We start from the raw sequence: 115,343 nt of genomic DNA, 5'->3' as shown, positions 1-115,343 counted from the left end.
ACTGCTAACTACCACCAAAGCACTTGTTACTTCGCTCAATTGCGTGATTTGTTGTTCAATTTCGCCCAGTTCAACCCTAAAACCTCGAATTTTAATTTGATCATCAACACGACCCATATACTCAATAATTCCGTCGGAATTGTAACGAACCAAATCGCCACTGCGATATAGCTTTTTATAGATATTTGAATCCGTAGCCTGATAAATAGGATTATTGACAAAGCTTTGTTGCGTAAGGTCATCTTTATTGAGATAACCCAATGCTAAACCGGCTCCACTAACACACAACTCACCAATACAACCATAAGGTACCAATGAGTTTTCGTTGAGGATCAAAACCTGATCTCCCCTCAGCGGTAAACCAATAGGTACATTGGTAATAGCATCAAAGTTTGCAGGAATTGAATAACAGCAAGTAAAAGTAGTATTTTCAGTCGGTCCGTAACCGTTAATAAGTTGTGCTTTTGGTAGCATAGCCTGAACACGACTAACAGCTAGTGATTCAAGTACATCTCCACCGGCAAGAATGTATTGCAACGGTAAATCAACTAAACTCTCTTTACTCCATTCGCTAAACAAGCCAGAGGTCAGCCAAAGTGAGTTGACATTATGGTAGGCAATTAATTGATTTAATTGCTTCAGTTCAATGTGGCGTTGAGGATAAATAACACATTTCCCGCCATTTAATAGTGGTCCCCAAATTTCTAAAGTAGCTGCATCAAATGCGACATTAGCTGCTTGTAGAAACACCGTATCTTGGTTTAACGTCATAAAGTTAGGTTCTGTGACTAAACGACTAACTGCCCTATGTGGTACCACGACACCTTTAGGATATCCCGTTGAACCTGAGGTATAGATCACATATGCAGGATCACTTGCTAAAATAGGCTTAGCCGCTAATTTTTCTCGACCATAACGGCTTAAGTCTTCAGCCTCAGGAAGTTTAATAGACATATCATCATTTAATATAACAAGCACAATATCAGTATTTGCTAGAAGAGAACTCAAAAAATCAATAGTAATGACCAAATCCACCTGAGCATCTTCAAGTATATAATCCAACCTCGCTTGTGGATAATCAGGATTTAACGGTACATAAGCACAGCCAACCTTTAACACCGCCAACATAGCAACTATCATTTCAGCCGAACGAGGTAATAACAAACCAATCGTTTTCTGTGTATTCAAATAGCCTTGTTCAGTAAGATAGTGACCAAGACGGTTAGATGCACGATCCAGTTCCCCATAAGTAAACGCTTGCTTGGCACACACAAGTGCAATGCTATCAGGTGCAGCAGTAACACTAGATTCAAATAACTCAGTAATAGTGCGGTACTCCACTAAATCTATTACTTTTGTTTGCAACAAATGTTGCAACTTGTCTTGCTCATCAGGGTGTAACGCCGAAACTTGATTAAGCTCTATTGGTGCCAATTTTGTCGCACTTTGTGCCATCCGTTCTAGCACAATATTTAGCTGGTTATTTAAGCGTGAAATAAACTCACTTTTGAATAACGCTTTATCATAAGTCCAATGTATGTCAATTCCGCCCTCATGAACACTAAGATTAAGCTCAAGATCGAATTTACAAATCGGTGTTTCGCAGGCAACAGGTTCCAGAGTCAACTCTGATAATTCGACTTTTTGAGTTTGTCCTGATCCCACACCAAAATCAGAGTTAGTGGTTAATACAATTTGAAATAGTGGACTATATGCACTATCACGACACACATTTAGCGTTTCAACAATTTGTTCGAATGGCACATCTTGATTAGATTGTGCATCCTTATGCACACTACGAATATGATTCAAATAATCATCAAGGGTCTCATATAGAGTATTTACGCGAAGCACCAATGAATTGACAAAAAAACCGATTAAGGTTTGTAGTTCAGCTTCGCTACGATTTGCGATAGGGGTACCAACTACGATGTCATTGCTTGTAGAAAAACGAGACAGAGCTAAAGCTAAAGCTGCATGCAGTACCATAAAGGAAGTCAATTGATGCTGTTGTGCCAATTGTTGCAATTTATTTGCAACAATACTGGGCAACGAAGTAGATAAGCAGTCGCCGACATATTGTTTTTTATTTGGTCGAATATAACTCAGAGGCAAGCTATGCAGCGCAGGCAAATCAGCCAACTGAATGCGCCAATACTCTAATTGCGATGCCAATATATCACCATGCAGCCATTCCCTTTGCCATTGTGCATAATCTCTGTATTGAATGGGTAGCTCTGGTAACGACTCAGTAAGTTTTTGAGATAGGCTAGCGTACAGAATAAAAAACTCTTTACTCAATACAGCCATCGACCAGCCGTCAGACGCAATATGATGCATATTGAAAAGTAAAAACCCATGTTGCGATGACTCATCTTCAAGTACGCCTAGATTAACATACGCTACACGCAACATAAGATCAGTACTTAGATCAAACGGAGTTTGTGCATCCTCTGTTATCAACTGTTCTAATTTCTGATGTTTTTCCTCACTATTCAAACCACTTAAATCATGACGACTCAAACAGAAATCAGTCTTTTTTTGCACTTTTTGTATTGCTTCACCATTACGATGTAGATAAACGGTTCTCAATATTTCATGGCGACTAATAATTTTAGTAAATACTTGCTCAACAAGGTCTAAGTCAAGCTCACCATAAGTTTGATAGGCTTGTGGCATATTATATTCAGCAGAAGAACCTTGTAGCTGGTCTATAACCCAAAGTCTTTGTTGAGCAAAAGAAAGCTCAACGTGTTCGCTTTTAGCTTTACATAATTTAGGCTTTTTATTACTACGTCCATACAACTGTTTTAAAAAAGTTTTAAGCGCATCTTTATTACTTGCCAATGACTGCTTTAATTGGTTATCCAATTGCTTGGGCAATTTAAGTGTGATTTTATCATTTTCTGATTTAAAAATTACACCTGCTTGTTGAAGCTGTTGAAAAAGTAACTCAACACTCATAGCTCAAAATCCTCAAATTCAATGTTATCTTCCTCAATTACCGATCCTTGGGTGTGAATTGCCTGAATAGAATTGATAAAGCCTGAGATTTGTTGAATATTCTCACAGCGATAAAGATCTGGTATTTGTAGATCAACACCCAATTCTTCATTAATCCTCTGTAACAACTTCATAATCAACAATGAGTGACCACCCAGCTCAAAGAAATTTGCAGTAGTGCTTATAATCGCTGATTCTATTTTTAACAACTCCCCCCAAATTACCACTAACTGATTTTCTAATATATTCTGTGGCGCTACATAACCAGTTTGCATCAAATTAATATCAGCTTCTGGTAGTGCTTTTTTATCAATTTTACCATTTGTCGTTAGTGGCCATTCATTCATAAACACAAACGCAGCTGGTACCATGTAAACTGGCAGTTCAGTCGATAACGCAGTAGCTAAACTAAGCGCCTGTTCACGCTCATCATTCACACTTTGTTTAAGCTCAATATAAGCGACTAGTTTCTTGTCAATTTTGTCAATTGATTTCACCATAACAAGAGCATTTACGACTTCATCCAGACAGTTTAATCGTCGTTGTATCTCGCCCAATTCAACTCTAAATCCACGGATTTTTATTTGATCGTCAACACGCCCAACATACTCTATTAACCCATCCTTGCCATAACGCACCAAATCGCCTGTCTTATACACCTTTCCTTTGCAACCTAAATCGTCACTATAAGGGTTCCTTATAAAGCGACTATCTGTCATCTCCGGCTGATTCAGATACCCTAATGCTAAGCCATCTCCTCCAACACACAATTCACCAATGCCCCCTGCTGGGATTAAACTACCCTGCGCTGATAAGATTAGTACTGTGTCTCCTTGCACTCCTAATCCTATTGGTACTCCCTTTGATAAGTCCCTACCTCGTGGGATAGGATAACAACAAGTAAATGTGGTGTTTTCTGTCGGCCCATAACCATTAATAATCTGAACCCTTGGTAACGCTTCTTGCACTGTTTGTACCGCTTGAGGATTCAATACGTCACCCCCTGCTAATACATATTTCAATCCTAAACTCGGCTGGCATCCTTTACTCCATTCGGTAAATAACCCCGATGTCAGCCACAATGCGGTGACATTTTGCTCTGTTATCACCGTATTTAATCGCTCAATAGTAATAAAGTCGTCTGGGTACAAGACACAACGTCCGCCATTTAATAACGGTCCCCATATTTCCAATGTCGCTGCATCAAAGGCAATGTTAGCGCATTGTAAAAATACGGTATTACTATCTAACTCCATAAAATTTGGTGTATGAACTAAACGATTTACCGCCCTATGTGGTGTCATCACTCCTTTTGGTTTACCTGTTGAACCTGATGTATAAATCACATAAGCCAGTGACTCTGATGTTTGCCCTATCGCTCTGGGTAGATTTTCACAACTGTGTTCTTTCAATTCCATATCTAGGCTATCAACACACACCAATGGCACTTGACTAAAGGCTAATACTTCCGCTAATCTCTGCTCAGTCAACACCACTGTGACCTCTGTGTCTTCTAACATGTATGCTAAACGTGACTGAGGATAATTTGAGTCCAATGGCACGTAAGCTCCTCCGGCTTTTAAAATCGCTAACGTACCGACCAACATATCTACTGAACGCCCTAGACATAATCCAACTAAGGTATTCGCACCTACTTGATATGCCTCTCTCAGGTAATGTGCTAGTTGATTGGCGCTTGCATTAACTTCGCGATAACTCAATCTCTGCTCTTCGCATACCAACGCAATAGCATCCGGTGTTTCTATCACTCTTTGTTCAAAAACTTCATGTATACAAGCTGCTTTTGGATACGTGGCTTCCACTGCTTGATACTGCTCTAATTGCTGCTCTAATTCCATCTTTGGTAGCACTTGTAAGGTGTTTATTGTATGACTTCCATCATTTAATAGCGCTGATACCACACTCTCCAATGTTGTGTGTACATAAGCGGCTATTTGCTCTGCTGCAACACTGCGGTCAATCTGAAAATCAAGTGTAAAGCTATCTCCCTCCCCCCGATCATTAACCGAAAGTTCAAACGGGTAGTTCGTGCGCTCTCGTGTACTGAGTAAAGTCGCATTTCCTTCTTCTACTTCTGATGTACTGTCTACTTTGTCTTGCGCGGTATGACGGTAATTTAGTATTGCGCTAAACAGCGGCGTATTACCCTCTATCCCACTATGACTTTGTGCTTCAGCCAATGAGACTTGCTCATAAGGCAGCAGTGCCTGAAGCGCATTATTCACCATGTTCATGGCTTCAGACACTTTAATATCATGTAGTTTCAGTCTTAAAGGCAAGGTATTTATTAGCATTCCCATCATACGCTCTATGCCAGGCATACCATTCATACGACCCGACATGACAGTGCCAAATACCACATCATCACGACCACAACAGGTACTCAGAACTTTAGCCCACACTAGATGAAAGAGTACCGCTGGACTGCATTGATGCTGCTTTGATAAGGTACGAATTTGTTGCGATTGTGACTCTGTTAATTCGGTACTGTATTGCGTAATGTCATTCCCATCCCCGAGCACTTTAGCAAGTTCAAAAGGCAAGGTAGGCGTATCAACATCCCCGAGTGTTTCAGTAAAGAATTCTGCCACATTTAAATTCGCGGTCTGATGTATTGAACGTGCAATAAATTCACGATAAGGCAGTGGTTTCGGTAACGACGCAGTATCTGACGCGCTTAATTCTGACATAAGGATATCGAGTGAGACATGATCGGTGATCAAATGATGAAACTTTAGTAATGCAAAGTAATGTCCCTGCTCATCCGCCTCAGTAATGGCGAGTTGGATCAAAGGTGCCGTTTCCAAATCAAATCCATGAGGCCCTTGTGTAACATAATTTTCAAAAGCAGTTTTTAAATCTGGGCCACGCAAATCTAATTTAATTACAGGTAACTGAGCGTGTCGCTGAACTAATTGTAACGCTTGTTGACGACCACGCCATAAGATGGCCGTTCTCAAAACATCGTGTCGATCTATTAACCAGCCAATCTGTGTTTCAAAATGATTTAGGGCTTCGACATCATCAAAAACAAAGCTTGCTGTCGTTACATACGGGTCTTGACTAGGGTTAATTGTATGGACAAACAATACACCTTCTTGCAGTGGTGCTAATGGATAAATGTCTTGGATGTTAGTCATATTACCGTTTACGTTCGCCGCTATTTGCTCAATTTCATTTTGTGACAGCTCAACCAGCGGAAGCATTGCAGGCGTAATATTTTCACAGTTTTCGGGGATCATACTATCCGGTATCTGATATTTATCTTGCGAACAAATTGAAGTTGAGATCTCTTCCGCCATCATTGCTAAACTTTCAGCCTGAAACAAACGCTGAGCTGAACACATCAAGTTATGTTGTTGAAGTTTTGAGATTAATTGCATGATCAATAATGAATGGCCACCCAACTCAAAGAAATTTGCAGTGGTACTTATTTTTTCACTTTTGAGTTCTAATAGCTCAGCCCAAAGTAGAGTTAGAAGAAGTTCAACTTCATTTTCAGGCGCAATATATTCTTGTGTTGAAAGATCGCTATTCGGCGCAGGCAATAATTTTTTATCTATTTTACCATTCGGTGTTAATGGCCATTGAGCCATTAACACAAACTGATTAGGTACCATATGACTCGGTATGTTAGCACTAATAGTTTGTTTAATTTTCACCAGAAAAAGATATTCATTTTCTTCATCTATCGTTGTCTCATACGTGAGACAGGGCTGTATATAAGCGACTAATTGTTGTCCACCACTTAGTAATGTTCGAGTAACAACTAACGACGTTGTTATTTCTGTTAGTTGGTTAAGACGATGTTCAATTTCTCCCAATTCAATTCGAAAACCACGTAGCTTAACCTGATCATCCATACGACCAATAAACTCTAAACAGCCATTGTCGCAATAGCGTACTAGATCTCCTGTGCGGTACAAACGCGGACTATTATTAACACCCTTTTCTTTATAGTAAGGATTATTAATAAAACTATCACTTGTTAGTTCATGACGATTTAAATAACCTCGAGCAACACCTGCACCACCTAAATAGAGTTCACCGATACTGCCAATTGGTAACCTTTCCTGAGTAAAACCAAGAATATATGCCTGACTATTGGTAATCACTTTGCCAATATCTGGCACTCGGTTTAGATGTGAAGTAAATCTAGCATAAGTCGAGTAAGTAGTATCTTCAGAAGGTCCATAAAGGTTACAAACTGCAACACCTGGCAAAATATCGAAAATCAAGTTAACTTGTTGCGCAGTTAACGGTTCACCAGCGAGGTTAACCACTTTTAAGCTGTCGGGTAACGCATTTGCCTCCAGCAGAGCTTTCATCGCTGAAGGAACTGTATTAATCATACTTATATCAAGTTTTTGCTCGGTCAATGCCAAAGCATTTTTCACAATCACACTTTGATAACCAAAACATAACGGCAAGAAAATTTCGAATACTGAAAGGTCAAAATTTAACGATGTTGAGGCAAGTACTTTTTCCAACTCAAAATCATTAAATGCTTGTTTAGCCCAGTGTAACATTGCCACCGTATTACGGTGCTCTATCATTACGCCTTTAGGATTTCCTGTTGAACCGGATGTATAAATAAGGTATGCCAAATTAGTTTCATTTACACCACTTTCATCTCGGCTTAAATTACTCTGTGAATAACACGAATACTTACTATCAGATAATCCTATCAGTCCATCCAGCATGACCATATTCGCTTCTGGTAATGTCACTTTGGCCATTACTTCACGTTGACTCAACACCACGGATAATGATGCATCATCAATCAAATAGGCCAAACGCGCTTCAGGATAATCTGGATCTAACGGTACATATGCTCCGCCTGCTTTAAGGATTGCCATCATGGCAATAACCATTTCTAGCGAACGTTCAACGCACAAACCGACTGCACGTTCAGGGCCAATATTATGTTCAAAACGAAGATAATGGGCAAGTTGATTTGCCTTGATATTTAACGCTTTATAAGTAAGTGACTGTCCAGCAAAGTGTAGTGCGATACGTTCAGGGTTAGCTGCTGCCTGGATCTCAAATAACTCATGAATACATAAGTCATTGGCATAACTCACTTTATTGTCATTAAATTTATTTAGCTGAATCAATTCCCGCTGAGTCAACATTTCGACCGAGGCCGTTGCACAATTTTTACTTTCATCCCAATCAGCTAAAAACTGTAAAGTATTTTGTAAATGATCAGCCAAACTTTCGATGTGACCATGAGAAAATAAAGCCATATCATAAGTCCACTCTATCATCCCTCCTTGCTCACTTAAGGTCGCATTGATATCCAGATCGTATTTAGTAAATATTTCTTCACCATGAAGTGGTGAAATAGTTACTCCAGCTAGATCCGTGTCACCATTATCTTTGTGAGTAACACCATAGTCTGAATTAGTCGTTAACATGATCTGAAATAGTGGGCTATGCGCAGTACTACGAGGTACCTTTAATATTTCAACCAGCTTTTCAAAAGGTAAATCTTGATGCGATTGTGCATCTAGATGCACCTGCCTAAGTTGCTCAAAAAAATCTTGAAGTGATTGGTTGCTAACATTAAGCCTTAGCAATAAAGTATTAACAAAAAACCCAATTAGTGATTCTAGTTCCAATTGTCTGCGATTGGCAACTGGCGTACCAATGACAATATCATGGTTATTGCTATTACGAGAAAGCACTAATGCCAGCGCACCATGCATCAACATAAATGGAGTCAGCGAAAAACGTTTAGCCAGTGTCTGTAATTTTATGCAAAGATCTGCGGGGAATTCTCGAAAAACTAATGCCCCATCATAAGATTTAATCTCAGCTCTCGGAAAATCAAGAGGTAAGCTATGCACTATAGGTAAATCAGCTAATTGCTGTTGCCAATAAGTCTTTTGCGACTCAAGTATTTCACCTTGTAACCAATCCCTTTGCCATTGAGCATAATCACTATATTGAATTTTTAATTTAGTCAGTGGATTGGTTTTACCAGCACTATAAGCTTGGTACAAAGTAAAGAACTCTCTGAGTAGTATCTCCATTGACCACCCATCCGTTGCTATATGATGCATATTAATAAACAAAACACCTTGCTGTATTTTATCATCGGGTAAAGTCAGATAACTGACTCGGATCATAAAATCTTTTTCCAGGTTAAAAGTTTCTTTCGACTCACTGGTAACAAATTCAGCTATACTTTGTTTCTGTAACTGCTCATCATCAATGTTAGACTGTACGTGTTTGATAGCAAAATCTTGGACCTCACGTAAAGTCTGCACTAGTCCTTTTTCATTTTGACAAAATATAGCTCGGAGCACTTGGTGTCGCTCAACAATTTTAGTAAATACACGTTCTAATATGGAAATATCAACATCACCAGATAGTTTAAATGCCATCGGCATATGATATTCAATCGAACCACCTTGGATCTGATCTAAGGTGTATAGACGCTGTTGCGCAAAAGAGATCGGATAGTTTGTCTTATTTTCTCTAACAGTCAGCTGACTAACAGAATGGACTTTACTCAATTTTTCTAAAGTATCAATAATGGCCATTTTATTATTTTTAATTTTTGCTGCAATATCTGCTGTAATGGCACCATTCTTTGCCTTTGATTTTAACTTTTCGTTTTCAAGGTATAGCCTGATCCCAGCTCTTTCAAGCTCAACTAGCAGTTGTTTGATATTTTCCATAATGACTGACTAACTCTAATTTATATTTGTTAAATTCTCTTAATTGCAAAAGCAAAAACCTGTTGAACCACATCCTGCTTTTACCCATAAAAATGTATCGTTATTTGACATTCAATAAAGGTATTCTTGACTGTTATGATAAATAGATGGGTTGACTTACCAATCCGTTTCCTCAAACCCTTCTTCGTTATCTGTTGCTTGATAAGATAAACGACTTAAAAGATAATCAATATGCAATGACTGATCCTTTAATACCGTTATAGCGAATAGCTCTTTTATAGAGAACTCAACCGAAAATTGATTACGGATCAAAGTTTCTAATCTGGTTATCAAAATTGAATTGCCTCCCATTTCAAAGAATTTAGCATTGCACCCTATTTCTTCTGGTGCGATACCCAATAACTCGGACCATAAATCAACCATTGTTTGCTCTGTTACTGTTTCAGGTTTTATGTATACTAATTGCGCTGAATCACCAACTAATTCTGGTAATGCTTTTTTGTCCACTTTACCATTTGCAGTCAATGGCCAGCTGTCTATTTTAATAAAAGATGTGGGCACCATATAATCAGGTAAATTGACTGAAAGCTGCGTCTGCACTGCAAAAGTCAACTCGGCCAATGAAAGTGACTGTGATATATCTTTGGGGTTAATATAAGCAACCAAAAATTTAGTGCCATTTTTGGCCTCTTTTACTACCACTAGTGCCGAATCCAACTCATTACATTGACTAAGTTGCGCTTCAATTTCACTTAATTCAATCCTGAAACCACGTATTTTAACTTGTGCATCAATACGTCCAACAAATTCAATATTACCATCCGGCAGTATTTTTGCCAGATCACCTGTTTTATAAATAAGCTCACTATCGCGATGCCCAGTTAAATTATAATATGGGTTAATGATAAACTTTTCGGCTGTCATTTCAGGACGCTGATGATAACCGCGAGCAAGACCGTCACCGCCAATATGTAGCTCACCAATAACACCAGGCGGTACCAATTCAAGGTATTTATCCAAAACATACAAACTCACATTATGTAACGGTTTACCAATCGTTATTTTCATTCCAGGATAAAGTCTTTGATACGAACAACACACTGATGCTTCTGTTGGTCCATAAGCATTATAAAAGGGGTATTTTTCAGACCAAAGGTCAACTAATTCAGGATCACATGCTTCCCCAGCCACAATAAGCCCTTGTAGTGCCAGATCAGACCTAAAATTCATCATTGCAAGAAAAGCAGGAGGCAAGGTCACATGTGTTATTTTTGCATCATATAGTAAATTACCAATAGCCTCAGGTGATATACGCTGGTCTTTATCAGTAATCACTAAGGTAGCACCATTTAATAACGCCATAGCATATTCCCATGTACCAGCATCAAAGCTCATAGAAGCAAAATGTAATACTTTACAGCTAGGTTCAATGTTAAAAGCAACGCGTTGATTTTTTGCTAAATTCACGATCCCCCGATGCTCAAGTAACACTCCTTTAGGCTTTCCTGTGGACCCTGAAGTATAAATTTCATATGCTAAGTCCGTAGATGACAGCTCCAATTGTGTAACTGCTATATTTTCATCACTATATTGCGTGAATAACACATCTTTTGGCGAAAATAGTTCATCTATATTTATAGCTTGATATCCTACAAGATCGATTTCATTAGTGATCGATATTTTTGTAATAATGGTTGTTATACCAGAATCCTTTAGCATATAGTCTAATCGTGCTTTAGGGTAACTAGGATCTAATGGCACATACGCCCCACCAGCTTTAAGTACTGCTAAAGTAGCAATAATCATTTCGAGTGACCGATCTAAACATATTCCAATTAAAATATCAGACTTAACAGTACTATGATCAAGCAAATAATGGGCAAGTTGATTAGCCTTACAATTGAGTTGCTTATAACTCAATTGTTGCTGCTGATATACCAATGCAATTTGTTCCGGAGCAAGGTGGACTTGCTGCTCAAAAAGTTCATGTATACATAAAGCACGTTCATACTCACAAGCATTATTATTCAAAGCTTTAACCAAATAATCACTTAACTCATTTGGCACTACATTTAGCTCTATCGGTGTCTGCTTATTTATATGTGCTATATCGCCTTGCCCCAGGCGTTCTACTAACAAATTAAGATGCTGACTTAATTCCTCTATATGTGAGTGGGTAAACAATGATTGATCATAAATCCAATTAATTTGTAATCCGCCTTCTAAGAGAGAGAACTCAACTTCGATATCAAATTTTGCTATACAAGCATCAGCCAGTAATGGCGTTAATTGAAGATTAGGTAAAATGGGAATAGTGCAATCTTGCTTATCTAGTTGGCCAGTAAAAGAAGCCATCAATTGACAAAGTGGTGCAAGTGCCTCACTTCTAGGCACTTGTAACGCATCAACTAATTGCTCAAATGGTAAGTCTTGATGGCTTTGAGCGTCTAAATGGGTCTCTCTAACATGCGTTAAATAAGTATCAAACGACGCTTGCTCAGTATCCACCCTAAGTGCCAAGATATTAACAAAAAATCCGATCAAAGGTTCAACTTCAACTTGCATTCTGTTGGCCACAGGCGTACCTATAACAATATCAAATGTATTACTATAACGACTAATGGTCAATGCTAATGCCGCATGCAGTAACATAAACGGAGTCATTTGATAATCTGTAGCCATTTTGCACAGTTGCTGAGCCTCCTGCAAAGGCACACGGCTCATTACCATAGCACCTGAATATTGCTTCTCTGCTGGTCTGGGGAAGTCTAGTGGCACACTGTGAACACTTGGTACACTATTTAATTGAGTTTGCCAGTAATCCAACTGCTGTTGCAACACTGTACCTTGCAACCAATTACGTTGCCACTGAGAAAAATCAGCATACTGGATGGACAATTCGTTAAGAGGACTTGGTTTACCTTCTATGAATGCATGATATAAAATAAAGAACTCACGTTTTAGCTGATTTAACGACCAGCCATCCGATGCAATATGATGCATATTAAGCATTAATACTCCTCGAGTTTCAGATAAAGAGATATAGCTTGCCCTTAGCATTAAGTCGGCCGATAAATCAAAAGGAGTTTGTGCATCCTCTAATAGTTGTTGTTTAACTAGTGACTGAGATTGTTGAGCCAAATGACCAAAATCTAGGCGCTGAATGATAAATGGTTGTGCCGGCAGAATGCATTGTTTTGGCCCACTTTCACTTTCTCGATAAACGGTCCTAAGCACTTCGTGCCGTCTAACTATTGCTGTCAAAACCTGCTCTGCACTAATTAGGTCAAATGAGCCTTCTATCTGAAACGCCATCGGCATATTATATTGTGGAGATCCACCCTGAAACTGATCTATAAACCATAACCTTTGCTGTGCAAAAGACAAATCAAATTCATTCTGTTCACGACTCTGCGATAAAATTTGAGGCTTCACTACTTTACTGCTACAACCAATCAGGTAAGCTAATTGCTTAATTGTACTCGACGAAAAAATTTGCTTTACCGTCACTTCAACACTTAACTGCTCGCGGATTTCTGATACCAATCGCACCGATAACAGTGAATGACCACCCATCTCAAAAAAATCATCTGTTGTAGATAACTGTGGCAACTCAATATTGAGCAGACGAGACCAGATCTTAGCAAGCTGCCATTCTGTATCAGTATCAGGTGCAACTAAATTACGATTTGATTGGATAGAAACGACAGGGGGTAAAGCACTTTTGTCTAATTTACCATTACTAGTCAACGGCCATTCAGCAATTACAGCGAATACGCTCGGAATCATATACCCAGGTAGTGAATCTTTAAGTGTAACCTTTATTGTTTCTATTAGAGCATGCTCTTTTGCCTCTGTCTCACATGTGAGACAAGGACGAACATATGCTACTAGTTGTTTATTTCCAGTTACTTCATTAACCTCTACTATAACAGAATCAACATTTTCCAACGCTTCAATCGCATGAACTACTTCACCCAATTCAATTCTAAATCCGCGAATTTTAACTTGATTATCAACTCGTCCAATAAAATTTAGACGACCATCACTATTATAACGAACTAAGTCACCTGTCTTATATAAAACCTCATCATATAACTCAGAGTAAATAAAGCTCTCATTGGTCAGTTTCTGATTATTTACATAACCAAGAGCAACGCCTTGACCAGCAATATACAACTCTCCGACACATCCTAATGGTACTGGAGTTAATCCTGAACTCAAAACATAACAACAAGTATTAGCAATCGATCTACCAATACTTATATCACCTGAATCTTCAACTAATACTCGATAAGTACTTGCGACATGAGTCTCTGTAGGACCGTAATGATTATACAGTTTGCATTGTTGATGAGTAATCAAAAACTGTTGGATATTTTTGGTCATTTTAAACACATCACCAGCGACAAACACCTCTTTTAAACAAGGTAAACCATTACCTGTCGTATTGACATGCTCAGTAATTAAATCAAGCACAGCTGGAGGCACAAATAAGCGTTCAATATTTTGCTGATATAACAACTCAGCCAAATACTCCAACTGATCTTTTTGCTGTTGAGAAATTAATGTTAAACAACTCCCTGTCAGCCAGCTAGTTGCCAATTCTTGAGCTGATACATCAAACGTTAATGGTGTAAATTGTAATGTATTATACGCTTGAGTGATGCCATCAATCTCAGCTTGATGCCTAGCCAAATTTACCAATGTGCCATGCTTTTGGCACACTCCTTTTGGACGTCCTGTAGAGCCTGACGTATAAAGGATATAAGCAGCATCGGCTATCGTTATTTCGGGCCGCTTAACGTTTATATGGTTAATATTTTCATTCTCGAGGATATCAAGCCCCATGACAGCTAATGAAATCGAATTTCCTGGACAATCCGCACTTGAATTACACAATATTAATGCTAAATTTAGCTCATCAACAATATAACTTAATCTATCAGCCGGAGCAGTGCGATCTAAGGCAACATAAACAGCTCCCGCTTTTAATATTGCTAAAACTGCACAAATTGTAGATTGTGAACGTTCACCATATAAACCTATTGGCTGTCCTTTAGTTACTCCATAATTAGCAATTAAAATATCAGCTATAGTGTCCGCTCGTTCATTAAGAGTCTGAAAAGTGAATTCAATATCATTTTTCTTTAATGCAACTTTCTGAGGATTAATCATTACCTGATGTTCAAACATACCATGCATAGATGTGAAGTTAAGAGGTAGCTGTGGCCCTATCGCTATTTTAGCTGCTAAATTATTCTCCTCCGAGCTAAACATTCTTACAGCTGATATAGGTACTTTTTGTAATTTTTCAGACGCAAAATCAGCCATATCTGCAAACGACACTAACACAGACAATAAATGTTGATTTAGCTGTTCTATATGTGCTTTGTTAAACAAAGATACGTCGTAGGTCCAAGCTGTAGAGGCACCATCACTATTTAATGCCATGTGAATATCAAGATCTAATTTAGTCGTGAGATTTACCTCACTCATTGGCTGCAAATAGGCATTTCCCAGTTTCAATTGTTGCTTTTCATCTTTATGTGCTACAAATTGATTATTGGTTGTGAGTAAAATCTGAAATAATGGGCTATGAGCATTATTTCTTGGTACATTTAGCGCTTCTACTAATTGCTCAAATGGAACATCTTGATTATCTTGTGCCTCCAAATGTACCTGTCTGAGATGCTTAAAGTATGTAAGAAGATGGGTATGCCCAGTATTAACCCTGAACACCAGTGTATTAACAAAAAAGCCAATCAGTGGTTCAAGAGTTGCTTCTCTGCGATTTGCAACTGGACTACCGATAATAATATCATCACTACCACTATGGCGACTAAGTACCAATGTCAGTGCCGCATGAAGTAGCATAAATGGCGTTAGTTGACAAAGCTTTGCGAATTGCAATAGTTTTTCAGCAATATTTTCATCTAGTACGGTAGAAACTAAATCGCCTTTATATTGTTTTTCAGCTGGTCTATCATTGTCTAAAGATAATTGATGTAGCACTGGCGCTTCGTGTAATTGCCGTTGCCAATAATCTAACTGGTACTGCAGTCGATGTTGTTTAAATTCATTTTGTTGCCAATGGGCAAAGTCTAAATATTGTATTGGCAAATCAATAAGCGGTGATGATAAGCCTTGTTCAAAAGCCTGATAAATAACAAAGAACTCTCTAGTTAAAACATCCATAGACCAGCCATCTGCAGCGATATGATGAACATTAAAAGTTAAAATACCATTGCTACTTACTTCTTTATTATCTAAGGCAACATAACTAGCGCGAATCATTAAATCTTGGCTTAAATCAAATGCTCTAATTGCTTCTTCACATAAGTACGCTTGCACGGTTTCGTACTGTGATTCGATATCACAAAAATCTTTATAATCTATAGTTAATTGGATATCTGTGAGAACTTTTTGGAGCGGCTCACCTTGATAGTCCTGATAAATAGTTCTTAATATTTGATGCCGCTTAATTACATCATTTAATGTTTTTTCAACAAGCGTAATATTTAGGTGCCCTTTAACATTAAAGGCAATAGGAATATTATACTCACTAGAGTCTTGTTGTAATTTATCAATAAACCACAAACGGCGCTGAGAAAATGACAGAACACCAGAGTTTAAACCTAAACGCTCCGGAATAACTTGAGATTGTTTGTCTGGTACAACAACAAGATTATTTTTGATAGTACTAATAATTTCCGATTTATTATTCTTTAAAAAATTTTTTTCTTCTTCTGTTAAAAACTTAATTTTACCCCTGACCAATAATTTACCTTGTTCATCAACAGTAAGCTTTATTCCTTTCTCTCCGAGCTCTAAAAAAACCTGTTTCATATTATCGCTTTTGTGCAGTCAAGTTAATGAGGAAACATAGCTGACAAACAGGTCTATGCCTATGAAAAATCGATATTTATTAACAAACATTACATACTACAGATTATAAGGGTCTGCATCTAAAATATATTAGATTTCAATTGGTTCGCTAAATTAAACTAGAAAAAAATACTGCCTTTTAGAACTTGGCTAAACCATATTTATAAATTACGACAAGAATATTTTTACGTGTGAAGTAAATTATTTAGAACTAACTTTAACTTTGTTATATGTCAAGAACATTACATATTCTCTTTATAATAGGCATCTAATAAATATAAATTACAGCTAATGATTAACAAAGAAAAATATAGATATATTAAATTCTACTTACAAACTACTTTGCTCTCATTTAGTAAAGTAAAAGAAGATGAAGGGCAAACATAAATACCATTACAACCATCTTTATTGCCAAAGTCATATGCTATCTTAAAAATATGATGTATCAAATGTACATCAATGTTTTCTGATGTTATCTCTTGCAAATTTAAAAGAGTGCTAAGTTCCGTTAATGCGTCATTACCCATCTTACTAGTCCATGTTATAAGTAGTTTACAGAATGCTTTCTTATTATATATATAATAAGAACCTTTTAGCTACATTTTTTACAAAAAAAATAACTCCATAATTGATAAAGAAAAACAGGTATTTTCATGCATGTTCATAGCTGAAGAGACTATTCCATTATGCGCTTTATTTTTCAACTAAAATAGAATGGATAAAAAAGTAGCCAGGTAAATATAAGCTGATCCACGGTTTGTCGAGAGCTTCATCGCAACACAGGTAAATGTGGTTATCGTTTCAAACACTCACAATACTTATGGTAGTACCACATTTTTAATGAGGGTTAGTAGTAAAATCTCTGTCATGTAATTGCTTCAACTTTTGTATTGGTATAATACCGCCTAACCCGATGTTAGATCTTTCATCATTATAAGGCCATAATCACTCTGTGGCTTTACCTTGTAACTCACTAATATCACTGTAGGTATAGTGACTTAACCAATCATAACGCACTGTCTGATTAAAATGCTCTATATAGGCATTCTGCTGTGAGTTTCTAGGTTGGATAAACTGTAATTTAATATAATTACCTCGTGCCTAGTCAGTTAATTTATGACTAATATATTCAGCCTGATTATCACATCTGATGGCTTTAGGTCTCCCCGCTATTCTATAACTTGATTTAATAAACGAATAACATGCTCGACTGGCAATGATAAATCAACGTCAATCACCAGTCTTTCTCGGTTAAAATTATCAATTACATTAAATAAATGAAACGCTCTGCCATCTGAGAATTGTTCAGCATTCGATAATAAATTTAGGTACTGATAGTGGCTCTGGCTTTTCGCTCTTTAATCGTTTATTTGGTTTTATACTGAGATTTAATTCGAGTTCACAGTAAATACTTTGAACTCACTTATGGTTCAATGTATAGCCTTTACATTGCGTAAATATAAAAAGCATAGGCCACCCCCCCCAATTACGCTGCCATTCGCTGAGGCCTAGGGTGTGTTGACCTTTCGTGATTGATTTTACAGCAGCATGTTTGATATTTAGGCAAGGCAGAGCCTATGTAGTGTGGTTATTCCCCATAAATAGGCGATAACGCAGCATAAATGCCAAACATGCGCTGTCCTTGGGTTCTGCCTAGGGGCGATTAACTCTTTGTTGCTCGGTTTTGATTTAGCCCACTAGGTTACAAACCTCACGCCGCGATTAAATCGCCCCTAGATTGAACACATTTTAATCCTGAAAGGTCAACAGATGTATGGACTCCCACTTCCCTCAGGAGTAACGTAATAAGCGATAAAACTTTTACCAAGGAGCCCATACATGTTTGATTGTAATGTAATCACAATTGATTTAGCAAAAAATTTATTTCAGGTTTGTAAAACAGATAAGAATGGACATGTTATTTATAACAAAGCAATCACGAGAGCTAAACTTAAAGAATTGTTAATTAAAGAGAAGCAATCTTTAGTTGCTATGGGATCGTGTGGCGGAACACATTATTGGGCACGCTTTGCGAAACAGGCTGGTCATCAAGTAAAAGCGATTAATGCACGACAGGTAAAAGCATTCCGTCAAGGGCAAAAGACAGATGCGAATGATGCGCTGGCTATTTCTGTTGCGGCTCGCCTGCCTCATATTAAAGGAAGTCGTTTACTTTCAGCCCATGAGCAATGCCTGCAAGGCATTGAATGTATGCGTGATTTATTGGTCAAACAAAAAGTAAGTTTAAGTAATCAACTCAGAGGCTTACTTTTGGAGTTAGGGTATCCAATAGCTCAAGGCGATACCCCGTTAATTCACGCTATACCTGAGATACTAGAAGAGGCAGAAAATAGTTTAACAGCCTCATTTCGTTTTTCAATTCACCTCCTTTTTAAACGCTTTAAGGAGACAATTGAAGAAGCAAAGCTGATTGAAAAACAATTGCATGAAATAATTAAAGAAGATAAAACATGTAACCGCTTACAAGCCTTAGAGGGAGTCGGTCCAGTCTGTGCAATTTTGATAAAAATAGCGCTAGGTAATGCAACACATTTCAAAAGTGGTCGAGAAGCCGCCGCATGTTTTGGTCTAACACCAGTACAACATAGCAGTGGGGGTAAAGAAAAAATAGGCGCGATATCTAAAGTGATAGGAAATAAGAAGCTGCGAAGTGCTTTGTTTAAAGGTGCATTAGCGGTTGTTTCCCAACTAGAAAAAAGAGAAAGTCGCAGTGAAAAAGATGTATGGTTGAAAGCATTAACCGCGCGTCGAGGAAAGAAAGTAGCAGCCATTGCTTTAGCGAATAAAACGATAAGAACGGCTTTTGCAATGCAAAAGCATGATAAAGAATACCAGCCACAATTACTTGCGGCTTAAAATTTGTCAATAAGAGCGCTTAAAATAGGTAAGACCAACCTTCAATAGACTGTTAGGGCCTGAAGTTTCATAAACTGCTCAACAGAAAAGTCATGAAGGTGCGAATACATAAGAGGCCAGAGGTAGCCCCTCAATTTGAGCCCGTATATAAGCTAGCATCTAAATTTATTTTAACTTTTTCTTTTTGACATTGACGGAGAGTCCATATAAGGCCCTAGTAACAAATCGGCTATCTAAGGTTTTCATTACTCAGCTTTGACGAATATCGACAACACGCTTCACTTAGCATAAACGTACGGCATACTAACGAAATACTCATTTTTTGAGTATTAACGACTTCATGTACAAGTTGCTTTCGCTAAGAAGTCTTTACCACTTTATTGCCATGGCTCCATGAATGACTCCGGCCTTAAGGCGCTCCCAAGCATACATTTTTTTTAGCGCCGGTTTTGATCTGCAAGCTCTTTCATTCTCGTCATTAAAGACACATTTATTATTTTTCGGGAGGATTACGCCACCACACTCAGCATCTCATTTATAAAAGGTTAAGCTACGCATACCATGTTCACAAAATAACTCAGAACGTATAGTGCTTGCTTTAAAATAGCGAAGATGTGGCTGTTAGTAAAATGTGATTTTTTCATAATTTTCTCTATATTTACAATAAGAGAAAATTCTACATTTGACTTCTATTATTTTTCGGGGAATTGATTACCTTATTCTTTTTAAACTTTATTGAGGTAATCCACCAATTTATTTAACGCAGCACTTACTGATTTTTTATCCTTCCAATCCAGTGAATCCCAATCCACATTAATATCCATTTTAGTAACATCCTGAGTTAATAGCTTTTTTAATCCACTCTGGGAGTTTAATGATTGAATAGTAAATGAAGGCAGAACTTTTTCTGATAACTTTCTAATCCCTTGTATCTGTTGTTCAATCAATTTCGAAATTGCTTTTTTATCAAGTACATCAAGGGTTGATTTTACGTGTTGTGTTTTATAATTACTCTCTATCGATAGTATAAGTTTTTTCATTTTTATAAATGAATAACTGCAGCCATTTTCATAGGCTATAGTCACTGATGGATAGCGAACAAGTACATTGTAATTATCATATGCACCCATTGAAATACCAAGGGTTGAGACTATTTCTCTTATAGTTAATCGTGACATACCAGATAATGCCCTAACTTTATTAAGAGTATCAATTTCAATACGGGCATTTAAAAAAGCTTGTAGCTTTCCATATTGAGGTAAGTCTTCTCTACTTGCATTTTCTTGAAACTGCTTTACCTTTGTCAATAGCGGCTTTGTATCATAAACTTTGAACTGAGCTACCGCTCCATAGCCTTTGGCATATACCAATGCAAAAAACCGTCTATGTCCAGTTAAAATTTGATATTTTCCATCTTCAAATGGAAACACTGTTGGAACTTGTATCATTTCAGATACTGAAATGTTGTCTCCTAATTCAATGATTGAATTTATCGTTTGTGAGGCTCGCTTTCTGTCTTCGTTACTTCGCGTAATACAATTTATAATCACTGACTTACCAATCAAAACATGATCTTCAGCGTGATACAACTTGATAAGTTGCCCTTTACTTAATTTACGTGCAACAAATAGCTTAGCGTGCTCATCATCTATAAAAATCGACGGTAAAAACCTTCCATTGGTTGGATCGGGTGCTACAGAACTAAAAAAAATACTTTTATATTCAAATGATTCATCATTTAATTTTTCTTTACTATTTAACTTATTTAATAGCATTTGCTCTAACATAGCTTAACCCTTTAAATGCCCTAGTCTAAAGTTAATTACCATGACACTAAATAATGGCATCACAAAAACTGGTCTACGTCGAAACAACCTAATGAAAGTCTCAGCTTATACCTCTTAAATATAATAGCGAAATAGTGATAACTTTTCTACTCAATTGTTACATAGAAATGACAATTATTAATAATATTACTTTTAAGTTCTTATTGTTTTAGCGTACCGGAAATCTTCCAATTTTAATGGCTGCTTGCAGTAGAATATCAGCTTTGTCATAGCTAAGTTTTTTATCGGTGTTATTGCGCCTAGACCATTGCTAAACCGTTCGTTGTTATATGTCCATAATCAATCTGTGGTTCTATCTTATAAATCACTAATATCATTGTAAATATTAAGATTTACCAAGCTGAGTAAACCGTAATTCAATATTATTATCTAACGCCCAATTTGCTAATTTATCGCTCATATGGAGATTACCATCAGTCTTGAACCAACAGATATTTTCTCAGGACTCCATTTTTATTTTACTATCAATTGATAATAATCGTGTTGGTGGTGTTTACGGGCAGATAAGTATGGCGTGTTTTAAAGGGTAACCACGCCTCCCTATGTTGCGATAAAGCTTTCGACAAACCGTAGATTGATGGATATTTAATTGCTGAGCCATTTTATTTGAACTCAACCCTGTACTCTTTAAGGCATAAATTTGGCGGCGTGGGTCAGTTGTTTATATATTTTCATTGTTATATATCTTGTCGCAGAAAAAGCGAACAGTCTATATTCAACTGACCACTTTTTCTATCCATTCAAGTTATGTACTTACTATTTGAATCCAAGTAAATTTTGATTTGACTGCATAATTTTTTTAATAAAGCTAAATGATTGCCCAGGGTAGAGTATTATATCTTCAACTAAATACTGAGCCTCTTGTTGGGTTATTTCTAGGCGTTTCATTAGATTCACTTTTGCTTGTGGTAAAGTCCAAGCATGATAGTGAACACCAATATCTGATTCCATCATTGCAAGCATAAGCATTTTATCTTTATCAGACATACTCATGTTGCTCGCCATCGTAGGTAAATCTTGATAAGCAGATTGCCAATCAAGCCCCTCAATTGGCTGCTCATCTGACAAATACTGAACTAAAAACGATGTTTGATGAGAAACCGATAATGTGTATTCAAACGCTACAATGCTTAAGTGCTTTATTTGTTCATTAACAAGAGTGACCCATTCGAGCGGTGAATGAACTTCGCCACTAAAATAGTTAAGTTTACTTTGATACCACTCAGTCCCATTAGGTAACCCTCTTAAACCCAGGCTACCGCGAGGCTTGTAATTAGCCAAATAATCGCTAAAAGCTCTTATATGACTTTTAAGAGGTGGTTGAATACCATAACTGTCAATCACACCCAATAGATAGCTTTTCAGCAGCTGTAGTTCTATTTTATTTAACTTTAAATTGCTTTGCCTAGCGTTATCTAATGTGCTTTGATTTAGTTTAAGCCAAGTGACAATGTTACCTACCTCTTTACCTGAACTATTTTGCTTAAGCATATTTGTTAATACATTAACTTGAGCAGGCCAAGGAAAGTAACGCGCAGGAAACCGCTCCGCGATTACAAGGTAATTAACCTGTGCAATTTGGTTCGGCTTGATTTGCATCCCCATCAAATTTTGATAAATAACATGGCGTTTATTAAGGTAAGCATCAGAAAAAACGAATTGCTCATTAGTCATTTTTTCACTACCAACACCATTAGTTTGCATCAGTGAAATATTCAAATCTTTTAAAGCGCTTTGCGCTTCTTCAAATGAATTATAGCCCTGCTCCTGCCTAGAGCATGCAACTAAAAACAAGCATAATAAAAAAGACAAAAAGAATGTTTTATACATAATAATTCCAATAAAAAAAGCCCCAAAGGGGCTTTTTATAGATTACTAAAATAAATTAAAGTTAAATTTTAACACCGTTGCGAGCGGCTTTATCTTTAATATATGTAGCCCAACCTTTCGCAAACTTACGTGTGCGAGGATCGTCCATTGCTTTTGTAATAGCAGCATGAGCTTGCTTATACTTACCTTGATAGTAATACGCTTCAGCTAAATCTGAGTAAATTGTGCCCTTTTTATCAGAGCCCAATTCTAGTGCTTTGTTCAAACGAACAACAGCAGCACTGAACTTCTCAGATTGTAAAAGTAACGAACCTGCTTTGCGGTAAAGCTCAGCATCTTCATCAAATTTAGCAGCCTCTTCGTAATACTTAGCAGCTTTTTCTAAATCTTTAGAGCGATGGTAATTACTAGCAATCGCGCTAACATTTTGCTTAGTACGTTTTACTTTCTCTGTTTTAACGGCCTTTTCAAGTGTTATAGCTGCTTTAAAAGGGATTTCGTTTATAGAGTAAAAGTTAGATAAGACTTTATATTCAACTTCATTTTCAAAGTAACCATTATTGTATGCAACTTCCATAGTTGCTAGGCCTTTTTGATAGTCTTCAGTTTGCAGGTAATATTTACCTAAACTAACCCAAGCTTTTTTATCATCTGGCCATACACGAACAATTTCTTCGCCAATTTTAACCATGTTTGCATAATCTTTAAGTTCAAAATATGCACCTAATTTTAATTGGTAAGGGCCTTTATTTGGCTCTTTTTGAAGTTTTATTGCCTTATCGGCTGGTTCAAAAACATCACGGTATTGTTCTAACTGATAGTTAGCTTGAGCTATACGCGTGTAAACTGTAGGATCTTCTTCACCTGTGAAGTCCATCCAAGCTACATAAGCTTTTTTGGCTTCTTTGTACTTTTCAGTACCAGCAAATAAATCACCTAACAATTTTAATGTTTGTTCCTGATCAGCAAAGTTCAAAACATCAGGGGCAACTGCTTGCTTAGAATATTTAATCGCATCGTCATACTTTTCTTTTTGAGCGTACATGCTACCTAAGTAACGATTTACGGTCGCTTTATCAAAGTCATTCGAAGGTTCGATCTCTCTAAGCAAAACAATTGCTTCGTCAATTTTTTCTTCGTTGTACAAGTCAAACGCTTTAATTACTTTTTTACCAGTACGCTCGCCCATGATTTTAGTTTTTGCTTTTTTACGCTCTTCAATCTTTGCGTAATCTGGCGCTGCTAAAACAGATGCACTTAAAGTAGCACCCGACACAGACATAAGAATTGCAAGCGCAGTTACTTTAGAAAAATTTCTCATTACTCGCCTCCTTAGTTGCCTTGGTTAAGTTTAAAGTCTAATTGAACTTGTAAACCTGGTTGTTTTTGTGGTTTTCCGTCAATGATCTTAGGACGGTACTTCCACTTACGCAGTGCACGTTTAGCTTCACGGTCAAAGATACGTTTTGGATCGGCGTCAATCACTTCAACGTCAGTTACTCCACCTAGCTCATCAATTGTGAATGAAAGTTGAACCCAACCTTCTTTACCATCACGTGCTGCTTGCGTTGGATATTTTGGTTCTATACGAACGATAGGTGTCGCATCACCATCTCGTCCAAATGCACCAGGACCACTTAGTCCACCTGCCGAACTACCAACATCAATGCTTCCCATATTAAATGACATAGCACCAGGATTTGGATTATTATTTTCCGGCTGTGGCGGCTGCGGTTTAGGCGGCTGCTTTGGCGGTGGCGGAGGCGGAGGCGGTACACGCTTCCTCTCCTGCACCTTAGATTCAGGCGGATTCGTCATTATTTCGACTATGATCTGCTCTTTTTGTTCCGTATTACGGTCAGCCCCACCAGAGATGAGGAATGCCATGAAGTAGAACAAGCCGAAAGTAACTGCCCCACCTGCAATCAGTGAAAACAGAAAACGAATCATTACTGATCTCCAGCTATTGAAATTCTCAGGTTGTCGCCCGTCGCTTTAATCTGGTCCATAACTTTAACCACTACACCATGTTTTGCTTCTTTATCAGCCTGCAAAATCACAACTTCAGTAGGTTGTTCTGCTAATAAACTTTCAATCTTTGCTGAAATACGCTCAACATCAACTTGCTGCTTATCTATCCAGATTTCGCCGTTACTACGAATTGCAATAAAAATATTAGCATTTTTTTGCTTAGTAGCCTGGGCTGCTTTTGGTTTATTGACCTCTATACCAGCTTCTTTAACGAACGATGTAGTTACGATAAAGAAAATAAGCATGATAAATACGATGTCAAGCATCGGTGTCATATCTACCGCTGCATCTTCTTCTTCACGAAAACGTTGTTTACGTGCCATATTTAATTCTCTCTCTAGTGATGAGGCATACTATCTATAAGTTTGGCTTTCACCATTTTAGCTTTTGTCTCAAGACGTGAGCTAAAAAACACTCCAGATAATGCCGCAACCATTCCAGCCATTGTCGGTATTGTTGCCATTGAAATACCTGATGCCATTAAACGTGCGTTACCAGTACCTTGACTAGCCATAGTTTCGAAAACCGAAATCATGCCAGTAACAGTACCCAGTAAGCCAATTAAAGGACAAACAGCCACCAATGTTTTAATCAACAACATACGCGCATCTAACTTCTCAGATGCTTCAGAAATCCATGCTTCACGAATTCTATGTGCGTACCAAGACGTAGTGTCTTGGCGGGCATCCCACTTTGCTATAATTTCTTTCGCTGTGCGAGGAAACTCTGCAAGTAAGAACCAATAGCGCTCAATCATTAAAACCCACATAAGAAAGAGTGCCATTGCGACCACGTATAAAACCTGGCCGCCTGTGCCAACAAAATCCCTGATAGATTCCCATATCTCCATCAGGACTAGCATTAGGCTTTCTCCTTCTCCGCGTGAGTAGCAACGATACCCGCGCTTTGCTCATCTAGGATGTGTAATACCGACTTACTACGACCAGCTACTAAAGCGTGAAGTAGAATTAGTGGTAGTGCAGCAATTAGACCCAGCGCTGTTGTAACAAGTGCTAGAGAGATATTACCTGCCATGATCTTCGGATCACCCGTACCGAACAATGTAATCGTTTGGAACGTCAAGATCATACCTATTACTGTACCTAAAAGACCTAGTAAAGGTGCAATTGCAGCAAGAATCTTGATTATATTGATGCCAGCTTCGATGCGTGGCGTTTCACGAAGAATAGCCTCATCAAGTTTAAGCTCAAGGTTTTCAACATCTTGATTTTTGTTATCATGGTACACTTTAATAATACGACCCAGTGGGTTATTAGTATTTGGTGTAGCAACGTTTTTAAGCTGGCTCTTAATCTTACTTGTAGTAAGCGTCAGGTCAACAAAGCGAATAAGAGTAATTAGCATACCTAAGCCTAATAAAGCTGTGATGATATAACCAACTACGCCACCTTGATGGAAGTATTCCATAAGTGTCGCTTTTTGAGTATTGATACGTAAAATCGCACCACGAGTCGGATCGATGTAAACACCAGCGTAGCTATCTGATGATGTATTCTCAAGCGCTGTAATACCGTCTAAAATATAGCTATCAGGCTGTTTACCTAAAGGTTGGATAGACTTTGTCTCTGGTGAATAAATCAAGTAGCCATCATCTGTAACTAAGTTAAAGTTACCGATACGCGTTACTTTTTTCATTGATGGGTTACCATCAAGACCAGCAACCTCTGTTTCAAAAGTTGAAACTTTAGCTGATTCAGTCATCTCAGTTTGAAGTGAAATCCACAGTTCTTCTAATTCGCGAACTGTTGGAAGTTCTTTAGCAGCTGCTAATGAACGTAGTATTTCTGCACGGCCAGGCTTTTCAGCACTAACTAGTGATGCTTCAATTGAACCAATAGCGTCTTGAGCTGCACGACGTACAACACCAAACATTTCACCTAAAGTACCTTGAGCGCTTTGAAGAGCTTGCTCTTTTTCAGCTAAAGTATTTTCGTTTTGTGCATACTGTTTTGCAAGGCTAACACCACGAGCTTTTTCTGAAGCAAGTTGGCTTTTCGCTTTGTTAAGTAATGCTTGCTTGTCAGCACGTTCTGATAAGAACTCTTGCTCACGTTGCTTGTTAATTTTACCTTCAGAGATACGCTCTTGCTTAACTTGCTCAAGAATTTTATCTAGAGCTCCAGTATTTGCATGTGCATTAAGCGCGGTACCTGCAGAAACAGTTAGTACTGCTGCAACAGCAAAACCTTTAAATAGTTTCTTCATTATTGATTACTCCGCGCCAAAAATTGGTAGTTTAACAAGTTCTAATGTCGCTTGCTTACGCGCCATACGAATCACTTCTTTAACAGGTTTTAGGTATTCTTCACCTAATTCTTTCCACTGTTTTGTGTTGTTATCCCACACCCAAGCATGTTTCAAGTCAAAAGACTGAGCAACGTAAGTGATACGGCCTAGTTGACCAATATCAACATTAATGCTTTTACCATCAACTTCTAGTGTACCTTGCGAAGCTGAAACCAATGAGCTATATGCTGTTTCAATTGTGTATGCTTCAAGTACTTGACGGAACTTTTCAGACGTCGTTACAGACGCAGAGACCATTATTTCACGAAGTCTTTCTACACGTGCTAAACGTGTTTCTAGATTAAATGGAACGTCCGCTTTGATGAATTGCTCAAGCGTATCGATCATGCGATACATCAAAGGCACAACGTTTTGTTTAGTGCCGTCAATAGTCGCTATTTGACGATCAAACGATTCAATCGATGCATTTTGGCTATCAACCAAACGTGACACGTGATCGTTATACACTTTCATAAGTTCAGTCTCATCAACAATACCACGGTACTCAGCGATTAGCTCTTGAGTTTGACCGTATACATTGTCAATTTTAGTTTGAGACTTAACAGCAGCCTTTTGAATTTTTTGACCTGCTTTTTGCACGTCATTCAAAGGATCTGCAATCACATTGCTGCTTGCAAATGCAAATGCGCCAACCAACGCAGTTGCTACAAGACTCTTTCTGATTTTAACAGACATAGTTCCCAACCAATTAAGTAATGTTACTTTTATAATTTAATTATCCCCATAGGGAACAACCCTGATATCTTTTAATAGATATCAACCTTCCAATAATGCTAAATGCAATAAGCGCTGTCAACTTGATGTTTACCAATCAACGTAAATAAATATCCCACCTCAAGGCTACATTAAAGTATTAACACTTAAATATTAACATTATTATAACCAACAACTTCACTAACATTGCGACTAAAGCCTTTGAACAGGTATGTTCATATTAATTACCTTCATAAAAAAAAACATAAATGCAACATTTAGATAAAACTGAATTTTAACTAAAAAAAAACAAAAATAAATATACGCATATATTAAAAAAGTTATCTTTCAGACAATATCTTCACTTTTTTACTCATTTAAAACCTTTTATCTTAAAAAATGAACACTCTATCGCACAATAAAACATCTCTCAGATATTTTTTATCCATTCACATACCCACACTCAATATGAAGCCTAGCACTTAGGATTATACAAGGAGTAAATAAACTCAAGCTTGAATAATAAACCTCTCTCAAGTGGCTAACTATTGACACGTGAATTCGCTTTACTATCTCTAAAAATCACCTATTAAAAAGTACCAAGGATATTTTTAATAGGTATGTTAATAAACTTAGTAAGCAGAGTTTAGGCTAAATAATGAATAAAGAACTACCTGATAAAAAAGATATAAAGGAATAGTTAATAACAAGACAAAATTACAATATATAGTTGTTCTATCATGAGCAATTTTCAACCAATCTGCTTATATATGGGGTCTATTTAATGTTAAGAAAATTACGCTAGAACTAGGCAAAAATTTTTATATCTAGTTGTTCTAAATACAAAATTTTTAACGACGTTATAGTGCAATTTAATTCGTTAAATTGATCAAAGATTTATGCAGTTTGGTATTACTTAATTCACTAAAATGATCGTATAAGAATAAAGTTATTATATTTCAAATCTTACTTTGCTTACTCGGATGATTTTGTGAGTAACTTTGTAAATATTGAATTGAGTACAATGCAATGCTGCTAAAAAATGTTAGACGATTTTATAGGCATAAGAGAAGTATATTGAAAAATGTTTAATGGCTTTAAAATAAGATAATAAGGAATATTAAGAAGGGGAATTATGGTGAAACAGATAACTGTTTCACCAAGATGAACGAAGGTTCACATAATAAATTATGCTGCTTCTACGTTCTCAGCTTCAGGGCCTTTTTGACCTTGCTTGATGCTGAATGTCACTGCTTGACCTTCGCTAAGAGTGCGAAAACCAGAACCAGTGATTGCGCTGAAATGTACAAACACGTCAGGGCCATTTTCTTGTTCAATGAAACCAAAGCCTTTAGCTTCGTTGAAAAACTTTACTTTACCAGTAACCGACATACTAAATTTTCCTGTAAGTCAATAATTAAAATTCAGCCATATAATTATGGCAATATCCTCCCTGAGTCATGCTCAAAAATATGGAGGTACAGTACAGGAACAAGTAATAACCTAACCGGTAACCTTAAACGCAGCACAATATCCGTAAATTCAATACATAAAAACTCAAAGCAATATAAGACTAACACATTATTTTTTTTTTCGCTCTATTAATTGAAAAATATTTATTATAAATAGGTTCTTGCTTTGAAACATATTTAAATGGCTATTTTGCAAGCAAAAGTAAGGTGGGTTATAGTTAATTACTATTAAAATATTTAACTATAACGTAAAAAATAGCCTTATTTTATTCTTTTCAAAAACCATTGGCCAAGTGGCCGTTGACCTCGATTAATTATTCAACTGACCAATTAATCGTATCTTCAGCTTTAATAGGTACAACTTCAGCGTCACCTAAAGAGTAGCTCGCGGGTACTTTCCACGGTTTTTTTTCTAATGTAATGGTATCTGTATTTCTTGGTAACTCATAAAAATCAGGGCCAAAGTGACTTGCAAAACCTTCTAGCATATCTAATGCATTTGCGTCTTCAAATGCTTCTGCATAGAGCTCAATTGCCGCATGTGCGGTATATGCGCCAGCACAGCCACAAGCAGCCTCTTTTTTATCTTTATAATGCGGAGCTGAATCTGTTCCTAGAAAAAACTTTTTATTACCACTTATCGCAGCAGCCATCAACGCTTGCTGATGAATATTTCGTTTCAATATCGGTAAACAATAGTAATGAGGACGGATCCCACCCGCTAGCATGTGATTACGGTTATAAAGTAAATGATGCGCTGTGATTGTTGCAGCAACATTAGCTGGTGCATTTATTACAAACTCTACTGCATCTTTGGTTGTAATATGTTCTAGAACAATTTTAAGTTCAGGAAAATCACTTACAACATCTCCAAGAACTGTTTCTAAAAATACTTTTTCACGATCAAAAATATCGATAGAAGAATCGGTTACTTCACCGTGAACTAATAAAAGCATACCCACTTCTTGCATTGCTTTTAGCACTGGGTAAATATTTTTAACTGACGTAACACCCGAATCAGAGTTAGTTGTCGCACCAGCAGGATATAACTTAGCTGCAACTATCTGAGAAGTTGCTTTTGCTTTTTTTATTTCTTCAGGTGTTGTTTTATCAGTGAGGTACAACACCATTAATGGCTCAAAATTACCTTGTGGTTTAACTGCCATAATACGCTTTTTGTATGAAAGTGCAGTATCAGTACACGTAGCCGGTGGAACTAAATTTGGCATAACAATGGCGCGACCCATATAGCGACTAATATCGCGCACGGTATCCTCTAGCTGATCGCCATCACGTAAATGGACATGCCAATCATCAGGGCGAGTGATCGTTAATGTTGTTACTGAACTTGTGTTATTACTTGTCATCATCTTGTTCCACGGCTGAATTTATCCGATCATAGGCATTTGATGTTTTCGAGTAAAGATTTTATTAAAAAATAATCAGTTAAACTGGCCAGCCTCTTTCCCATAATTCAAGATACAGCGAGGAATAATGACTAAGGTTTACAGTCACCAAAAAACATTCAGCGTTATATTTTGTAGAATCGTTAATATTAAGTTAAATTAGTTCCTGAATTAACACATAATAAGAAAAATACTAATTGCCTATGTCGAACAAAATCGATACAAATAAAGCGCTTGAAATTAAAACTGAACAGCTGAGTATAATTAACCAGTTTTCATCAAGCTTGTTGCAGCTTGATACTCTTGAAGAGTTGTTTAAATGCGTCACCACAGAAGTGGTAAATAGACTCGGTTTTGTTGACTGTGTTATTTATCTTGCAGATGAATCAACGCGTACATTAAATCAAGTTGCTTCTATAGGTATCGATGACGAGCGATATAAATACCGAGCTCAAAGAAAAAAAATTAATTTTAACGAAGGGATCACAGGCTTTGTTGCCACAAATGGGGAAGCTATTATACTCGGTGATGTAAGTGCAGATAACCGTTATATCGCAGATGAGCGCCCTGCCCAATCAGAACTATGCGTACCACTTATATACAAAGAGCGTATTTTAGGTGTCATAGACTGTGAACACCCAATAAAAGATTATTTCACAAATGCTCACCTTGAAATATTAACAACTGTTGCGCATCTGCTCAGTGCTAAAATTAATCAAGTCAATACCGTTAGTAGCTTACAAAAAACAGTCGTCCAATTAAATGACGCACAAAAATTAGAAAACAGCCTTTTACAAATTGCTAACTTGACTTACGAAGCCAGTAATTTAGATGTTTTTTTTGAGTCCTTACACAATATTATTAATAGTCTTTTAAGAGCAGATAATTTTTTCATTGGGCTCTATGATAAACAGATCGACATTCTTGATATAGTTTATATTGTTGAAGAAGGTATCCATACCAACACCCACCAAAAAATAGCAAAGAATCAATTAAAAGACACCGCTTCATATTACTTACTACAAAATGAACAGACGCTGCTTCTAGATAAACAACAATATATGCAGCACATTGAGCAAGGCCATTTTAAAATGGTTGGCAGGCAATCTGAATCTTGGCTTGGGGTTCAGTTTAAAACGAACGAGCGGATCAGTGGTGTTATTGTTATTCAAAGCTATGATAGTAACTTACAGTACAATGAACACGACGGTGCGCTGTTAACTTACGTCAGTCGTCAAATCAGTATGGCGCTTGACAGACAATTAACTCGCCAAGAACTTGAACACCGAGCCCTACATGATGAACTTACAGGACTTGCCAACAGATCATTATTAATAGAAAGAATTAAACATGCTACATTGCGCTTAGCAAGGGCAAAAAAAGGAACTTGTCATGCACTTATGTACTTGGATTTTGACCGATTTAAGAGCATTAATGATTCTCTGGGTCATGAAGTCGGTGACCATTTCTTAATTAAAATATGCGAGTTGATCAAAAGTACGGTACGCAGTACTGATACATTTGCACGTTTAGGCGGCGATGAATTTGCCATTTTCATGGAAAATATTACCCATAAAAATCAAGTCAACGAAGCACTAAGGCGCATCCAAACCGTTCTTTCAAAACCACTCAATGTCGATGGGCATTTATTACAAGCATCAACCAGTATCGGTATCGCATATAGTGATAAAGTCGATGATGAAGCCTATGTGCTCTTACAACAATCCGATGCAGCCATGTACGAAGCTAAATCGACTGGCCGTGGGCAAGTTAAGTTTTTTAATAATACCATGCGAAAAAAACTTAAAACGCATGCAGATATAGAAAATGACTTACAGCACGCAATTGAACACAACGAGTTTGAACTTTATTTTCAACCTATCTTCACTATTTCTACTGGCGACATTGTTGGTTTTGAGGCTTTAGTTCGCTGGCATCATCCTAATAAAGGCTTCGTTTCACCTAATGACTTTATTCCGATCGCTGAAACCACTGGCCAAATTATAAATCTTGATTTACACCTACTTGATTTAGCTGCGCAACACATTTCAGATTGGCATCAGCAAGGGTATCGCTTTTTAAAAATTACCGTTAACGTATCATCTCGTCATTTTGCAAGCCTTGATTTCGTCGCGCAAATTCATGCTATATACAATAAATATCAACTTCCTTTAGGCTCTCTGTGCTTAGAAATTACAGAGTCTGGCTTAATCGAAAACTTAGCGCTAGCCACTCAAATTATTGAAGGTTTATCTCCTTTAAAAGTAAGATTATGCTTAGATGATTTTGGGACTGGTTATTCCGCATTAGGTTACCTGCATCAACTGCCTATTCATGTTCTAAAAATAGATAAAAGCTTTATAGATCACCTTCAAGATTCAACCAATCCTTTAGTAGAAGCCATTTTATCGCTGGCACAATCGTTAAAGCTTGCCGTCGTTGCTGAAGGAATTGAGACTGCCGAGCAGTTAGCTATATTGCAAACAACACAATGTGATTTTGGCCAAGGCTTTTTAAAATCTAAACCTGTCACAGCAAAAGAGGCTATAGCACTTATCGATAAGCCGCTATAAAGTGCCAGCTTGTAAATCACTGGCGGTATTACTTAAGCTGAACTCTGGGTAGTAAATATTTTAATCGAAGTGCAGGTTACTTACTATTTTAGTTTTTCACTTGATACATTTTTTACCGACAAGAGAGGTACTAAAATTGTGTAATCGTTGCAATGACAGGTACTCAAATAATTGTTTAGATAGTTAAAAATCAAGTTAAAGCAAGCTATTCCATAACAGATATATTTTCAAATCAAACATGAGGTAAACTCATCTACAACTGTTCAAATCGGTTTTTTAATTACGTAAAAAATTAATTTTTTAAATATTTAATCTATTTATAATAAAAACCCCCTCATTTAGCCATCTAGACGTTGAAACGCATTTTATATAGAGGTAGTATGTAGTTAATCTGAGCTGTATTTACTTTTCCCCATGAGAATTTTTAAAGATGATTGGCATTAAACATTTAAAAACCATTGCAACACTAAAAGAAACCGGTTCCTTGGTTAATACAGCACGAGAGCTATTTTTAACACAGTCCGCTTTATCCCATCAAATCAAGGATTTAGAGAATAAATTAGATTGCCAATTGTTCGAGCGTAAAACTCAGCCAGTGCGATTCACTCCACAAGGCATGCTATTGCTTGAACTTGCACACGAAATACTGCCTAAGGTAGAAGCAACTAAGTGCCGATTAAAAGAAAGTTTAAACCAGCCGATTTCTCAACTTAGCTTGAGCGTAGAATGCCATGCGTGTTTTCATTGGTTACTACCAACAATAAAAGAATTTAATAACTTTTGGCCCGATATAAAAATTGATTACGAACGCGGATTTAGTTATGACGCTATTCCTGACTTATTAAGCGATGAACTCGACTTAGTTTTGACGTCTGATATACGTGAGCCAGATAAACTCGAATATGCCCATTTATTCGACTTTAAACTCAAACTTATTGTCGCTCCAGATCACGATTTAGCAAAAAAGGCCTATGTCACCGCGCTTGACTTAAAAAACGAAACCATTATTTCATACCCTATTCCACGTGAACGCCAAGATATTTTTAAACACTTCATTCAAAATGCACGGTTTGACGGCACGTTAAAAACGGTGGATCAAGGGCTGCTTATTTTTCAATTAGTGAGTGCTGGGATGGGCGTTGCTGCATTACCTGATTGGTTAGTTACCCCTTATGAAAGCCAAGGCTTAATTAAGTCTATTCCGCTAGGAGCACTTGGGCTTACTCGCCCTATGTATTTAGCGATGAAAAAAGACATGAAAGATAACCCTGTTTATCGTCACTTTTTAAATACGTGTAAGCTAAATAACGGTCGATAATCATCAATATAATAAGTAATATCGCTGTAATTAACCCTACAGCGTTTAACTCTTATGTTTGTTATTAAAAAAATGATTGGTGGCTTACTTATGCCACTACCTCTATTTGGTTTATTTGCGTGCCTGATGCTCCTACTCGCATTTAAAGGCCGCAAATCAGCTCTCTTCTTATCTACTTTAAGTTTAATTGTATTACTTGCATTGAGCACACCCTTTATCGCCAATCTAATTATCCAAAATAATGAACCTGCGTCGCTTGCATTTGACACCCTAAAGCATCCAAAAATAGACAAAATAGTGTACTAGGGCGTGTTGACCTTTGTGGATTGAAATTTGTTCAATCTAGGGGTGATTTAATCGCGGCGCGAGGTTGTAACCTAGTGGGCTAAGTAAAAACCGAGCAACAAAGAGTTAATCGTCCCTAGAAAGAACCCAAAGGGCAGCGCATGTTTGGCATTTATGCTGTGTTATCGCCTATTTATGGGGAATAACCACATCACATAGTCGCTGCCTTGCCTAAATGCCAAACATACGGCTGCAAAATTAATCACGAAAGGTCAACACGCCCTAGGTTGCGGCATAAACCCAAACCCAACACTCAGTGCAAATAATCAATTAGGTAATTGTGCGCTAACGCGCTTAGTAGAAGGTGTAAAACTTGCCAAGCACTACCCTAATGCAGAGCTTATAGTTTCAGGCGGGGGTTATCAAAATACTACTAATAGCGGGCTTATGTATCAAACAGCGTTGAGTTTAGGAATTAATAAAAGCCGTATATTCCAAAATCCAAAAGCAATGGATACTGGTGAAGAAGCTAAGTTACTGGCATCAAAATTAGTCGACTTTAAAGTTGCACTAGTAACATCAGTACTGCACATGCCACGTGCAAAAGACTTATTTAATGCCCAAGGTATTGAAGTCATAACCGCAGCCACTGATTATCATAATTTTGCTGCACTGCCGTGGAGCAAACAGTTTATTCCTAATGCCCAAGCTTTACTCGTTGTCACACAATATAGCCACGAAGCAATAGGAAGTATTTGGATAGATATACGCCGCTGGATAAATCCAGAGGCGCTTTAATTCCTACTACAAAGCTGATACTAAACAGGATTATCTATATCTATAAATGTCACATCAAAACCATGCTCTTGCGCTAATAACTCACCCAAAGCTTTTACACCATAGCGCTCTGTTGCATGATGCCCTGCTGCAAAAAAATCAATGTTTTGTTCACGCGAACTGTGTATTGTTTGCTCAGATGCCTCACCCGTTAAATACGCATCAATGCCTTGATCTGCAGCTAAATCAATATACCCTTGTCCACCACCGGTGCACAGCGCTATTGATTCAATCTTAGCAGCGCGTACTAAACTGGTAAGCGGTGTGCGATTCAGTACTTTTGCGATTTTTTTTGCAAATTCTTCACCTGACAGCGGCGTTTTTAAATGCCCTTTCATCGCCACGCTATTTACAATAGGTTCAAGACCAGCTTCTATTTCAATATCGAGTAACTTTGCAAGTTGCGCGTTATTACCTATTTCAGGGTGAACATCAAGTGGCAGATGATAAGCGAATAAATTAATATCGTTTGCTAATAATGCGCCTATACGGCGTTTTTTTATACCCGTAATTGGTTGAGACTCTCCTTTCCAGAAATAACCGTGATGGACCAAAATAGCATCCGCTTTTTGAGCTATTGCTGCATCAATTAATGCTTGGCTTGCCGTTACACCGGTTACAATTTTTTTTATCTCGTTTTTACCCTCAACTTGCAAACCATTTGGGCAAAAATCTTTAATTGTATGAGGTTTCAAAATGTCGTTTAATAGTTGGTTAAATTCTCGACGTTGCATATAACTTACCTTACTAAGCACTGAATTTTGTGCAAATTTTGGCGTTTATGGCGTAAAAATGAAAGGAAAATCGCAAAAAATTGAAAAACTGATTCAAAATAGGTATAAATACGTCTTCTTTATCTGTGTTCACAACGTATAGGGTCTCTGATGAGCAAACTAGACAAAACAGAAGTGTTATCTGCCTTTGAAGCAGCGTACGAAGCTGCCAATGGTAAAAAACCTGAAATCACAACTAAACCTGGCTGGTACAGCATCGATGGCGGTAAAAATTTACGCCTTGCTGATTTAGTAGAGCTGACTGAAGAATTAAGCTCTGGTAAAACAACACCAAAAGCGCCTGCTAAAAAAACTAAAACCAAAGCGGCTGCGCCTGTAAAAGCACAGAAAAAAGCCCCATTCACTGTTGTTACCGAAAATGAAGAAGGTTACACAGCGGAAGAGCTTTGGATTGTGATTTTAGCTCGTAAAGATCATGACTGTCGCTTACCGCGCGGCGTTGTTTAATCAACGTTTATGATTTTTAAAAGAAACCGCGTTAAGCGGTTTTTTTTATGCCTGCTATTTTCAAAGCTAAAAAAAGCGGCTATGTAGCCGCTTTTTAAAAGATTAGAATAAATTATAACTTTTCGAAGTAAAGCGGCTGGCGTTCTTTTTTGCCCACTTCATTCATTGTCTCTGCATTGAATAATCGACCATTGATCATGGTGTAATCCACTTTATCCGAATCTCGAATATTTTTAAGTGGATCGCCATCTATAACCATTAAATCAGCCAGTTTGCCCACTTCAAGCGAGCCTACGTTTTTATCAAGCCCTAAATACTTAGCCGGATCGAGTGTTGATGCGCGTATTGCTTCAAGCGGTGTCATTCCACCTTGTGCAAACATCCACATCTCCCAATGCGCACCTAAGCCTTCACGCTGACCGTGTGCACCTAAGTTAACTAATACACCTAGGTCTTGCAGCTCAGCAGCAACGCGTGCGTTATTAAAGTGATTATAGTGATGATCGGGCGCTTTAATACGGCGCATAGAGCGTGGTAATAATTGATTTTTAGGCACAAATTTACTTAAACGCGGGTGATTCCACACATCAGTTTTATCGTACCAGTAGTTCTCACCCCAAATGCCACCATAAGCGACTACAAGAGTTGGCGTATAACCAACATCACTTTGCGACCATAACTGCTTTATATCGTCGTAGATGTGCTCTACAGGGATTGAGTGCTCAATACCTGTGTGTCCATCTACAATCATACTCAAATTATGTTGTAATAATGAGCCGCCTTCAGGTACGACCATCATTTCAAGCTCTCGGCCTGCCTCAATAACTTGTTGGCGCTGCTCTCGGCGTGGTTGGTTATACGATTTAACACTAAACGCCCCTACTTTTTTAAGGCGCTCTAAATGAAATTTAGCATCATCAAGTGAGTCAATATGCGACGTATAACCTGGCATATTTGCGCCATACAAAATAGTACCGGTTGAGAAAATACGCGGACCGACGATCATGCCTGCTTTTTGCATTTCACTCGCGGTAAATATTTCAGAGGTATCGTTTGATGGATCGTGAATTGTAGTGACACCTAGCGCTAAACCTGCAAAGTTTTTCCAATTTTGCTCCGGTATAATTTCATCGCTTGCTTGCGAGCCATGAGCATGGGCATCAACAATACCAGGCATAATAGTTTTGCCTGTTACATCTATCACTTCAGCACCTTTAGGAATACTTATCTCGCTGGCTGTACCAATTGCTTTGATATGCTTGCCATCGGTGATAATAACACCATTTTCAATAACCTTTTCGCCGTCCATAGTAATAATTTTTGCACCAGTAAGCGCAATCATGCCTTTAGGCTCTGCCATTTTTTTACTGAAACCGATATTATCGCCACTTTTCACTTTAAAGTCGGCATCTTCGGCTTTGTTAATAGCAAACATCCCCTCAAGGCTTGCATGGTAAAGTTCAGGCCCTAATGTCCAGTAAAGTGTGTTGCTTTTAGCGCTCCAACTAATGTTTTCACCCGCACGCACCGATAGCTGCTCTATAGGGAACTGGCTGTCTTTAGGCCCAATGCTAATTGTTTTACCATTTTCGACAAAGGGAGTCACAAATACTTTAAATCGCTCAGCAAACGCTAAATATTTGCCATCTGGCGATACTCTAAACTCAGTGGCATGCTCTGATTCATAAAGCTTACGTACTTTCTTACTTTCAAGCTCAACCATACTCAATGTAGGTTTTGGCCAAGGACTCATAATGTAAACGCGATCGTTTGCTGCACCAAATTGTGGTTGATAACCACTTTTTGAAATAAGTTCACTCTTTCCGCCTTTGGTGCTTACGCTGTAAACACCTGGATTAAGTGACCATTTAGGATTTAAAATACTGCCGCCAGTGGCTTTACGATAAACAACCGTCTTTCCATCTGGGCTAAACGTTGCCTCTACATACTTGCCTGGCTGCGTAGTAATGGTATCGCCACGGCCACTGCGTGCAGACACAACCCTTACAGACCCTTGCTTGTTATCATCCCATGTGGTGTACACTATTTTTTTACCGTCACGAGAGTATTGTGGAAATAATTCGTAATGATCAGTTTGCCTTGTTAAACGCTTAATTTTACCCGACTCTAAATCACGTTTATAAATATGCCCAAGCGCTTCAAAAATGGCCGTTTCGCCATCTGGGCTTACCTGCACATTTCGCAGCATTTTTACATCAAACTCATCAGTATCTAAGTTTTGTGTAAAGCGCACTGCTTTTTGAATTTTTTTAGTCGTTTGCACTTTAAAAGGAATGGTTTTTACAGATTTGTCTGCAACATCTAGCTTGTGAATTGTACCACCAGCCCAAAATACCAGCTCTTTGTTATCGGGTGTCCATGCAATGGTTGGGTATACACCATGAATAGCCCATGTTTCTTGCATATCTCGCTCAAGCTTATCGTAAAGCTTAGTGTGCTCACCGCTGGTTAGATCGTATAAATACAAGCTAGTTTGAAAATCATCGCGTTTTATATAAGCAAGCTTTTTGCCATCAGGTGACGGCGTTGGTCTTATAGCACCACCCATGCCATCAATCACGGTTTCAATTTCGCCCGTTTCGCGGTCGTAGCGTTTAATTTTATAAATGCCTGCTACAGAATCTTTTGAATAATGGAATGTTTTACCGGGTGTTGCATCATGCGAAAAATAGACATATTTGCCATCAGGTGAAAACATTGGCTCACCTAAATCTTTTTGATCGTTCTCGCGTTTTGTAAGCTGTACGCCCTTGCCACCCGCTTTATGATACAACCACACTTCACCTGCACCGAGTGAACGACTCGCTGTAAAGTGTTTACGCGCAACTAAGTAATCACCATCTGGGCTCCACGCAGGACTATTTAGTAATCTAAAGGTTTCGTCAGTAACTGCGTGTTGGTTTTCACCATTTAAGTCCATAATCCAAATATTATCGCCACCCCCTTGATCTGAAGTAAACGCAATGTGTTTTCCATCAGGGCTAAAGCGTGGTTGCATTTGCCATGCAATATCAGAGGTCAGCTTTGTGGCTGCACCACCACTCATTGGCATAGTGTAAATATCGCCAAGTAAGTCAAACACCACTGTTTTACCACCAAGGCTTACATCGATATTCATCCATGTACCTTGCTCAACACTAATTGTAGCGTCAACAAATTGCCCTTTAGGTGAATCTACTTGCCATTTTTGTTCATCTTTTTCAGCGGCATTCACTTGCCCTATCGCTAATGACACTGATAGCGCCAATACTGTATGAAGCATTTTTTTCATGCGTTTCTCGCTTGTTATTGTTGCAGTAAAAACTATTTCATATGATTGCAACAAAAACAGGCGAAACTTACCAGTGTTATATGATAAAGCGCGGTTTATATAAGTTTAATGCCAAACTATAGGGTCAAATTGATAGTAATTAACGAGCATACTATAAATTTCAGGATCGTATCGGCGCAGCTCTGCGGGCTTTTCAAGGAAGGTTTCGGTAATAACAGCAAAAAACTCAGCTTCATTAGTTGCACCATAGCTGTGAATAACGTGTGGCATGCTATAAGCAACATGACTTTTCAACTGCGTAAACGCGCGGCTAAATACGCGACCCCACTCTTTGTAATCTGCTGAGCTTTTTAAAAGTGGCGTGCCTGTTGTTTTTCCTGTTTCTTGATCCAGTTGATGCGCAAATTCATGAAAAACTAAATTATGTCCATCACTTGGCAAGCGGTTACCTTCAAGCACGTCATGCCAACTGAGTACTAGTGTGCCGCCAGGCCAAGACTCACCAAGCCTTACCGCATTATGGTAACTAACAAGCCCTGCACTGTCGCGTGTTGATTGCGGGGCGTAATAAGCACTTGGGTATAATAAAATTTCTTTTACATTTTTATATAACGGCCAAGGTTTATTAAGCACTAATACACACGCATCAGCGGCTACAATTAACTTCATTGCGGGTGTCAATTTTAAACCATCACAACCAACAAAGCGTTTTTCGTTTAAAAACCACGTTATGTGTCGCTCTAATTTTTCTCTGTCGGCATCGGTCATTTTTTTATAGATAGGCATACAACGCAGTAAAATATCTTTTTGCTGTGAATTTAAAGCAAAGTCTTTATATTTACTGCGCCATAATCGGTTTTGAATTGATGGCCAGCGCCAGAAAATCACCACAAAAAGAATTAAAACAACAATTAACAGTCCATTTATCATGGGGATTTCCTGAGCTAAGGTATGCTATATAAATATGTCCAGCGCACGTGCTTTTCAAGCATACAAGGTTATGTATTTGAATATAAAGTAATTCACATCGCATTGCTTATAGATTTATTATCCAGAGTTCAGGTTAATTACTGCTTTGCACTGCAGTTAAATGACGTATTTAAAGTTAACCTTTGCAAAAGGTGTCAAATGTACCCTGCAATGTATTTATAAATTTCGCTACGTGCAAACCATCCATTAATGAATGGTGTACATCGATAGCTAAAGGCATTGTGCCTGTGTGTTTATCAAACTGACCAAATACAAATTTAGGAATGCCTAAACTCTCCCCTTCACTAAATGCATGCGAAAACGCACTAAAATTCAGCCACGGCAAAACAGATATATGAATTAAGTCTGCCTGCCCCTCTGTTTGGGCAAATGCATCAGAAAATAACGGCTGTTGTTTCGCTTTTTTGCTCACGTTGCTTGCATGATTTGCAAACTCTTTAAAATCGTTTGCGCTATTAAAATAACTAAAAACAAACGTATCGTTTTCAGTAAGCTCAACCACACTTGCACGCACACTGTTAAGTAGCCATGGTTGATTATCGATTATGCGTAACATTATTGAATCGTACGACTGACACGCTTTTAAGGTGCAATATACATAAGCTTGAAAAAAAGAATATTGATTGGTTTTACAATAGTCGTACAGTGCTTGAGCATCTAAACGCACACACACGTTAAAATAAGGCTGAGAAAAGTTTTTAAATAATTCAAAGTGTTGCTTTCGAGGCCAATTATCTAAATCGATAGGCTGCATGAGAGAAGTTGAGGGGGTCATAATTTGCCGCACAAAATTAAAAATAAAGTGTACCGCTGTTCAATAATAATTGCATTAGGGTCTGTTGATCTTTCAAGGTTAAATTTGCAGCCGTCTGTTTGGTATTTAGGCAAGGCAGAGCCTATGCAGTGTGGTTATTCCCCATAAGTGGGCGATAACGTAGCATTAATGCCAAACAGGCGCTGCCCAAAGGGTTCTTCCTAGGGGCTATTTACTCTTTGTTGCTCGGTTTTTACTTATTCTTACATGGATGTAAGTCATTAGGGTAACGCAGGAGCAGTTACCGAGCCCACTCGATTACAAATTTCGCGCCGCGATTAAATAGCCCCAAGATTGAACAAATTTTAATCCGCAAAGATCAACAGACCCTAAATTACAGATAAACAAAGGGTGTCCAATTGCACACCCTTATATAAATTCAGACTTAGATCACAGACCGTTTTTGATGATCTCTTGTGCTAATTCGTCAGCAATTAAATGCGTTGATTTTTGCTCTTTTTCGCTACGAGCAAAAATTTCAGTTAACGTATTAAAAATACCTTCTACATGTTTATTGGAAGCATCGCTGCTGTAACCTTCTGGTGCGGTTTCGTAATAAACATTAATAATACCCCCCGCGTTAATGACATAATCTGGCGCATATAAAATGCCTTTTTCACGAATAACTTCACCGTGACGAGACTCTGCCAACTGATTATTAGCACAGCCTGCAATAATAGTCGCTTTTAAACGCGGTATAGTTAAGTCGTTAACCGTTGCGCCTAATGCACACGGTGCATAGACATCAACATCTAAGTCGTAAATGTCGTCAATACCAACCGCCGTCGCGCCAAAATCACTTACTACGCGATCAATTGCAGCTTGGTTAATGTCAGTTACAAACAACTCAGCGCCTGCATCGGCTAAATGCTTACATAAACCATAAGCAACAGCACCTAAGCCTTGAACAGCTACTTTAATGCCTGAAAAATCTTGGTGTCCGCGTTGATGCTGTAACGCTGCTTTAATTCCTAAAAACGTACCGTATGCTGTAAATGGCGATGGGTTACCGCTTTTACCTTCAAGCCCCAGTACGTAATTAGTTTCTTTATTCATAATAGCTACATCAGCACATGTGATGTTTACATCTTCTGCTGAATAATAACTGCCATTTAATCGCTCTAACTGACGACCAAATGCACGAAATAACTGCTCAGATTTAATTTCTTTCGCATTACCTATAATTACAGATTTACCGCCACCAAATGGTAAGCGCGCAACTGCATTTTTATAAGTCATGCCTTTTGATAAACGTAGCACGTCATAAACAGCATCTTCGTCATTCGCATAATCCCACATTCTACATCCGCCAACGGCTGGACCTAGCTTAGTATTATGTACAGCAATAATAGCTTTTAAACCCGACTCTTCATCAGAACAAAAAACCACTTGTTCATGGTTATCAAATTCAACTCGATTAAACACAGCCACTTAAAATACTCCGAAATAGTTAACCCGTGAGAGGGTTTGCGCGCTGGAAATTGACGAGACTTTATCACTTCATATTCGTGTTCGCTACACTGACAGAAGATAAAACCAATGAAAAAACACCATTGAATTAAATAATCAAATTTAAACTTTTAAGTAGATAAAAAATCCATAAAGCGGCGGTTAGTAAGTCTTAAAAACTACAGGTTAAAGCAATTATACAGTTCACGTTTACGTGAACGTAAAATCATCATCGTGTGTAAAGTTTAGTATACAAGTACTACTTACCCGCCACATACTGCTGCCTATAGGTTTTTAGTAAAAAGTGAGCTTTTTCGCAAACTGGTCAGAGCTGTAAGCTTGATAATAACCCTATTTAAAAAACAAAAAAGCGAGCACTCGGCTCGCTTTTCAAATGCATAACTTGCGTTATTTTAACTTGCTATCAAGCTCTTCAATTTTAGCTTTCCAGATTGCAGGGCCTTGCGTATGCGCATTAGCGCCTTCACTGTCTACTGCAACGGTCACTGGCATATCTTCAACTTCAAATTCATAAATAGCTTCCATACCTAAATCTTCAAAAGCAACTACGCGTGCTTTTTTAATCGCTTTAGATACTAAGTAAGCTGCGCCGCCTACAGCCATCAAATAAACAGATTTATGCTCTTTAATAGATTCAACCGTAGCTGGTCCACGTTCAGCTTTACCAATCATGCCTACAATGCCTGTTTTTTCTAGCATCATATCGGTAAATTTATCCATACGAGTTGCTGTTGTAGGGCCTGCAGGGCCTACTGCCTCATCACGTACCGCATCTACAGGACCAACGTAATAAATAAATTTATTATCAAAGTCTACGCCTTTTGGTAAGCCTTCACCTGAATTGATCATATCTTGCAGACGTTTATGCGCTGCATCACGACCTGTTAAAATAGTGCCTGAAAGTAAAACGGTTTCGCCCATTTTCCATTCTTGAACATCTTTTTTAGTCAGTGTATTTAAATCAACACGACGTGTGCCTTCGCCTACTTCAAATGTTACTTGTGGCCAATCTTCCAGCTTAGGTGCTTTTAAATTAGCAGGGCCAGAACCGTCAAGCGTAAAATGTACATGGCGAGTTGCCGCACAATTTGGGATCATTACTACAGGTTTTGAAGCTGCATGCGTTGGTGCGGTTTTAATTTTAACATCAACAACCGTTGTTAAACCGCCTAAGCCTTGTGCGCCAATACCTAATTTATTTGCACGATCAAAAATTTCTAAACGCAATTTTTCTTCAGTTGTTTCTGCGCCGCGCTCTATTAACTCGTGAATATCAACTGGGTCCATTAACGACTCTTTAGCCATTACTGCTGCTTTTTCAGCGGTTCCACCAATACCTATACCTAGCATGCCTGGCGGACACCAACCAGCCCCCATTGTGGGTAGTGTTTTTTCTACCCATTGGGCAACATCATCTGACGGGTTTAGCATAACCATTTTACTTTTATTTTCAGAGCCGCCGCCTTTAGCCGCAACCATGACTTCCACTTTACCACCCGCGACTAAATCAATATGCACAACCGATGGCGTATTATCTTTCGTGTTTTTTCGCGTACCAGCAGGATCTGCAACAATAGATGCACGTAAAGGGTTATCTGGGTTTAAATATGCACGACGAGTACCTTCATCAACCATTTGTTGAACGGTTAAATCTGTTTTATCCCACTTAACATCCATGCCTACTTTAACAAAACAGGTAATAATACCGGTATCTTGGCAAAGTGGACGTTTGCCTTCGGCCGACATACGTGAGTTAATTAAAATTTGTGCAATGGCATCTTTAGCCGCTTTACTTTGTTCTTTGTTATACGCTTTTTCGAGTGCTTGAACAAAATCAAGTGGGTGATAGAACGAAATATATTGTAATGCATCTTCTATGCTATCAATAAAATCTTGCTGACAAATTGTACTCATAGTGGTTCCTTAAGTTACCGTTACGCGTTGTCGCGTAATCTAAATCAAACCGGTGACGGTGGTTTGCACTGTTTTTTGCAGCTTAGTGCTGCCAAAAAATTTGACTTATGATACCCTCCCAGCCCGTTTCGAGCCAGTTCTTAAAGGGGTAGTAAATGCTAAACAATAAAAATAATTGTATTAAATTAGCGATAAAGCAAAGCTGTATTGATGTATTTGCACATTTTGCACATCTTCCTTACGCCATCCTACTAGATTCTGCCAATAGCGAGCATATAAATAGTCGTTTTGATATTATTGCCATCGAGCCGCAAAGTACCCTTGAAGTAAAAAATAATAAAAGCTTTTTAAATAATATAGAGAGTAGTGATAACTGCTTTGAAATTATGAATAATGAGCTTTCGCATCTTGATAAAACAAAAGCCAGTTACGATTTACCCTTTAACGGCGGCTGGCTTGGTTACTTTGGTTACGACCTGGGGCGTACAATTGAAAGCATGCCTACAATTGCTATCGAAGATATTAATCTTCCCCAAATGGCTATTGGTCTTTATTTAGATGCTCTTATTTACGATAAAAAGCAACAAAGCTGGTTTTATGTATCGCAGCCAAACGTTAATCGTATAGCGCTTTATAAACAATATTTAGACACTTCAGTCACTAATTTAAACTTTAAATTAAGCAGTGATTGGCACTCAAATATGAGTAAAAATGAATATGCTGAAAAGTTTGCGATTATTGAAGAGTATTTAAAAAGTGGTGATTGCTATCAAATTAATTTAGCGCAGCGCTTCAACGCTCAGTTTAAAGGCTCCCCTTGGGCAGCTTATGTTAATCTGCGTGAAGCAAATAAAGCGCCGTTCTCAAGCTTTATAAATCATCCACAAGGGGCTATTTTATCAATTTCTCCTGAACGCTTTATATCTGTAAATAATAACGTTGTAGAAACCAAACCTATTAAAGGTACATTGCCGCGAAAAGCGGATGCGTTAGAGGATCAACGCCAAGCGCAAATACTCGCAGCATCAGCTAAAGATCGCGCTGAAAATGTCATGATCGTTGATTTACTGCGTAACGATTTAAGTAAAGTAGCAAAACCAGGCAGCGTTCACGTCCCTTCCCTTTTTGCTATTGAAACCTTTCCGGCAGTGCATCATTTAGTGAGCACGGTAACCTCAGTACTTGACGAGGGTAAAACTGCAGTCGATCAGCTAAAAGCGGCTTTCCCGGGTGGCTCAATCACCGGTGCGCCCAAAATTAGAGCCATGGAAATAATTGAAGAACTAGAGCCACATCGCCGCAGTATTTATTGTGGTTCAATTGGTTATTTAAGTGCGTGTGGAAATATGGACACCAGTATCACTATTCGCACCTTGGTGTGCCACAAAGCGCAAATTTACTGCTGGGCCGGTGGCGGAATAGTCGCTGATTCTAAAGTCGAATTGGAATATCAAGAAACTTACGATAAAGTGAATAAAATTCTTCCCTTATTAAAACAGTAGGTCGCTTTGAATAGTGAACACATTATGGCGCGGTTTCTGTTAAGCCCTACAGCTGCGCCAAATCAGATAAAAGACACGCGTAAAAAACGCGCGAGCGCCGTGATGCTACCAATTATTGATGTAGATAATCATGCACATATTTTATTGTGTAAACGCCCTACTTATTTACACCATCACCCTGGGGAGATTTGTTTGCCCGGCGGCAAGTTTGAAGTAAGCGACATTACTCTTCGCACCACAGCACTGCGCGAACTAAAAGAAGAGCTAAATATTGCCGAAAGTAACGTTAATGTATTAGGCCACTTACCCGAGTATTCAACTTTAACGGGTTTTAGTATTAGCCCCTATGTAGGTTTACTGAATAAAAGTACCACGTGGGAAAATGACTATAACGAAGTACAAGCGAGCTTTTTACTGTCTATTACTGAGTTAAATAACGAAGCTAACTGGCAACCCTTGCCTTTTCAACGATTTGGAAAAACTGTAATATTGCAAGGATTTAAAACACCGCATGGATTACTCTGGGGTGCTACCGCAAGTATTATAAAAAACTTTACAAAACAACTCGCCCTACCAGTTTAAATCTTTGTTATTAGTAGTTACACAGTCACAATTCCACGTTATCATGCTCGACCGTTCAAAGAGCAGCTTAGTGCTGAGAAACAAAGTAGAGACACACATTATGATCAGTGCATTTGATATGTTTAGCATTGGTATTGGCCCTTCGTCGTCGCATACCGTTGGCCCAATGCGCGCATCACGCTTATTTGTTAATGAACTTCAAGAAAAACAATTATTAGCAAATGTTACCGATATTAAAGTAGAGCTTTATGGCTCACTAGGTCAAACAGGCGTAGGCCATGGCTCAGGTAAAGCTGTAATACTTGGCCTGGCTGGTTACGACCCTGAAACAATCGATGCCGATTTAGTCGATAATATTTTAGCAACTATTGAAAAAGATCAGGTTATTTATTTAAACCAAACACACAAAGCAAAGTTTCCAAAACAAGGCGCAATTGTTTTTCATCGTCGCAAAACGCTTCCTAAGCATTCTAATGCAATGGAAATTATCGCCTCAAACAACGGCGAAAAAATTTACAGCAAAGTATATTACTCTATTGGCGGTGGCTTCATTGTTACTGACGAAGAGTTTGAAAACGAAAAACAGGCAGCCCTCGATATTAGAGAAGAAAACCCCGCCCCTTTTCCATTTGGTAGTGCAAAAGAGTTACTAGAAATGTGTAAAGAGTCAGGGTTGAGTGTTTCAAGCTTGATGATGAAAAACGAAAAGACACTGCGCACTGAAGACGAAGTAAAAGACACACTGTTCCATATTTGGCAAGTAATGATGGCCTGTATCGACCGTGGTATGCGTACCGAAGGTATTTTACCCGGTGGCTTAAAAGTAAAGCGTCGTGCGCCAAGCTTATACTTAAAACTAAATATAGAAGTCAGTAACGATCCACTGCGTGCAATGGATTGGGTTGATTTATTTGCTCTTGCAGTTAACGAAGAAAATGCGGCTGGTGGTCGTGTAGTAACCGCCCCAACCAACGGTGCTGCGGGTATTTTACCCGCTGTACTTATGTACTATCACACGTTTGTAAAAGAAGTAGACCGCGATATCGCCACGCGTTATTTGTTAACGGCCGCTGCTATTGGTATTTTATATAAAAAGAATGCCTCTATTTCGGGTGCCGAAGTAGGTTGCCAAGGTGAAGTTGGCGTAGCGTGCTCAATGGCAGCCGGTGCATTAACTGAAATTGTTGGTGGCAATGTAGTGCAAGTAGAAAACGCAGCAGAAATTGGCATGGAGCATAATTTAGGTCTCACCTGCGACCCTGTTGGTGGCTTAGTGCAAGTTCCATGCATTGAGCGTAATGCAATGGGCGCAATTAAAGCAATCAACGCTTCACGTTTAGCTATTCGCGGCAGTGGTGAGCAAAAGGTATCGCTTGATAAAGTGATAAAAACCATGCTTGAAACTGGCAACGATATGAAAACAAAGTACAAAGAAACCGCTCGCGGTGGGTTGGCCGTTAACATTATCGAATGTTGATCTGCTCTCTATAAAAAGAAAAAGCCGCCTATTTTAAAATAGGCGGCTTTTTTCTTATTCGTTCAATGTAATTACCAGAGTTCGGGGCAGTTAAGCTATTTAACGGGTAACTCTATATCTGCAAATAACTTATCTACGTCATCTTGGTTGCGTAATAAACTTGCTCGCTCTACTCGCTCTTTAGTTAAGTGCGGGGCAAAACGTTCTATAAAATCATACATGTAAGTACGCAAAAAACTACCCTTTCTAAAGCCAATTTTGGTTGTACTTGCTTCAAATAAGTGACTCGCATCAATACACACTAAATCGGTATCGCTCACTTGATCTATCGCCATAGAGGCAACAACACCTACGCCTAACCCTAAACGTACATACGTTTTTATAACGTCAGCATCGGTTGCAGTAAATACAATATGTGGTTCGAGCCCGTGTGCACTAAATGCTTTGTCTAGCTCTGAGCGCCCCGTAAAACCAAATACATAGGTTATAAGTGGATATTGAGCAATATCAGCCACAGTTAAACTATTTGCTTTTTTAGCTAATGGATGATCTTTAGCGACAACAATACTGCGGTTCCAGTGGTAGCAAGGCAACATAACTAAATCTGAATACAAATGCAGTGCTTCTGTTGCAATAGCAAAGTCGGCATCACCGCGTGCTGCTGCATCCGATATTTGTTGCGGTGTACCTTGGTGCATATGAAGTGATACTGCAGGGTATTTTTTCATAAACCCTTGAATAACATTCGGAAGCGCATAACGCGCTTGGGTATGAGTCGTAGCAATATTTAACTTACCCTGATCTGGTAGCGTATGTTCATTTGCGACTGCTTTTATACCTTCGACCTTCGATAGGATTTCACGTGATATATGAATAATTTCTTTACCCGCACTCGTTACATGCGTTAAATGTTTACCACTGCGACCAAATATTTGTACTCCCAACTCATCCTCTAGCATTCGTACTTGTTTAGAAATGCCGGGCTGTGAGGTAAATAAGCTCTCAGCAGTGGCTGAAACATTTAGTTTATGATTTTGTACTTCTACTATGTATCTGAGTTGTTGTAATTTCATGGCTGCATATTTTAACGTTGTTATTCATATTATATATAAAGGCAATAGGTGTTATGTCCAAGCGTTATTCTACTTTAATCGTAGTTTTAGGCCAGTGTGTTTGCATTTATACGTCTGGAGCTCAAGGCTAGCACAATAAATATACTTCAGGTAGCAATGATTATTCCGATTTATCTTATAATTGCGTAGACTTTCAATACATTATTAGTCTATTTTTAAGTTAATCATTGTAAAACTACCCCGTTACCATATATTTAATGTAAGATTAATTAATTAGCTTATGAATCCGAGAATTACAACATGATCGTTTCTATTATAATAGTGCTTATAGTCGCACTGATTGTGATTGCGCTTTGGGTTAATGCCGTTCAGCAACACAAAGAAAAGCAAGAAGGCAAACGTCGCAAAGAGCTTACAAAACAAAAAGCGATAATAGAAGAAACCGAAGAAGCATTAATGAATAATGCTAATATTCCATTATCGGAACACATTATAAGAGTATTGCAACGACGTATTTATGAAGCACTTAATACCATGGTTATTAACTCGCCGGGCTCTAAAGCACTAAAAAGCCGTTTAACCGAAGCAAAAGAACACCTAGCAAGCAATATTCAAGGTAATAATAGTGATGCACTATCTATTCCTAGTAACGATAAACAGCTTGTTGGCCTTATTCAAGGTATTAAAAAACTACGTGCAATTTTACGATCAGAGCATGCTAAGGGTAGAGTTGATAGCCAAGTTTTTTCAGGAGAAGACAAACGTCTTGAAAGGCTTCAGCTTAGAATAAACATTGAAAGCCAAATTAAACGCGGCGTATCTGCACAAGCGGCGAGCATGGTTGGCTCTGCAAGACAATATTTTGAAAAAGCCTATGCAACATTAAACTCTGTTTCATTCGCTGATGAGTACGTAACAGCAAAGCTTCAAGAAGTTGAGGGTTATTTAGAGGCGATAAGTGTTGAGCTTAGAGCTTCGAACGCCACAGCACTTAAAAAGAAAAATGAGCAAGAGCAAGACGATTTAGATGTATTATTTGCCCCTAAAAAGAAATGGTAAGCATTTATTTTTCTTCAGTTAAGCCCATATAACTATATGGGCCTTTTTTAGTCAGTTGTTAATACTCATCAGCATCTATCACGACAAAAACGCAAACTTAACAACAAATAACACAGTTAAAATCCAAACACTAATTGATACTTCATCTCGCTTGCCACACAACACTTTAACTGCAGTATACGATATAAAACCCAGTGCAATACCATGCGCAATAGAAAAAGTTAATGGCGTCATTAATAATACAACAGTCACCGGAATAGCATCTGTCATGTCATCCCAATTTACAAATTTCAGATTTTGCAGCATTAATACAGCCACATATAAAATGGCTCCAGCCGTTGCGTAAATAGGCACCATCTGCGCAAGTGGTGCAAAAAACATCATTAGTAAAAAGCAAATACCAACAACAACAGCGGTTAAGCCTGTTCGCCCACCTACAGATACACCTGCAACCGACTCGATATAAGATGTTGTTGTTGAAGTACCCAACATAGCACCTGCAATTGTGGCAGTGCTGTCTGCACTCAATGCTCGTCCTAAGCGAGGCATATTGCCCTTTTCATCAGCCAATCCCGCTTTTTGTGTTACAGCGACTAATGTCCCTGAAGTATCAAATAAATCAACAAACAAAAATGCAAAAATAACACTGAGCATTGAAAGCTCAAGTGCCGCACCAAAATCAAGCTGCATAAAGGTAGGTAAAATAGAAGGCGGCATAGCAACCACACCATGATATTCAACAAGCCCTAAACCTAGTGCTATAACAGTCACCAATAAAATGCTAATTAAAACACCACTTTTAAAATCGCGATATAAAAGTGCTGCAATAATAAAGAAGCTAAAAATAGCTAACAATGGGCCCGCTGATGTTATATCGCCTAGCTGGACTAAAGTAGCTGGACTCGCGATGATAATCCCTGCATTTTTAAGCGCAATTAGCGCTAAGAATGCACCAATACCTGTTGCAATAGCCTGTTTTAAAACTAAGGGAATCGCATTAATGATCCACTCTCGAACTTTAAATAAGCTTAAAAATAGAAATATACAGCCCGACATAAACACAGCACCTAATGCGGCTTGCCACGTGTACCCCATTCCCAGCACAACACCGTAAGTAAAAAAGGCATTCAATCCCATACCAGGCGCAAGTGCTAATGGATAATTAGCCCATAAGCCCATAATAAAACAACCAATAGCAGCAGCAATACATGTAGCGACAAAGGCTGCTCCTTGATCCATTCCTGCTTCAGCTAACATTGCAGGATTCACAAACACGATATAAACCATGGTGATAAATGTAGTTACCCCAGCGATACACTCACGGCGAACCGAGGAACCATTTTCATTAATTTTAAATAAGGCTTCGAGCATAATAAACTTATGATAATAAAAAGTGACGAGATTTTATCATAAAAATAATTTTTTACAGGACATTTTACCTTGCGGTATACTAAACTATTGAAGTAGCTAAAATAACAAAAAGACGAATATGATAAATACAACACCAACAGGCCAGAATTTAGAGCAACAATTAGACAATATATTGTCTTTTGTAACGCAACCTAATGATGCTAATTTAGCACCAAATAATGAGGATCGCCCGCAAAGTTCCCTTAATAAGGCACTTTATTATTTAAAAAATGACCAACATCCACTTGCCGCAAAATGGATGCGTTTGGCTGCTATGTCGGGAGATCACCGAGCACAATTTTATTTGGGACTGTTTTTTGTTAAAGGGCAAGGCGTACCGCAAAGTGTTTTTCATGCTACGGCATGGCTAAGCTTATCAAGTAGTCAAGGTCATGAACCTGCGACGGCAGCTTTGGCCGATCTACGTAAACATATTGAAACCAAACGCTTTAAAGATGCACAATGTTATGCTGCTAGTTTGTATGAGCAAATTCACCAGTTGCAGTTTTCTCATTTGATCTCTCATACTTCCCCTACAGAATAATCATCTACGTATTTTATTCATAAAACACCTGTATAAAGTCACCGTAAAAAACGCTGCAATCACCTGCTAGCTAAGTCATAGTAACAATAGCACTCTATAATTAAAATTTAAGCTAGAAGTGGTATGAAATATAAAAACATTAATTATCAAAGACCTACTTAAAAATTAAATCTAATTGAATATTTAAAAAAGAATAACTGTACAAATAAATAGCAAATAATACTTGCGCAAAAGCACTGTATAAACTACTGTATATAAATACTGTATATAAACCCAGTGAGATAACTAAAATGTTACAGCCTATTACAATTAGAACAGTTAAAAGCTACCAGCAAGACGATAAAAGTGATTGTGTTAATTTAATTCAGATTGAAGATGAGATATCTGCGACATTTGAGTTATTAAAGGTGCTACATCAGTACAATAATCTAAACGCTTGGACATTATTAATCGCACCGGATAACGTACCTAGTAAAGCATTACTTGATTCATGCTCTATTGATACAAGTAAATTACTTGTTATTAGACAAAAGCACCTAGTCAATTTAGAGTATGTATTAAATTCGGCGTTACATAACGGTAATTTTTCAGCAGTAATTACATGGACAGACATAGTAAATAACCAATTACTTAATAGCTTATCTTTAGATTTGAGTAAAACACGAACAAAACTTTACTGTTTTACAAATAATATTCAAATTACAAAGATACCCCATAGCCAACAAGCTTGTTAAACTAACGCTTTTATACTGTGTAGAACAACTATGAACTCACTGAACTCTATAAGCTGTTTATGTGGCAGTCAGCAAGAATATGCAGACTGCTGCGAACCTCTTCATTTAGCAAAACAACAAGCTCAGACTCCTGAACAACTAATGCGTTCGCGTTATACGGCTTATGTACTTAAAAATGCAAAATATGTTTACCAAACCTATGCAAGTAAAAAGCAAGCTGAAAATCCTGTTAAAGAAATAAACGATTTTGCTAACAGCTGTCGATTTATAAATCTTGATGTCATTAGCTCACACCATGATGGAGATAAAGGCGAAGTAGAATTTAAAGCTCAGTACTTTTACCAAAGTCTGTTTTGTGAACTTCACGAAAAATCGCAATTCATTAAAGAAAATGCTCAATGGCGTTATTTAGATGGCACTATATTTCCAGTTACGGATATTAAGGTGGGTAGAAATGATGATTGTCCATGTGGTAGTAATAAGAAATACAAAAAATGCCACAGTGTGTAATATATAATTTTATTTAACCCCTTTACATAAGTAAGGATTGTTGATTATAGGCAGTCCTTTACTGATATAAATACACTTAAGCCCCCCTCTACTCTTGTAGCTACCTTATTCATGTTTATGCCAATTATTACGGTGTGTAGTTAGCGTTTAAACGCTACATTTACCAGTGCACCAAACTTGCTTATACCGATTCGCTTAATTAAGTGATCTATTTTGAGGGAAGGAAATCGTATCGATAACAAGGCAAAAAATTTGTCCTTTAGTTGTTCTATATCAGAAATTTTTAACAAAGTTAGCGTCAGGTTTAATCCCTCAAATTGATTAAGTATTATTGCGGATTGGTATTATTTAAACATGCCTCCTCTGTTTTAGTGAACAACCGATAAACGCTCCACACTTAATATTTATAGCGTAAAACAAAAAATGAGCCACTTGGGCCCATTTTATAATTTCGAATACTGACTAAATATTATTCGTCATCATCTAAGTCTAACTGTTGACGCTGAGCTGGTCGTGCTAAAATCTCTACATAGAAAGAAGTCAGACCTTGCTTTTCAATTTCACCAATTTGGTTACTTAATTCAGCTACGTGCACAACTTGCGCATCTTCAGCTGTGTTACCAAACTTACAGTCAAATGCCCAATAATCTGCATCTTCAGGTAGTGTTTTATTGCGCTCTCGTTTCAAATATTTTTTCACTTCATGCTTTGCAGCATCAACCATACGAGGGTATTTGATTTTCTCGTGATTCAGCGTGAATGTTTTCTTCATTACGTTCCTAATTACCTTGGTTTAATGATAGCGGCATTTCATGTCATACCATTTGCGATCATTATAGCAATTGCAATTAACTTTTGGATGCTTTTTTTGCACTAAATCAATTATTAGCCAATATCATTAAATTAATCAGTAATAGTGATGCGAAAACACAAAAAACAACATATAGGGTTACTCGATATACCTAACTTTTAAAGCTGTAAGAAGGTAAATCAATCGGTAAGCAAGAGTTAATTTTCTAGGTTAAATTACAATATGCATTTGTCCCTGAATCACATAAATAACACGCTTGCTTGCTATTAGATATTTTCTCAAGCAGTAACTAAGTGTAAAGGCTCATGTAAAGCATCGTTATTAAGGAGATCGTAAAAAGCAGCGGCGTCCATCGCTGGATTAGAAAGTTGCGTTTCTGTGTTTTTTATACGTCTACGCACAGCAAGCTCACAATTATCAATGATATTCAACGGAATATGCGTTACATCATCTCTTATAAAGAGGGGCTCTGGATTCAAACAATGATTCAATTTAATATCGTTCATTCCAGAGCGTTCTCCAGCACTGATCAGTAGTGAAGCGTTATGTTGACCAATCAACATATCAAATTTATCTGGCGCTAAAAGTTGCTTAGGACCAACACCCAATTGTTTGCGAAGCGCATCATCAGTAATAATTGCGTCTTCGAGTTCTGTTTTTGGTAAGTGAAATTGGCTAAAATCAAGTGCGTCATGCGATAACATTGCGAGCAAAAGAGAAAACTCTCCTCTTCGCTGTTCGTGCACACTTTTGTTAAGCCGTGTGCTTAATTGGTTCTCAGTGATCAACAAATCATCGATTTGCATAGTCTTTAGCCGATTGTTGTAGGTTATAGATATTTATCGGCTTTTTTTCATTTTTCTTTAGTTTTTTTCTTTACTTAAATACATATTTTGCTATTATCAGCGCCGTTGCATTGGAGGGGTTCCCGAGCGGCCAAAGGGATCAGACTGTAAATCTGACGGCTCAGCCTTCGCTGGTTCGAATCCAGCTCCCTCCACCACTTTTCTTACCGCTAAGTTAAGTGGGGCCAAATGTAACAAAATTAGTGTGGAGGGGTTCCCGAGCGGCCAAAGGGATCAGACTGTAAATCTGACGGCTCAGCCTTCGCTGGTTCGAATCCAGCTCCCTCCACCACTTTTAATCTTCCCTAGTAAGCAATAAAATCTAAAACCCCCACTGTAAGCTCATTCCATTAATTTTTAACCATTGTGATGCTGATTTATGATCAGGGTAAAATATTTCAACTCGCTGCCAAAATGCTTTACTGTGGTTTAAATGACGCAGATGTGCTAACTCATGAACTATTACATAATCAATTATGTGCTGTGGTGCACCAATAAGGTGTAGATTAAAGGTCAAATCACGTTTGCTGTTACAACTCCCCCACTTTCTTTTATAAATCGCAATATTCAAATTGCGTGGTAAAGCCTCGTTCATTTGTGTACAAAAATACGTAAGTCGCATTTCTATATAAGCTGTTAGCTGCTCTTTTAAATACTCTTCTAATAATTTTTGATACTTTAATTGTTGATGTTTAACACGTTTAGATACCGTAATTAACAAGCCAGCTAGTTGTGGTTTTACACCAGAGTAGTGACCTTGCTCAAACTGCACATTTACTTGCTCAGAATAAATACATATTTTTTTAGTTTCAAAGGGGTATTGCTTGCAGTCAACAACAGTGAGTTGCTTAAGCAATTGCGCATCAACCCATGTCTTTTTTTCTAAAAGCCAACTATCAATCTGCTTTTTTGCAATATAGCTAGGTGCGTATACGGTTACCTGCTGGTTATGAACTTTAATCGCAACGGTTTTTCTTCGTGCGCTTTTTTTTAGCTGATATTCAAACACTTCAATTTCTCAAATATAAATATTACTTACCCATCTAGGTAATATATTAGCACTATCTTAATTAAAAAAATTAGCTTTATTAGTTAAAGTACTCTCGTATTCAGTCGTTATGAAATAGTGATTTATTAACTGCAGTAAATTAATTTTTTATTAATTGCTTTATTATATTAGACTAAAATCATAGAGATTATATTGTGAGTTATCATGCTATCAAACTTTTTCATTACAGATCAAGATCCTAGCTTAATTGTGAATGGGGTTTACGATCCTATTTTAGTCTCAATGTCTGTCCTAATCGCTATATTTTCTGCATTTTTTACCACCAAACTCATTGATTTAGCGAAAAAGACTAAATTTCCAAGCTACCAACGTTTAGCCAATATTACCGCAGCCACTGTTTTTTCTGTTGGTATTTGGAGTATGCATTTCATTGGTATGCTCGCTTTTTCACTCTGCACTAATATTCAATATGATCCCATGATTACATTATTGTCATTTATACCCGCATTTTTAGCCTGCCAATGTGCCGTATCTATGCTGGTAAATAGTAATGGGAATTTCAAAATACTGGCTACTTGTTCGATTTTGCTTGGTGCTGGTATTGGCACAATGCACTACAGTGGCATGGCTGCGATGCAACTTGCGCCTTTATTACGTTACGACCCTACTATGTTTGGCCTCTCTATTATTGTTGCTATCGCACTTTCATTTTTCGCCTTGTATAGCCGCTTTAATCTTGAAAAATTATTTCCTAAATTAGCCCCTTTTCAGAGCCGACTTATAAGCGCTATTGCTTTAGGCTTAGCCGTCACCGGTATGCATTATATGGGTATGGCCGCAACCCGATTTGTGACTACATCGCCTGTTTTATATGAAGATACAAATGCTACTGCAGGCTTAACATTTGTCGCCATTGCGGTAGCAACAGCAACAATAGCTATCACGAGTGTTGTTGGAGTACTTAATGGCATGGTGCGCTACAGAATGTTACTAGAAGCTAAATCAGCAGACGAATCGCGCCTAAATGCGATTTTAGGCACTGCTATAGATGGAATTGTAACCATTGATCACAAAGGTATTATTTTAAGTTTTAATAACTCAGCAACAAAAATATTCGGTTGGTGCGAAAGTGAAGTACGAGATCGCAATATTAAAATACTCATGGATGATAGCATCGCGGCCAATCACGATAATTACCTATCAAAAGCTAAAAATGTTGATTTAGGAAAAGTAATCGGTGTCAATCGTGAAATATCCGCTAAACATAAAAACGGATACTTATTTCCGATTCGACTAGGTATTGGTGAAGTTAATCAACCTGGCCAAAACCCTCTATATGTAGGCTTTATTACTGATTTAACCGAGCAACGAGAACTGCAACGAAGCCTAGTAGAAAAAGAGCAACAGTACCGCTCTTTAATGGATAATATGCCGGGCGTTGTGTTTAGGTGTAAATTTGATGAAAATTGGACAATGCTATTTATTAGCCCGAGTGTTCTTGAATTAACGGGATATCAATCAAAAGAATTTATCGAGCATTGTATTGAATTTAATGACCTTGTCTTGAAAACTGATCAGCCAACTATTCTTGTTGCTGTAAATAAAGCGTTCACACAAAAGCGTCAGTATTCTATTGAATATCGGATCCGCCACCGAAACGGAAAAATTCTATGGCTACTTGATAGGGGGACTTTTGATTTTGATGAGCACGGTGAATCCCAATGGATTGACGGTGTGCTAGTCGATATAACAGAGCGAAAAGAATACGAGAAAACGCTTGAAACTGCAAAACTTCAGGCAGAAGAAGCCGCTAACGCTAAACAATCTTTCATGGCAAACATGAGCCATGAAATACGTACTCCTATGAACTCAATTATTGGTTTTAGTGACTTGCTCATGGATACGCCTCTTGATCAACAACAACAAAAACATCTCATTACTGTTAACAATGCCGCTCGTTCATTATTACGCTTACTCAATGAAGTTCTTGATTCAGCAAAGCTAGAACGTGGAAAACTTGCTGTAGAGCCAGCTCATTTTAGTTTGAAGCCAGTCATAGACAGTATTATTTCGACATTTTGGCTAGAAGCTAAAAAGAAAAATCTAAGTCTGACGCTCAATATTGAAGAGTCGGTAAGTAAGACCTATTACGGAGACGCTGATCGACTGAGGCAAATACTTACTAACCTCATTGGTAATGCTATAAAGTTTACACAACGTGGAGCTGTTACTGTCACTGTAAGTACAACGCATAATGAACATCTTTTTTTTGAAGTGCAAGATACCGGTATTGGTATCATAGAAGATCGTATACAAGCCATATTTCAGCCCTTTGAGCAAGCTGATGGGACCACAACTCGACGATTTGGTGGTACTGGGCTTGGGACTACTATTAGTAAACAGCTTGTAGAGCTAATGGGAGGCACTATAGACCTCACTAGTGAAGTGGGTAAAGGTAGTTGCTTCTACTTTTCATTACCGCTTGAAGCCGGGGACGAAGCAAAAATAGATTACTTCGATGGGTTACATACCCAATTACCAGCTCTTAGAATACTTGTTGTTGATGATATTGAACAAAATACGGAGCTGCTTTCGTTACTGCTTTCACGGGATAAACATAACGTAGTAACAGCAAGTAACGGACTTGAAGCTGTGAGTATTTTTAAGGAACAAAACTTTGATGTTATTTTAATGGATATTCACATGCCTGAATGCGATGGTATTGAAGCAACACTCAAAATACGTGAGCTTGAAAAACGAAGACAATTAAAATATACACCTATCATTGCTTTAACAGCCAGTGTATTACAACAAGATAAATTAACAGCCAAAAAGTCTGGGATGAATGGTTTTACTAATAAGCCAATTGATATAAACCAGTTAAATCAAGAAATTGCACAGGTTCTTGGGCTGAGTTTAGTAAAAGAAATCGCCGTAGCACACACTGACCATAATACTAATCACATTGATTTTAAAAAAGGTTTGGCTTTGTGGGGCTCAAAATGTAGACAACTTACAGAAATCACTAAATTTATGAACGACAGTGGCAAAAAATTTAAAGTACTTTTAAACGAGCCCCTATCTGATGTTAGTAACTTCAAAAATTTAGTGCATACGTTAAAAGGGGTGGCAGGAAATCTAGGCCTGATAACGTTAATGGAATTGCTAGATAATTTAGAGTACGCAGAAGATACCAAGGTAAGTAGCACTCTCAGTGCCATAAAAGAAGAGCTCGCTATCATAGTTCAATTGTTGGCAAAAAATGTGTGTAAGCAGCCAAAAAATAGTATAGATGAAAATATTAGTATTTTGTCTGTTTTAGAACTAAAGGCGCTTTGTGAGGTATTGTATCAATATGCTCAAAATGCTGAACTTAACGATGAGCTTATTGCCCAATTACTTCTCAACTCAGATATACAATTTGCAGATGAAGTAAAAAGTATAATCACTGCTTTTGATGAATTTAATTTTAGTACAGCACAAGAACAATTAAAGTCGTTACTAAAAAAACTAGCACTAATGAGTATTAATTGATGGATTTTTCTACCGATAGGCCTCGTATTTTAATCATTGACGACGAACCAGCAAATCTCAAAGTAATGCGAGAAGTGTTAGGTAATCAATATCGCATGTCATTTGCTAAATCAGGTGAAGCCGCACTCGCCTTACTTGAAAAAGATCTACCTCAACTTATTTTACTCGATATTATGATGCCAGATATGAATGGCTTTGACGTTTGCCAGCGAATAAAAAATAATGCTAACACTTCTCATATTCCTATTATTTTTGTCACTGCATTAGAAGATGAAAGTGATGAGTTTAAAGGCTTTGAGCTAGGCGCAGTTGACTATATTACCAAACCAATTAGCCCTGCAATTGTAAGAGCAAGAGTTAAAACACATCTCTCATTAGTTCAAGCGGAGCAATTAAAACAAGCACATGTTGATTTAGTCCAACGCTTGGGACGGGCCGCTGAATATAAGGATACTGATACTGGTGAGCATATTATTCGCATGAGTCAATACAGCAAGGTGCTTGCTTTAGCACTTGGTATGCCGGAACATCTGGCTGAGTTATTACGCCAAGCTGCACCAATGCATGATGTTGGTAAAATAGGCATTCCTGACGCTATTTTATTAAAACCAGGGCGATTAACAGGCGAAGAGTTTGAATATATGAAAAAGCATGCTGCCATAGGGGCGCAAATCTTAGCAAATTCACCCTCCCCGCTATTACAACTAGCTCATAAACTCGCAATTGAACACCATGAAAAATGGGATGGCTCTGGCTACCCCAATGGAATACGTGGTGAAGATATATCAATTGAAGGAAGAATTGTTGCCGTTGCAGATGTTTTTGATGCCCTTACGTCAAAACGCCCTTATAAAGAAGCATGGAGTGTAGAAAAAACTGTTCTACATATGCAAGCGCAATCGGGCTCTCATTTCGATCCGACTCTCATTGAATTATTCATAAGTAAGTTAGACGATATTCTTGTTATTAAACATGCAAATCAAGGACATTAACTCTTCTTAGCACCATGGGATCCTAAATAAATACTCGGATAATAAGACTTAATATGAGCATAGTCTTGAGACGTAATTTCATGACTATTACCACTTTCATCTTTAAAATACATTGAAAACGTCACACCGTGATCCGCAAGAACCGCTTTTATATTTAAGTTTTCAAAATAGCTAAGCCATTCTATAAATTGCTCCCCTGTTGCCAAAAATGCAATTCCTTTACTGCGTCCTTCACCTTCAAAAAGTGCTAAGCGGGTTGTTGAACTTGCATCTTCAAGTGTTAAAGGGCCTCGTCCGTCCTCATCCCAAAAGGCAAGTTCGGGAACTATGCTAAAACCTAAAACGCGCTCATACCATTTAACTGCACTCGACAAGTTATCAACATTCAAATGGCAATGATCAATACCAGATAATTTAGGCATACTTTTATTATTCACATTACTCACCAATTTCTGACTTTAATTGCTCTAAAAACTCATGCATATAAGTTGTACGCCTATTCGCTTCTGCTTTAGCTGATGGGGTATTCATGCTTTCAGCAATATGTAATAATTTTATAAAAAAATGATCGAGTGTGTATTTTTTATCATCGGCTTCACGTTCAATGCAAAAAGGGTCGTCTGGGTTATACAATAACCGAGAAATTGAGCCGCCAACTTTCATACATCGACTCACTCCAATCGCACCTAGTGCATCCATTCTGTCAGCATCTTGTACTATTTGTGCCTCAACTGTTTTAATTTTGATATTTGCGCTAAAACTATGCGCTGCAATAGCATGATGAATATCATCAAAAAGTGACTCGTCATAATTAATCGATTTTAAAAATTCCAATGCCTTATCGGCAGCCATAGTGGATGCGTTTGCGCGATCAGGATGATTTTTAGCCACCGCCACACAATCGTGCATCCACGCTGCAGGGAGTACTACTGACATATTAGCCTGCTCTGCATCACACAGCTGTATTGCAACACGCACCACGCGCTCTATATGCGTAATGTCGTGTGCTACATCAGCGTGCACAAAAGAGGTTATAAACTCTCTACATTGTGAATTAAGTATTTCTAAATCAGGGCTTAAAACGGCGTCAGGCACTTTCAGGTTCCAAAAGATAGTTAATAGGTAAATTATCCGTACTTTACCGTGCTTTATGCCACCCTTGCAAAACATTCATTGTATGTTGCCCAATGCTTGACTAAAATACAGCGCTTATTTATTACTACTGAGAAGCCTTATGTCATCTGCCGTTTACCTACAAGCTGGTCGCGATAAATCATTAAAAAGAAAACACCCTTGGTTATTTTCAAAAGCCATCAAAAAAATTAAAGGTAAACCTGGATTAGGCGACACAGTAACTATTCACGACAGTGAAGGTAAATTTTTAGCCACTGCAGCTTATAGCCCTCATTCGCAAATTCGTGCACGTGTATGGAGCTTTGACGAAAAAGAAATAATCGATCAACACTTTTTTGAGCGACGTTTACGCCGTTCATTAGAAGCACGCAGTCAAGTCATTGAAGAAGGTGGATTAACAGGCTTTAGATTATGTGCAGCTGAGTCTGATTACTTACCAGGTGTCACTATCGATAAGTTTGATAACGTATTGGTGTGTCAGCTATTAAGCGCTGGAGCCGAGCGTCATAAGGGCGAGATTGTAGGCGCGTTAATGGCTATTTTCCCAGGCTCTAGTATCTATGAGCGATCAGATGTAGAAGTACGCACAAAAGAAGGCTTGGAGCCAATTAAAGGTGTTCTTTGGGGTAATGAGCCAACACAACCTGTACTTATTGATGAAAACGGTTTTAAAATTGAAGTCGATATAATTGATGGACATAAAACCGGATTTTACTTAGATCAACGCGATAGCCGTGCTGCACTTGAGCGTTTTTCAAAAGGTAAAACGGTACTTAACTGTTTTAGTTATACAGGGACATTTTCACTATACGCCCTGCGTGGTGGGTGTGAGCATGTTACTAATGTTGATGTATCGCAACCAGCGTTAGATACCGCTAAACGTAATGTTGAGCATAACAACTTAGACTTAAATAAAGTTGATTTTGTTAAGCAAGATGTATTTAAGTTACTGCGTCAATACCGCGATGAAGGCAGACAATTTGATACCATCGTAATGGATCCACCAAAATTTGCTGATAATAAAGCACAACTAACAGGTGCGTGCCGTGGTTATAAAGATATCAACATGATTGCTATGCAAATACTTAAACCCGGTGGCACATTATTAACGTTCTCTTGCTCGGGTTTAATGGAGCAAAATTTATTTCAAAAAGTTGTTGCTGATGCAGCGCTTGATGCAGGTAAAGATCTACTTATAATGGAACGCCTAAATCAAGCAGCCGATCATCCCATTGCTGGCAGCTACCCTGAAGGTTTTTACCTAAAAGGTTTAATCTGTAAGGTCTATTAATAGCTAAGTAGCTAATTAATTAAATTCTATTATTTCAAGCCCTGCTGTTACCGTGCCATCATCTTCTTTGCTGGCACGTATTACTTTTGCCGTTGCTTTTAAAGGGGCAATACTTGGGTGTGTTGATGCGATATCAACCGATAAAATCGTTTCAGGCTCAAGCAAATCATCTAAATGCAGTGATAATCCTGTTGCACTTAAATCAACGCATTCCGCTGTGTAATTCAAACCAGCTACAGGCTCTATCGTGGTTAAATTTGCAGTTGTATTTACCTGCATACGTCTGAAGTTTCGTTTGTCATCTGTAAACATAATTCCCTCTATACAATTGTATTAATTTGCTCGAGCAATACGCTCATCGAAAATGGTTTGACTACATAGGCATCACATCCTGCATCAAACCCTGCCTTTTTTTCCAGCTCAGATTCAAGGCCAGATACCATAACAACCGGAATGTTTTTTGTCTCCGGCGTATGCTTCAACATTCTGCACGTATCGTAGCCATCAAGGCCTGGCATACATACATCAAGTAAAATTATATCTGGAGGATTCGCAATCGCTGACGCTAAACAGCTCTGCCCAGAGTCCGCATAGCTAACATCAAATTTGGACGCGAGTGCAGCTTTGAGTATCTCATAATTAAAATACTCATCGTCAACAACTAATAAATTTCGTGTTTTTGGTTCAATCAATGAGGACATGTTTATGTCGTTTCCTTCTCAAAGCAAAAATAAATCCTTCCATTAAGGTACTAAGCTTAATACGAAATGCAAGCTTTATTCAATTTCTTTTATCGCATTTAAAATTCGCTTCGACGATATTGGATAAGGAGTTCCTAATGTTTGGGCAAATAAAGAAACTCTTAGCTCTTGTTGCATCCAAAAAATTGCCGTTATGTTTTGTGGTATTGGCATGCCTTTGGGCGTTTTATTCACTAATTTTTTGTATTCTTGAGCAACTTTATCCAGTTCCAATACACATAATCTATCTCGATTAGGATCAACAGGTAATTTTTCTAAGCGTTTTTGAATAGCTTTTAAATAACGAATTAAATCTGTTATTTTATCTGCGCCATGCCCACTCACAAAACCTTTAAATATAAGTGACTCAAGTTGTGATTTTATATCGCCGTGCGCGGTTATCATGGTTAAATCAACGCGCCCTTTCATTTTTTTATGCAGCGCGTGAGCAATACTGAGTACTTGCTCAACCTGCGTTGCAATCGATACAACGGCATCGCCTAGGTCACCGCGTATTTGCTCTTTTACTGTTTCAAATGATTTTTCGTCACGTATATCACCGTGTTTTACTAATAAACTATCAACACCAGCGGCAATACAGTCATCAATTAAATCAGCGATTTTACCAAATGGGTTAAAGTACAAACCCAGCTTTGCCTTATTCGGTAAGTTTTGTTGTAAGTACTTAATTGGCGATGGCACATTGAGTAAAACTAAACGGCGCAGACCTTGTTGATGTGCTTGCTGCGCTTTTGCTTCGCTATCAAAAAGTTCCACTGCGGCGGCTGATTTTTTATCCACCAGCGCAGGGTATGCTTTTATCTCATATTGACCTTGCTTTTTAACGTATGACGCTGGCAGCTCACCAAAATCCCATTGTGTTAGGTCTGATTTTTCAATGCCTTTATCGGCTACTTTAGACAGTGTTTCGGTTACTTCACCTTGCAGCTGTGCTTTAAGCTTGTCTAAATCAAGCCCTCGTGCAAGTAACTTGTCGTGCTCATCACGTACTTCAAACTGCAATCGTAAATGCGGTGCAAGCGCGGTTAAATCCCATGCTTCTATATCAACTTTTACACCGGTCATTCTCAATAAACGCGTCGTTAATGCATCAATTAAGCTCCCTTGCATTGGCTCAATGGCTGCAAGTACCGCATCAGCGTAATTCGGCGCGGGTACAAAATTACGACGAAGCGATTTAGGCAATGACTTTATTAGCCCACTTATTAGTTCATGCCTAAAGGCAGGTATATGCCAATCAAAGCCACTTTCTTGTACTTGATTTAGCAGCGCTACCGGTATTTGTACCGCAACACCATCAACGGCTTGGCCTGGATCAAAATGATAAGCAAGCGGTAATATAATATTATCTTGCTGCCATGTGTCAGGGTAGTCAAACTCGGTTATATTACTTGCGCCATGCTGCATTAACTCTTCACGAGTCATATGTAGGTAATGTTTATTTTGTTGCTTTTGCGTTTTATACCATTTTAAAAATGCAGCGCGATTATTAATCTCTTTTGGTATTTTTTTATCGTAAAATTCAAATAATGTTTGCTCATCAACTAAAATATCACGACGACGCGATTTATTTTCCAGTACTTGAATATCTTCAATAAGCTCACGGTTAAACGCTAAAAAGCCCTCGTTTAAGCCCAGCTCTTGCTCAACTAAAGCAGTGCGTACAAAAAGCTCGCGACTCACTTTAGGATCAATATTGCTGTAAACACAGCGGCGTTTATTTACAACGAGCAGGCCGTACAAAGTTTGCTGTTCAAACGCGATTACCGCACCAGGCTTTTTCTCCCAGTGTGGCTCTGTGTAACTGCGTTTTACTAAGTGCTGTGCTAATGGTTCTACCCAGTTAATGTCTATTTTTGCATTGGTGCGAGCATATAATTTACTAGTCTCTACCAGCTCCGCTGACATTATCCATTTAGGACTCTTTTTAAATAAGCCCGAGCCTGGAAAAATATGGAACTGGCTATTGCGTGCGCCTTTGTATATTTGTTTCTCATCTTTAAAACCGATATGGCTTAGCATTCCGCTTAATAACGCTTTATGAACAAGTTCGCCATCAGCCGCTTGGCTGGTTGCTTTCATACCCATTTCGTTACACACAGTACTTATTTGATAAACAATATCTTGCCACTCACGCAGACGCATATAGGCTAGGAAATCTTTTTGACACAGCTTTCTAAACTGGCCGTTAGTCAGCTCGCTTTGCTGCTCTTCTAGGTAATTCCATAAGTTCAAAAAAGCGATAAAGTCTGAATCTGGGTCGTCAAAGCGACCGTGTTTTTCGTTAGCTGCAGCACGTTTTTCTTGCGGGCGTTCGCGTGGATCTTGAATCGACAGCGCCGCCACAATAACAATCACTTCACGCAATGCGCCAAGTTTATGGGCCGTAAGTACCATTTTAGCTAAACGAGGGTCAACCGGTAATCGGCTAAGCTCTCTACCTGAAGCGGTTAAACTCGTTTTGCTATCACGTTTGTCTGGCTTTACTGCTTGTAGCTCTTCTAATAACGATAAACCATCACTTATATTACGACTATCTGGCGCTTGCACAAACGGAAATTGCGCCATGTCGCCAAGGCCAAGTGCCAACATTTGTAAAATAACAGACGCAAGATTAGTACGCAGTATTTCAGGGTCGGTAAACTCTGGGCGCGATAAAAAATCATCCTCAGAGTACAAGCGAATACAAATACCCGCTTCAACACGTCCACAACGACCCATACGCTGATTAGCACTTGCTTGCGATATAGGTTCTATTGGCAGGCGCTGAACTTTTGTACGATAACTGTAGCGGCTTATACGCGCAGTACCTGGATCTATGACATAACGAATACCAGGCACGGTTAGTGACGTTTCGGCTACGTTGGTCGATAAAATAATATGACGACGAGAATGTGGCGCAAATATACGGTTTTGCTCTGCGTTAGATAAGCGCGAGTAAAGCGGCAATACGTCGGTGTGTTTTAAATTACGCTTGCTAAGCGCATCAGCAGTATCGCGTATTTCACGCTCACCATTTAAAAATATCAGTATGTCGCCGGGGCCTTCTGCGCACAGCTCATCAACGGCATCAAAAATACCTTGTAGCTGATCGCCCTCGGCTTCCATATCATCTTTATTAATATCGGCCGTTGGGTTGTAACGTACATCAACAGGGAAAGTTCGACCCGATACTTCTATAATTGGCGCATCATCAAAGTGCTTTGAAAAGCGCTCAGGATCGATGGTTGCAGAGGTAATTATTATTTTTAAATCAGGGCGTTTTGGAAGTAAGTTTTTTAAATAACCTAAAATAAAATCGATGTTTAAACTACGCTCATGCGCTTCATCAATAATGATGGTGTCGTATTGATTTAAAAATCGGTCTTGCTGAATCTCTGCCAGTAAAATACCGTCAGTCATTAGTTTAACGTAGGTATTATTAGAAACCTGATCGCTAAAACGAATTTTAAAACCCACTTGCTGACCAAGTTCACATTTCATTTCTTCAGCAATACGATTAGCCACCGTTCGCGCAGCTAATCGTCGTGGTTGAGTGTGACCTATTAAGCCATCAACACCACGACCAAGTTCTAAACACATTTTAGGTATTTGAGTTGTTTTACCTGAGCCCGTCTCACCTGCAATAATAACCACTTGGTTATTTGCAATGGCGTCTTTAATTAATTCCTTTTTTTGACTTACTGGCAATTGCTCAGGGTAAGTCACTTTAGGAAGGCCCGCTAAGCGTTTATCGCGTAATTCTTGGCTACGGGTTATATCAGCCGCTATTTTTTCAAGCGCGTTGGCATGCTTGTTTTCATCGGTTATTTTTTTTACGCCATGTAAGCGTTTTTTGAAAATGAATTGATCTTTTTTTAAGCACGTTTTTAGCTCGCCAAACAACTGACCTAGGTTTACCACCCGCATACCTTATAAAATTTTAATAATAGAGCGTTAATTGTATCAAACTAAACGCTCTGGGTTAATCCTACAAAGTGCATAACTGCTGATATATATGCTTATTCATCGTTAAAAATACCCACGTAAGTTGCTTGTGTATTTGATTTACTCGCGCGATACATGCCTGAGGTATTAAATGGCAAACTAATATTTCCTTTCGTATCCACAATAATAACGCCTCCAGTGCCGCCAATAGGGGCAAGCACTTTGTTAATGACTTCATCGCCCGCTTGTTCTATGGTTTTATTTTGATATTTAACACGCGCACAAATATCGCTAGCTACGTTATAACGAATAAAATACTCACCATGCCCAGTGGCTGAAACAGCACATGATGCATTTTCAGCAAAAGTGCCGGCACCAATTACGGGGGCATCGCCGATACGGCCATAACGCTTTGCCGTCATGCCTCCTGTTGATGTACCTGCCGCTAAGTTACCGTTTTTATCAAGCGCAACGGCGCCAACCGTACCCATTTTATAAGAGTCAGGTAAAGCTTTGTGCGCAGCTTGGTACTCTTTGCTCGTTGCTTTCGCTTTATCTAATTTTTGTTTTGCTTTTAGAAGTGCCTTGTAACGAAATTCGGTATCAAATAAGTTATTTTCGATAAGCTCAACGCCTTGCTCTTTAGCAAACTCTTCAGCGCCTTGCCCACTGAGCATGACATGTACAGAATTATCCATGACTAAACGCGCTAAACTAATTGGGCTTTCAACATGTTTTACACCCGCAACTGCCCCAGCTTCTCGGTTTCGACCATCCATAATAGAGGCATCAAGTTCATGGCTACCATCGTAAGTGTAAACCGCTCCACGTCCCGCATTAAAATAAGTCGATTGCTCTAATACCGTAATTGCAGCCGTTACCGCATCTAAACTTTCGCCACCTTGATCAAGTACCTTGTAACCCGCCTCAACTGCCTCGGTTAGTTTAGCGCGATACGCTTTTTCTTGCTCGGGCGTAAATTTTGCTTTTTCAATTGTGCCTGCACCACCATGAATCGCGATGGCAAATGGAGTCTCTGCAGCTAATACGCTATGACTTAAAGCAAAAAAGCTGCTCGCAAAAATAGCTAATAACGATGTGTTCATAATAAGTTCTTGTGTGAGTGATTTATAAGCTAATGTGAATGGTTGCGAGCTTAATTTCAACTAAAGTGAGTTTAATGGTACAAAAAAAGCGCCTTTAGGCGCTTTTTAAAATTTAACGTGTTTGTAATTAAGCTTGTTGAGCTTTTAAACGCGCTAAACGTGCAATTTGATGAGTTGACGTTAAGAAAGAATAAATTGGTGCTAAATAACCGCGTTTACGAAGCTCTAGGAAATCAGCATCGCTTAACTCGTTTAACTTTTTCTCATCAATAAGGTAAATACCATTGATATCTTTTTTCTCGCCTTTAATGTCAACAGTCAGTGTTTGCGCAACTAAAAGTTCTTTCTCTGCAAGAAATTTAGTAAATGCATCTGTCACTTGAGAAAATTCAATAAATGATACTAGCGCTTCTTTACGACGTTTTAAGTAATCAGTTTCTTCGCCGTTTTCAAATAACGCATTACCTTCTTCTTCACCAACAAGCGAACTAGCTTCGTCAATTACAATACCGAATTGATCTTGCTCTGGGTGTTTAACAAGGCCTAATGGGTAGCGAGTCGTTGCCATAGGTGCAAATGCTGCGGTCCATTTACCATTTTCAACAAATAAATTTTCGCCTGGCTCAAGACCAAACATAGCAACAGCTTGAAACGTGTCGCTTTCATTGTTTTTAACAAAAGACATAGGAAATTCATTGGCTACACGTGCAAACTCATGTGCAACTACTGGCACTAAATGTTGCGTTTTCATAAATTCTACGTTGATGCCATTTTTAATTTTAGTGTTGGCATGTTTTTCATTGTGTAAAGCCTGTACTTGTTGCTCCGCCATGTTACTGCTCCGTTTATTTTTAATTTATGTGTTTCATTGTTAATACCTTTAGGCTAATGCTTTTGAGCTAAAAAAGGAAGGGAAACTTTTATGACAACCGTCATGAAAAAATAAAATTTAACTAAATCTAAGCGTTGCTAAAAAACATACGACTCAAACTCATAATTTCTGTTCAAAAACAATACATTTCATGGTTGATTTTAATACAAACCACAGAGATTCATTAACATTGGTTAACAGTTCAAGACTATTTTTTTGCAGTGTTTAGGCTTAAATTTAAGCAAATAAAAAGGCAGCCTACGAAAGCTGCCTCATAAAGTTATATTTTTGCCTAGATTAAGGAGCCCAATATACCTCAATATTTATATTTGGGTGGTTAAGCACAGCGCGCAGTGGCATATCATTGACATCACCACCCGCTTTTGCTTGCTTATAAACAGCCAGTTTTTCTTCACCACTAATTAAAAGCTTAACTACTTTAGATTGCGCAATGGCATTTAACGTTAAAGTCATACGCTCAGTGATACTGCCTGTCACATCACTTTGTATCGCATTAATTGCACATACTGTCTGCGAAGTTGTTAAACCGTCTTCTAAACCTTCTGCATTTGGGAATAACGATGCAGTGTGGCCGTCTGGGCCCATGCCTAAAATGGTCACATCATATGGCGTTTTTAACGCACTGTATGCTGCGTCACATACTCGTTGGCCTTGCTGTGCGGTTGCCGCTTCGTTTTTCATGGTAATAAAGTTAGCTGCACTGCCGTAGTTTTGTAATAATGTATTTTTAATAAACACTTCATTACTTTTTTCATGTGTATTGTCTACCCAGCGTTCGTCAACCATAGCAACATCAACGTTTTTCCAATCTAAATCAAGCGTTGATAAGTGTTTATAGGCCGCTGCTGGTGATGAACCGCCTGATACCATGAGTACTGCACGGCCGTCGTTTTCAATGCCGTCACGCAGTGATTGCTCAAGCGTTGCTGAAAGCTCTTTCGTCAACGCATCTTTATTATCAAAAAATTTCTCAACTAATGTTGCCATATTTATGCCTTTTCACCGGTGTTAAACCACACATGATTTTTTTCAGCCAATAATTCATCAGCATCATCTGGACCCCAGCTCCCAGCACGGTAAAGCGCCGGTTTGCCTTTTTCTTGCCAGCGGTCGATGATCGGATCAATCCATTTCCATGCTTGACGAACTTCATCTCGGTGAATAAATAGCGATGGGTTATTCGCAGCCGCATCCAGCATTAAGCGTTTGTATGCATCTGAATGAAAGCCATTGCTGTAAGCCTGCGAAAGCTCAATGTTCATGGTGACAGGCTCAAGCTGCATTTCAAGGTTGTCAAGACGCTTAGACATCAGCGTTAATTGAATTGTTTCCTCCGGCTGCAAACGAATAACAAGGCGGTTTGGTTCAATATTACCTACGTTATCTTCATATATATTGTGAGATACTTTTTTATATTCAACCACAATCTCAGCACAACGTTTCGTCATTCGCTTACCGGTGCGAAGGTAAAATGGCACTCCTGCCCAACGCCAGTTATCGATATGTGCACGGATAGCCACAAAGGTTTCTGTTTTACTTGAGCCTTCATTTAGCTCTTCTAAATAGCCTGGTACAATTTTACCATTTAAGTCGCCTGGTACATATTGCCCACGTACTGTGTGCTCATCAACGTCACCACTAATAAGTGGACGAAGCGCTTCTAATACTTTTAATTTTTCGTTACGAATACTATTTGCATTTAATTTATTAGGCGCTTCCATTGCAACTAAACACAGTAGTTGTAATAAATGATTTTGAACCATGTCACGCAGTGCGCCAGCTTTATCGTAAAAACCAGCACGGCTTTCAAGGCCCACTGTTTCTGATAAGCTAATTTGAATGTTATCTATTGATTTAGCATCCCACATGTTTTCAAACAAAGAGTTTGAAAAGCGCAGTGCCATTAAATTTTGTACTGTTTCTTTACCAAGATAGTGATCAATACGAAAGATTTGCTCTTCTTCAAAAAACTCTGCAATTTTAGAGTTGATTGCTTCTGCAGATTCACCACAATAACCAATTGGCTTTTCGACTACAACGCGTGATGTTGGTGTAATTAAACCTTTGCTAGAGAGTATTTCGCAGCAAGTGCCGTATACCGCTGGCGGAAGAGATAAATAAAACACGCGAGACTTAGTGCTATCGTGCTCATCTAAAATATTTTTGAGCACATCCCAGTTATTATCAGCTTCGGTAACATTACTCACCACAGGCACTAAATAAGTAGAAAATGCCTTCCAATCTTTAGCGTTAAACTCACCTTTGCTTAAAAATTCTTGTAAAGCCTTGTGTGCTGTTTCTATGTACTCGGATTTTTTACTTTCTTCGCGTACCGTTGGCAAAATACGTGAGCCTTCAGGTAAATTACCTTCTTGATATGCTCGATACATTGCAGGTAATAATTTGCGTAACGCAAGGTCACCACCGCCCCCAAAAATTATAATATCAAAAGGATTAAGCATCGTTACTCTCTACGTTTAGGATACCCATCGCTGCCATACGGCACGAAGGTATGCCACTTCTTGGATGATGTTGACTTTATGTTCAAAAAGCCTGCTGAATTGATCTTAGTTAATGATGTTTTATTTTTATTTTATCATCTGCGCTAATTAAATGAGCCTTAGGGGCTCTGTATCTCCTCTCACAAAAATACAGACCCTAAGTACTCCAGCGCTACCCGTTCAAAGGTACTCGGTTTACTTACTTCTCGTAAGCGAATTTTTACTGCGTACGGTTTTGCTTGTAGTACGCCATTAAGCCGTTTGTAGAACTATCGTGCGTGTGTTTAACACTTTCGTCAGTGAGTTCACTTTCAATTTTAGATGCTAGACCTTTACCAAGTTCAACACCCCATTGATCAAACGAACATATTTCTAAAATAATGCCTTGGCAAAAAATCTTGTGTTCATACAGCGCAATTAAACGCCCTACTGCTTTAGCATCAACTGTATCCAATAGCATAGACGTTGTTGGACGATTCCCCTGATGAATTTTATGATTTAACAATTCATCTATTTGCGCTTGCGATTTACCCTTAGCGGTTAAATCAGCAGTAACTTGCGCTGCATCTACACCACTCATCATTGCTTCTGTTTGTGCGAAGAAGTTTGATAATAAAATATCATGATGCTTATCAACATTCACTTGTGGTTTAACTGATGCAATAAAATCGGCAGGTACGACTACATTACCTTGGTGTAAACACTGATAAAACGCGTGCTGACCATTAATACCCGTCATGCCCCAAATAATAGGAACTGTAGTATAAGGCACAGTTTCGCCGGCAAAATTAACATGCTTACCGTTACTTTCCATCTCACCTTGCTGTAAATAAGCTGGCAACATATGAAGCGCTTGATCGTAAGGTAAAATAGCCTGTGCCTTATAACCTAAAAAGCTGGTATTCCAAACGCTAAGCAACGCCATGATTAATGGTATATTTTGCTCAAATTCTGCTGCTTTAAAATGCTCGTCTACTTCAAACGCGCCTTCTAAAATCGCCTCAAAAGCCTCATACCCTAAATACAACGCAATGGGTAAGCCTATCGCACTCCAAAGTGAAAAGCGACCGCCTACCCAATCCCACATAGTGAATACGTTTTCGTCGCTAATCCCAAAGGCTGCCGTTTTTTCTAAGTTTGTACTTACCGCAACAAAATGTTTTGCAATTGCGCTTTCATTTTTCGCAGTTTCTAAAAACCAATCCACGGCTGTTTTTGCATTGGTCATGGTTTCTGATGTCGTAAATGTTTTTGAGGAAATAACGAATAACGTTGTTTCAGGGTCAATTGCTTTTAAAACAGATGCAATTTGAACGCCATCAGCATTAGATACGTAATGCACATTTAGTGTATCGTCAGCTAATGCTTTAAGTGCTTCAGTGGCCATTTGTGGCCCAAGGTTAGAGCCGCCAACACCAATGCTTACAACATCTTTTACAGTTTTACCGGTATAACCTACCCAGTTACCACTTCGTACCTTTTCAACAAATGTTTTAATTTTAGCTAATTCGTTATCTACCGCTTGTGTTACGTCTTCACCATCAACAAAAAGTGGCGTATGAGCACGATTACGCAGCGCCGTATGTAACACTGAACGATTTTCAGTGATGTTAATTTTTTCACCACTGAACATTTTATCGCGCCACGATGCAATATCGCATTCTTTAGCAAGCGACATTAGGTTAGCAAAAACATCGTTATCAATAAGTTGCTTAGAGTAGTCGAATAATACGCTGGGTATTTGAGTCGAAAACTGAGAAAAGCGTGTGTCATCTTGTGCAAATAACGTTTTAAGATGAGTTTGCTTCATCTTAGCTGCACTTTTCTCTAGTGCTTGCCAGCTTGCTAATTGCGTTCGGTTAGACATGGAAACACCCCTTAATTTTTTCAACCAATTGATTTAAATTTACTTTTATAAAAACAAAACTCTAAACACGGATTGTTAACACTAAAAAAATGCCGTTAATAGTTTAGCTAGAAACGCAAAAAAAGTGCTGTTTTTATAATTTTAGATGCAGATGATAACGCAAATTTTAGCTTTTGACACCGGTATCATAAAAAAATTATAAATTAATTGACCTACAATTTTAAAGGCGCAGAAATAGCTTAATTGGTTAAAATGAAATATTAATGAATCTTACTAATTTTTTTGCGCAATATTTTAGCAATTCCCTTTAAATAAAAAATCGGCCATTTAAGCCGATTTAATATGCACCTACGATGTACTTAATGACTCAGCGCTAACCCACCGCTTAAGTTATAAACCTTTTTATAACCCAATTGTATTAAATTAGTGGCCGCTACTTTTGAGCGGTTACCACTGCGACACAATAAAATATAGTGCTTACTTTTACTTAACTGCTCTTCTACGATGGCATTCGCCATACGACTCAACGGTATGTTGAGGGTTTTATCATCATCTGTATTAAATAACTGCGCCACGTTATTAGCATCATGTTCATATGGTTCGCGAGTATCTATTAAATAGGTATTACTTGCTTTTAACATTTTTTTAGCGTCATTAAAACTCAGTTGTTGTGTCTCAATTTCAGGCAGTGCATTTACATAACCACACAATTGTGTACTATTAACTTGTTTAACTGCATCGTAACTTTGCTTTTTAACTGCAAATTCATCAGTATCAATACCACGAGTGATCAATGCATTTAGTAATGGCGTTTGTGCTTGTTGTACAGCCCAGTTCATAGCAAAGCATTGTTGGTAATCATGGCCCGAACAAATGACGCTCGTGTCATTTAATTGTGCGTCTAGCTTTAAAATAGACTCCGCCATTTTTTTAGCATCACCACCGATAAGTGATGTATTACCCAAACCTGCTGGTAGTATCAAATCGCCACAAAAACAGTAACTCATGTTACTTTTAGCGTTTTTAAGAATATAGCTAACACTATCTTGGCTATGCCCTGGCGTGGTTATTTTTTCTAACACATCTTGGCCCAATGCTATGTGTTGCTCATTTATAGGCCAGCCTAGCTCATCAACATCGGCTTTAAGGATACGATCAGCTAGTACACTGCTTAACAAAGTAATTGCTGAACTTCGCTCTTGATGCATATGCGTATTTAATACCCCCTTAATAAAAAGGTTCTGCGTATTAGCTATTTTTTCAAAGCGAGGAATAAGCTCTATTATGGGATCAATAATAACGGCCTGCTTGTTATCGCTCACATAAAGCCAACTACATGCACCTAAGTGCCTAAACTGAGTTAAACCAAGCGCGCACACTTCTTGCTGAGGTGTTGTACTGTCAGATACTATTAAACAATTCGCCTGCAATATCACCTTAAGAGCCCGTATACGCGTACAAGCATGATCAATATCTTCCTTCGTTGCCGCAGGCCCAAACGATAGCCTAATCGCGTTTTCGCTTTGCCACTTGCTTGCACCCATTGCATCTAAAACAAAACTGGTTGATGCACCTGTACTGCAAGCAGAGCCACCACTAACACGAATTCCCGCCGCATCAAATAAGTCTATAACTTCTTTACTGGTTAAATCGTTAACAGCAAAATTCAGTGTCGTTGGCACACTACAAGTAAAATCATGATTAAATGTAATATCACCAAAGGTATCTACAATGGCACTTTGCAGCTGACTACGATAAGCGTTAAGTACATCAGCCGATTTAAATGTGCGCTCAGATTTATCAAGCAACATACTAAATAGTTTATTTAGGCCCGCAATACCCGGTAGGTTTTCGGTTCCCGAACGCATACCACTTTCTTGACCGCCACCGGCAATAAAAGGCGTATATGCACTGCCCTCACGAATGTATAAAAAGCCAATACCTTTAGGCGCATACAGTTTATGCCCAGAAAACGGTGCGTAATCTATGGTTGTGTCACTCAATGTTAACGCTTGCTTACCTAATGCTTGAACGCAATCAACCATCCACGATACATCATTGTTGCGGCTACGAATTGTGCGTTCAATAGCATTTAAGTCTTGATATACGCCCGTTTCGTTATTAACCGCCATGGTGCAGATCATCAACGCGTTGTTAATGTGCTTTGCTATAAAATCTAAGTCTAAAATACCATTACTATCCACAGGAATAGCTAACACTTGTGCATTGATTTCGAGCACACTGTTCCAATGTTTTAACGTGTTTGGGACCGCTTTATGCTCTGTCGCGCCGTATAACAGCACAGGGTTTTTAATCAGATTTTTTTTAGCGTTAATAAGCGTAGAGACCACCGCAGTTTGAATACCTTCAGTCGCACCAGAGGTAAATAAAATATCACCACTGTTTGCACCAATAACCGTGCGTGCTTTTTGGCGTGTTTGTTCTAATAAATGTTTTGCTTGAATACCCGTAATATGAGGGCTGGAAGGATTACCAAAACAAATTTGCATGGTATGAGAAACAACATCAGCAATACAAGGCAATACTGGCGTTGTTGCGTTTGCATCAAGGTAAACTTGTGTTACTGGCTCATCGTGCAATAAAAACTCAGACATTAAAAACGCACCTTATTACTAAAAAATATATCTTATTCCCAATAATACATAAATTTCAGGGGAATGAGTAATAATCAATTAGCACTAGAGGTGCGTTTACTATTCTTTTTTATACTAAAAATCTATTATGCGAGCTCTTTAGTAAGCTCTTCATGGGTTGATGACCAAGCTGTTATTAGCGCTTTTACTAACGAAGCCAGAGGGATTGCAAAGAACACCCCCCAAAAGCCCCATAACCCACCAAAAAATAGCACCGCTACAATTATAAACACGGGGTTTAAATCAACCGCTTCAGAAAAAAGTAATGGGACAAGCACGTTACCGTCTAACGCCTGAATAATTCCGTAAATAATTAAAATAGTCCAAAACTGGGTTTCTAATCCAAATTGAAATAAGGCCACAGCTGCAACAGGAATAGTCACAAGCGCCGCCCCTACAAACGGGATCAACACCGAAAAACCGACAAGTACACCAAGTAGCGCCGCATAACGTAAATCTAAGACCGTAAACGCAATAAATGAAATACCGCCTACAATCAAAATTTCAAACACTTTACCACGAATATAATTCATGATTTGTTGGTTCATTTCATTCCATACTTGTAAAATCAAACGTCGCTGTTGAGGGATCAATTTAGCTACGCTTCCTGTCAGTTCTAATTTATCTTTGAGCATAAAAAACACAAGTAGTGGCACAAGCACTAAATAAATCAGCCAAGCTACGACATCTTTTAAAGACGTTAATGAAAACGACAACAAAACTTGACCAAAATCAATAACTTTAGTCTCAACCGTTGCAACAATTGCTTGTACTTGTTCAAGATTAATTAAACGTGGGTATTGCTCGGGTAAAGCCATTAAATAAGACTTACCTTGCTCAACCATATGAGGCGTTTCTTGCACCAAGTTACTCGTTTGCTTCCAAAGCACAGGGCCAATGACCAAAATAAGCGTGAGCATAATGCCGGTAAATATTAGCATTACAATGACGGTTGCTGTAAATCGTTTTAAACCAAAACGTTCTAGATGTATAACGGGCCAATCAAGTAAATAAGCAATAACCAAAGCTACCAACACTGGAACAATTAACGAGCCAAAAAAGTACAACAAGGCAACAGAGGCCAATAACAAAAATAATAAGGTAACCGAATGAGGATCCGAGAACTTCCTTTCGTACCATGTTTTTACATATTCAAACATGTAATGGCTCCACTAATAACAACCCGTGTTGTTTATTTAAATTATAACGATAAGAATTTTTTTTCAAAAATCGTTCTATATCATTTATGTCTTCATTATTATTTAAACTAAAAATAATACTTTGTTTTAACGATGATGCTTTACGTAACCCTAATTTAAACTGAATAAATTGTTGAGGGCATTTGTAAATGCGTAAATTTTGTTTCAACATACCCACATTTCCAATGTGTTAAATGAATAATAAGCGGTATAACCTCAATCTAATAACGCCTTATACTAATTTGCTTAAATATTGCGTTTATTTAACGATAAAAAATTATATCTATTTGTTCTGAAATAAAAAACTTCAACGACGTGATGGAGTGATTTAATACATTAAATTGTTTAAATACTTGTGCCGAATTGGTATAAGATGCGAACAAATGTAACTTTTTCTTAAAACAACCACCGCAATGGTTTATCCTTATACCATAGTTAGCTGTAAGGACCGATTAATGCCCAGCCCTCATAATAAAGCGCACCTTCCAAGTAATCCAACACTCAAAGACATTAATTTTTTTAAAAAACAAATTAATTGGGGTGATCTCGCACCGTTTTATCATCTCGTTGCGTCATCAATCAGCGAATCCGAGGGTATTTTAGAGCATGGATTTGATAATGCGGTTAAAAGATTACTTGATAAACGTAATTGGAATACAGATTTAGTCGATGGTCAGGAAGTCAACCCAGGTGATATGCATAACCAAAGTAAACCGCGTATAAACCTTCACCGCGTTTTCACTGACAGAGGGTTTGAACTGTTGGCTCAGCCTTACTCCACAGAAGAAATAACGGATCACTATATAAAGGGAAGCAACTTTATAGATTTTAAAGAATGGGACCCGCTTGTCATGAAAAACTTGATCCGCATAAACCAGCTGCATACATTTATTGGCTTTTATTTTAAAACCGGCGATAAAGCTGATAAAGCGCTTATTTTACATGCTCATAAAGTAGTAAATAGAATTATTGCTTTTTTACAACGCGAATTGAACGTTGTAAAGCTCGATGGTGTCACAATAAAAGAACTATACCAATCTTATGAAAAAGACAGTCATGAAAATGACGATAAAATAAGTACAAATGCCCTTAGTAAATCGGTTAATAAGGAATAAAATGCAACTAAAATCAGCCTTTACCGCGCTATGCAGTGCCGTGATCACATTTAGCTTATTAGTCAGTGAGCCTTTAAAAGCACAAACTAATTTCACGCTTCCTGATTTAGGCACATCTGCATTACAAGCTCTTCCGCTCGAAAAAGAGCGTGCTGTTGGCGAAGTGATGATGATGCAAATACGTGGCTCTTCTCCTGTAATTAACGACCCTGTGCTTGATGAATACTTAACAACGATTGGTCGTAAGCTTGTTGCTAACGCGAATGATGTCCGGTTTCCGTTTTCGTTTTTTTGGATAAATAATACTGAAATAAACGCATTTGCATTTTACGGCGGGCACGTCGGCGTTCATACAGGCTTAATTGCGCAAGCTGATAACGAAAGTCAGTTCGCTTCGGTCCTTGGTCACGAAGTTGCCCATGTAACCCAGCGCCACCTAGCCCGTAGAATTCAACAACAACAGGATAATAGCGCATTGACGATTGCGGGTATGATTGCCGGTATATTAGCAACTGTTGTGGCACCCGATGCAGGCATTGCTATTATTTCAGCAAGTCAAACGCAATCTGCTTTTAGCCAATTAACACATAGCCGCTCGGCTGAGCAAGAAGCAGACCGTATCGGTATGCAAACACTTAATAATGCAGGTTTTGATGCGCGTGCATCCAGTGAATTTTTAACCAAACTAGCTGCGCAAATTCGATACAAGTATAAGCCACCAGCTTTTTTGCTAACTCACCCACTACCAGAGAGTCGTGTATCTGATGTACGCTTACGTGCAGAACAATTTCCTATGCGTCGCTTACCTGCCAGCCTCGATTTTGATTTAGCCAAAAGCCGAGTGATTGCCCGTTACGATAACAAACCAGAAGATGCTGAATCCTTATTTAGAAAATTAATGCGTGAAGAGAGTTACCATAGCGTTGCACTAGAATACGGTTTAGCTATTAGCCTACTGGATCAAGATAAATTAGATGAAGCACAGCCTATTTTAGATAAGTTATTAAAAAATGATCCTAAAAACCTTTTTTATATCGATACTAAAACCGATTTATTTATCGCTCAAAAAAATGCGGCTGAAGCGGTTACATTTTTAGCCGAACGCAACAAATATCGCCCTAACAATCAAGTTATTACACTTAACTATGCTAATGCTGCACTTGAGGCAGAACAATATGAGCTGGCAGAAAATATACTTAAAAGTTTTTTACTTGAAAAGCCAGAGCACAGCTTAGGAAAGCAGCTACTTGCCGATGCTTATCAAAAACAAGATAAACTCGCGGCGTATCATGAGGCGAATGCCGATGTTTTATCGCAATATGGAGCATACTTAAAAGCTGCTGATGAAATCCAAAAAGCACTTAACTTCGTAGAGCCTACAGAGCTTATAAAACAGCAACGATTAAAAGCATTACTTACCCAATACCGTCGTTTACAAAAAGAGCTTGCAAGACTTTAAGTCTGCAAGCACTTGCCCTAAAATAGACGCAACTCACACTTTGGATACATTTTATGTCTGTTACCCTTTATCATAATTCGCGTTGCTCTAAATCACGTGAAACGCTTGCTTTATTACAAAATAATTCTATTGAGCCGACAATTGTCGAGTATTTAAAAACACCATTAACTCATCAACAAATAACAACACTTATTAGTCAGCTTGGTTTTTCATCAGCCCGTGATTTAATGCGCACCAAAGAAGATGATTACAAATCACTGAATTTAAAAGATGAAACAAGTGAAAATGCACTAATTAATGCAATAGTTCAAAATCCCAAGCTTATTGAACGCCCTATTGTCGTCAATAATAATAAAGCAGCAATTGGACGCCCACCAGAAAACGTACTAAGCGTTTTATAATGAGTACAACCATAGTGGTACTTTATCACTCAAGCCATGGCTCCGTTGAAGCCATGGCCCATGAAATAGCTGAGTCGATAGAGCAACAAGGCGCTACCGCCTTGCTGCGTACGTTTGTGGCTAAAAACGCGCATGATATAGTGATCTCCAAAGACGACTTGATAAACTGCGATGGGCTTGCCTTTGGTACACCAACACGATTTGGCATGATGGCCTCTCAAGCAAAAGCGTTTTGGGAAACCACCAGTGATCTATGGCTAAAAGGTCAATTAATAGATAAACCCGGCTGTGTATTTTCATCATCGAGCAGTATGCATGGCGGGAATGAAGCCACTTTACTTAATCTATCGCTGCCATTACTGCATCACGGTATGATGTTACTTGGGGTGCCTTACGATGTCCCAGAGCTGCTAGCCACGCAAACAGGCGGTACGCCCTACGGTGCGAGTCATGTTGCTGGAAGCAGTAACAGCGCACAGCTAAGCAAAGACGAAATTAAAATATGCCAAAGCGTAGGTAAGCGCCTCACAAAAATTGCGAGAAAACTTCAATGAATACAGCCCAAAATCCAGCTAAAAAGCCCATTACAATTAAATTTCAACGCACTGCGATAGTTGGCTATATCGGACTGTTTATTTTAATGCCACTGTGGATGTATGTTGTCCCCCCTCAAGAAGGTCCAGTCGACTTAATATCTCTGCTTTTACCTATTATTCCGCTATTGTTGCCTCTTAGAGGAATAATTAAAGACAATACATACACGTATGCTTGGGCAAACTTTATTGTCATGCTGTATTTTATTCATGGACTTACCATGCTGTGGGTTGCTCCTGATGAGCTAATATGGGTTTTATTGGAACTGGTATTTGCATCTGCTATGTTTATTGGCTGTACGTATTACGCCAGACATCGCGGACAAGAGCTAGGTTTGAAAATTCGTAAACTTAAAGAAGAACTTGCTGAAGAAAAAGCGGCAAATGAGCATAATACTCATTAAGTTAGACCGGCTCTTTATACTGAACTAAAAAATAAAAAACACGCTTAAATTAATTTAAGCGTGTTTTTTATTGAACCAATTCACTAAGATTACTCTGTTTTAAAAAGTAATCTAATACCAATCTGCTTATATATGGGGTCTATTTAACGTTAAGAAAATTACGCTAGGGGCTGCTGACCTTTAGCGATTAATTTTGCAGCTGCATGTTTGGTATTTAGGCAAGGCAGAGCCTATGGTGTGTGGTTATTCCCCATAAACAGGCAATAACGCAGTATAAATGCCAAACATGCGCTGCCCTTTGGGTTCTTTCTAGGGACGATTAACTCTTTGTTGCTCGGTTTTGACTTAGCCCGCTAGGTTACAAACCTCGCGCCGCGATTAAACCGCCCCTAGATTGAGCGAATTTCAATCTACAAAGGTCAACACGCCCTAGAACTAGGCAAAAATTTTTGTATCTAGTTGTTCTAAATAAATAATTTTAACGACGGTATAGTGCAATTTAATTCGTTAAATTGATCAAAAATTTATGCAGTTTGGTATAAATTAAACTAAATCACTCAAAGCCGTGAGCATAACAATACCTGCCAAGCCTAACTGAGCTATTAAGCTAACTAACGAGAACCCTCTCAACACAAATAAGCCCCAAGGGTGCTTTATATGTGGATAAAGTGCACAGCGCTTTAGACTCATGGCAAAGAAAAAACACACCACAGTGATCATGGTTAAACCCAGTGTTAATTCACTTTTTACAGTAAGTGTATCGTCAAAAAAGAAAAATAACTGCAATGGAAAAAGTAACGTAACAATGGCATGCAAAGCATGTACTTTTTTAATGCGGTCAAACTGCCCATCAGGTGATAACTCTTTTATTCCAAAATCACGTTCTAAACATTTAACTAAATTTTGTGCTTTAAGACTTACCGCTAATCGATAACAGCTTAAGCCTTCTTTGTTGCGGGCTCTAAAGTCGTAACCTGCTTTAATTAACAGCACCATTAACGATTCATTTTTAGAATGAACAGCGTAATGTAGTCCAGTGTTACTTAAGCTATCCGTGGCTTTCTTGTCTTGTTTTGAAAGCAGTGTTTCAACTACATTCACAAAGCCTCTTTCAGCTGCCCACATAAAAGCGGTTTTATCGTTCTCATCAGCCAAAGTGCCTGTGGCTCCTTGCTCTATAAAGCGCATAGCCATAGTTTGCTTCGCTGTTTTTTTACGTAAATGAGTCAACAACGCTTTTTCAAGTAAGACGACAGAGTCAACGTCTGGAGAAACTTGAGTCAGTAACGTAAAATAATCTTTACCGTTGGCCACTTTGTCACTGGCAAGTTCAGATAACTTATCTAAATCTGCAATGGATGCTGGAATAAATGAACTTAATCGCTCTCTAAAATCTAGTTCTTTCCAAAGTGCTAATGTGTCAACGGCCGACATTTTACTGTCATTAGTTAAAGCATGCTCTATCAGTGTAAAGTAGCGCTTACTAAAAAATAAGCTGAGTAATGAAACAGGTGTGGTTATGGCATTTTGCGCCGCAATGCTTGCATACTTTTCAAGTCGTTGACACAACAAAAGCACAAGACTTTCAGGAGTATATTCATTATCGTAATAATGGTTTTTAACCGCATTGATATATGCTTGTGCATCTTCGTCATATTCAGAAATATGCTGAAAAAAACATTCTTCGAAAGGTTCTAATGGCGTTAACCATGCCAAATAATAAATAGGCGGCAAAACGGTAGTGCACACACCATCGTCTTCATCAGTAGAACGACACGCGGGCCAAGCTTCCAAAGCATCTAAAATAAAGGCACCATTTTGCTCTACAAGCCCTTTAATAAGTAATGGGTATTCCTTTGGCCAAATTAGTACGTTTTCCATTAAAACAACACAACTCCAGTGTACTTGGGTAGACAGTCAGTTATAGCAGCTTTTAGCTGACACCACGCTTAATCAAAGAGGCAATATTCTAGCACACCTTTGTTTAGCTACTAGCGCAAAATTGATGAATAACTACAATCCTTTTGGATTACTTCACTGAAGAATATAAAAACAGCCAAGTCCATAGGAAATTGGCTGTTTTTTTGGTTGGAGTAGGACTTAATCAGAGCCAGACAACTATTTTATTTCTTTTTCAGCTCGCTGGTAACTTGCTCTAAACCTACGTCCGAAATACGCTGAATAATCTCTTTTTGCTTAGCACTGAGTAACGAAATACCCTCAGCAACAATATCGTATACTTTCCACTCATTATTTTTACCTAATCGTAACTTAAAGCTCAAGTCGATTGTTGGTGCATTTGGTTCAATAATTTGTGTATTAACGGTTGCGTACTCAGAATCGCTTTTTGTATTGTTACGTTCAAATACAACTTTTTGACCCGTGTATTTCATTAATGCGCTTGCGTAGGTACCTGTTAAATAATGCTCTACCGCACCAATAAACTGAACAGCTTGCTCGCGCTCAATTCCTTTAATATGTTTACCTAATAATTTAAATGACACAAATTTAACGTCTATATGTGGCATTAAACGTTTCTCGACTATTTCAGACATTGCCTCTTTACTTGCATTCCCATTGCTATTTACTTTAGCAATGTCAGCAAATAATGTATCTGCAACTGATTCCAAAAGTCTGTCAGGAGATTGTTGTGTTTGTGCAAAAAGTGAACTGCTCAAAAATGCAGTTACAACTAATAATAGCTTAATGAATTTCATAATAAATTGTCTGTATGATTAATATTGCTGTAATTTACGCGAAGCATACGCAACAAAAAAGGCATAAATAAGCAACTTATTAATGCTCAATTTGCACCAATAAAATAACTAAATGCAATTCAACTAGTTAACCTTAACTCTGGTTAAGAGATTTACTATCCAGAGTTCAGGTTAGTTATTGATTCCTATTAGCACTCTATAAACAACCGACACTTTTCTCTCATTGCACATATCAGCTTGAGATAAGTTTATTATCCTGAGATGAGGGCGTGTTGATCTTTTATTGATGTTACAAGTCAAAACGGTCACACTTAAAATTGTTGAAAAGTAAGGAAATCATTATGCAAACTTGGCAAATTTTTATAATCGTAGCTGGTGTTTTCGCCGTTGTTATTGGTAATATCGCGCTGGTTAAGTACTCTGCAAAAATGGAGTTCAAAAAACCCGATACCGATATTAAAAATACAACAGACACAAAAAAGCCCTGATCAATCAGGGCTTTTTAATGCGTACTAAATATAAAATTATTTAGCCGACTAACCAATGCGCCATTAGCGCAATAACAGGTAAAGTAATTAGCGTTCGCAAAATAAATATAATAAATAGCTCTAAAATATTTACCGGTATTTTACTGCCAAGTAAAAGTGCGCCTACCTCAGACATATAAATCAGCTGCGTTACACTCATCGCTGCAATTATAAACCGTGTAACATCACTTTCAATAGTACCTGCGGCTAAAATTGATGGAATAAACATATCAGCAAAACCAACCATAATAGTCTGTGCTGCGGCCTCTGCTTCTGGCACTTGCAGTAATTCTAAAAATGGAATGAACGGCATACCTAAATATTGAAAAACAGGCGTGTATTCAGCAATAATTAACGCAAATGTACCTACAGCCATAACCACAGGCAATACCGCAAACACCATATCAAAGGCATTATGTAAACCTTCTTTAACCGTACCTATAAAACCAGGTGCTTTATGCGCTTTAGCCAATGCTACATCTAAAGAGTGCCCTAATAATGTTTTACCTTGCGGCACTAACTCTGCGTTAGCATCAGGTGCACTACCATCAATTAATACATCTTTTTTGAAGCGCAGAGGCGGCAAACGAGGAACAATGATAGCAGCGACTACACCCGCTAAACATACGGTTAAATAAAACGGAGCAAACAAGTATTCAAGCTTAACTTGACCAATAACGACTAAACAAAATGTAATGGATACCGCTGAAAAAGTGGTTCCAATAATAGCTGCTTCACGTTGTGTGTAATGTTTATCTTCATACTGACGAGCAGTCATTAAAATACCAACACTGCCATCCCCTAACCAAGATGCCACGCAATTCACTGCACTTCGTCCAGGTACGCCAAATAAAGGCCGCATTATTTTAGTAAGTAAGGTGCCCATTAATTCTAGTAACCCAAAATTAAGCAGTAGTGGTAACAATAAACCAGCAAGAATAAACACAGAAAATAACACGGGCAACAAGTCGTTTAATACAAGTGCACCTGTATTTTCAGAAATAATAGCATGGGGTCCAATCTGTAAGGTGGTCATTAAAACAAATGCCATACCAAAAAGACGCGTTACCAGCCAAATCCAACTAACATTAAATAAATGATTAATTAAGAATATGTTACACAATACTTTTGGTTTAAACACACTCGTTATAAATGACAGTACGCCCGTTATACAGATAGTTATTGTAATAATAATTTTTGCAGAGTCTGAAAAATAAGACTGTATTGCTTTGGCCATTACCGCGATAGGTATTGTCATTATTTCACCAGTGGGCACTGGCGTCATAAACAAAAAAACGCCAACAAGTGAAGGAACTAAAAAAGTAAACCAAGTACGCCAATCGTACTGCGTTGAGGTAGGTAATTGAGACATATTGTTAACCTATAAAACTACAAAAAGAGCTTAACGCCCTTTTTGTAGTTAAATTTATTATTATTTAAATTTTAATGCCACGCTTAATGAGAGCGGCTTCTAGTGCTTGTTGCAGCCCATTCATCGTGCCTGGCTCAAGCGTTTCACCCTTGTCATCCATCCACGTTAAACTTGTACCGCCTTCTTTAGTTTTACTTACTAAAATTTGATACTGACCTTCATCAATAGGAAGCTGAGCAACTTCATCACCCCAAATTGAATCCCAAACGCTGGTTTCTGGTGCGCTATAATCGGCAGTAATTAAACCTGTCTCTTGGTTAATTTCAACAATCGTGAAAGATAAACGCTCTAAAAAGCCAGAAAAGCGATCGAATACAGCGTCATAAGACTGCTCAGTAACCAATGCTGCATTACCTTTATTATCAAAGCCCATTTCAAGTGAAATAACACCTTGGCGTTTACGCATTTCTACTTCAAGTTGGCGGTAACGATAGTCAAACTCACTCACTACTTGATTGAGCGCACGTACTTCTAATTGCTGTTTTAGCAAATCAGTAAGTGCGTTATCACCTTTAAAATCAATAAGCTCAACACGTAAAGACGCAGTTCGTTGGTGCGACTTTTCTTCAATTGTGAATCTGAATTTTTCTAGGTCTGCATTTTTGTCGCTGCCCCAAAGCCAGCTTTCCTCAGTTTTAATTATTGCGTACCAATCAGTTTCAATAACACCTAATAGTTTATCTTCTTTGGTGGTCGCTGCCTCATTATTGGCTAGCACTGATTTAATCGTGTCCCAAATAAACGTATCTAAATCAGCAATACCATCGCTTTTATCAAAATAAACACGCGCTATTTTATCTGTTTCTTCAACCCAACTGCCCTTCGCTACGGTAAGTACTTGAGCAGGTGGACGATAATTAGTTGCATCGGGATTATTATCGTATTGGCCTACTTCCATTTTATAAACCGGATCTTGGGCTGGTTGAGATAATGACGCGGGTGCTTTCACAGGCTCATGTGTGCGGTAATTACGCTCACTATGTGCACTATTAGTAAATACACTACACCCTGATAAACTTACCAATACACTTACTGCAAGTGCTTTTGGGATCCAATACTGCACAGATAATTCTCCTTAGCGTACCCTTTAATTGTTTTAACAAATATATGAGTGGGTTACGCCGATTTGGTTCAGTGTAAAGTCAATATTAACTCTACATTATTATTTGGCTGTCTAATTGCAATAAAGTTCAGCACTTCAACTTAGAAAAATCTAAGTGCAAATAAACAAATTTTAGCTATGGTACTTTCCTGTGCCAGTAAAAACAAGAAACACCGTACTTTAAAATTGCTTAATTAGCCTGTGTTGTAGTTTAGGTAAGGTTTTGTGTTAAACTTCGCCGCCATGCAACTTATTGTGTGTATTTAATGTTGTTGCCAACCCAGTTGTTATAATCAAAGTAACTTAGGTATTTTTACCCATGACTGCATTTTCAAATCATCAAATTGTTTTAACTGCTATTGGCGAAGATAGGCCGGGTATTGTTAGTGAACTTACACAATTAGTAAGTGATTGCCATTGCAATATAATTGACAGCCGTATTGCTATTTTAGGCTGCGAATTTACCTTTATAATGCTGCTAAGCGGCGATATGTCAGCAATCAGCCGTATTGAACACGTGATCCCCACCAAAGCGATGCAGCTTGGCTTGCTTACCATGATGAAGCGCACATCAAGCCACACACCCAGTGAGTTTTGCGCAGGATACACTTTAGAATACACAGGAATAGATACGCCAGGTACTCTGAGCAAAGTAACACGTTTTTTTGCCGACAACCACATTAGTATTTGCTCTTTAAAGTCAGATACCTATGATGAAAGTACTGATACAAAAATGCGTTGTGAACTTGAGTTTAATATTCCTGTTGACGTAGATATAGATCAATTTAAAGTTAGTTTTGAAAGCCTTTCGCACACATTAAACGTAGATTATATTTTTAAACGAATTCGTTAAGGATACCAACATGAAAAAAATCAGCCCATTACAAGCTGGCGACGCAGCCCCTGCTTTTAGTTTACAAAACCAAAACGACGAATCAATTAGCTTAGCGTCGCTTTTAAAAGAGCAACAAGTTCTCGTTTATTTTTATCCAAAAGCGTCCACACCAGGCTGTACTGTACAAGCCGAGAACTTACGCGATCAACATGCTGAGCTTGCTAAGTTTAACACCCGTGTTGTAGGTATTAGCCCAGATCCAGTTAAACGTCTTAAAAACTTTGAAACAAAAAAAGAACTTAACTTTGACTTACTAGCCGATGAAGATCACGCTATTGCAGAAGCATTTGGGGTATGGGGTTACAAAAAATTTATGGGAAAAGAATACGAAGGTATTCACCGCCTAACCTTTTTAGTCGGCCAAGACGGAAAAATAAAACACTTGTTTGATAAATTTAAGACCAAAGATCATCACCAAGTCGTGCTAGATTATTTAGCTCAAAATTAAAGTAGCCCTCTAAAAACGGCCTCTAAAAATTAAAAAGCGTTGCTTAAGAGCAGCGCTTTTTTTATGTCTATTTGTTATAGCATTCAAGTTAAATATATTACGTTACTATGAGATTTTTAATTATCGCCATTCATATAAAAAGCTATCGCTTTAAGTATTGTATTGCCACACCACTTAAAGCAATTGCGTGTTCTTGATTGAAAGCCTTGTCTGTACTATGTAGATTACTTTTACCATAGCTACATTCGGTTAACTCACACTCAGTATCGCTATTCTTTGCCAGTGATCTGAAAAGCCGTATTAATATGCCTTTCTAGACCCATCAAAGGTCGGAGATAGACGGTATTATATAAGCCGAGACATGCTGGTAAATCACGCCAAGGACAGCCTAAACTTAAACGATATAAAACCTCTTCCATTGTATGCTCTTTCTCTGTGAAAATGGATATCATAAATCTTTAATTTACTGCTGTTTAATACCCAGAAAATGTTTTATATCCCAATCCCGTATGTTTTGTTTTTAATAAAGTAAATTATACGTGACTACCACTAACGTACAAACCTCAAGCAAAAATTAGCAAACAATAGTGAGCCACTATTTTTTAAGGGTATGTATCATCTTTTGTGCATTTGCATTTTGTGGGTTCAATTGCAATGATTGCTCATAGTTTGCTATCGCATTAACAGTATCTCCAAAGAGCATGTACGCTTCTGCTAAACTATCAAATGCATTTGCATCATCAGGATATAGATGGCTATAAACCCTAAAAAGCGTTATAGCTACTTGGTAGTCCTTGTTACCTAACGCATTATATCCGGCATTATTAATTGCATTAGCTGAAAGAAGTTTTGAATCAGGATAGTTTTTTTTCCATGCTTTATATGCCTTTAATGTGCTTATAAAATCAGCGTGTTTTGCTACTTCAAAAGGAAGTTGTTCATCTTTTTCAAGTTTGCGCATCGCGCGCTCAGTTAAACCACTCCCGACATTATTTAGTACTAAAAAATATTTATTAGATAAAGGGTTCATTACAACACTTATCTGATTAGGGTTATTATCTACAGCAAACATCCCACCTCCTTGATAATGCATTTTAACGCCTTTTTTGTTTTGAAGGGGATCTTCATATATCAAGCCGTTACCGGATTTTGATAATGTAATCGTCACTATTTGATCAAACTGAGATAAATACCTGCCGAGCATTTTCTCTATTTGATGCTTGGGGGGTTTTGCTGTTGCTGAAATTACACGTGCCCATTTCATTTTTTTTATCGTACTGTCAATAAACGCATCTATTGCAGGGTTTCTGTGCTCTGTTGTCGCATTCATAAAAACCATAATGCCTTTACCACCTTGCATTGTTGACATAATATGCCCGCCAGTACCAGTGTTTGAGCCTCCATGCGAGAACCACTCTAGATTACCTTTGGCCTCAAATCTCATCCAACCCGGTGACCACCCACCTATTTTTTTAAGCGTGTGAATATCTGTAGTGGTACGTGCTACGAACATTGAAATAACCGACGTTACTTTACCTGCTAACGCCTTTTGATATTCAATTGTGAATTTGGCCATGTCTTGTGGCGTACTCCATAGCCCAGATGGTGCTATTTGCGGACAAATTGGTATGCCATCTCTTATAACCTGCTGCTGACGATCATGAACCTTCGCAACATTAGTTAAAAATTGTTTATCTCCATTTTGATACATCGTTGTATTTTTCATACCTAATGGATCAAATAGCATCTTTTGAGCTAATGCTTGCAATGGTTTACCGGTTATATCTTCAATCGCAACTTGTACTATTACATACCCTCCGCCACTGTATTGCCAATCAGTGTCAGGGGCAAATAGCATCGAAATCGGACGTTTATATCGTGGTAGCTTTTTACCCTCAAGCACATCTATAAGGGTTGGAATATCATCCCCTAAATGAAAGTCAGCATACCCGCCTTGGCTCATCCCTGCGGTATGCGACAACAACTGCCGAATAGAAAGGTTTTTTGATGACTCAAACACTGATGAAGGTAACGCCCAGCGTTTTAAATAGTTACTCACAGGTGTATCTAAATCTAATTTACCTTGCTCTGCGAGCATTGCTGCAATTGTTGCAGTGACAGGTTTTGCAATAGATGCCGTTGAGAAAGCAGTAAATTGATCAATTTTCTGCTTACTTTTAGTATCTTTAACGCCTGCAAAATTAGTATAAATCACTTTATAATCATCAATAACAGCAAAACTTAGCCCAGGTATTTTGTAGTTATCAATAAACTGCTGATAACTATATTCTTCACCTATCGGTGACGTAAAAGTAGTTAATTGATGTGTATTACCAGTTATAGATAGTTGCGTTTTTTGAGTGTTAGCGACACACACACTAGCCACAATTAAACTTAGCGCTGCGCAACATTTACTCAAAGTCATGATAGTTTTTTTAATAGCCATAGGAGCATCTCGTTCTGTAAATTAAACCTCAGTGTGGCGCATTAGCCGCCTTAAATAAGCAACTTATGCATGAACGGCTCGTATAATTCCTCAACACCTCGAATGTTTTCCTTTTTTATTGCTAAGATGGGGAATATAAAAGAGGGAACACAATGCTTAAGTATCAGCTCATATTCATTTTATTTTTTACAAGCTTCGCTACCTATGCGCAAGAGCCTGATGCTATCTTTGCCGAGCACTATTATTTAATTGATGATGACGATATTGCTTATTCATTACCTATCGTAAACCGCTCTGTGTGGCAAAAAAATACATTTCACGGCATTAAAAATTCAAAAAATATTCGATGGGTGCAAATGGACTTTAATTTTGAAAAAAAGCCCTCGTCTTCGCTAGGTTTGTTTATTAGTATTTTGGGATCGTTTGAGGCTTATTGGGATGGTGTTTTAATCGGTAAAAATGGCCTTGTAGGTGATTCTCAACACACTGAAGTTGCGGGCCTGATCGATAAAATAATGCTGTTGCCTAATACTGCAACTGATAAAGGCACACATACTTTAAGTTTACGTATTTCTAATCAGCGCGTTTCTTCTGAGGTAGATTATATCTCGTTTACAAGTGCGATAACAGAATATGACTATTTAATACAGCTGCCTTATAAAAAAGCCAGTTTACCGTTGATAATGACCAGCGCCTTACTCTTAATTGCTTTGTACTCATTGATTGTATTTATTACTAGTTACCGCCAACCCAGCTACTTAATATTTAGCATATTATGCTTAAGTATTTTGGTTCTTATTTTTGTAGAATCATGGCGTGGTCTTATGCCTTACCCTTACGATTGGCAAATCCCTCGCTTACAAATAGTTTTAGCATTGTCGTGCTTAATTTCACTGCTTTTCACCTGTTTTTTTGCATGGTTTTTTAAATTATCAAAAACAAATCGTACAATATGGCTAGCATTTGTTATTTGCTTGCAAGCTGTGTTGTTAATCGCGGTTGGTGGATATGACAATAGAAGCTTATATGTATTTTTAGTGGGCGTTTTTAGTGCTGTGTGCATTTGTATCAAAGCTATCATTACGCAACAAGCCAATGCAAAATTAATGGTTTTGGGTTTAGCTCTATTCATTGCACCTATTTTTATAAATAGTTATTCATACATGGATCAGTACTTTTTTCTCTCTTTTGCTGGGTTAATCTTTTTAATGCTCTACACCCTTGCACAAACCATGAGTGCTAGTACCAAACAACTTGAACAAAGTAAAATTAATGCAAGTCGCCTTGAGCTTGAATTAGTCAAACGTAATCTACAACCTCACTTTATCTTAAACACATTAACAGCTGTTGAAGAGTGGATTGAAGACTCACCTGCAACAGCGGTAAAATTTATCCACGCCTTAGCGGATGAGTTTAGATTTATGGCGCAACTGTCTGCAAAAAAAATAATCAATCTCCAAGATGAAATCGACTTATGCCGTTCCCATTTAAAAGTTATGACATATCGCTCAAATATAAACTACTCCCTAAGAGTGGATATATCTCACCCGAATAACTGCATTCCACCGGGTATTATTTTAACATTAATAGAAAACGCAATTTCGCATAACCATTACCAACAAGGCCATATTACCTTCTTTTTTGAGCAAAAAATAATAAATAACACGCAGTATTTAACGTTTATCGTCCCTATAAATGCGATTACTCATAATTCAAACAAAAATGCTACACAAGAACGTACACAGACTAAAATAGGCGCAGGTATTGGTAATAAATACATAGCAGCAAGGTTAAATGAAAGCTTTTCTAATCAATGGTCTTTATTGCAGAATATTGAAAAGCAACAATGGGTTACAAAAATATCAACGCCGTTAATAGATTATGATGATCACCGTGCTAATAATAGCAACCTCAAGGATCCCCTATGAAAAAAGTATTAATGGTTGAAGATGAATTTATGGTAGCAAAAAGATTAAAGCGCTTTATTGAGAACGCCTTTGATGAACAAAAAATCGAATTGCATATTTGTACTAATCTTGACGACGCCTACGATTACTTAGCCGATCACCCTATTGATGTTTTATTTTTAGATTTAAACCTGCAAGGTAAAGATGGTTTTGAGTTATTAAAGCACACCCTCTGCGAGAGCTTCCACACAATTATTGTTTCTGCTAATAGCGATCGAGCGATTGACGCGTTTGATATTGGCGTACTCGATTTTGTAGCGAAGCCATTTACTCAAGAGCGTATTAAAAAGGCAATAAACCGGTTACAACAGCAGCATAATGGGGCTAGCAAATACTTAACCTATAAATATTTAGGAAAAATCGAATTACTTCCAATAGAAGATATTCTCTATATCAAAGCTGACGGCCATTACAGTGTGATTGTAACTAAAGCCCAGCAAAACAGAGGTACTAAACAAATTTTACACGATAAGAATTTAGATAAATTACTCACGTTATTGAGCCCAGACTTTATCCGGATACACCGCTCGTATGTCTTGCCAATATCTAACATTAAGGCATTACTCAGTGAAGAAGGCAGCAAATATAACGTGCAACTTCATACCGGTGAACAGCTTCCTATAGGCCGTACCAGACTAAGTAGCTTAAGGACGAAATTATTGGTTAACTAAATAACCTAAACTCTGGATAATAAATCTATCTCAAGCAGCTATTTTCAGCGCTAACTGCGTTGAAAATCTCTGGCTAGAGAAAATAAATTTAAATATATCTATTATTCAATACGTTAGTAAATCTCTTAACCAGAGTTCAGGTTATTTATAACTTCAATCTTTGATACAAACCCGATGCTCTCGATACGCTTTTATTCATCGCTAGTTGCAGTACTTTTTTATCTGCAACCAGCTCAAAGGTGTTTTTAGCACGGGTTATGCCCGTATACACTAACTGCCTGTTGATCCCCATACGGGCTTGTTTTAGCGGTGGCAGTACCATAGCGGTGTAGCTAAATTCTGAGCCTTGTGATTTATGAATAGTCATCACATATACTTTATCGTGCGCCGGCAAGCGTGCAGGCGAAAATGCTCGCTGATTACCTTGCTCATCAATAAATATGGCTTTGAGCTGCCCACTTTCATCTGGCATTAAAATGCCAATATCGCCGTTAAATAACTTAAGTTGATAATCGTTTTGGCTCACCATAATAGGCATACCCGTATAATGATGAGTATTAGGACTTACGGTGATCAAGCCTTGCTGTTGCAATACACGCTCTATTCGTTGATTTAAGCTATGCACGCCGTAATCGCCCTCTCGTACCGCAGCTAAAAGCTGATAACTAGCAAAAGCAGCATGTATCTGTGCAACATTTGCACCTTGGGCTATTAAGTTGAGGTATTTTGCATAATGACTCGCAGCACTTTTAACGAGCTTTTCAATCGGTTTTGCTACAAAGTCATAATCTAAAATGATATCGTTAAAACGCCCTTCAGTACTTTGTTGCTCTACGTAATTTAAAATACCGGTGTTATTGGTGTTTACCGCAAGTGCTAGTTGACCAATGCCGCTTTGTGCATCAAATCGATAACTGTGTTGTAAAAAGGCAATGCAATCTGCGAGTTTAAATTGACTCACGCTTTGCGATACGAGCTTAGGCTCATTATTGAAGCATAAACTATTTAGCTCATTACAACGTGCTTGCGAATAACTTGGCGTTTGCTCAAGTGTTAAACCTTGGCATAAATCGCTCATTACGCTGCCGGTATCTACCGAGGCAAGTTGATCTTTATCACCTAAAAGTATTAATCGCGCGTGCGCAGGTAGCGCTTCTATTAATTTAGCCATCAGCGATAAATCGACCATACTGGCTTCGTCAATAATCAGCACATCTAAATGCAGCGGATTGCTTTTGTTATGTCTAAATTTATTAGTAAACGGTTTTACGCCCAATAAGCGATGAATAGTTTGAGCGCTTTGCGGTATAAGCGTTTTTATATCATCGGGAATCGTTGTGAGCTTATTTTTAGCGCCCAAGATAGACTCACTTAAACGTGCTGCTGCTTTACCTGTAGGGGCCACCAGCTTAATGCTAAGCGGTGCGGTTTTATAAAGCGACTGCAAAATAGCCAGCAACTTAGTCACTGTGGTGGTTTTACCTGTACCTGGGCCACCTGTGATCACACTAAAGCCTTTGGTGGCGGCAATCGCACATGCCACTTTTTGCCAATCAGTTTCAATTGCAGAATCTGCAGGAAAGTAGGTGTGTAAAAGTTCAGCCAATACTTCATTATTAATATTGAGCTTTCGCTCGCTCATGCTTAATAATCTATCAGCAAGTGTTTGCTCATAACCGGCAAGGCGAGCAAAATAAAGCCGGTCGTTAAACAGTTGCAGTGGTTTATTTTCGCCCACGCTTTCATGGCTTTGTAAATAACTAAGCGCTGTGTGCACGTTAAAATCATCACTAAACGGGCTTAGCGTACTGGGTACATTGCCATCGAGTTGATTAAAGTCACCTTTGCGCAAATTAAAAGGATTGCTCCAATCAACCTCATTTAAGGTTAAGCAGCTATGTTGGCTTTGCTGCGATAAGCACAGCAGTAAAATAATATAAAACAGTTCATTATGTGTTTGCTCTTTGTTATTAGCACACAGTAATTCAGCGAGTTTTACATCAACTACACGTAGTCGATTTTGCGCTAATAAATACTCAAGTAACGGGACTTCGGTAATTGCATTTGCTACAGCCACCTCACCTTGTGGTTCAAGAACATTTAGAGGTTCATCGCTAGACGCTTGATCAATATCGTCAAACAAACCCGGTTGCTCATTTAGCTCGCTCATAGCATGGCTCCTTGGCTAAATAAGCTATCTAAAATAATCACTTGTTCTACAGTTAGCTTTTTAAAGTACACGCCTTGCCCTGCTGGCATTCCACGTAAAAACGTGTAATACACGCCGCCTAAATGGGTCTCTATTGAGTAATTAGCTATACGTTGTTTTAATAAACGATGCAGCGCTACCGTGTAGATTAAATACTGTAAATGATATTGATGACTGCTCATCGCTTGTTCAAGCATGTCGCCTTTGTAATCAGCTGGCGTACTGCCTAAATAATTAGACTTATAATCTAAAATATAATATTTACCTTGGTAGCAAAATATTAAATCGACGAAACCTTTTAATAAACCTTTTACTTGCGAAAATTCAAGCTTACTTTGCGTAAAACCAAAATGTTTAACCAACATTTCGTTTAGCTTAGGTGCACTTAAGCTCTCAAGTGGTAAATTAAATTCCATTTCGACTAGGCAATCATTGGGGGCAAGCACACCCAATGAAAGAAGGCTGTTATCTAAAGAGCACTCAAGAACATCAAGCACCCATTTTTCAGCCACTTCTCGCCATTGCTCACCTATGTGGTATTTTTCAAGGCTGCGCTTAACTACCTCAGATAAGTTTTGCTCGTTATTAGTTGGATGAACTACAGGGCTAGTAAAATCTATTTGTTCAAATATTTCGTGCAAACAGCTACCAGGCTTTGGCCCTTTAGGAAAACTATAAGGTGATGGTAGTTCGTCCTCTTGCACTGCAAACTCGTCTTTTTCGTGATCTTCATCACTTCGCCCTGGGGCTAATTGGTCGCTGTGCTTTTTAAAGCTCAACGCACTAAAGCTGGTTGCTCGCCAATTACGCTCAATAGTTGCCGTTACACTATTAACAGTTAATGTTTGCTGCGCACTTTCACTATTATTAAAACTAAGTGTTCCCTGCTCTAATAATGTGTGTGAGGTAAATTGCTGATAGCCCATCGCGCTATTAGCATCGCAAAACTCACTTAAATGCGTGCGCCATGTTTGGCTACTGGCAAGCTCAAGCCCTGCAAATAAAACGTGTCCTAGTGCACTACTTTGCATAGCTAAGCGACTACTTTGCCCTTGCCCAATGTTATAAACACCCAGTGCACAAAAATGCACAGCCCGCGTGAGAGCTACATAAAGCAGGCGTAAATCTTCAGCTAGGCGCTCTTGCTCTGCTTTTTGAAGTGCATCTTCGTCTTTACTTAAATCGTAAATTAGCTTGCCGTTATCGTGATAAAGCGCTTCTTTTGCTTCGCGATAGCCACTGGCAAACGGCATAAATACCAGTGGGTATTCAAGCCCTTTTGAGGCATGCATAGTGACAATTTTAACTAAGTTGGCGTCACTTTCTAGGCGTACTTGTACTGTTTCACCGTCTTGTTGGCTTACCTTTTGTGCAAACCAGCGCAGTAAACGTAGCGTGCCTTCAAGCTCTATCTGTTTTTGCTGAAGTATTTCGCCCAAATGCCTAAAGTCCGTCAGCCAACGCTCAACGTTATACCCTAAACCTTGCCATTTAGCGCTAAGTTGGTTGTGACTCATTAAGCGCTCAAGCATAGCCATAGCGCCTTGCTTGTTCCAAATGTGGCTAAGCTGTGCAAAAAAGTTTAAATGCTCTTGCCATTTATTTTCATCATCAGCGAGTGCGTGTATTTCGTTATAACTTAAACAAAATAACGGGCCAGCTAATACACCGCGCAGCAGTGACTCGTCATATTGACCATGTAGCGCCGTTAAAAAGTTAAGTAGGTGATGGCTAAGCTCTTGGCTAAAAACGCTCTCGCGCGATAAATACACGCTGGCTATTTTGGCTTCGCTAAGCGCTTTTTTCATTATTTGCGCTTCAACACGGTCGCGCACTAATATACAAATATCGGAAGCGCTTACAGGAGTACTGCCAATACAGGCATTACCTTGTTTTGCTTTTTCAAGCAGGGTCACTATTTTATTAGCAAAGTGAGTGGCTAAATGCGCTTGCCCTACACCTTTGTTGGTTGGTTTGTTTTTTTCGTCTGCGGCTTCATCCACAAATACATTAAACTCGAATGCGGTAGCGGGTTTGCCATCAATTAAAAAAGAGTCTTCCGCTTTTTTACCTTTAGCAGCTACTGCGTTAAACGGTATGGCGTCGTTATAAATAAAGCTGTTAGCGTGTTTGCCAAATAAACTATTAACGCTATTGACTATATCGGTGCTTGAGCGAAAGTTAGTCCCAAGCGTAAATTGCTGATCAGTCTGCACTGCCTCTTTTGCGCCAATATACGTAAAAATATCCGCCCCCCTAAAGCCATAAATAGCCTGTTTGGGGTCGCCTATCATGGCAAGCGTGGTATTTTGTTGCCCATAAATTTTACTAAAAATACCGTACTGAATCGGATCGGTATCTTGAAATTCATCAATCATGGCAACCTGAAACAACTGCGCAATCTTTTGCGCCAGTACGTCGCCTTGCTCGTTATTAAGCGCACTGTGTAAATTGGTCAATAAATCATCGGGAGTGATCACACTTTGCTCTTGCTTGCGCTTAACTATGGCGGCTTTTACCCAGCGTGCTGCATGTTGTACAACCGCTATTTTTAGCCCTTGGTTTATGGTGTTGTTAAGGGCGGCAAGCTCGTCAAACTGACTTAGTAAGGGATGCATAAATAATGGCTGATTTTTTTTATAATTGCCTGCACCACTTAAGCTTTCTGTACTCCACACTTCAAACGAATACTTGTTAGTGCCAAATTCAAAAAACAAATCGCCGCCTAGGCAATATGCTTCAAGCGCTGCAAGGCTGCCTTTTCGAGCTGGCGTTTTAGACCCGCTTAAACCCGAGCTTTTAATGGCACCTATAAACTCTTGCTCTAACACTGCTTTTTTAAATGCAGGTACACAGGTTATGTACTCGTCACGCGCTTTCCATACATCCTCTAAATTTATTTGTGGCGTAATGTGTGCATTGGCTTTATTTAAAATACTGGCCACTTGAGCAAATAACGACTCTGGTGCGGCAAACACATCTAAAATAGCATCGGTGCGTTCTTTATTAAGTGGGTATACAAACGCGCGCCAAAAATCTTTAATGGTTTCGAGCAGTATGTCGCGCTCGTCCAAAATAAACTCGAGGTTAAACGCCACACCCGACTCAAACGCATGTTGTTTTAGCATCCGCTGACAAAAACCATGAATGGTAAATATAGCTGCCTCGTCCATCGATTTAGCAGCTGCATCGAGTAAATCAAAGGCGCGGTGCTTATCATCAATTTTGGCAATTACGCCTTCAATGAGTTCGTCGTTTGGGTTTTGCCCAAGTAGTGCATCGCGCGCAGCAATAATTCGGCTGCGTACGCGGTCTTTAATTTCTTGGGTAGCAGCGTCGGTAAATGTCACCACTAAGATTTGCTCAACACTGAGCGGCGTATTTAGCTCACCTTCTATTTGCATACCTAGTAAGTAACGTAAATACAGCCCCGTAATTGTATAGGTTTTACCTGTACCCGCACTGGCTTCTATTAAACTTTGACCAATGAGCGGCATAGTAAGAGGATTAAGCGCTTGCATGGTCACTCTCCTTTGCGTGTTCAAATAAAGGTATGAGCAATTTATCACTCCATTTTATAAATTCTTCTTGGCAGTCATTGAGCGACTGCACCGTTAAGCGAATATACGGATTTTCGCCCTCGCCTCGCCCTATGTATTGCGGGCTAAATTTGCTCATTGCTTTTATTATATCGCCGCCACTTTTAACGTACTCATACCCACTTACCGGAAAAAACGGCACCGGCTCTGCGCGCAGCGCTTTGTATAACTCAAACCAATCGGCTAATAGTGCATCCGCATCGGCTTTGTTTATGGGCGCAAAGGTAATTTGCTTATCAAGCCCAAGTAACAATGTTTCTACTTGTTGATCCATACTTTGCGCTGCAAGGTGATAAATAAAGCCTTTAATTAAATCTTTCGCTTTAATACTCGCGCTGCGATAAAACACTTGTTTTTGCAAATAAACATGATTGAGCCAGCCTTCTATTTTGGTGCCTTCAATGGTAAGCAAAACTTCTATCGGCTCACTTTTCCCGCCTTTAATGTGCTCTTTAACCTGCCCTGCAAGCGCGTCAACTCGGTGCTCCATACTTTCAAATATGAGGCTGCCAACATTGGCTTGAGGTAACTCACCCCGCTGCAGTATTTGCTCGGTACTTAGTGGTTGCTCGTTTATATTGGCTTTAAGTATTTCATCAAGGTAAAAATAACGGCGCAGTGCATCTAGGCTAAAGGGTTCTTCGTCTTTTGCTACTTCGTTAAATTGTGGCAGGCGCAAACCTAATGTTTGTTGATAAAAGCTCTCTTGTGCGCTGCACACACTTTTAATAAACACATCAAGATCTAACTGCTCTGGCACAACAACATCAAGCGCGGTAACTGGCTCTGGTTTAATTGACTCACTTGGCAGCCAAATTGGATTGTAACTGTGGTTACTCAGCACTGTATTGGATTGTTCATCTGCTAAATAATAATGGCTATTAAAGGGCTGTAAATGCTGCTGATTGATTAGACATTCTGGCAGTGTTTTTTCGCTTTTCTCGCTTAATACAAAGCTACGCCCAATATATTCTAACAGCTCGCTTACAAGGGTTGATGGCATGCGCGGTTGGTTATCAAAACACGAACGACCAATGTAACTCATGTATAAGTTGTCGCGGGCACTTAGTAGTGCTTCTAAAAATAAGTAGCGGTCATCTAATTTACGTGATCGGTCACCTTTTTGCTTTTTAGAGTAAGGCACTAGGTCAAAACCAATAGGTTGTACGTTACGTGGGTAGTCGGCATCGTTTAAACCCAGCATACACACCACTTTAAATGGCACGGCGCGCATGGGCATCAATGTACAAAAGTTTACTTGTCCAACTAAAAACCGCTGCCCTACGCCTTTTTCTTGAATGCCTTGTCTAATTAAGTAACTAACAATACGCTGCGAAACCGCTTTACTGTAATCGCCGTTGTCGTGGTGTTTTTGTATCTCTTCGAGCACGTTTTGCAATACTAATAAATCCCAGCTGTCGTCGCTTTCACTTTCATATATCGCGTTTAATAGCTCGCTTAAAATATGCGCTTTATTAGTGAGCGTATCGTCGGGCGTTAACTGCTCTTTAAAGCTTTGCAGTACATCAATAAAGTGCACGAGCTTATTGAGTGTATCAAGCGCCATGCCTTCTACTTCATCGGCGCTGTAAATACCGTTAAACGGGCATTGCTCGTCGCGCATGGCAATGCCAAGCAACAAACGGTTGAGCCCATGTTGCCAGGTATTTAAATCGATAGCGGGTAAATCAAAGCTGCTTTTATGCGCTGCGTTTATGCCCCATTTAACCCCTACACGTTCAAGCCAGTATTGAATTTGCTCGTATTCGTGTGCTTCAAGCCCAAACTTTTCGGCTATTTGCGTAACTTGTAATAAATCGAGAATATCCGACACACCAAAGCGCGAAAACGGTAAGTTAGCTAAACTCGCAAATGAGCTAAGGACAGGCTTTTCTTGCTCTATGGCTAAATCGGCCAATGCGTAAGGGATAAAGCGGCTACCTTGTGCTCCACCAAATACGGCTTCAATGTAGGGGCTGTAAGTGCCTACATCGGGCATCATGACAATTATGTCTTTGGGGGTAAGCGTTGGGTTTTGATTAAACAAGTTAAGTAAGTAGTCGTGCAAGCGCTCAACTTCTCTGAGCGGTGTATGGCAATCGCTGAGCGTAATGCTGGTGTCGGTTGCGCTGATTGGTAATTTACCTTCGTCGTTTATAAACCACTCTTTATTATCACTCAGCGATTCACCTTTAAACGCAAGCTGATAAATCTCACTTTGTACTTGCCCTAGTAAGGTGTCGTCAAACACATCAATAAAACCATCAATCCAACGGGCATCTAACTGTACAAGTTGTTCAAAATAGTCGCGACCTAATTTACCCCACGACGATAATAACGGATTACCAATAAAGTAGTATTCTTCATCTGGATTGGTTTGTTTTTTTTGTTGTGCTTCCACCAGCGGCATTTTAGCGTATTTAGCGCTTATTTTAGCCGCTGTTTTTTCATCTATAATATCGCCCCAGTAATGCTCACTCGGGTTAAAAAAGAATAATATAACCTCGGTTTTTTTACTCAGTGCTTCAAACACCTCAAGCTGCGAGCTGGCAATCGCCGATATACCAAATAAGCTAATGCGTTGTGGCAGTAAACTATTATCCATAGTCTCAAGTGCTGCAAGTAATTGCCCTTGCATATTAGCGCGATGAAATTGGCTTTGCCCAAGCTCTTGGCTTAGTTTTACAATGCGTCGCCATAAATCAGGTTGCCATGGCGCAATGGTTACATCCACATCATCAAGCTCATCTTTGCCGCTATCCCATGTGGCTATCCAGTGCGGTCGGTACATTAAATATTGGTCGTACACATCCGCTATTTTTTCACACAGCGCAAAGGTTTTTTGCCCTTCAATATCGCCCTCTAAATAGGTTTTTAGCGGTAAATATAGCGGCTCGTCAATACAGGTTGGTAAAATTGCAAACAGTTTCCAAGCAAGGTTAGGTTTATTGAATGCCGACTCTTTAGGGACATTTGGTAGCAATTGCTGATACAACTGCCAAATAAAGCTCGATGGCAGCGGAAAATCTACCTGCGCTGCGACCCCTAAGTTTTCGCTCAAACCTATTTTTAACCACTGCGACATACCCGGCGATTGCACTAGCACTACTTCTTTGTCGAACAGGCTTTGCAATGGGTTAACTTTTAACAGCTGGTGGAACTGCGCTTGCAGGGCTTCCATACGGTTTGATTGAATAATATTTAGCATATAACACTGACCTTGCTTGAGATAAAACCAGTGTAAGATATTTTCAATATTAGGGGTAGCGCAAACGGGTAATTGCCATTAATAAATCAGAGAGTTAAGAACTAATTTACAGATTTTTATACGCACAGCATTTATTTTATATACTGTGCGTAGTAGTGAGTTTATTTATAAGGGCTAATACTTGATAAACTAAAGTCACTTTGCATTATTACTTCGCCATCAATGCCTTTTAATTTAAGTGAAATAGCGGGATCAGTTTGCTGCCAGTCTATGCTTAAATCACCATAATTTACGTTATGAGTAAAATCCCCTACTCGGTGTTTGTTAGGACTGACGTCTTTCCACTTTTCAGTTAAGCCAGAGCTAGTCATCTCAATTAATGGGTAATCAAGGTTTTGCTGATACTTTGATATTTCACCCCAGTGCGTATCGCCGCTGATGATCACTACCCCATTTACTTTATGCTTTTTAATCAATGCAAATAAACGGTTTCTATCTTCAGGAAAGTTTGCCCATGATTCCCAACCTGTAAAATCGGGTAAAAGCTGTAAGCTTGAGGCGATTAATTTTATTGCTGCGGGCTTTTTAAGCGCTTGCTCAAGCCATTGCCACTGCGCTTCACCTAACATTGATGCGCCCTTTACTTCACTGGGACTATATGGGCCTTGGTTATTAAGTTTGCGCTTAGTGTAATACCCAAGCTCGCTTACATGGTTTAGCGCATCACGGTTCCAACGCAAATCAGGCATTATTACTTGTATGGTTTGCTCATTTTCACCATACATGTACGAGGTATAAATTCCATCAGGGCGAGTGCGACGCGCTGAGTTTGCAGGTTCATCCCAAAAATTAAGCATAATTTGGCGTGATTGCTCTTTATGCGGATACTCTTTACCTGCGTCGTTTTGGCCATAATCGTGGTCATCCCACATAGCAATAATAGGCGTTTGCGCTTTTAACGTTTTAAAACCAGGCTTTGCCCCTAAACGTTGGTACTTATCGGCAAGTACATCCATATCGTTGGTATCGCCGTAAATATTGTCACCCAGAAATATAAACAAATCCCCTTGCTCTTTATTAATTGCATTAAATATGGGAATGTTTTTATCTTGATGCCCACACGAACCAAACAGGATTTTAGATGGCGCTGCCATTGCATTGCCACTAATTACAAGCGCGACCAAAAGCGCTGGTTGAGTCAATGCATTTAGTAGATGTTTCATTTTAAAATCTCGTTAATGGCAGGTGCCATAGCAGGGTTAATAGTGTGTGGATTTTGCCCTAATGCTTTTAAAACAGTGGCAGCAACTTGCGCTTGTTTAAACTCATTTTTAGTTTTAATTAGACCACTGCCTTTAATGGCGGGTCCAATGGCTGCAAGCCAAATATATTCAGAGCCAATAATCCCCTCAGGAAACGCCTTTTTTCCCTGTGCCGATTTAGCCAATGCACGCTTAGAGCTGTGATGTTGCCAGTCATCGGCGTTGCTGCCACGGCCATGATCAGTGGTAATAATAAGGGTGGTGTTATTTTTATAACCTGCTGTAGTTTGAATGGTTGCCCATAAGTCTTTTATAAACGCGTCACTTTGCCTCGCCGATCTAAGGTATTGATCGTAGTGACCATCATGCGCAAAGTCATCGGTTTCGCCTAAACTTATCACTAGCAATTTAGGTGTTTTAGCCAACATATAGGCTTTAGCAAAACGATAGGTAAAACTATCTAGGCGCACGTTATGCCAAGGGCTGGGGATTTCTTTTTGTAACGCATTTAACAGTGGCGCATCTGCAAATAAATCCTCTGCAACGGGCATAAACCCCGCGTTTACATAAACATCGCTGCGCTTATTATTTACAATGTATGGGAATACATCCCAGCTACCAAATAAAGCAGTGCTGTTTTTAAACTCCGGTAACGTATCTAAACGCTCTAAAATAGTTTTATTTGGGTTGAGGACCTTGTCGTTACTGTTAATGTTTTCGTCAACTTCGCCAGTTAGAATCTCATTATATCCTGGGTATGAAAAATACCACGGATTACTGACCGACATAGTAGAGCCATTAGCCCTATCGCCAATAATTACGCCTTGTTTAGCCACTACTTGCGTTAAAAAAGGCATTAGTAATTGCTGGCGCTCATTTACCGTTTTTGCCCAAAATTGCGTATTTAATTGCTCTGGCTCTTTAACAAAATCAGTATTATTAATTAAGTTTTTATCAGCCCCATTAAATACTTCTTGCCAGCGTACACCATCAAGCGTTACCAGCACTACATTTTGCGCTGCTACAAAGTTACTTACTAATACACTTAAGCTAAATACTGTTACTTTTATAATCGTTTTCATCGTGTTTTTGCGCCCTTTCATATAACAAAGCCCATCAGTGATGGGCTTTATTTTAATTCAATTGCTAATCCTAAACTTTAACTTAAAAGTGAGCAGTGAATGTCACGGCAGCAGTGCGAGGTGCACCAATAAAGTATGTAGAACCATTACCAGTACCACCAGCTAAATAGCTTTTATCTGTAACGTTATAAACAACTAACGATATATCAATTGCTTTAAATGGGCCCGCATCTACATCAGTAGAGTAGCCCGCATTAAAATCAAGTACCGTGTAGCCATCTACTTTGTTTCGCGAGCGTGTGTTTTCATCATTCCATGCACCTAAACGCTCACCAGTGTACTTAGCAGATAGACCAATACGAAAGCCGTCGCTAAAGTAATCTGTAGACACGACAAATAAATCTTCTGATGAATCAATTATGCTATCGCCATTTCTAAAGCTAGGTGCTACGTCGTTACCATTTTCATCTTTTAGTAATACACCTTGCGAATCGTATGCACTTGGATCATCAGACGTGTACTCTGAGCTGCTATTAGTATAAGACGAGTACAGGTTCCAGCTTGGTGTTAACATGTAGCTTGCTGATAATTCTAGGCCCGCTGAATCAATACCACCCACATTAAGATAAGCGCCATTAGTTCCGATGCTGTAATCAATCCCATCTGAACCACTACCTGGTGCAATAAACGTAATACGATTATCAAACTTAACGCTATAGGCTGTTGCTGTAAGCGATAATCTATCGGCTTGGTAGCGCACACCAAAATCAATATTTTCAGCTGTTTCTGGCTCTATCTCAGTAAGTGTCGAGCTGTCTCGTTCAAGTACACCATCTTTAATTGCTGCAAAATTCTCACTGTAGCTGGCAAATAATTCAGTGCTATTATTTAGCTGATACAGCACGCCACCACTGAGTAAAACATCCGAATCGCTATCTACTTTATCTGAGCTTTCATTAGCAAAGTGATCGTACTTTTGTAGCTCAACTAAATACTGCTTAGCACCAATATTTAACGTTAAATCACCGAAGTTAATCGAATCTTGTAAATACCATTTAAAAGTATCGGTCTCAAAGGTATTTTTGTATTGTGTCCAGTAAGGTGTGCTATCAAAATGATGATAAATACGCGCATCAATAACTTTGTGCCAATCACGTGATTCATCACGCTCGCTTTGTTCGTACCAAAAACCCGCTTCTATATCATGCATGCCAAACGTAGCTTGGTAGTTTGCTGTAACGCCTAAACGCTCTTTGTTGTAATGTGTATGGCGATAAGACATAACGGGTGTTGCTGTGGCATCGTAGCACGCAGGATTTAAACTAGGGCCTGACGCCCATGGCCAACTTAAGCTTGCTGTACACCCCTCATTTGGTGCAAGTGGGTTGCCTTCGCTATCAGCAAAACCATAACTACCCGCACTTTTACCGCCTTGAGTTGTTGCATTGCCATTTTCATCAACAGGTGTTTCTAGATAAGGAGGGATCCAATCACCACGGCCTGAGTTTTTATGATAATAAGGGCTCACTGTTAATAGTGACGTTGGTGAAATCGCGTACTCGAACTTTAAATAACCTAAGGTATTTTCACGGAGCGTCCCCCAACCTTCTGCAAACATTTGGTCAAAATGCGGAACCCCTGTCCAGTTCCATGTGAGCTGATCCCAATCGGGTGTTTGTTCAAACTGTTTAAGGCTTACACTGTTGTAGTTTGTTTCATTTACGTCGTCGTAAGATAAGCGTCCAGTAATTGTTAAATCCGCAAGCGTTGTTACCGATTTAATCTCTGCATGTTGGTTATCTTTACCCCCATTACTACCCGAGCCAACCCAGCGACTTGTGTTAGTTTGTGAGTAACTTGCATATGCCTGAGTATTATTAAAAACAGTGCCCGTTTCGTGTTTAACATAATAACGAGTGGCATCGTGGCTGCCTGAGGTATAAGCAAAAGTAGTGCCTTTTTCAAGGCTTGGTGCTTTACTTACAAAATTAAATGTTCCGCCGAGAGCTTCAAGTGATGCCGATTTAATATCAGACGTACCTTGACCAACCTCGACCGTTGCTAAGTTTTCGCTCTCTAAATAACGGTTTGCTTTTGCGCCACCGCCATAATTAGAACCACCATTTGGAATACCATCAACCGTCATACCTAACTGCTGTTGATTACCATCAATACTAAAACCACGCATAGTAATTGTTGTAGACCAATCGTCACCGCCAAATGCATCGCCTTCGTTTATGCTAATACCTGGTAAGTTATCTATTACTGATAATATGCTCGATACCGAACTTTGTTGCTCAAGCATTGCAGGCTCAATCACATTGTTAGCATAACTAGTTGGCTTAGCGACAACGGTTACTTCCTCTATTGTGCTGTCGTTAGCATAAGCTGATGTTGATACAGCCATGGCAATTGCCATGCTCAAAATCGATTTACTTTTTAAAGCGTACATTGTTGTCCCGTTTGGTAATGATTATAAAAAAGTGTTAATTATGAAAACGGGCACAGTATGAGTTTTAAATATGACAGCTAAGATGGAGTTTATTTACATAAAAATTAAACTAATATAGTAGATTTATGGCGGGAATATGTATAAAAAAAGACACCCAAAGGTTTAGCTTAAAGTGTCTTAATTATTTTCTAAAACTTATTACAACGAGTAATTTATTTTAACTCAGCAAGCATCTCATCGCTGTATGGCACTAACTCTTCACCATTTTCAATTTTACTAATGTAGTCAGGGTTCGCAATAAGTGGGCGACCAATCGCTATTAAATCAAATTTATCGTCGTTAATTGCCTCTTTGGCTGCTTCAAAACTATAACTGCCTACACCTACAAGTGTGCCTTTGTAGCCTGCACGTAAAAATTCAGAGGTCGTTTTACCTTCAAGCGCATCAAACGTTGTGCTGTCGTCAAAAATACCGCCGTGTAAATACGCTAAATCTCTTTTTTCAAGTTCTGGTAATAAATAATCAAACACAGCTTTGTCACGGCTATCTTCACTCATATTAAAATAAGCGCCCGGTGTTAAGCGCAAAGCAGTACGCTCGTTACTGACTACAGCAATAACGGCATCTGTTACTTCTAATGCAAAACGCGACATATTTTCAGGCGTTTGACCGTATTCATCGCTGCGTGTATTGGCAGCGTAATGTAAAAACTGGTCAATCAAATACCCGTTAGCACCGTGAATTTCCACGCCATCAAAACCCGCTTCAATGGCATTTTCTGCCGCTTTTGCGTAATCAGCAACTAAGCCTTTAATATCGTCAATTGTAACTGCTTTTGGCGTAATGTAGGTAAGCTCACGCATACGTGGTACAGAGCCTTCAACACCGATTGCCGATGGTGCAAGTACATCACCATCAAAAAAGTGAGGATGCGCAACACGGCCAACATGCCAAAGTTGAGCAAACATTTTGCCGCCACTTGCATGCACTGCATCTGTTACTTTTCTCCAGCCCTGAATTTGCTCACTGGTAAATAATCCGGGTGTATTTGGATAGCCTTGCGCGTCAGGGCGAATAATCGTTGCTTCACTAATAATTAAACCGGTTTGGGCACGGCGAGCATAATAGTCAACCATATCTTGCGTTGGCACTAAATTATCATCTGCCATACAACGTGTTAGTGGTGCCATAAGCACACGGTTTTTAAGCTCAATCGTGTTATTTAGTTTAAACGGAGCAAGTAAATCGGTGGTCATTTTTCAATCCTTCATTAAAAGTATGCTTACTACAATGCGGTCTTTTGACAAACATTCAAGTCTATTTTGAATGATCGCTCAAATTAGTGACAAATTTATACTCATATGTATGTAAATTAGATCTACAACGATGAAATTAAATAGTAACTTTTCAACACTCTGTCATATAACTCGATATACTTGTGTGCATATAATTTAGATATAGTAATTAAGAGTGAGCCAATTATGACAACGCCAAATTTAAGTGAAGAACAAGCAGTAATTTTAGGGCTTGGGGCAAAAAAACGCCTAGCCTATATGTTCGAAACCGTACAGCAATTCAAACAAGTATGGATTTTAAACGATGATGATGGCTGCGTTATGCTTGCCAATGAAGATGACGACTGCGTACCCGTTTGGCCAACTCGCGAATTTGCAGAAGCATGGGCAACTGGTGAATGGGCTGGCTGCAGCGCTAAAGCAATTCCTCTTGCGGATTGGTTTAGCCGCTGGACACCGGGGCTTGAAGAAGATGATTTACTGATTGCTGCATTCCCTACTGAGGAAGATGACGGCACTATCCTTTTTTCTGATGAGTTTGAAAAACAACTCAAAGCACCAAAGCAAAAATACTAAGGTTCAAAGCCTAAATATCCAGAGTTCTTTAACTTATAAGCGCGGCGTATAAATTAGCCGCGTTTTTTAATGGCTTCTCTAAATTTTAAATAAGCCTGAGTAATTGCATCAGCATCTTCGACTTGCGGGTAATGACCAAGCTCTGGAAACTCTTGTACGCGCGCATTGGGGATCAGCTTTTTATAATGCTCAATCATGTGCTTGCCAGAAATAGGGTCTTCCCCGCCTGCGATGAACGTAATAGGAATATTACTGTTAATAATAGCACCCACCCAACGCTCTCGGTTTTGCCTGCGTTGATTTATATAATGAATCAATTTTGGCATTACACTTAGGCCATCGTTATAAATTAATAATGTCCATAATGTGTCAATTACCTGTGTTGAGGGCGGTGTATTTTTACCAAAAACAGTAACTAAATTATTGGCGAATTTTTGTTTATTCATCAATTTTGGCACTAGCCAACCAAGCTTAGATATTAATAATTTTTGTATAAATAAGGGTTTGTGCACTTCTGGAAACAATCCACCATTTAAAAAGCAAACACTATTGATCGTTATGCTGCTTTGATTATGTACTTGCCTTGCTAATATTTCTTGAGCCACCGTATCGCCGTAGTCATGAGCTAAAATATGTATATCATTAATATTTAATGTGTTTAAAAACTGAGTATACAAATCGGCTTGTTCAGTGATTTTATAGTCTGCATTTTTAGGTTTATCCGATAAACCAAAACCTAACATATCAAGCGTGATCACAAAGTACTGCTCACTGAGCGCTTGCCACATACCTTCCCAGTCCCAACTCGCACTGGGAAAACCATGTATTAACAGTAATGCTGGTTTAGTTATGTCACCAGCAGTATTAGTAAATACCTTATGACCATTAATGTGAATAAATCGGCCCTGCGATCGCCATTGCTGTAAAGTTAACATCTGCGTAGCTTAAACGTTGGTTGCACTTAGTTTAGTTTTATCATAAGAGTGGTTTAAATAGGTATTAAAAAATACATCTTGGTTAGTTATACTACTCTGCTTAAAAACAAAGCAAACTGCAAGAAATTCAATCTCTAAAGTTCAACAGAGTTTAAGTATTCTGGTTGTAAGCTTTTAAATAAGTGCTATATTTAGCTTCATCACAAAGTATTCAAAGCCCAACACAAACACATAAAAAAGGATGTATATATGGTTCTAACACGCTGGGCTAATAAAAAGTTTGTGCTGCAAACAGTTGTTCAGCTTTTAATTCTGATTATCGGTGTTATTTTCTCGTTTTTCCAGCATCTTAAGCATCAACAAGCAATCGACTCTAAAATTGTAACCGCTTTAGACACTCGACTAACAACGTTAACAACGGGAATAAATAACCGAGTTCATCTTTATAAGTACGGGTTATATGGCTTAAAAGGGTTTATACATGGAATAGGTGTTGCCAACTTAAATTATCAAGCCATAACAAACTACTCTAATAGTCGTAACTACGCGCTCGAATTTCCTGGGGCTAATGGTATTGGCTATGTTAAAAGAGTACGCTCTGATCAATTAGTACAGTTTTTAGAAGATGCTAAAAATGACAGGCCTGATAAAAAGTTCAATCTCAAAGAGCTGTCTCGCTATGACGATGAGCGCTTTATTATTCAATATATTTTTCCTGAACAAAACAATTTACAAGCAATTGGGCTTGATATTGGATCTGAGGCTATTCGCCGAAAAGCGGCATTAAATGCTGCAATTAATAATAGCGCTCAACTTTCAGCCCCCATTACCTTGGTACAAGCCGATAAAAAAACACAGCAAGGCTTTTTAATTTTAATCCCTGTGTATAAAAACATTACCGTACCAACAAATAGAGAAAAACGCCTTGAAGCACTAATAGGTTGGACATACTCGCCTTTATTAATCAACAATATTTTAGATTCACTTGCACAAGTAGATGAAAACTACCTTACCATCAGCGATTTATATAACGATACCGAATTTACATTCTTTCAGTACGGTGATGAAAACAATAACTCAGCGTTTAACACCTCAAACACAATCCAAATTATGGGCCGCAGCTGGAAAGTAACACTGCACGGCTCTAATGCATTTATTGAAAGCTTACACTTACCCAACAAATATCAAGCTTTGGTTGATAGCGTATTTTTAACTCTTTTTACAATGATTTTTATCTTCGCTTTGCAGTTGTTTTTATATCGAAAAGCGCAAAAAATACAATTAAAAGTAGATACCGCCAAAAAGCATGAACAAATACTTGAACTCGCAAATTCACAATTAGAAAGTGAAGTAAAATTGCGAACGCTGCAAATTGAAAACATAAGCACTTTGCAGCGCAGTATATTAAATGGCGCAAGTTACTCTATTATTGCCACCGATATAAACGGTTTAATCACTGAATTTAATCCAGCCGCTGAGAAGCTGCTTGGCTACCAAGCAAGTAAAGTGATTGGAATTGAAACGCCCGCTATTTTTCATTTAGCGCACGAAGTTATCGAAAAAGCAGAGCAGCTTACGCAAGAGCTCAATAAACCAATAAAACCAGGATTTGAAGTATTCATAGCCAAAGCAACGCCGACTGTACCAGATACCAACCAGTGGACCTATGTTGATAGTAATAACCAACACACCCAAATAAGTTTAAGTGTCACTTCGCTGTTAAATGACTATGGGAAAATAGTGGGCTATTTAGGTATAGCGTATGATTTAACAGATCAAATAGCTCACGAGCATGCACTCGCTAAATCAAAAGAACTGGCCGAAGAAGCTTCAAAAACTAAGTCAGAATTTTTAGCAAACATGAGCCACGAAATTCGCACCCCGATGAATGGCGTTTTAGGTACTTTGCAGTTATTACAAGAGCAACCCCTTAACGAAAAATCAAAAGAGTTTTTAAATAAAGCCCTTTATTCAACCAGAGCACTTACCACGATTATCAATGACATACTTGATTTTTCTAAGATTGAAGTAGGTAAGTTGTCGCTTGAGAAAAAACCATTTGAACTAGACGAATTAATAAACCACTTAGAGTCAGATTTAAGTGTACCAGCAAACGAAAAGCATATTTACTTGCGCTTTATTTCTAATATTGATCATAAATATTGGGTGGGTGATGCGGTTAGGCTCAGACAAATATTTTTAAATTTAATTTCCAACGCAATCAAATTCACTCATAAAGGTGGCGTAACCGTTGAATTTAAATTAACGAACGATAATAGAGTCTGTAGCGTCATTTCTGACACGGGAATTGGCATTTCACAAGATACTATTGATAGATTATTCGAACGCTTTGAGCAAGCAGAAACGTCAACCACCAGAGAGTATGGTGGTACAGGGCTTGGCCTGCCAATCACTAAATCATTAGTCAACTTAATGAAAGGTGAGATTGAAGTAACGAGTGAATTAGGTGTCGGCAGTCAATTTAGTGTTTATTTGCCACTTAAACAAGCGAGCATAAAACCAACTGACTCAAATACAAAAGGTTTAGACTTTCCTGACTTAACAAATAAAACAATTTTAATCGCAGAAGACAATAAAATTAATCAGCTTGTGGTAACCGCAATGCTAGCGCCTACGAATGCAAAAATTGTTATTGCAAATAATGGCCTTGAGGCAATTTCACTCTATGAATCTTTATCACCTGATATAATTTTTATGGATATTCAGATGCCAAAAATGGATGGTTTTGAAGCATGTAAAAAAATAAAGAAAATAGATAGTAAACAAATTATTATCGCACTAACCGCAAATGTGTTTGCCGAGCAAAAAGAGCTCTATAAACAGTTTTTTGATGGCTATGTTTCAAAGCCAATTGAAAAACAAGAGCTTATTAGATTTTTGCACACCATATAGAGTGGTAAGTACACCTAATACTCGTTCGCTTAATTAAGTGAGTTATTATTAAGTTCAAAACCTTGTTGATAACAAGGAAAAATTTCGTTATTTAGTTATTTTCAGCCATTGTTCCTGTATTACTCTTTCTCCTGCATCCATGTAACAAGAAACCTTTGACGTAGTTAGCGCTGGGTTTAAGTACTCAAATTGAGAAGGTATTATTATTCCCTGTATTGCTCTACTTTGTTACAGGCACAAAAAAGGACGCCATAAAGCGTCCTAATATTGAATAATGGTGGAGGGAGAGGGATTCGAACCCTCGTTAGGGGTAAACCTAAACACACTTTCCAGGCGTGCGCCTTCAGCCACTCAGCCATCCCTCCACAGTATTGCAATTGTGTAATGCAACAGCCCGCTATA

78 protein-coding genes, 3 tRNA genes and 2 pseudogenes (1 of these 83 only partly in view) are annotated in these 115,343 nt (G+C 38.5%); 30 read left to right on the top strand and 53 right to left on the bottom strand.

Features of this window, described 5'->3' with window-relative positions:
* From PALI_RS01570 to PALI_RS20310, 4 genes are all read right to left on the bottom strand, one after another.
* On the bottom strand, positions 1–2,964 hold the start of the coding sequence (locus PALI_RS01570) for a non-ribosomal peptide synthetase (protein WP_193154617.1). The gene continues 4,524 nt to the left of window position 1, outside the view; only the first 2,964 of its 7,488 coding nucleotides appear in the window; it begins with the start codon at positions 2,962–2,964; its stop codon lies off the left edge, out of view.
* Positions 2,961–9,713, bottom strand: coding sequence for a non-ribosomal peptide synthetase (locus PALI_RS01565; RefSeq protein WP_193154615.1), 6,753 nt, complete (start codon positions 9,711–9,713; stop codon positions 2,961–2,963). Before PALI_RS01565 ends, PALI_RS01570 begins: the two co-directional genes overlap by 4 nt.
* A 156-nt stretch (positions 9,714–9,869) precedes the next feature.
* Entirely contained in the window at positions 9,870–16,562 is a 6,693-nt protein-coding gene (locus PALI_RS01560) for a non-ribosomal peptide synthetase (RefSeq protein WP_193154613.1), read from the bottom strand.
* A gap of 984 nt (positions 16,563–17,546) precedes the next feature.
* The gene (locus PALI_RS20310; RefSeq protein WP_193154625.1) at positions 17,547–17,687 is read right to left on the bottom strand and encodes an integrase core domain-containing protein; all 141 of its coding nucleotides are present in this window, start codon (positions 17,685–17,687) and stop codon (positions 17,547–17,549) included.
* 753 nt (positions 17,688–18,440) lie between these two features.
* On the opposite strand from PALI_RS20310, the gene PALI_RS01550 reads away from it, so the two are divergent.
* Positions 18,441–19,478 (top strand): IS110 family RNA-guided transposase, encoded by a 1,038-nt coding sequence (locus PALI_RS01550; protein WP_193154364.1) that lies wholly within the window; start codon positions 18,441–18,443, stop codon positions 19,476–19,478.
* A gap of 725 nt (positions 19,479–20,203) precedes the next feature.
* On the opposite strand, the gene PALI_RS01545 is transcribed toward PALI_RS01550, so the two are convergent.
* The 10 genes from PALI_RS01545 to pyrC all read right to left on the bottom strand — a co-directional run bounded on the left by PALI_RS01545 (position 20,204) and on the right by pyrC (position 31,046).
* Entirely contained in the window at positions 20,204–21,265 is a 1,062-nt protein-coding gene (locus tag PALI_RS01545) for a hypothetical protein (RefSeq protein ID WP_193154611.1), read from the bottom strand.
* Between the two features lie 816 nt (positions 21,266–22,081).
* A complete protein-coding gene (locus tag PALI_RS01540; protein WP_193154609.1) occupies positions 22,082–23,155 on the bottom strand; it encodes a hypothetical protein in 1,074 nt (357 codons plus the stop codon).
* Positions 23,156–23,216: 61 nt separating this feature from the next.
* Positions 23,217–24,476, bottom strand: coding sequence for a tetratricopeptide repeat protein (locus tag PALI_RS01535; protein WP_193154607.1), 1,260 nt, complete (start codon positions 24,474–24,476; stop codon positions 23,217–23,219).
* Between the two features lie 11 nt (positions 24,477–24,487).
* The gene (locus PALI_RS01530) at positions 24,488–25,105 is read right to left on the bottom strand and encodes an energy transducer TonB (protein WP_007583869.1); all 618 of its coding nucleotides are present in this window, start codon (positions 25,103–25,105) and stop codon (positions 24,488–24,490) included.
* Complete coding sequence (locus tag PALI_RS01525; RefSeq protein ID WP_077537659.1) at positions 25,105–25,509, bottom strand: ExbD/TolR family protein; 405 nt, start codon at positions 25,507–25,509, stop codon at positions 25,105–25,107. The genes PALI_RS01530 and PALI_RS01525 overlap by 1 nt, the downstream gene beginning before the upstream one ends.
* Positions 25,510–25,523: 14 nt before the next feature.
* Positions 25,524–26,048, bottom strand: a complete 525-nt coding sequence (locus PALI_RS01520) for a MotA/TolQ/ExbB proton channel family protein (protein WP_077537658.1) — start codon at positions 26,046–26,048, stop codon at positions 25,524–25,526.
* Entirely contained in the window at positions 26,048–27,412 is a 1,365-nt protein-coding gene (locus PALI_RS01515) for a MotA/TolQ/ExbB proton channel family protein (protein ID WP_077537657.1), read from the bottom strand. Before PALI_RS01515 ends, PALI_RS01520 begins: the two co-directional genes overlap by 1 nt.
* A gap of 6 nt (positions 27,413–27,418) precedes the next feature.
* Complete coding sequence (locus PALI_RS01510; RefSeq protein ID WP_077537656.1) at positions 27,419–28,189, bottom strand: DUF3450 domain-containing protein; 771 nt, start codon at positions 28,187–28,189, stop codon at positions 27,419–27,421.
* Positions 28,190–29,395: 1,206 nt separating this feature from the next.
* Complete coding sequence (locus tag PALI_RS01505; RefSeq protein ID WP_002961702.1) at positions 29,396–29,599, bottom strand: cold-shock protein; 204 nt, start codon at positions 29,597–29,599, stop codon at positions 29,396–29,398.
* A 394-nt stretch (positions 29,600–29,993) separates the two neighbouring features.
* On the bottom strand, positions 29,994–31,046 hold the full coding sequence (gene pyrC / locus PALI_RS01500) for a dihydroorotase (RefSeq protein WP_193154624.1): 1,053 nt from the start codon (positions 31,044–31,046) through the stop codon (positions 29,994–29,996).
* A gap of 242 nt (positions 31,047–31,288) precedes the next feature.
* Here pyrC and PALI_RS01495 point away from each other — a divergent pair, with 242 nt between their 5' ends.
* The 4 genes and pseudogenes from PALI_RS01495 to PALI_RS01480 all read left to right on the top strand — a co-directional run.
* A complete protein-coding gene (locus tag PALI_RS01495) occupies positions 31,289–33,658 on the top strand; it encodes a bifunctional diguanylate cyclase/phosphodiesterase (protein WP_193154605.1) in 2,370 nt (789 codons plus the stop codon).
* A gap of 430 nt (positions 33,659–34,088) precedes the next feature.
* Entirely contained in the window at positions 34,089–34,976 is an 888-nt protein-coding gene (locus PALI_RS01490; protein WP_077537653.1) for a LysR family transcriptional regulator, read from the top strand.
* A 54-nt stretch (positions 34,977–35,030) separates the two neighbouring features.
* On the top strand, positions 35,031–35,282 hold the full coding sequence (locus PALI_RS01485; protein WP_404935928.1) for a hypothetical protein: 252 nt from the start codon (positions 35,031–35,033) through the stop codon (positions 35,280–35,282).
* A 261-nt stretch (positions 35,283–35,543) separates the two neighbouring features.
* Positions 35,544–36,059, top strand: a pseudogene (locus PALI_RS01480) (YdcF family protein); the annotation flags it as partial.
* A gap of 20 nt (positions 36,060–36,079) precedes the next feature.
* On the opposite strand, the gene PALI_RS01475 reads toward PALI_RS01480, so the two are convergent.
* Positions 36,080–36,832 (bottom strand): Nif3-like dinuclear metal center hexameric protein, encoded by a 753-nt coding sequence (locus PALI_RS01475; protein ID WP_193154603.1) that lies wholly within the window; start codon positions 36,830–36,832, stop codon positions 36,080–36,082.
* A gap of 150 nt (positions 36,833–36,982) precedes the next feature.
* Here PALI_RS01475 and PALI_RS01470 point away from each other — a divergent pair, with 150 nt between their 5' ends.
* The gene (locus PALI_RS01470; RefSeq protein WP_096792834.1) at positions 36,983–37,339 is read left to right on the top strand and encodes a hypothetical protein; all 357 of its coding nucleotides are present in this window, start codon (positions 36,983–36,985) and stop codon (positions 37,337–37,339) included.
* 112 nt (positions 37,340–37,451) lie between these two features.
* Here the strand turns inward: PALI_RS01470 and PALI_RS01465 are convergent, their stop codons facing one another.
* The 5 genes from PALI_RS01465 to PALI_RS01445 all read right to left on the bottom strand — a co-directional run bounded on the left by PALI_RS01465 (position 37,452) and on the right by PALI_RS01445 (position 45,819).
* Positions 37,452–40,631: an amidohydrolase family protein gene (locus tag PALI_RS01465; protein WP_193154601.1), complete on the bottom strand. Its 3,180-nt coding sequence runs from the start codon at positions 40,629–40,631 to the stop codon at positions 37,452–37,454.
* A gap of 105 nt (positions 40,632–40,736) precedes the next feature.
* Complete coding sequence (locus PALI_RS01460; protein WP_008138451.1) at positions 40,737–41,561, bottom strand: M90 family metallopeptidase; 825 nt, start codon at positions 41,559–41,561, stop codon at positions 40,737–40,739.
* Between the two features lie 175 nt (positions 41,562–41,736).
* Entirely contained in the window at positions 41,737–42,375 is a 639-nt protein-coding gene (locus tag PALI_RS01455; protein WP_193154623.1) for a chloramphenicol acetyltransferase, read from the bottom strand.
* 450 nt (positions 42,376–42,825) lie between these two features.
* Positions 42,826–43,866, bottom strand: a complete 1,041-nt coding sequence (locus PALI_RS01450) for a Leu/Phe/Val dehydrogenase (RefSeq protein WP_193154599.1) — start codon at positions 43,864–43,866, stop codon at positions 42,826–42,828.
* A 426-nt stretch (positions 43,867–44,292) separates the two neighbouring features.
* Positions 44,293–45,819 carry a fumarate hydratase gene (locus tag PALI_RS01445; protein ID WP_193154596.1) on the bottom strand — a complete coding sequence of 509 codons (1,527 nt, stop codon included), beginning with the start codon at positions 45,817–45,819 and terminating at the stop codon, positions 44,293–44,295.
* 155 nt (positions 45,820–45,974) lie between these two features.
* On the opposite strand from PALI_RS01445, the gene pabB reads away from it, so the two are divergent.
* The 3 genes from pabB to PALI_RS01430 all read left to right on the top strand — a co-directional run bounded on the left by pabB (position 45,975) and on the right by PALI_RS01430 (position 49,380).
* Positions 45,975–47,321: an aminodeoxychorismate synthase component I gene (gene pabB, locus PALI_RS01440; protein ID WP_193154593.1), complete on the top strand. Its 1,347-nt coding sequence runs from the start codon at positions 45,975–45,977 to the stop codon at positions 47,319–47,321.
* A gap of 6 nt (positions 47,322–47,327) precedes the next feature.
* Positions 47,328–47,903, top strand: coding sequence for an NUDIX hydrolase (locus tag PALI_RS01435; RefSeq protein WP_193154591.1), 576 nt, complete (start codon positions 47,328–47,330; stop codon positions 47,901–47,903).
* 100 nt (positions 47,904–48,003) lie between these two features.
* A complete protein-coding gene (locus PALI_RS01430) occupies positions 48,004–49,380 on the top strand; it encodes an L-serine ammonia-lyase (RefSeq protein ID WP_193154622.1) in 1,377 nt (458 codons plus the stop codon).
* A gap of 95 nt (positions 49,381–49,475) precedes the next feature.
* Here the strand turns inward: PALI_RS01430 and cysB are convergent, their stop codons facing one another.
* Positions 49,476–50,453 carry an HTH-type transcriptional regulator CysB gene (gene cysB, locus PALI_RS01425; protein WP_077537641.1) on the bottom strand — a complete coding sequence of 326 codons (978 nt, stop codon included), beginning with the start codon at positions 50,451–50,453 and terminating at the stop codon, positions 49,476–49,478.
* Between the two features lie 300 nt (positions 50,454–50,753).
* Between cysB and PALI_RS01420 the strand changes: the two genes are divergently transcribed.
* A complete protein-coding gene (locus PALI_RS01420; RefSeq protein WP_193154589.1) occupies positions 50,754–51,512 on the top strand; it encodes a hypothetical protein in 759 nt (252 codons plus the stop codon).
* A 78-nt stretch (positions 51,513–51,590) separates the two neighbouring features.
* On the opposite strand, the gene PALI_RS01415 is transcribed toward PALI_RS01420, so the two are convergent.
* Positions 51,591–52,883, bottom strand: coding sequence for an NCS2 family permease (locus tag PALI_RS01415; RefSeq protein WP_138584045.1), 1,293 nt, complete (start codon positions 52,881–52,883; stop codon positions 51,591–51,593).
* Between the two features lie 118 nt (positions 52,884–53,001).
* On the opposite strand from PALI_RS01415, the gene PALI_RS01410 reads away from it, so the two are divergent.
* From PALI_RS01410 to PALI_RS01400, 3 genes are all read left to right on the top strand, one after another.
* Positions 53,002–53,466: a tetratricopeptide repeat protein gene (locus PALI_RS01410; protein ID WP_193154587.1), complete on the top strand. Its 465-nt coding sequence runs from the start codon at positions 53,002–53,004 to the stop codon at positions 53,464–53,466.
* 290 nt (positions 53,467–53,756) lie between these two features.
* Entirely contained in the window at positions 53,757–54,200 is a 444-nt protein-coding gene (locus PALI_RS01405) for a SulA-like leucine-rich domain-containing protein (protein ID WP_077537637.1), read from the top strand.
* A gap of 30 nt (positions 54,201–54,230) precedes the next feature.
* Positions 54,231–54,710 carry a YchJ family protein gene (locus tag PALI_RS01400; protein ID WP_193154585.1) on the top strand — a complete coding sequence of 160 codons (480 nt, stop codon included), beginning with the start codon at positions 54,231–54,233 and terminating at the stop codon, positions 54,708–54,710.
* A 469-nt stretch (positions 54,711–55,179) separates the two neighbouring features.
* Here PALI_RS01400 and PALI_RS01395 read toward each other — a convergent pair whose 3' ends face one another.
* Together PALI_RS01395 and PALI_RS01390 are read right to left on the bottom strand one after the other, a co-directional pair.
* Positions 55,180–55,482 (bottom strand): DUF6172 family protein, encoded by a 303-nt coding sequence (locus PALI_RS01395; protein WP_002961433.1) that lies wholly within the window; start codon positions 55,480–55,482, stop codon positions 55,180–55,182.
* Positions 55,483–55,799: 317 nt separating this feature from the next.
* Positions 55,800–56,327 carry a VC2046/SO_2500 family protein gene (locus tag PALI_RS01390; protein ID WP_077537634.1) on the bottom strand — a complete coding sequence of 176 codons (528 nt, stop codon included), beginning with the start codon at positions 56,325–56,327 and terminating at the stop codon, positions 55,800–55,802.
* A 112-nt stretch (positions 56,328–56,439) separates the two neighbouring features.
* Here PALI_RS01390 and PALI_RS01385 point away from each other — a divergent pair.
* Together PALI_RS01385 and PALI_RS01380 are read left to right on the top strand one after the other, a co-directional pair.
* Positions 56,440–56,524 (top strand) — tRNA-Tyr (locus PALI_RS01385).
* 49 nt (positions 56,525–56,573) lie between these two features.
* Positions 56,574–56,658: transfer RNA gene (locus tag PALI_RS01380), tRNA-Tyr, on the top strand.
* Positions 56,659–56,688: 30 nt separating this feature from the next.
* On the opposite strand, the gene PALI_RS01375 is transcribed toward PALI_RS01380, so the two are convergent.
* Positions 56,689–57,375 (bottom strand): M48 family metallopeptidase, encoded by a 687-nt coding sequence (locus PALI_RS01375; protein WP_193154583.1) that lies wholly within the window; start codon positions 57,373–57,375, stop codon positions 56,689–56,691.
* A gap of 204 nt (positions 57,376–57,579) precedes the next feature.
* Here PALI_RS01375 and PALI_RS01370 point away from each other — a divergent pair, with 204 nt between their 5' ends.
* Both PALI_RS01370 and PALI_RS01365 read left to right on the top strand, forming a co-directional pair.
* Positions 57,580–60,909, top strand: coding sequence for an MHYT domain-containing protein (locus PALI_RS01370; protein WP_193154580.1), 3,330 nt, complete (start codon positions 57,580–57,582; stop codon positions 60,907–60,909).
* Positions 60,909–61,901, top strand: coding sequence for a response regulator (locus PALI_RS01365; RefSeq protein WP_193154579.1), 993 nt, complete (start codon positions 60,909–60,911; stop codon positions 61,899–61,901). Before PALI_RS01370 ends, PALI_RS01365 begins: the two co-directional genes overlap by 1 nt.
* On the opposite strand, the gene PALI_RS01360 is transcribed toward PALI_RS01365, so the two are convergent.
* Positions 61,898–62,338, bottom strand: coding sequence for a VOC family protein (locus PALI_RS01360; protein ID WP_193154576.1), 441 nt, complete (start codon positions 62,336–62,338; stop codon positions 61,898–61,900). The genes PALI_RS01365 and PALI_RS01360 overlap by 4 nt on opposite strands.
* Position 62,339: 1 nt before the next feature.
* Positions 62,340–63,071 carry an HD domain-containing protein gene (locus tag PALI_RS01355; protein WP_404935927.1) on the bottom strand — a complete coding sequence of 244 codons (732 nt, stop codon included), beginning with the start codon at positions 63,069–63,071 and terminating at the stop codon, positions 62,340–62,342.
* 64 nt (positions 63,072–63,135) lie between these two features.
* Between PALI_RS01355 and PALI_RS01350 the strand changes: the two genes are divergently transcribed.
* Positions 63,136–64,326 carry a class I SAM-dependent methyltransferase gene (locus PALI_RS01350; RefSeq protein WP_193154572.1) on the top strand — a complete coding sequence of 397 codons (1,191 nt, stop codon included), beginning with the start codon at positions 63,136–63,138 and terminating at the stop codon, positions 64,324–64,326.
* A gap of 15 nt (positions 64,327–64,341) precedes the next feature.
* Here PALI_RS01350 and PALI_RS01345 read toward each other — a convergent pair whose 3' ends face one another.
* The 11 genes from PALI_RS01345 to PALI_RS01295 all read right to left on the bottom strand — a co-directional run bounded on the left by PALI_RS01345 (position 64,342) and on the right by PALI_RS01295 (position 79,405).
* On the bottom strand, positions 64,342–64,638 hold the full coding sequence (locus PALI_RS01345) for a PilZ domain-containing protein (RefSeq protein ID WP_077537629.1): 297 nt from the start codon (positions 64,636–64,638) through the stop codon (positions 64,342–64,344).
* 8 nt (positions 64,639–64,646) lie between these two features.
* Positions 64,647–65,027, bottom strand: coding sequence for a response regulator (locus PALI_RS01340; protein ID WP_077537628.1), 381 nt, complete (start codon positions 65,025–65,027; stop codon positions 64,647–64,649).
* 75 nt (positions 65,028–65,102) lie between these two features.
* Complete coding sequence (hrpA, locus tag PALI_RS01335; protein ID WP_193154570.1) at positions 65,103–68,990, bottom strand: ATP-dependent RNA helicase HrpA; 3,888 nt, start codon at positions 68,988–68,990, stop codon at positions 65,103–65,105.
* 98 nt (positions 68,991–69,088) lie between these two features.
* A complete protein-coding gene (locus tag PALI_RS01330; RefSeq protein ID WP_077538997.1) occupies positions 69,089–70,120 on the bottom strand; it encodes an isoaspartyl peptidase/L-asparaginase family protein in 1,032 nt (343 codons plus the stop codon).
* 127 nt (positions 70,121–70,247) lie between these two features.
* A complete protein-coding gene (locus tag PALI_RS01325; protein ID WP_077537626.1) occupies positions 70,248–70,952 on the bottom strand; it encodes a SapC family protein in 705 nt (234 codons plus the stop codon).
* A gap of 336 nt (positions 70,953–71,288) precedes the next feature.
* On the bottom strand, positions 71,289–71,999 hold the full coding sequence (pgl, locus tag PALI_RS01320; protein ID WP_193154568.1) for a 6-phosphogluconolactonase: 711 nt from the start codon (positions 71,997–71,999) through the stop codon (positions 71,289–71,291).
* Positions 72,000–72,001: 2 nt separating this feature from the next.
* Positions 72,002–73,474 (bottom strand): glucose-6-phosphate dehydrogenase, encoded by a 1,473-nt coding sequence (gene zwf / locus PALI_RS01315; protein WP_077537624.1) that lies wholly within the window; start codon positions 73,472–73,474, stop codon positions 72,002–72,004.
* 259 nt (positions 73,475–73,733) lie between these two features.
* Positions 73,734–75,380 (bottom strand): glucose-6-phosphate isomerase, encoded by a 1,647-nt coding sequence (pgi, locus tag PALI_RS01310; RefSeq protein ID WP_193154566.1) that lies wholly within the window; start codon positions 75,378–75,380, stop codon positions 73,734–73,736.
* Positions 75,381–75,739: 359 nt separating this feature from the next.
* Positions 75,740–77,995 (bottom strand): aminotransferase class V-fold PLP-dependent enzyme, encoded by a 2,256-nt coding sequence (locus PALI_RS01305; RefSeq protein WP_193154564.1) that lies wholly within the window; start codon positions 77,993–77,995, stop codon positions 75,740–75,742.
* A 125-nt stretch (positions 77,996–78,120) separates the two neighbouring features.
* Complete coding sequence (locus tag PALI_RS01300; protein WP_193154562.1) at positions 78,121–79,194, bottom strand: AI-2E family transporter; 1,074 nt, start codon at positions 79,192–79,194, stop codon at positions 78,121–78,123.
* A complete protein-coding gene (locus PALI_RS01295) occupies positions 79,187–79,405 on the bottom strand; it encodes a hypothetical protein (protein ID WP_193154560.1) in 219 nt (72 codons plus the stop codon). The genes PALI_RS01300 and PALI_RS01295 overlap by 8 nt, the downstream gene beginning before the upstream one ends.
* A 283-nt stretch (positions 79,406–79,688) precedes the next feature.
* Here PALI_RS01295 and PALI_RS01290 point away from each other — a divergent pair, with 283 nt between their 5' ends.
* Genes PALI_RS01290 through PALI_RS01270 form a run of 5 tightly spaced genes read left to right on the top strand, consistent with a single transcriptional unit; the run spans position 79,689 to position 83,205 of the window.
* On the top strand, positions 79,689–80,348 hold the full coding sequence (locus PALI_RS01290) for a hypothetical protein (RefSeq protein WP_193154557.1): 660 nt from the start codon (positions 79,689–79,691) through the stop codon (positions 80,346–80,348).
* Position 80,349: 1 nt separating this feature from the next.
* Positions 80,350–81,807, top strand: coding sequence for a beta-barrel assembly-enhancing protease (bepA, locus tag PALI_RS01285; RefSeq protein ID WP_193154555.1), 1,458 nt, complete (start codon positions 80,350–80,352; stop codon positions 81,805–81,807).
* Between the two features lie 53 nt (positions 81,808–81,860).
* A complete protein-coding gene (gene arsC / locus PALI_RS01280; RefSeq protein ID WP_193154554.1) occupies positions 81,861–82,208 on the top strand; it encodes an arsenate reductase (glutaredoxin) in 348 nt (115 codons plus the stop codon).
* Complete coding sequence (gene wrbA / locus PALI_RS01275; protein WP_193154553.1) at positions 82,208–82,762, top strand: NAD(P)H:quinone oxidoreductase; 555 nt, start codon at positions 82,208–82,210, stop codon at positions 82,760–82,762. Before arsC ends, wrbA begins: the two co-directional genes overlap by 1 nt.
* Positions 82,759–83,205 (top strand): DUF2069 domain-containing protein, encoded by a 447-nt coding sequence (locus PALI_RS01270; RefSeq protein ID WP_138584994.1) that lies wholly within the window; start codon positions 82,759–82,761, stop codon positions 83,203–83,205. Before wrbA ends, PALI_RS01270 begins: the two co-directional genes overlap by 4 nt.
* Before the next feature lie 543 nt (positions 83,206–83,748).
* On the opposite strand, the gene PALI_RS01265 is transcribed toward PALI_RS01270, so the two are convergent.
* Positions 83,749–85,086, bottom strand: coding sequence for an ankyrin repeat domain-containing protein (locus PALI_RS01265; RefSeq protein ID WP_193154552.1), 1,338 nt, complete (start codon positions 85,084–85,086; stop codon positions 83,749–83,751).
* Between the two features lie 242 nt (positions 85,087–85,328).
* Entirely contained in the window at positions 85,329–85,922 is a 594-nt protein-coding gene (locus tag PALI_RS01260) for an MlaC/ttg2D family ABC transporter substrate-binding protein (RefSeq protein ID WP_193154551.1), read from the bottom strand.
* A 341-nt stretch (positions 85,923–86,263) separates the two neighbouring features.
* Here PALI_RS01260 and PALI_RS01255 point away from each other — a divergent pair, with 341 nt between their 5' ends.
* Positions 86,264–86,410, top strand: coding sequence for a DUF2897 family protein (locus PALI_RS01255; protein WP_193154550.1), 147 nt, complete (start codon positions 86,264–86,266; stop codon positions 86,408–86,410).
* A 40-nt stretch (positions 86,411–86,450) separates the two neighbouring features.
* Here PALI_RS01255 and PALI_RS01250 read toward each other — a convergent pair whose 3' ends face one another.
* Entirely contained in the window at positions 86,451–87,821 is a 1,371-nt protein-coding gene (locus PALI_RS01250; RefSeq protein ID WP_193154548.1) for a YjiH family protein, read from the bottom strand.
* A 64-nt stretch (positions 87,822–87,885) separates the two neighbouring features.
* A complete protein-coding gene (bamC, locus tag PALI_RS01245) occupies positions 87,886–88,944 on the bottom strand; it encodes an outer membrane protein assembly factor BamC (RefSeq protein ID WP_193154546.1) in 1,059 nt (352 codons plus the stop codon).
* A gap of 358 nt (positions 88,945–89,302) precedes the next feature.
* On the opposite strand from bamC, the gene PALI_RS01240 reads away from it, so the two are divergent.
* The gene (locus PALI_RS01240; protein WP_193154544.1) at positions 89,303–89,836 is read left to right on the top strand and encodes a glycine cleavage system protein R; all 534 of its coding nucleotides are present in this window, start codon (positions 89,303–89,305) and stop codon (positions 89,834–89,836) included.
* Positions 89,837–89,846: 10 nt separating this feature from the next.
* Positions 89,847–90,326 (top strand): thioredoxin-dependent thiol peroxidase, encoded by a 480-nt coding sequence (bcp, locus tag PALI_RS01235; RefSeq protein WP_193154543.1) that lies wholly within the window; start codon positions 89,847–89,849, stop codon positions 90,324–90,326.
* A 329-nt stretch (positions 90,327–90,655) separates the two neighbouring features.
* On the opposite strand, the pseudogene PALI_RS19995 reads toward bcp, so the two are convergent.
* Together PALI_RS19995 and PALI_RS01225 are read right to left on the bottom strand one after the other, a co-directional pair.
* Positions 90,656–90,742 (bottom strand): annotated as a pseudogene (locus tag PALI_RS19995) (IS5/IS1182 family transposase); the annotation flags it as partial.
* A gap of 179 nt (positions 90,743–90,921) precedes the next feature.
* On the bottom strand, positions 90,922–92,772 hold the full coding sequence (locus PALI_RS01225; RefSeq protein ID WP_193154542.1) for a serine hydrolase: 1,851 nt from the start codon (positions 92,770–92,772) through the stop codon (positions 90,922–90,924).
* A 152-nt stretch (positions 92,773–92,924) separates the two neighbouring features.
* On the opposite strand from PALI_RS01225, the gene PALI_RS01220 reads away from it, so the two are divergent.
* Together PALI_RS01220 and PALI_RS01215 are read left to right on the top strand one after the other, a co-directional pair.
* On the top strand, positions 92,925–94,700 hold the full coding sequence (locus PALI_RS01220; protein WP_193154541.1) for a histidine kinase: 1,776 nt from the start codon (positions 92,925–92,927) through the stop codon (positions 94,698–94,700).
* Positions 94,697–95,410: a LytR/AlgR family response regulator transcription factor gene (locus PALI_RS01215; protein WP_193154540.1), complete on the top strand. Its 714-nt coding sequence runs from the start codon at positions 94,697–94,699 to the stop codon at positions 95,408–95,410. Before PALI_RS01220 ends, PALI_RS01215 begins: the two co-directional genes overlap by 4 nt.
* 145 nt (positions 95,411–95,555) lie before the next feature.
* Here the strand turns inward: PALI_RS01215 and recD are convergent, their stop codons facing one another.
* The 7 genes from recD to PALI_RS01180 form a co-directional block, all read right to left on the bottom strand.
* Positions 95,556–97,580 carry an exodeoxyribonuclease V subunit alpha gene (recD, locus tag PALI_RS01210; RefSeq protein WP_193154539.1) on the bottom strand — a complete coding sequence of 675 codons (2,025 nt, stop codon included), beginning with the start codon at positions 97,578–97,580 and terminating at the stop codon, positions 95,556–95,558.
* On the bottom strand, positions 97,577–101,140 hold the full coding sequence (gene recB, locus PALI_RS01205; protein WP_193154537.1) for an exodeoxyribonuclease V subunit beta: 3,564 nt from the start codon (positions 101,138–101,140) through the stop codon (positions 97,577–97,579). Before recB ends, recD begins: the two co-directional genes overlap by 4 nt.
* Entirely contained in the window at positions 101,127–104,426 is a 3,300-nt protein-coding gene (gene recC / locus PALI_RS01200; RefSeq protein WP_193154536.1) for an exodeoxyribonuclease V subunit gamma, read from the bottom strand. Before recC ends, recB begins: the two co-directional genes overlap by 14 nt.
* 161 nt (positions 104,427–104,587) lie before the next feature.
* Positions 104,588–105,649 (bottom strand): alkaline phosphatase D family protein, encoded by a 1,062-nt coding sequence (locus PALI_RS01195; protein WP_193154535.1) that lies wholly within the window; start codon positions 105,647–105,649, stop codon positions 104,588–104,590.
* Positions 105,646–106,770, bottom strand: a complete 1,125-nt coding sequence (locus tag PALI_RS01190) for an alkaline phosphatase family protein (protein ID WP_193154534.1) — start codon at positions 106,768–106,770, stop codon at positions 105,646–105,648. Before PALI_RS01190 ends, PALI_RS01195 begins: the two co-directional genes overlap by 4 nt.
* Before the next feature lie 82 nt (positions 106,771–106,852).
* Entirely contained in the window at positions 106,853–109,222 is a 2,370-nt protein-coding gene (locus PALI_RS01185) for a TonB-dependent receptor domain-containing protein (protein ID WP_193154533.1), read from the bottom strand.
* 212 nt (positions 109,223–109,434) lie between these two features.
* Positions 109,435–110,478: an alkene reductase gene (locus tag PALI_RS01180; RefSeq protein WP_193154532.1), complete on the bottom strand. Its 1,044-nt coding sequence runs from the start codon at positions 110,476–110,478 to the stop codon at positions 109,435–109,437.
* A gap of 225 nt (positions 110,479–110,703) precedes the next feature.
* On the opposite strand from PALI_RS01180, the gene PALI_RS01175 reads away from it, so the two are divergent.
* Positions 110,704–111,093, top strand: coding sequence for a DUF2750 domain-containing protein (locus PALI_RS01175; protein ID WP_138585855.1), 390 nt, complete (start codon positions 110,704–110,706; stop codon positions 111,091–111,093).
* A gap of 53 nt (positions 111,094–111,146) precedes the next feature.
* Here PALI_RS01175 and PALI_RS01170 read toward each other — a convergent pair whose 3' ends face one another.
* Positions 111,147–112,028, bottom strand: coding sequence for an alpha/beta fold hydrolase (locus PALI_RS01170; RefSeq protein WP_193154530.1), 882 nt, complete (start codon positions 112,026–112,028; stop codon positions 111,147–111,149).
* Between the two features lie 249 nt (positions 112,029–112,277).
* On the opposite strand from PALI_RS01170, the gene PALI_RS01165 reads away from it, so the two are divergent.
* The gene (locus tag PALI_RS01165; RefSeq protein WP_193154528.1) at positions 112,278–114,941 is read left to right on the top strand and encodes a CHASE domain-containing protein; all 2,664 of its coding nucleotides are present in this window, start codon (positions 112,278–112,280) and stop codon (positions 114,939–114,941) included.
* Positions 114,942–115,216: 275 nt separating this feature from the next.
* Here PALI_RS01165 and PALI_RS01160 read toward each other — a convergent pair.
* Positions 115,217–115,306: transfer RNA gene (locus tag PALI_RS01160), tRNA-Ser, on the bottom strand.
* Positions 115,307–115,343 lie beyond the last annotated feature (37 nt).

The organism is Pseudoalteromonas aliena SW19 (genome assembly GCF_014905615.1).
In the GTDB taxonomy this organism is placed as follows: Bacteria; Pseudomonadota; Gammaproteobacteria; order Enterobacterales; family Alteromonadaceae; genus Pseudoalteromonas; species Pseudoalteromonas aliena.
The sequence above is the reverse complement of the archived record's forward strand: the minus strand, read 5'-3'. Positions and strand labels throughout refer to the sequence as shown.

Coding starts and splice junctions, on each gene's coding strand:
- PALI_RS01565 (WP_193154615.1), bottom strand. CDS start 9,713: ATGGAAAATATCAAACAACTGCTAGTTGAGCTTGAAAGAGCTGGGATC.
- PALI_RS01560 (WP_193154613.1), bottom strand. CDS start 16,562: ATGAAACAGGTTTTTTTAGAGCTCGGAGAGAAAGGAATAAAGCTTACT.
- PALI_RS01550 (WP_193154364.1), top strand. CDS start 18,441: ATGTTTGATTGTAATGTAATCACAATTGATTTAGCAAAAAATTTATTT.
- PALI_RS01545 (WP_193154611.1), bottom strand. CDS start 21,265: ATGTTAGAGCAAATGCTATTAAATAAGTTAAATAGTAAAGAAAAATTA.
- PALI_RS01540 (WP_193154609.1), bottom strand. CDS start 23,155: ATGTATAAAACATTCTTTTTGTCTTTTTTATTATGCTTGTTTTTAGTT.
- PALI_RS01535 (WP_193154607.1), bottom strand. CDS start 24,476: ATGAGAAATTTTTCTAAAGTAACTGCGCTTGCAATTCTTATGTCTGTG.
- PALI_RS01530 (WP_007583869.1), bottom strand. CDS start 25,105: ATGATTCGTTTTCTGTTTTCACTGATTGCAGGTGGGGCAGTTACTTTC.
- PALI_RS01525 (WP_077537659.1), bottom strand. CDS start 25,509: ATGGCACGTAAACAACGTTTTCGTGAAGAAGAAGATGCAGCGGTAGAT.
- PALI_RS01520 (WP_077537658.1), bottom strand. CDS start 26,048: ATGCTAGTCCTGATGGAGATATGGGAATCTATCAGGGATTTTGTTGGC.
- PALI_RS01515 (WP_077537657.1), bottom strand. CDS start 27,412: ATGAAGAAACTATTTAAAGGTTTTGCTGTTGCAGCAGTACTAACTGTT.
- PALI_RS01510 (WP_077537656.1), bottom strand. CDS start 28,189: ATGTCTGTTAAAATCAGAAAGAGTCTTGTAGCAACTGCGTTGGTTGGC.
- PALI_RS01505 (WP_002961702.1), bottom strand. CDS start 29,599: ATGTCGGTTACTGGTAAAGTAAAGTTTTTCAACGAAGCTAAAGGCTTT.
- pyrC (WP_193154624.1), bottom strand. CDS start 31,046: ATGACAAGTAATAACACAAGTTCAGTAACAACATTAACGATCACTCGC.
- PALI_RS01495 (WP_193154605.1), top strand. CDS start 31,289: ATGTCGAACAAAATCGATACAAATAAAGCGCTTGAAATTAAAACTGAA.
- PALI_RS01490 (WP_077537653.1), top strand. CDS start 34,089: ATGATTGGCATTAAACATTTAAAAACCATTGCAACACTAAAAGAAACC.
- PALI_RS01485 (WP_404935928.1), top strand. CDS start 35,031: ATGTTTGTTATTAAAAAAATGATTGGTGGCTTACTTATGCCACTACCT.
- PALI_RS01475 (WP_193154603.1), bottom strand. CDS start 36,832: ATGCAACGTCGAGAATTTAACCAACTATTAAACGACATTTTGAAACCT.
- PALI_RS01470 (WP_096792834.1), top strand. CDS start 36,983: ATGAGCAAACTAGACAAAACAGAAGTGTTATCTGCCTTTGAAGCAGCG.
- PALI_RS01465 (WP_193154601.1), bottom strand. CDS start 40,631: ATGAAAAAAATGCTTCATACAGTATTGGCGCTATCAGTGTCATTAGCG.
- PALI_RS01460 (WP_008138451.1), bottom strand. CDS start 41,561: ATGATAAATGGACTGTTAATTGTTGTTTTAATTCTTTTTGTGGTGATT.
- PALI_RS01455 (WP_193154623.1), bottom strand. CDS start 42,375: ATGCAGCCTATCGATTTAGATAATTGGCCTCGAAAGCAACACTTTGAA.
- PALI_RS01445 (WP_193154596.1), bottom strand. CDS start 45,819: ATGAGTACAATTTGTCAGCAAGATTTTATTGATAGCATAGAAGATGCA.
- pabB (WP_193154593.1), top strand. CDS start 45,975: ATGCTAAACAATAAAAATAATTGTATTAAATTAGCGATAAAGCAAAGC.
- PALI_RS01430 (WP_193154622.1), top strand. CDS start 48,004: ATGATCAGTGCATTTGATATGTTTAGCATTGGTATTGGCCCTTCGTCG.
- cysB (WP_077537641.1), bottom strand. CDS start 50,453: ATGAAATTACAACAACTCAGATACATAGTAGAAGTACAAAATCATAAA.
- PALI_RS01420 (WP_193154589.1), top strand. CDS start 50,754: ATGATCGTTTCTATTATAATAGTGCTTATAGTCGCACTGATTGTGATT.
- PALI_RS01415 (WP_138584045.1), bottom strand. CDS start 52,883: ATGCTCGAAGCCTTATTTAAAATTAATGAAAATGGTTCCTCGGTTCGC.
- PALI_RS01410 (WP_193154587.1), top strand. CDS start 53,002: ATGATAAATACAACACCAACAGGCCAGAATTTAGAGCAACAATTAGAC.
- PALI_RS01405 (WP_077537637.1), top strand. CDS start 53,757: ATGTTACAGCCTATTACAATTAGAACAGTTAAAAGCTACCAGCAAGAC.
- PALI_RS01400 (WP_193154585.1), top strand. CDS start 54,231: ATGAACTCACTGAACTCTATAAGCTGTTTATGTGGCAGTCAGCAAGAA.
- PALI_RS01395 (WP_002961433.1), bottom strand. CDS start 55,482: ATGAAGAAAACATTCACGCTGAATCACGAGAAAATCAAATACCCTCGT.
- PALI_RS01390 (WP_077537634.1), bottom strand. CDS start 56,327: ATGCAAATCGATGATTTGTTGATCACTGAGAACCAATTAAGCACACGG.
- PALI_RS01370 (WP_193154580.1), top strand. CDS start 57,580: ATGCTATCAAACTTTTTCATTACAGATCAAGATCCTAGCTTAATTGTG.
- PALI_RS01365 (WP_193154579.1), top strand. CDS start 60,909: ATGGATTTTTCTACCGATAGGCCTCGTATTTTAATCATTGACGACGAA.
- PALI_RS01355 (WP_404935927.1), bottom strand. CDS start 63,071: ATGTTTTGCAAGGGTGGCATAAAGCACGGTAAAGTACGGATAATTTAC.
- PALI_RS01350 (WP_193154572.1), top strand. CDS start 63,136: ATGTCATCTGCCGTTTACCTACAAGCTGGTCGCGATAAATCATTAAAA.
- PALI_RS01345 (WP_077537629.1), bottom strand. CDS start 64,638: ATGTTTACAGATGACAAACGAAACTTCAGACGTATGCAGGTAAATACA.
- PALI_RS01340 (WP_077537628.1), bottom strand. CDS start 65,027: ATGTCCTCATTGATTGAACCAAAAACACGAAATTTATTAGTTGTTGAC.
- PALI_RS01330 (WP_077538997.1), bottom strand. CDS start 70,120: ATGAACACATCGTTATTAGCTATTTTTGCGAGCAGCTTTTTTGCTTTA.
- PALI_RS01325 (WP_077537626.1), bottom strand. CDS start 70,952: ATGGCGGAGCAACAAGTACAGGCTTTACACAATGAAAAACATGCCAAC.
- pgl (WP_193154568.1), bottom strand. CDS start 71,999: ATGGCAACATTAGTTGAGAAATTTTTTGATAATAAAGATGCGTTGACG.
- zwf (WP_077537624.1), bottom strand. CDS start 73,474: ATGCTTAATCCTTTTGATATTATAATTTTTGGGGGCGGTGGTGACCTT.
- pgi (WP_193154566.1), bottom strand. CDS start 75,380: ATGTCTAACCGAACGCAATTAGCAAGCTGGCAAGCACTAGAGAAAAGT.
- PALI_RS01305 (WP_193154564.1), bottom strand. CDS start 77,995: ATGTCTGAGTTTTTATTGCACGATGAGCCAGTAACACAAGTTTACCTT.
- PALI_RS01300 (WP_193154562.1), bottom strand. CDS start 79,194: ATGTTTGAATATGTAAAAACATGGTACGAAAGGAAGTTCTCGGATCCT.
- PALI_RS01295 (WP_193154560.1), bottom strand. CDS start 79,405: ATGTTGAAACAAAATTTACGCATTTACAAATGCCCTCAACAATTTATT.
- PALI_RS01290 (WP_193154557.1), top strand. CDS start 79,689: ATGCCCAGCCCTCATAATAAAGCGCACCTTCCAAGTAATCCAACACTC.
- bepA (WP_193154555.1), top strand. CDS start 80,350: ATGCAACTAAAATCAGCCTTTACCGCGCTATGCAGTGCCGTGATCACA.
- arsC (WP_193154554.1), top strand. CDS start 81,861: ATGTCTGTTACCCTTTATCATAATTCGCGTTGCTCTAAATCACGTGAA.
- wrbA (WP_193154553.1), top strand. CDS start 82,208: ATGAGTACAACCATAGTGGTACTTTATCACTCAAGCCATGGCTCCGTT.
- PALI_RS01270 (WP_138584994.1), top strand. CDS start 82,759: ATGAATACAGCCCAAAATCCAGCTAAAAAGCCCATTACAATTAAATTT.
- PALI_RS01265 (WP_193154552.1), bottom strand. CDS start 85,086: ATGGAAAACGTACTAATTTGGCCAAAGGAATACCCATTACTTATTAAA.
- PALI_RS01260 (WP_193154551.1), bottom strand. CDS start 85,922: ATGAAATTCATTAAGCTATTATTAGTTGTAACTGCATTTTTGAGCAGT.
- PALI_RS01255 (WP_193154550.1), top strand. CDS start 86,264: ATGCAAACTTGGCAAATTTTTATAATCGTAGCTGGTGTTTTCGCCGTT.
- PALI_RS01250 (WP_193154548.1), bottom strand. CDS start 87,821: ATGTCTCAATTACCTACCTCAACGCAGTACGATTGGCGTACTTGGTTT.
- PALI_RS01240 (WP_193154544.1), top strand. CDS start 89,303: ATGACTGCATTTTCAAATCATCAAATTGTTTTAACTGCTATTGGCGAA.
- bcp (WP_193154543.1), top strand. CDS start 89,847: ATGAAAAAAATCAGCCCATTACAAGCTGGCGACGCAGCCCCTGCTTTT.
- PALI_RS01225 (WP_193154542.1), bottom strand. CDS start 92,772: ATGGCTATTAAAAAAACTATCATGACTTTGAGTAAATGTTGCGCAGCG.
- PALI_RS01220 (WP_193154541.1), top strand. CDS start 92,925: ATGCTTAAGTATCAGCTCATATTCATTTTATTTTTTACAAGCTTCGCT.
- PALI_RS01215 (WP_193154540.1), top strand. CDS start 94,697: ATGAAAAAAGTATTAATGGTTGAAGATGAATTTATGGTAGCAAAAAGA.
- recD (WP_193154539.1), bottom strand. CDS start 97,580: ATGAGCGAGCTAAATGAGCAACCGGGTTTGTTTGACGATATTGATCAA.
- recB (WP_193154537.1), bottom strand. CDS start 101,140: ATGCAAGCGCTTAATCCTCTTACTATGCCGCTCATTGGTCAAAGTTTA.
- recC (WP_193154536.1), bottom strand. CDS start 104,426: ATGCTAAATATTATTCAATCAAACCGTATGGAAGCCCTGCAAGCGCAG.
- PALI_RS01195 (WP_193154535.1), bottom strand. CDS start 105,649: ATGAAACATCTACTAAATGCATTGACTCAACCAGCGCTTTTGGTCGCG.
- PALI_RS01190 (WP_193154534.1), bottom strand. CDS start 106,770: ATGAAAACGATTATAAAAGTAACAGTATTTAGCTTAAGTGTATTAGTA.
- PALI_RS01185 (WP_193154533.1), bottom strand. CDS start 109,222: ATGTACGCTTTAAAAAGTAAATCGATTTTGAGCATGGCAATTGCCATG.
- PALI_RS01180 (WP_193154532.1), bottom strand. CDS start 110,478: ATGACCACCGATTTACTTGCTCCGTTTAAACTAAATAACACGATTGAG.
- PALI_RS01175 (WP_138585855.1), top strand. CDS start 110,704: ATGACAACGCCAAATTTAAGTGAAGAACAAGCAGTAATTTTAGGGCTT.
- PALI_RS01170 (WP_193154530.1), bottom strand. CDS start 112,028: ATGTTAACTTTACAGCAATGGCGATCGCAGGGCCGATTTATTCACATT.
- PALI_RS01165 (WP_193154528.1), top strand. CDS start 112,278: ATGGTTCTAACACGCTGGGCTAATAAAAAGTTTGTGCTGCAAACAGTT.